The sequence below is a fragment of the Sellimonas caecigallum genome, from assembly GCF_019754295.1.
Lineage (GTDB): Bacteria > Bacillota > Clostridia > Lachnospirales > Lachnospiraceae > Sellimonas > Sellimonas caecigallum.
Genome location: NZ_VIRV01000004.1, coordinates 1 through 115,343, shown reverse-complemented (window position 1 = coordinate 115,343; position 115,343 = coordinate 1). Strand labels below are relative to the sequence as shown.

Below are 115,343 nucleotides of genomic sequence, written 5' to 3'. Positions count from 1 at the left end.
TTTGCATCTTCGTTTGCGGTAGGCGAACATGTACACATTCTGGGGAGAGTGCAGAGCAGAGAGTATATAAAGAAACTCTCAGAGACAGAGACAGAGAGGCGTACGGCTTATGAAGTGTCTGTAAGTAAGCTGGAATGTCAAAATGACTAGCAGCAGGATCGAAAAAGAGAAAATAGACATCAGAACTGTGATTGACACAGATACCGAATAGTGTTACACTTTTATAATAACGATTTAATGTTATACAGTGTGAAAAAGCAAAGAAATATTTGGAGGTAGCCAGCATGTCTATTTTTACAGGTTCAGGAGTAGCTATTGTGACCCCATTTTTACCGGACGGGTCGATTCATTATGATAAACTGGATGAGTTGATTGAATATCATATTGCCAATAAGACAGATGCTATCATCATCTGCGGAACGACCGGAGAGTCTTCCACACTCACGGAGGAAGAACACATGGAGTGTATCCGGTTTACGATCCAGCAGGCAAAGAAGCGGATTCCGATCATTGCCGGAACAGGATCCAATGCCACATTTACGACGATCGAAATGTCAAGAGAGGCAGCAGAGTACGGGGCAGACGGCCTTTTGCTTGTGACACCTTACTATAATAAAGCAACACAGAAAGGGCTGATTGCACACTACAAAGCGGTAGCTGCGGAGGCAAAAGCGCCGATCATTCTGTATAGTGTGGCAAGCCGTACAGGACTCAATATCACACCGGAGACGGCAGCAGAACTGGCCAAAGTGGAAAATATCGTAGGGATCAAGGAAGCTTCCGGCAATATCTCACAGATTGCCAAAATCATGAATCTGACGGATGGAAAACTGGATCTCTATTCCGGAAACGACGATCAGATTGTTCCGCTTTTATCACTTGGCGGGAAAGGTGTCATCTCTGTGCTTGCTAATATTGCACCGGAGTACACCCATAATATGTGTGCAAAGTTCTTTGAGGGGGATATTAAAGGCAGCTGTCAGATGCAGTTGGATGCCATCCCGCTGATCGACAAGCTTTTCTGCGAAGTCAATCCGATTCCGATCAAGACGGCGATGAATTTGATGGGGAAAGAAGTGGGAGAACTGAAAATGCCTCTTACTCCTATGGAAGAAGATCACAAAAAAGCGCTGGCAGAAGAAATGAAAAAGTTCGGCCTGAAGCTGGCATAGAAAAAGCCAGGGCCGGTGTTGAAAAAGAGGGAGCTGTCTTTACGGCGCCCTCTTTGCAGTATCAATCAAAACGGGTAAAGGAGAGAACAAAAGATGGTAAAAATTATTATGCATGGATGCAACGGAAAGATGGGACAGGTCATCACAAGACTTGTGGCGGAAGATGAAGGGGCTGTAATCGTCGCCGGCATTGACACATATACAGGGATTGAAAATCCGTATCCGGTATACAAAAGCCTGGAAGAATGTGAAGAAGAGGCGGACGTAGTCATTGATTTTTCTAATGCGAAGGCAGTGGATGGCCTTCTGAACATGTGTGCTGATCGGAAGCTTCCGGTAGTACTCTGTACGACAGGGCTTTCGGAAGAGCAGATTGCCCTTGTGGAAGAGACGGCAAAGAAGACAGCGGTGCTCAAGTCGGCAAACATGTCACTTGGCATCAATCTGTTGCTGAAGCTTTTGAAAGAGGCGGCCAAAGTACTTGCCCCGGCAGGATATGATATGGAAATAGTGGAAAAACACCACAACAAAAAAGTCGACGCGCCAAGCGGGACTGCACTTGCTCTTGCAGATTCTTTGAATGAAGCAGCAGGCGGCGTCTATGAATATAAATACGACAGAAGCAGCGAACGCGTGGCAAGAGATAAAAAAGAAATCGGCATATCAGCAGTGCGCGGCGGTACGATCGTTGGAGAGCACGAAGTACTTTTTGCAGGGGAAGACGAAGTGATCGAATTTTGCCATACTGCATATTCCAAAGCAGTGTTCGGAAAAGGAGCTCTGGAAGCGGCAAAGTTTCTGGCGGGAAAAGAAGCGGGCAAATACGATATGAGCGATGTGATACAGTTTTAGAACGTATAAATTTCAGCTTTCTGTAAATAGTAAAGATTGTCCAGAATATTTACAGAAAGGATGACAGATTATGAAACAATGGAAAAAAGCAGTCCTTGTTGTATTATGTGTCGGTATGCTTGGAAGTATGACAGCATGTGCAGGAAAAAACAGAGTCAATGATGCAACAGGAGGAACAAATACAGGGGATACCCTGGACAAAGACCTGAAGGAGGGAGCAGACACCCTGGAAGATGGGGCAGAAAATCTCAAAGACGACGTGGAAGACGGAGCGCGTGATGTCAAGGACGGTGTGGAAGACATGCTGGACGGAGACGATACAGACAACAATAACGCTGTGCGGGAACAGGATACAAACAGAAAGTAAGAGGGCGAAAGCTCTCTTACTTTTTTTGAGGTGGGCAAACGGGTTTCTGCAGTTGACGGGATTGTGTTTCTGTGGTATGGTAGTACAATAAATTGACGTGGTAGTGTAGGAAAGCGAGGTGGAACGGATGAAGTTTCGTCCGTGTATCGATATCCATAATGGTGCAGTGAAACAGATTGTAGGAGGAACTCTTTCCGACCAGAGAGGCGAGGCCAGCACAAACTATATCTCAGAAAAAGATGCGGCATGGTATGCCGGTAAATACAGAAAAGACGGGCTGTACGGAGGGCATGTGATCCTTCTGAATCCGCCTTCCTCCATCTCCTATGCGGAGACGAAAAGACAGGCGCTGGAAGCATTGAGGGAATTTCCTGGCGGGCTTCAGGTTGGAGGAGGGATCACAGCAGAAAACGCTGAGGAATATCTGGATGCGGGAGCCAGCCATGTGATCGTGACATCCTGGGTCTTCAGAGAGGGAAAGATACTCTGGGGCCGCCTGGAAGAGCTGAAAGCTGTCGTTGGGAAAGGGCGGATTGTGCTGGATGTAAGCTGTCGGAAAAAGGATGGGAAATATCTTGTGGTAACAGATCGATGGCAGAAATTTACCGAGACGGAAGTAAACGGCGAGCTCCTGCAAAGTTTGTCAGGATACTGCGATGAGTTCCTAGTTCATGGAGTGGATGTGGAAGGGAAGGCATCAGGGGTAGACGAAGAGCTTGTCCGTATTCTTGGAATGTGGGCGGAAAAAGGAAAAATGCCGGTCACATATGCAGGGGGCATTTCCTCCGAGGAGGATCTTCAGATTCTTATGGGGGCAGGCAGAAATAAGATTGATTTTACGGTCGGGAGTGCACTGGATCTTTTTGGAGGTTCACTTTCCTACAAAAATCTTGTTGAAAAATATGGGAGATGACTAAGGCCAAAGGTATGAACATGTTGGAAAGAGTTTGTGAACACTTTATAAATTTGTTGAACAAGCCAGGATATAGTGATAGAATGGAGAATAGGTTAATTTTAAGAATCAATAAGGAGCAGTAAAAATATGGGATTTTTACAAAAAATGTTTGGTACTCACAGCCAGCATGAGCTGAAAAGAATTTATCCAATCGTAGATCATATCGAAGCTTTGGAGCCAGAGATGCAGAAGCTTTCCGACGAAGAACTCAGAGGAAAGACAAAGGAATATAAGGAGCGGTATGCAAATGGAGAGTCGCTTGACAGCCTTCTCCCGGAAGCGTTTGCGACGGTAAGAGAAGCTGCGTTCCGTTCTATCGGAATGAAACATTACCGCGTACAGCTGATCGGAGGGATCATCCTTCATCAGGGACGTATTGCAGAAATGAAAACAGGTGAAGGTAAGACGCTTGTCTCCACACTTCCGGCTTACCTCAATGCCCTGACAGGCGAAGGTGTGAATATCGTCACGGTCAATGACTATCTGGCAAAACGTGATGCCGAGTGGATGGGAAAAGTACATGAATTTCTCGGACTTAAAGTAGGGGTTGTATTAAACAGCATGGACAATGACGAGAGAAGAGCAGCGTACAACTGTGATATCACTTATGTCACAAACAATGAACTTGGATTTGACTATCTGAGAGACAATATGGTCATCTACAAAGAACAGCTTGTACAGAGAGGGCTGAAATATGCCATCATCGATGAGGTGGACTCTGTTCTGATCGATGAAGCCAGAACACCTCTAATTATTTCAGGCCAGAGCAGCAAGTCCACACGCCTTTATGAGGCCTGCGACATTCTTGCAAAACAGCTGGAAAAAGGCGAAGCCAGCGGAGAATTTTCCAAGATGAATGCCATTTTGGGAGAGGAAATCACAGAGACCGGAGATTTTATTGTCAATGAAAAAGAGAAAGCCATCAACCTCACAGAAGACGGTGTGAAGAAAGTAGAGAACTTCTTCCATATCGACAATCTTGCAGATCCGGAAAATCTGGAGATCCAGCATAATATCATCCTTGCCCTCAGAGCTCACAACCTGATGTTCCGAGATAAGGATTATGTAATAAAAGATAACGAAGTTTTGATCGTGGACGAGTTTACAGGACGTATCATGCCGGGACGCCGTTATTCCGACGGACTGCATCAGGCTATCGAAGCAAAGGAACATGTGAAAGTAAACAGAGAGAGCAAGACACTTGCGACCATCACATTCCAGAACTTCTTTAATAAATTTGAGAAAAAATGTGGGATGACAGGTACAGCTCTCACAGAAGAAAAAGAATTCCGTGACATTTACGGAATGGACGTTGTGGAAATCCCTACCAACAAACCAGTCATCCGTGAGGATATGGATGATGCGGTTTATAAAACGAAAAAAGAGAAATTCAATGCCGTTTGCGATGCCATTGAAGAGGCCCACGCAAAAGGACAGCCGGTTCTTGTCGGCACGATTACCATTGAGACATCCGAACTTTTGAGCAAGATGCTCACAAGGAGGGGAATCAAGCATAATGTTCTCAACGCCAAGTTCCATGAGCTGGAGGCGGAAATCGTTGCACAGGCGGGACAGCACGGGGCGGTAACGATCGCTACTAACATGGCTGGACGTGGTACAGATATCAAACTTGATGAAGATGCAAAAAATGCAGGCGGGTTAAAGATCATCGGAACAGAGCGGCATGAGTCAAGACGTATCGATAATCAGCTCCGCGGGCGTTCCGGACGTCAGGGAGATCCGGGAGAATCCCGTTTCTATATTTCTCTGGAAGACGATCTTATGCGGCTGTTCGGATCTGAAAAACTGATGTCCGTATTCAATACGCTCGGTGTGGCAGACGGGGAACAGATCGAACACAAGATGCTCTCCAATGCCATTGAGAAAGCGCAGAAAAAGATTGAGTTTAACAACTACGGAATCCGTAAAAATCTTCTCGAATACGATCAGGTTATGAATGAACAGAGAGAAATCATCTACGAAGAGAGAAGAAAAGTGCTGGATGGAGAGAGTATGAGGGATTCTGTATATCATATGATCACAGAATATGTGGAAGACGCAGTGGACAGACACGCATCCTCTGAACAGGCATATGATGAATGGGATCTTGCAGGACTTGACGTGGAACTTCACGAGACGATCCCGGCACTTCCGGCTGTCACGGAAGAGACAGTCAAAAACATGGAGCAGAAAGAACTGAAACATATGCTGAAAGAGCGGGCCGTAAAAGCATATGAGGAAAAAGAAGCGGAATTCCCGGAAGCGGAACATCTTCGGGAAGTAGAACGAGTGGTACTTCTCCGCGCTATCGATGCCAAGTGGATGGATCACATCGACGATATGGATCAGCTTCGTCAGGGAATCGGTCTTCAGGCGTATGGTCAAAGAGATCCGTTGGTAGAATATAAAATGCTCGGATATAATATGTTCGGCGAGATGACAAAAGCGATTGAGACAGATACGATTCGTATCTTGTTCCACATCAAGATTGAACAGAAAGTGGAAAGAGAACAGGTTGTACAGGTAACTGGGACAAACAAAGACGACACTTCTGTACGGGCGCCGAAGACTCGTACCGAGAAAAAGGTATATCCGAACGATCCATGTCCGTGCGGAAGCGGACTGAAATACAAACAGTGCTGCGGAAGAAAGAAATAGAAGAAGCTGGTAAGACAGCAGCGGCAGCAAAATATTGAAAGAGGTGAAAGAATGGTAGAACTGGAACAGCTCAGATTAGATCTGCAGGCATTCAGTGAACCTCTCAGGGAAGTAAGGGATTCACTTTGACCTGCCAGCCAAAGAACAACGGGTAGAAGAGCTGGAAAGAAAGATGGAAGAACCGGATTTCTGGGAAGATCCGGAATATTCCAAAAAAGTAATGCAGGAACTGAAAGGTCTGAAGAATACGCTTGAGACTGCGAAGGAACTCGAAGATCGCTATGAGGAGACAGAGATCCTTCTGGATATGGCTTCCGAGGAAAATGACGAAAGTCTGATTCCGGAGATAAGAAGGAATCTAAAGAAACTGGAAAATAAGATTGAGGATGTCAGGATAGGAACATTGCTTTCAGGGGAATACGACCGCTGCGATGCTATTGTGACCCTCCATGCGGGGGCTGGCGGAACAGAGGCGTGCGACTGGAATCAGATGCTCTACCGGATGTATTCCAGATTTATTGAACGTCATGGATTTACGCTGGAAGTACTGGATTATCTCGACGGAGATATTGCCGGCATCAAGAATGTGACTTTTGAAGTCCACGGAGAAAACGCGTATGGATATCTGAAGTCAGAAAAAGGGGTACACCGCCTTGTGCGGGTTTCCCCATTTAATTCCGCCGGAAAACGGCAGACTTCTTTCGCATCCTGCGACGTGATTCCGGACATCGATACGGACATCGATATCGAGATCAGTGAGGACGAGCTGAAGATCGACACATACCGGTCAAGCGGTGCGGGAGGACAGCATATTAATAAGACGTCTTCCGCTGTCCGGATCACGCATCTCCCAACAGGAATCGTCGTGCAGTGTCAGAATGAGCGGTCTCAGCATCACAATAAAGACAAAGCGATGCAGATGCTGAAGTCAAAGCTTTACTTGTTAAAACAGCAGGAACAGGAAGAAAAGATGTCGGGAATACGGGGAGAGGTAAAGGATATCGGATTTGGAAATCAGATCAGATCCTATGTTATGCATCCGTACAGTCTTGTAAAGGATCACAGGACGAACGAGGAGGTCAGCAATGTAGGGGCAGTGATGGACGGCGAAATCGACGGCTTCATCAATGCCTATCTGAAACAGGAGAGACTAAATGGATAAGACAAAATATTATGTGCTGAATAGAAAAGCGGTTCCGGACGTGCTTTTAAAAGTTGTGGAAGTAAAACATCTTTTGGCGACACAGAGGGGGATGACTATCGGGGAAGCGGCAGAAAAAGTTGGAATCAGCAGAAGTTCTTTTTATAAATATAAAGATGACATTTTCCCGTTTCATGAAAATGAAAAAGGGCAGACGATCACGCTTGTCTTGCAAATGGATGATGTGCCGGGGCTTTTATCAGAGATACTGCACGAGGCGGCAGAATATAAGACCAATATCCTGACGATTCATCAGAGTATTCCGCTGAATGGAGTGGCTACGCTCACAATGAGCGTGGAAGTACTCCAGACGACAGGAAATCTGTCGGAGATGGTTGCAAAGATAGAGGAACATGAGGGAGTACATTATCTGAAGATTGTAGGGAGGGAATAAACAGATGGTAAATGTTGCAGTACTTGGCTACGGAACAGTTGGGTCGGGAGTTGTGGAAGTCTTTCGGCTGAATCAGAGCCGGATCGATAAGTGTGCAGGCACGGAAGTGCGGCTCAAATATGTGCTGGATCTTCGGGATTTTCCGGGGGATCCTGTGCAGGATATTATTATCCATGATTTTGAAAAGATCGTGGGAGACGAAGAAGTGGACGTCGTGGTAGAAGTCATGGGAGGGATCGAACCAGCCTACACGTTCGTAAAAAGATGCCTGGAAGCCGGTAAGAACGTAGTTACATCCAACAAAGCGCTTGTGGCGGCACATGGTTCTGAACTCCTTGAGCTTGCTCAGAAAAAGAATGTAAATTATCTCTTTGAGGCCAGCGTTGGCGGAGGAATACCGATTATCCGGCCGCTCAACACGTCGCTCACTGGGGATGAGATCGAGGAAATTACCGGCATATTGAACGGTACGACGAACTATATGATGACAAAGATGTTTTATGAAGGTGCGGATTACGATGCTGTGCTGAAGGAAGCGCAGGCCAACGGTTTTGCAGAGCGCAATCCGGAGGCGGATGTGGAAGGGTACGATGCCTGCAGAAAGATTGCAATTTTGACTTCCATTGTATCAGGGCAGCAGGTTGACTTTGAGGACATCTATACAGAAGGCATCACGAATATCACGAAAGAAGATATGAAGTATGCACGAGAAATGGGAATGGTCATTAAACTTCTGGCTATGATGAAAAGAGACAGGGAAAAGGTTGAAGCCATCGTGGCGCCGTTCCTTCTTCCGCTGGAGCACCCTCTTGCAAGTGTCAACGGAGTATTCAATGCCATCTTTGTACATGGAAATGCTCTTGGAGACGCGATGTTCTATGGAAGCGGTGCCGGGAAGATGCCGACAGCCAGTGCGGTTGTCGCTGATATCGTGGATGCAGCAAAAAACAGACATAAAAATCTTTCGAGGTATTGGACCGGACAGAAGCTTACGCTGGCAGATCGGATGGAGGTAAAAAGGCGATATTTTGTGCGCATGTCCGGATGCAGAGAAGACATGCAGGCGTCCGTGGAAGAGAGTTTTGGACATGTAGATTATGTGACTGTGGAAGGTTTGGATGGAGAGTTTGGCTTTACAACAGACGTTCTCACAGAAGGAAAGATGAAGACAGCATCGTCGAAATTTGACAACATTATTCATATGCTCCGTATGGATGAATAAAATAGAGCAGATGTAAGTTGATTGAAAGGAATGATGCGGATGAAATATATCGTTATCTTGGGGGACGGCATGGCAGGAAATCCTCTTGCTCAACTCGATGGAAGAACGACGCTGGAGGCTTCACACACTCCGGTTATGGATGAACTGGCGAAACAGGCGGAAATCGGTCTCGTGTCCATGGTGCCGGAAGGGATGGCGCCGGGAAGCGATACTGCCAATTTGTCTGTTCTTGGGTATGACCCGAAAAAATACTATACAGGCAGATCTCCGCTGGAAGCGTTCAGTATCGGGGTAGATATGGGAGCGGAGGACGTTTCGTTCCGCTGCAATCTGGTAACTCTTTCGGAAGAAGAAGGAATTCCGTATGAGGAGCGAAGGATTCTGGACCACAGTTCAGATGAGATCAGCACTGAAGACGCAGGAATCCTCCTGGAAGATCTGAAAAAAGAGCTTCTGGGCGAGGCGATAGATGTGGGAAATGCGTTTGAATTTTACAGAGGAACGAGTTACCGGCATCTTTTTATATGGAAGAATGGGAAAATTTTGGAACTGATTCCTCCCCATGACATCCTTACAAAGAAGATTGGAGAATTTCTTCCTAAGGAAGAGATCTTAACTGAGATGATGAGGAAAAGCTATGATATCCTGGAACAACATCCGCTCAACAAAAAGAGAAGAAGTCAGGGCCTTCGCCCTGCCAATTCCATTTGGTTCTGGGGAGCAGGCACACGCCCTGAACTTCCGGAATTTGAAACGAAAACAGGGAAAAAAGGTGTGATGATTTCTGCCGTGGATCTGCTGAAGGGGATTGCGGTAGGTACGAAGATGAAAAATGTTCACGTGGAAGGAGCAAATGGAGGGCTTCATACAAACTATGAAGGAAAGGCGGAGAAAGCGGTCGAAGCCTTGTTGAAAGACGGATATGATTTTGCATATATCCATGTGGAAGCACCGGATGAGATGGGACATCAGGGAAATGCCGGAGACAAGATCCTGGCGATTGAGAATTTGGACAGGAAAGTTGTGAAGGTCGTCAAGGAAAGAATGGATGTATCAGGGGAACCGTACCGGATGCTGATTCTTCCGGATCATCCGACTCCGATCGCAGTTCGGACCCATACGTCCGATCCGGTGCCTTACCTTTTGTACGACAGTACAAAGAAAAATCAGCAAGGTGCGGAAAGATACTGTGAGAGGACTGGGCGGTGTTCCGGCACTTGGCTGAGAGAAGGCTATCGCCTGATCGGACATTTATTTGAAGACTAGGAGGAAATTATGCTGATAGTAAAGAAATTCGGAGGAAGCTCTGTGGCAAACAGAGAACGGATCTTCAATGTGGCAAGGCGCTGCATTGAAGATTACAAAAAGGGAAATGATATCGTAGTCGTACTTTCAGCTATGGGAGATACAACAGATGAACTTTTGGAGCTGGCAAGATCCATCAACCCAAACGCACCGAAAAGGGAACTGGATATGCTCCTTACGACGGGGGAACAGGTATCAGTATCATTGATGGCAATGGCGATGCATGAGATGGACATCCCGGCCATCTCTCTCAATGCATTCCAGGTCAGAATGCATTCGACAGCTCGTTACGGCAATGCGAGGTTTAAACGGATTGATACAGACAGAATATTCCATGAACTGGAAGAGAGAAAGATTGTCATTGTGACGGGATTCCAGGCAGTCAATAAATACGATGACTATGCGACGCTCGGAAGGGGAGGGTCTGATACGACAGCAGTTGCCCTTGCGGCTGCGCTTCATGCTGATAAGTGTGAGATTTATACGGATGTGGACGGGGTCTACACAGCAGATCCCCGGATTGTAAAAAATGCCCGAAAAATCGATGAGATCATGTATGATGAAATGCTGGAGCTTGCCACTTCCGGGGCGAAGGTGCTTCACAACCGATCAGTGGAAATGGCGAAAAAATATGGGGTGGAGCTGGTAGTACGTTCCAGCCTTACATCAGAGGAAGGTACCGTAGTCAAGGAGGTAGTAAAAATGGAAAAAATGTTAATTACCGGTGTGGCAGCCGACAGAAATACAGCTAGAATCTCTGCCATGGGAGTGGCAGATAAACCGGGGATCGCATTTAAGATCTTTAATACCCTGGCCAAAAGAAACATCAACGTGGACATTATCCTTCAGTCGGTAGGTCGTGACGGGACAAAAGATATTTCCTTTACCGTATCGGAAGATGATCTGAAAGAGACGTTGCAGATTCTGGAAGAGAAAAAAGAAGCCCTCACGATCAAAGAGGTCACATACAACACAAACGTGTCAAAAGTCTCTATCGTAGGGGCTGGAATGCTGAGTAATCCAGGGGTTGCGGCAAAGATGTTTGAGTCTTTGTTTAACTCGAATATAAATATCAACATGATTTCTACATCTGAAATCCGCATCACAGTTCTGATCGATGAAAAAGATACAGATAAAGCGATGGTTGCAATCCATGACGGATTTGGACTGAACGATTAAAAGACGGGGGAATTTACCGCAATAAAAAGAATCCTGGAAAACCAGGATTCTTTTTTACTTTATAGGAAATTCCGGTTTTGGATAAGGAAAAAAAGAAGCCCTGCTGATCGAACATATGTTAGAACAGCAGAGAAATGAACATGACAACAGGACGATGGTTAGAGTTTAGAAGATATAAAAACCTTCTTCTCCAAACAGATCGTCAAAAGGGTCGTCTTCATTTAGAAAATAGTCCATATCCAGAAGGTCATCCTCGCTCATTTGGCGAATGTCCTCAGATGTCATCCCTTCCGGTGGATTTTCTATATATTTTTTGCGCAGTTCCTCTGTATTTAAGCTCATGGTAATCGTCCTCCTTTGAGAGGATTATATCACAACAATGCTATGCAGAGGAACGCATTCCACGAGATTTGGACATGGCTTTCTCGTACAGTTCTTCGAGAGGTACGCGCTTGTGGTTGTAATAGAGCTCAAGAAGCTCCATTTTATGATTACAATTCGGACAATGCAGAGGGTCATAACCGAAGGAGAGGAGGATGCAAGTCCTCCATTGAGTGAAACTGCGGTAGATCCTGTGTTTTTCTTTTGAAATGACACGGTGCAGTTTCGAATCCATCTTGCGATGTCTTGCATACAGACCGCCGTAGCGGATCATTTTAAAATGTTTTTCCGGGATGTGACGGATGAGACGTTTGATGAAATCCATGACAGGTAAGGTTTCTTCCACATACTGATCATCTTCATGGCGGTTATAGTGGAAAGTAACGGTATCTCCATCATAGCGGTCAATCCTGGAGGTAGCGATAACGGGTCTGCCAAGGTAGCGCCCAATGTATTTCGCAACGACATTGGGATCACAAAGATTGGGTTTGGCATGGACATAAAAGCCCTGTTTATGCCGGGTGTAACATTGGGCTTTCACTTTTTTGAAAGAGGGACCGATCCTGTCTTCCAGTTCATTGAGCAGAGCGGTGCGGAACGCATTACGGAGATAGTTATAGTTGAAATGTTTGACATGACGCCAGAAGCCGTCATCACTGTAACCGCCTTCAGAAAGAAGACAGTGGATGTGAGGATTCCACTTAAGATCTCTGCCAAAAGTATGGAGGACCATGATATATCCGGGAGTGAAATGTTTGGCGCGGTTGAGCTTGAAAAACATACGGGAAATGACACTGGAGACGGAATGGAAGAGACAGTTCAGGAGAGAGCGATCCTGAAGAAAAAAGTTGCGGAGATTCTCATCAATGGTAAAAACACAATGACGGTGCTGGACATTGACGAGCTTAAAGGACATGCTGGTAGTGCGCTCCATGGCATATTTATTGCCACAGGTGGGACAAAAGCGGCTGTGACAGCGAAAAGGGACAAACTTGAGGTTCCCACAGTGAGTGCAGGCGTACATAGCACCGCCAAAAGAAGGAACGCCGCAGTTGATCATCTTATCGATATTTTCCACCTCAGTATTTCTAGGATGGAGAGTATATAAAATTTCTTCATAATGGTCAAGAAAGATTTTTTGTAAGACATTCATAAGACTATTATGCAGGAAAACGTAACAAAAGGAAACCCCTAACCCCTCATGATTGAGGGGCAGGGGAGTTGAATAGGCGAAGCCTATTTTTTATTACGGTTCCAGATCAAGAAACCGTTTTATGATTCTTTGGTCGTCGACACTGCGCTTTCGGTAGCCCATGATCAGTTCAAGCTCCTCCTGGCTTACAAAAACAGAATGATTGGTTACAGGATCTTTCACTTCCGCGTAAGGGAGAAAAGTCTCGCGGATCTGACTGCTGCCAGGATTTCCAAGGATAAGCTCATCCAATGTGATTTTATAAAATTCAGAAAAATAGATGAGTGTTGTCAAGTCTGGCTCGCGTACAGCGCGCTCGTAATTAGAGTATGCCTGCCTGGAGATATTCAGCATACGGCTTACATCGACCTGTGTTAAATTGTGTTTTTCACGAAGTGTCTTAAGATTCTTTGCAAGCTGTAAATTCGCCATAGCATACCTCCAATTTTTAGAAATAGTATAACAATTTCTGTGAAAAATTGTCGGATATGTGACGAATCATAGCAAAATAAACAAAAGAAACAGAACGTTGCCTCTACGGAAGCTGGCTCAATGTACTGTTGTGATATAAAGGAGAAAAGGTAACGTCTTCCCCAAACCAGGACGGTGGGGTAAAAACATCCGCCATCTCTTTTGTTGGAAACTCTACTTCTACAATGATGAGAGGTGCAAGATCATCCTGAAAGACATCAAGCTCTGCGGTAAGCCCATCCTCCAAAGGAATCAGATACCTGCGTTTCGAGATGAGACGGCCGTCAATCTTGGTTTTGAGATGTTCATAGGATGACTGCGTAAGGGGAAGATTGTACTCCTCCCGCACCATCATACCGCTTGATTTATAAGTCAGGATAAAGTCGTTATCCGAGCGGCGAATCCTGACAACCGGGCTGGTGGAGAGATACCCTTGTTCCATTTCGTGGTACGGACATTTTTCCAGATCGAATGGAAGTAAAGAAAGGTCCTGGATAGTATATTTGCGTTCGATTTCCATAAATAGCCTCCTTATAATAGCAAATTGGCTCCTACAGTGTAGATTATAAGGTAAGGAGTAGGGCACGACAAGCAAAAATCCTGCAAATATTGCAATTTTGTAAGGAGTCTGCTAGAATCAAGTCAGTTCAGGAAAGGAGGATCACAGATTGAAAAAAGCATGTGTATTTTTTGCAGACGGAACGGAAGAAGTAGAAGGCCTTATGGCTGTTGATATGTTAAGAAGAGGCGGAGTGGATGTGACGACCGTTTCCGTGATGGGAAGACCGTGGATTCTTTCTTCTCACGGGATAGAAATGAAGACGGATCAGGTGTTTGAGGATATGGACTTTGAAGATCAGGATCTTCTCGTCTTGCCTGGCGGACTGCCGGGAGCGGATCATCTCCGCAGGCATAGTGGACTTTGTAAAATACTGAGAAGATTCAATGAAGAGAAAAAATATGTGGCAGCGATTTGTGCGGCGCCGGGTATCTTGGCAGAACTTGGGTTTCTGGACGGGAAAAAGGCTACATGCCACACGTGCAGGAGAGAGCTTCTCAAGGAGAAAGGAGCTATCTGTCAAAATGCACCTGTTGTCTGTGACGGAAAGATTATTACAGGGAGCGGAGTCGGTGGAGCACTCGATTTTTCATTAAGACTTGTAGAAATTCTAAGCGGAAAAGAAAAGGCGGATGAGATCAGACAAGCCATCCTGTATACGACATAGAAGGATGAAAAAGAAAAGACATCAGGAGGTGTCCATGACAAAAAAAACAAGAATTTTCTCAGTTATCCTCGCGTTTTTTCTGTTTTTGTCAGCATGTGGCGGAGATTTCGACGCTGCGGGATATGTCCGAGCAGTTCTGGACGAGCGGTTCCAGGGAGAATTCGCTGACGCGGCAAGAATCATGGGAGTATCGGAGTATGAGATCAAACAGGATTACGAAAGCAATGTGGAAAACTTTGTCTTGTCTTATCTGACAGAGGGATATGAAGAGGTAAGCGATTACACGGTGTATGAATATGTGGTGTTGGTAAAGGAGATTTTTTCCGTTATGAAATATGATGTGAAGAAATCGGAGAAAACGGGAGACAAAGAATACGATGTGTCCGTGGAAATCCAACCGGTTGATATCTTCCCAACCTATGTGGAAAAATTGAAGGAACTGTCCGAGGACATCGAGAAAAGTGCGCAAAATGGCGGATACGAGGGGACAGAGGAAGAAATCCAGTCACAGATGCAGAACGACTATCTCTATCAGGCTTATTCTCTTCTGGAGGAGTGTTATCTGAACATGAAATATTTGGGAAAAGAGACAGTTATTCTCAGAGTGACCGGAGACAGCAGCAATGTTTACTCTGTGGATGAAAAGGATTTCACGAAACTGACAGAGCGGCTTCTTGGTATTGATGAATTAAACCAGTAGAAAGAGGGATTTCTGTGCCGGAAAATAGGAAAAACGTGATGTAAGGGCTGGAAATCTTGAGAGTTATATGATATACTCATGAAATGAGTGTAATGTAGATAAGTCTGCCGACTTTTCGCATATACGACAAGAATTAGGAGGAAATGTAAATGAGTTTACAAGTAGAGAAACTGGAACACAATATGGCGAAACTTACCATTGAAGTTTCCGCTGAAGAACTGGAAAAAGCACTCCAGGGAGCATATCTGAAACAGAAAAAGAACATCAGTATCCCGGGATTCCGAAAAGGGAAAGTGCCGCGCCAGATGATCGAAAAGATGTATGGACCGGAAGTATTCTATGATGATGCAGCAAATAAGCTGATCCCGGATGCATACGGAAAAGTGTACGATGAGGAAGGGCTGGATATCGTGTCTCAGCCGAAGATCGATATCGTGCAGATCGAAAAGGGCAAACCGTTCATTTTCACAGCTGAAGTTGCTCTGAAACCGGAAGTAACATTAGGCGAATACAAAGGATTAAAAGTGGAAAAGATCTCTAACCGTGTGACACAGAAAGAGATCGATGCAAAACTTGCTGAAGAACAGGAAAAGAATGCAAGAACAGTATCTGTGACAGACCGTCCGGTTCAGGACAAAGACGAAATCGTTTTTGATTTCGAAGGATTTGTTGACGGAGAGGCGTTCGAAGGCGGAAAAGGAGAAAACTACCCGCTGACGATCGGATCCGGAGCATTTATCCCTGGATTCGAAGAACAGCTCATCGGAGCAAACCTGGAGGAAGAAAAAGAAGTACAGGTTAAATTCCCGGAAGAATACCATGCAGCAGAGCTTGCAGGAAAAGAAGCTGTGTTCAAATGTACAGTACACGAGATCAAGACAAAAGAGCTTCCGGAACTGGATGACGAGTTCGCATCAGAGATTTCTGAGTTCGATACACTGGATGCACTCAAGGCAGACATAAAAGCAAAGATCAAAGAACAGAAGATCGCTGAAGGAAAGAGAAAGCAGGAAGACAAAGCGGTAGAAGAAGCTGTTGCAAATGCACAGATGGACATTCCGGATGCAATGATCGATACAGAAGTAAGACAGATGGCAAATGACTTCGCGCAGAGACTGAGCCAGCAGGGACTTTCTGTAGAACAGTACTTCCAGTTCACAGGAATGACAGCAGAAAAGATGCAGGAAGAATTAAAGCCGCAGGCATTAAAGAGAATCCAGACAAGACTTGTTCTGGAAGCAATCGTGAAGGCGGAAAACATCGTGATCAGCGATGAAAAGCTTGACGAAGAAATCCAGAAGATGGCAGATGCTTACAAGATGGAAGCTGACAAGCTGAAAGAATTTATGGGAGAAAAGGAAAAAGAACAGATGAAGCTGGACATGGCTGTTCAGGAAGCTGTTACATTCCTTACAGATAATGCGGTAGAAGAATAAGAGGCAAATATAAGGAGGCATATTACATGAGTTTAGTACCTTATGTCATTGAACAGACAAGCCGCGGAGAACGGTCCTATGATATTTATTCAAGACTTTTGAAAGACAGGATCATTTTCCTGGACGGAGAAGTGAACGATGCTTCTGCGAGTGTGATCGTAGCTCAGCTTCTGTTTCTGGAGGCGGAAGATCCAGGCAAAGACATCAATCTGTACATCAACAGTCCAGGAGGTTCTGTGACAGCAGGCCTTGCTATATATGATACGATGCAGTACATTAAATGTGATGTGTCCACGATCTGTATTGGCATGGCTGCAAGTATGGGCTCTTTCCTGCTGTCCGGCGGGACAAAAGGAAAAAGACTGGCGCTTCCGAATGCGGAGATCATGATCCATCAGCCGCTCGGCGGTGCACAGGGACAGGCGACAGAGATCCAGATTGCAGCGGAACATATTCTGAAAACCCGCCGGAAACTCAATGAGATTCTGGCAGCAAATACAGGGCAGACATTGGAGACCATCGAAAAAGATACAGACAGAGATAACTTTATGTCTGCAGAGGCAGCAAAGGAATACGGTTTAATTGATGAGGTCATCACGAGCCGGTAAAAGAAACAGGGGCTGTCCCCGGATGGGGCATCCCCTTTCCGTGTTTCTGATTAAGAAGTTCAGAAAACCGGGAAGTATAATAGATGAGGTGCGAGAATGGCTTTAAAAGAAGATGTAGTGAGATGTTCCTTCTGTAACAAGACGCAGTCCCAGGTCAGAAAATTGATCGCAGGCCCGAATGGAGCTTATATTTGTGATGAGTGTATCGAGATCTGCGCTGAGATTATAGAAGAAGAATTCGAGTATGAAAATGAAAACAGCGGGCTTGCAGATATCAATCTGCTAAAGCCGGAGGAAATAAAAAGTTTCCTGGATGATTATGTGATCGGACAGGAAGAAGCCAAGAAAGTACTTTCCGTAGCTGTTTATAACCATTACAAACGGATAAAAGCGGAGAAAGACCTTGGCGTGGAACTGCAGAAAAGCAATATTCTGATGCTCGGACCAACCGGAAGCGGAAAGACATTGCTTGCGCAGACGCTTGCAAAAGTACTGAATGTACCGTTTGCCATCGCGGACGCCACAACACTTACAGAGGCCGGGTATGTCGGGGAAGATGTAGAAAACATTCTTCTCAAGATCATTCAGGCGGCGGACGGAGATATTGAAAAGGCAGAGTATGGTATTATTTATATAGATGAGATTGACAAGATCACGAGAAAGTCTGAAAACCCATCCATAACAAGGGATGTATCTGGAGAAGGTGTGCAGCAGGCTCTCCTGAAGATTGTAGAGGGGACGATTGCTTCTGTTCCTCCTCAGGGAGGCAGAAAACATCCGCATCAGGAACTGTATCAGATCGATACGTCCAATATCCTGTTCATATGCGGAGGTGCTTTCGAAGGGATTGATAAGATCATCGAAAAGCGGATCGATCAGAAATCTATTGGATTCAACGCAGACATTGCTTCCAAACACGAAGACAATCTTGATCGGCTTTTGAATCAGGTTCTTCCTCAAGATCTTGTAAAATACGGGTTGATTCCGGAGTTCGTGGGCCGTGTACCTGTCGTTGTGGCTCTCGAATCCCTGGATCGTGACGCCCTGATCAAGATATTGACAGAGCCAAAGAGTGCCATTGTGAAGCAGTATCAGAAACTTCTCGAGCTTGATGGCGTAGATCTGAAATTTGATACGGCTGCCCTCGAGGCGATCGCAGACCGCTCAATTGCACGGAAGACAGGGGCAAGAGGGCTGCGTGCTATCATGGAAAATATTATGATGGACATCATGTATAGGGCACCGTCAGATGAGAGCCTGAAAACCTGCATCATCACAAAAGAAGTTGTGGATGGAACGGGGCTTCCAAAGACGGAGCATATAGAGACAGAATCTGAAAGTGCATAACAAGTCTGTACAGACAGCAGACTACGCGAAGGAGTGCAGGTAAGTGTTTACCTGCACTTGCTCGCTTTATATGGAGGAAAATATGACAGAATACAAGAGACAAATACCAATGATACCATTGAGAGGGCTGACGGTCGTTCCTGGTATGGTAGCACAGTTTGATATCGGCAGAGAAAAATCCGCTCAGGGAATAAAAAATGCGATGCTGAATGACCAGCAGATCTTTCTCGTCCGTCAAAAGGATGAAGAGATGGAAGAGCCGGTTATCAAGGATATGTACAGGGCAGGGGTTCTCGCCGAAGTAAAACAGATCGAACACAAATCAGGCAGCTCACTGCGCGTCATGGTGTACGGCAAAAAAAGAGGAATTTTGAGCGCGATGCATGATTTGGGGGAATTTTGGGAAGCGGAAATCTCTTTTCCGGAAGAGGAAAGGCCGGAATTGCCGGATGATATCACAGAAGAAGGGATGAAAGAGGTCCTTATCCATTGCCTGGAAGAGTACAGAGAAAAGACAAGACAGATTCCTCTTGGCATTATGATGGAGATCGAAAAGACAGAGGATGTCTATCAGATGGTGGATGAGATTGCGGCAAACGTACATTTTTCTCCTGATGAACTGCAGGAGATTCTCGATGGTAAAGAGCCATTGGAGAGGTATTACCTCGTGGCGTCCAAGCTTGAAGAGAAAGCGAAGGAAGTTGATATTCGTGATGAGATTGACCGCAATGTAAAGGAGCGCATCGATAAGAACCAGAGAGAATATATCTTGCGGGAACAGATGAAGTATATCCGGGAAGAGCTGGGAGAGGACGGGCCTCTTTCTGATGCGGAAGAATTTGAGAGACAGGCAGAAAGCCTGGAAGCCCCGAAAGAAATAAAAGAGAAGATAGAAAAAGAGATCAGGCGTTTCCGTAATATCGGAAATAATCCGTCCGAATCGGGGGTTATCCGTACATATATTGAGACGATGCTGGAGATGCCGTGGGACAAAAAGGCCCCGGAATACACAGATATCGACCACGCGAAAGAAGTTATGGAGGCAGAACATTATGGATTGTGGGAGGTAAAGGAGCGGGTGCTGGATTACTTGGCTGTTCACAGTCTTACAAAGCAGAGTGGAACGCCGATTCTTTGTCTGGCAGGTCCTCCTGGTACAGGAAAGACGTCTATCGCCCAATCTCTTGCCGAGGCGCTGAAAAGGCCGTATGTACGCATTTCGCTTGGGGGAATCCGTGATGAAGCAGAAATACGAGGACACCGCAAAACGTATGTTGGGGCGATGCCGGGCAGAATTGCCGATGGAATCCGAAAGGCAGGAGTGAAAAATCCAGTGCTTCTCCTGGATGAGATAGACAAAGTCAGCACAGATTACAGAGGAGATACTTTTTCCGCACTTTTGGAAGTGTTGGATGGAGAACAGAATAAAAAATTTCGTGATCACTACCTCGAAGTATCTTTAGATCTTTCGGAAGTCGTCTTCGTGACAACAGCCAACACACTCCAGACGATTCCGAGACCGCTTCTTGACAGAATGGAAGTGATCCAGGTATCCAGCTATACGGAAAATGAAAAATTTCATATTGCAAAAGAACATCTGCTTGAAAAACAGATTGAAGGCCATGGACTTTCCGGAGGGCTTCTGTCTGTCTCAGATGGCGCGCTTCGCAGAATGATACGATATTATACGAAAGAGGCAGGTGTCCGAAATCTGGAGAGAACATTGAGTGATGTGTGCAGGAAAGCGGCAAGGGAAATATTGGAGACAAAGAAAAAGAGCATTCGAGTTACAGAGCGGAATCTTTCTAAATATCTCGGAAAAGAAAAATACAGGTACCAGATGGCCAATGAGAAAGATGAAGTGGGAATTGTGCGGGGACTTGCATGGACAAGTGTTGGCGGCGATACCCTTCAGATAGAAGTCAATGTTCTCCCAGGAAAAGGAAAACTGATGCTGACAGGACAGATGGGGGATGTGATGAAAGAATCAGCCCAGACAGGGATCAGTTATATTCGTTCAGTCAGTGGAGAATATGGTATCCCGGAAGACTTTTTTGAGGAACATGATATTCATGTGCATATTCCGGAAGGAGCTGTTCCAAAAGACGGACCATCGGCAGGGATCACGATGGCGACCGCGATTCTTTCCGCAGTTGCAGATATCAAAGTAAGGGCAGATGTGGCGATGACAGGCGAGATCACGCTTCGTGGCAGAGTACTTCCGATCGGCGGGCTGAAAGAAAAGCTCCTGGCGGCAAAAAATGCAGGAATGAAACGAGTGATTGTCCCAGCAGAAAACGAGAAGGATGTGGAAGAGATTTCCCAGGAAATTACGAAAGGACTGGACATTAAGTATGTCTTCCGGATGGAAGAAGTGCTGCGGTACAGTCTTGTTCAGAAATAGTAAGGAGGAAAAAAATGGTCATAAAGAATGTTGAGCTTGAGACGGTATGCGGAATCACAAGCAGACTCCCAGAAAACGAAAAACCGGAGATTGCATTTGCAGGGAAATCAAACGTAGGGAAGTCTTCTCTCATCAATGCGCTCATGAACAGAAAATCTCTGGCCAGGATTTCAGCAACACCAGGAAAAACCCAGACGATCAACTTTTACAACATCAATCAGGAGCTTTACCTTGTAGACCTGCCAGGATATGGATATGCCAAAGTATCCGAAAAGGAGAAGATCGCGTGGGGCAAGATGATTGAACGTTACTTGCATGAGTCGAAACAATTGAGAGCAGTCTTCCTCCTGATCGACATCCGGCATGATCCGTCAGCCAATGACAAGATGATGTATGAGTGGATTTTGAATCAGGGATATCAGCCGGTTATCATTGCCACAAAACTGGACAAAATAAAGAAAAGCCAGATACAAAAGCAGCTTAAGGTTCTCAGACAAGGCCTGGGGCTTGTAAACGGCACTACCATTATACCGTTCTCTGCACAGACAAAACAGGGAAGAGATGAAATCTGGCAGTTTGTTGACAGAGAAGTGTTTGGAAAAGAGGACGGGGAGGAATAACCGTATGGAACCGGAGAAAAAGAAAGAGGGAGAAAGACCTTATTGGAAAGTTGCTGCCAGCTTGTTTTTCAGTTTGCTTGGAACAGTTTTATTCCTTGTGATCGGCATCAAGGCACTGACATATTTTATGCCATTTGTGATTGGATGGTTTATTGCCTTTCTGGCATATCCGCTTGCCGGATGGCTCGAGAGAAGGCTGAAGATCAAGAAAAAGCTTGGATCGGCTCTTATCATGATCTTTGCAATCGGAGCAGTGGCAGGACTTGGATATTGGGGCGTGAGCAAGCTTGTCCGGGAAATTCAGATGGTAATCAGCAATGCACCGGATCTTTACCAGGATTTGGAAATTGGACTTAGGGAGATTGGAGATAAATTCCAGGGAATCTACCGTATGCTGCCGGAAGGTGTGCAGACGGGCTGGAACTCCCTTGTGTCAAACATGGACGAGGAGATCGGCAAGCTGATCGGAAGTATAGGAAATCCGGCTATGCAAGTGACAGGGAATGTGGTAAAGAGGATTCCCAGTATTCTGGTTGCAGTTATCGTGACGCTTGTAGCTGCCTATTTCTTTATCGCCCAGCGTGAGGAGGTTATCCAGTGGAGCAAAAAAATCGCTCCAAAGGCTGTACAGGAAAGAATGTCTATGGTAATTTACAATTTAAAGTACGCTGTGGGAGGATATTTTAAGGCCCAGTTTAAGATCATGGCAGTTGTAGGACTGATATTGCTGGCCGGATTTTTTATCCTGAAAGTGGAGTATGCTCTTCTCTTGGCAGTGCTGATCGCCTTTCTGGACTTTCTTCCTTTTTTTGGTACAGGGACAGCTCTGATCCCGTGGGCGCTTTATCAGATATTTACAAGTGACTACAGGGAAGCCATCGGACTTTTTATCCTTTATGGCGTGACACAGCTTGTCAGGCAGATCATACAGCCGAAACTGGTTGGGGACAGTGTTGGACTCAACCCGCTTGTCACGCTCTTTCTCCTGTACTTTGGATATAAGCTGGGAGGGCTGCTTGGAATGATACTGGCTGTTCCGATCGGTATGATCCTTATCAATCTTTACAAAGCAGGAGCTTTCGACTACATTCTTGATGATGTAAAGGTTTTGGCAAAGGGGATTGCAAAGCTGCAGGAATAAGAAATAAAAAAGTTTCTATTTATAAAAATATATTTCTATAAAAATAATAATATATCTTAAGAAAGCTTTGATATCAAATAGTAAGGAGAGTAAATATGCCTAAAGTACAGATGACCACGCTTGGATATATTGAAAAGGACGATTCTTATCTGATGCTGCACCGGGTAAAGAAAAAAAATGACGTCAATCAAGATAAATGGATTGGTATCGGCGGAAAATTTGAGTACGGTGAAAGCCCGGAGGAATGTCTTATCCGGGAAGCCAAAGAAGAGACCGGACTTTTGATAACTTCATGGAAATTCCGTGGAATTTTGACATTCATCTGTGACAAGCAGGATCCGGAGTATATCTGCCTGTACACGGCAGATAAATTTGAAGGGGAATTGAAAGAATGTGGAGAAGGCACTCTGGAGTGGATTCGGAAAGAAGAGGTTTTGAATCTGAATCTCTGGGAAGGAGATAAGATCTTTTTCAATCTTATCGCGAAAGACGCACCTTTCTTTTCCCTGAAGCTCGCGTATGAGAATGACAGTTTGAAAGAAGCTGTGCTTGACGGGAAAAAAGTGCTTGTAGCCCGCTGAAAAGTGTGATATGCTAAAAAAACTTCCACCTGTCTTATCAGGAGAGGACAATAATGATTCTGTAATTAAGAAAAGAAAAATGAGAAATGATAGAGGCGCGGTTTTCATCAGTATGTTTTGCTTCAGACGGACCATCTGCAAAACAGAAAGGGGAAACTGCCGAAGACAGATTTCGAGGCCGTGAGAAAGCTGTCTGGGCCGCTCGCAGAATATGCGGCGGACTGTCACGGATGTGGAGCGCTATCATAGGCTTGGATCGTAATGAAGCCGTGAGTGTGTCTTTCTGCATGCTCACGGCTTTTTGAATGATGTCATACAGAAAGTGCAGCAGGGAGGTGGGGAGTTAAAGTGGGAAAATCCACTTTGTTTTCAAAAACAGACTTCAAAAGAGAATGGGAGGAGAAAAGAAGATGAGAAAAACTAAAAGAAGAGTTTTAGGCAGCCTGTTTTTGCTTTTTATGATGACAGCGGCTTTTTCCGTGACAGTTTTTGCAGGCGATGGAGAAACTGTAAAGCCGGATATGTATGCGACGTTTTGGTCACTTATTCCGCCGGTGGTAGCGATCGGACTAGCCCTGATCACGAAAGAGGTGTACAGTTCCCTTTTTATTGGGATCCTAGTGGGCGGTATTTTTGCTGCGGACTTCAGTTTTGAAGGAACAGTCAAACATGTGCTGGATGGGGGGATCGTCAAAGTATTAACGGATTCGGCCAACGTGGGAATTCTGGTATTCCTTGTGATCCTCGGCGTCATCGTCAGCATGATGAACAAAGCCGGAGGATCCGCCGCATTTGGCGAATGGGCAGGAGGAAAGATCAAAGGGAGAGTGGGCGCGCAGCTCGTCACAATTATTTTGGGAGTCCTGATCTTTATCGACGACTATTTTAACTGTCTGACAGTTGGGAGCGTGATGCGTCCGGTCACAGACCGACATAATATTTCCAGAGCTAAGCTTGCCTATCTGATCGATTCTACAGCGGCTCCGGTCTGCATTATCGCCCCGATCTCTTCCTGGGCAGCTGCAGTATCCAGCTACGTCGAAGGAAAAGATGGCTTTGCTATCTTTATTCAGGCGATCCCGTACAATTTTTATGCCCTCCTTACAATTGTAATGATGGTAGCGATCACAGTCATGAAAATAGAGTACGGACCGATGCGTATGCATGAGCTGAATGCGGTTAAAGGTGATATCTACACGACTCCGGATCGTCCTTATGCGGATGCTGAATCCGAGAAGAAGGAAAATGTAAAAGGGAAAGTGATAGATCTTGTGTTCCCGGTTCTGGCCCTTGTAGTTTGCTGTGTCATCGGAATGATATACACAGGCGGATTTTTCAGCGGGACAGATTTTGTGACGGCATTTTCACAGTGCGTTGCTTCGGAAGGACTTGCTATTGGAAGCTTCTTTGGACTGATCATTACGATTGCCCTTTATTCAGTCCGCCGGGTGCTTCGTTTCCGGGAATGTATGGACTGTATCCCGGACGGATTCAGAGCCATGGTTCCAGCCATTTTGATACTCACATTTGCATGGTCTCTAAAGGCTATGACAGATACTCTGGGGGCGGATGTATTTGTGTCTGAACTTGTCAAGTCATCGGCGGGAGGATTCATGAATTTTCTGCCGGCCATTATTTTCCTGATCGGGTGCTTCCTGGCATTTGCAACAGGGACAAGCTGGGGGACATTTGGCATCCTGATCCCGATTGTTGTAGCGGTGTTTGAAAATTCCAATCCAACGTTGATGATCATTTCTATATCAGCATGTATGGCAGGAGCTGTGTGCGGAGATCACTGTTCTCCGATTTCGGACACAACAATCATGTCTTCGGCAGGGGCACAGTGCAACCATGTAAATCATGTTTCCACCCAGCTCCCATATGCTGTCACGGTCGCATCTGTCAGCTTTGTGACTTATATCATTGCCGGATTTGTGCAGACAGCATGGATCGCACTGCCGGCAGGGATCATCCTGATGATGCTCGTATTGTTGGTAATACGGAAAAAATATGGGAAAGTAGAAGAATAGAAAATACAACTTGGAGTGATATCTGTCCTCATTTTCCAGCATTTGTACGAAAACGGTCATATTGCACAGGAATTCTTGCTGAGAGAGAACAGGAAATGGTATAATAACACAAAAGTGCAGACTAGAAGGAGGAAGGAAAATGAGCGTGGATATCAGCAGGATAAAAAACATCATTGAATCGGGAAAGGCAGTTCTTGGGATCGAGCTTGGTTCTACAAGAATCAAGGCCGTTTTGATCGATGACTGCAATGCTCCGATAGCATCCGGAAGCCATGAGTGGGAAAACAGATATGAGAACGGTGTCTGGACATATTCTTTGGACGATATCTGGAATGGTGTGCAGGCAAGCTATCGGGATATGGTTCAGGATGTCAAAGAAAAGTACGGCGTGGATGTGCACAGGCTTGGGGCAATCGGATTCAGCGGCATGATGCACGGCTATATGGCATTTGATAAGGACAACAATCTCCTTGTGCCGTTCCGTACATGGAGAAATACGATAACGGAAGAGGCATCAGAAAAGCTGACAGCGCTTTTCAGCTACCATATCCCGCAGAGATGGAGCATCGCGCACCTGTACCAGGCAATGCTAAATGGCGAAGAACACGTAAAAAATGTGACGTTCTTTACCACACTGGCAGGATACATCCACTGGAAACTGACAGGGCAGAAAGTGCTCGGAGTAGGGGAAGCATCCGGAATGTTTCCGATTGATATCGAAACCGGCCGGTTCAATAAAACGATGATCGCACAGTTTGATGAAGCTGCAAAACAAAAAGGATACGACATGCATCTTGCAGAGCTGCTTCCGGATGTGAAGACGGCAGGGGAAGAGGCAGGTATCCTCACGGAAGAAGGAGCAAGACTTCTTGATCCGACAGGAACTCTTGAGGCCGGGATTCCGATGTGCCCGCCGGAAGGCGACGCCGGTACAGGTATGGCTGCAACAAACAGTGTAGCCCGAAGGACAGGAAATGTGTCTGCCGGGACAAGCGTTTTTGCTATGGTGGTGCTGGAAAAAGAACTGTCTTCCGTGTATCCTGAGATTGATCTTGTGACAACTCCGTCAGGAGATCTTGTGGCCATGGTACACTGCAACAACTGCACATCCGATCTGAATGCATGGGTAAATGTGTTCCGTGAGTTTATGGATGCATTCGGAATCAAGGCCGATATGAACGAACTTTATGGAACTCTTTACAGAAAAGCCCTTGAGGGAGAGAAGGATTGCGGAGGACTTCTTGCGTACAACTACTTCTCGGGCGAACATATCACAGGGTTTGAAGAAGGAAGACCTCTTTTTGTGAGAACACCGGACAGCCATTTTAACCTCGCAAATTTTATGAGAGTACACTTGTATACTGCCCTTGGAGCCTTGAAAGTAGGTATGGACATCCTTCTGAAAAAAGAAGGTGTAAAGCTTGATAAGATCTATGGACATGGGGGACTTTTCAAGACGAAAGGCGTAGGTCAGAAGATTATGGCGGGTGCCATCGATGTCCCTGTTTCTGTCATGGAGACAGCGGGTGAAGGAGGAGCATGGGGTATCGCCCTTCTTGCCTCTTATATGATACAGAAAGCAGAAGGAGAAAGCCTGGATCATTATCTGAACGAGAAAGTTTTTGCAGGCGAGACAGGAGAAGAAATGCAGCCGGACAAAGAAGACGTGGACGGATTCGATGCATTTATCGAACGTTACAAAGAAGGGTTCGCTATTGAGCGGGCAGCGGTGGATCATCTGAAATAGCTGGAAAAAACAGAGATAAAAATGAAATGAAAGAAAAAAGTGTGTTTTCGTTATATGAAAATGCACTTTTTTTCTTTTGGTAAAAATGAATGCAGAAAATATGTATGAAGTGAGACGATAAAAAACAATACAACTTCAGAAATACAGACAAAAGGTCAAAGACAAATTTGGATAAGACTCCAACTTGTATTAACAGGTGTTATGGGATATAGTTTAAATATAAGGAAAGAGAGGCTGAGAAGTGGATGCAGAAGAAATATGAAGAGGTCGTGGCATGGATCAAAGGAGAGATGCACGCGGGACGGCTGAAACAAGGGGACAAACTCCCATCAGAGAGTGTGCTGCAGAAACAATTTTCCGTTAGCCGGCAGACAGTAAGGAGAGCGCTTGCTGTTCTGGAAGAAGAGAAGATCACGAGAAGTATAAGGGGAAGCGGAACGTATATTGAGATCCGGAGAAAACAGAAGCAGGAGACGATGCGCATCGCGGTCATGTGTACTTATCTGGACATCTATATCTTTCCATTGATCGTAAAAGAGATGGAAAAAGTCATTTCCGATGCAGGCTATACGCTTCAGATTGCCGCCACGAACAATGCGATTGAAAAAGAAAGGATGATCCTCAAAAGCTTCATCAAGGATAAATCCATCGACGGGCTGATAGCAGAGACGACAAAGAGCGGAATTCCGAATCCGAATCTTGCATTGTACCAGGAGCTGGAACAGATGGGAATTCCGGTTATCTTTATCAATAGCTTCTACAAGGAACTTCGGATCCCTCATGTGAGCCTCAATGACAAGATGGCCGGAAAGATGGTCACACAGCACCTCCTGGATTGCGGACATATGAAAATTGCGGGCATTTTCAAGGCGGACGATGGTCAGGGACATGCGCGGTATGCCGGATATGTCGAAGCTCTTATGGAGGCAGATATCAAAGTCAAAGGGAAACAGATTATATGGATCGATTCCGATGAGTTGGAAGGTATGAGAGAAGACTGTGGAAGGATTTTGCGAAGGATCCGAAACTGTACTGCCTGTGTCTGCTATAACGACGAGGTGGCGAATAAACTCGTGGGAATCTGTATGGAACAGGGAATCCGGATACCTGAAGACTTGTCTATTGCCGGGATTGATAACTCCGATCTCGCACGATTCTGTGAGATTCCGTTTACCTCAGCGGAAAATCCGATCCGTGAGCTTGGAAAAGTGGCAGGAGAAAAGATACTTGAAAGGATCCGCGGCAATGAAGGCGTGGAATCAGTGGAACTAAAGCCGAAACTGATCATGAGAAATTCGGTAAAGGTCATCACAAATATCTGAAAAGGAGGAGACGAAAGAATGCTGGAACAGTTAAAAAGGGAAGTATATGAAGCAAATATGCTTTTGCCAAAGTATGGTCTTGTGACATTTACGTGGGGGAATGTAAGCGGGATCGACAGAGAGAGCGGACTGTTCGTGATCAAGCCAAGCGGTGTGGATTACGACAAACTGACATGGGAAGACATGGTAGTGCTGGATCTGGACGGAAATCAGGTGGAAGGTACAATGCGCCCATCATCCGATACACCGACCCATCTGGAACTTTACAGAAATTTTCCGGACATGGGTGGGATCGTACATACACATTCGCCGTGGGCGACAAGCTGGGCTCAGGCTGGCAGAGGGATCCCGTGTTATGGAACGACCCATGCGGACTATATGTACGGTGAAATTCCGTGTGTGAGAAATCTCACGAAAGAAGAGATCGAAGAGGCGTATGAAAAAAATACAGGAGTGTTGATCGCAGAACATTTTAAAGACAAAGAGTACATGGCAATGCCGGCAGTGCTGTGCAAAAATCATGGCCCATTCACATGGGGAAAAGATGCACATGAGGCGGTGCACAACGCAGTTGTCCTGGAAGAGGTGGCGAAGATGGCGGCAAGATGTGAGATGATCAATCCGGAAGTTCAGCCGGCACCGCAGGAGCTTCAGGACAAACATTATTACAGAAAGCACGGAGCAGGCGCATATTACGGACAAAAATAAAAATGATATATCATAAAGGAGGAGAAACGATATGTTAAAGAGAAAAGATTACAAGTTTTGGTTCTGTACAGGATCACAGGATCTGTATGGAGATGAATGCCTTGCACATGTGGCAGAACATTCTCAGAAGATTGTGGAAGCACTAAATGCATCCGGAGTACTTCCGTTTGAGATCATCTGGAAACCGACGCTGATTACAAATGAACTCATCAGAAAGACTTTCAACGAAGCAAACACAGATGAAACATGTGCGGGCGTTATCACATGGATGCACACATTTTCCCCTGCAAAATCCTGGATCTTAGGACTTCAGGAATACAGAAAACCGCTGCTTCATCTGCATACACAGTTCAACAAGGAGATCCCGTATGATACGATCGATATGGATTTCATGAATGAAAATCAGTCTGCACATGGCGGACGTGAATTTGGACATATCTTTACACGTATGGATATCGAGAGAAAAGTCATTGTTGGACACTGGTCTGATGTGAAAGTACAGGAAAAGATTGCATCCTGGATGCGGACAGCTATCGGTGTCATTGAAAGCAGCCATGTTCGTGTCATGAGAGTCGCAGACAATATGCGAAATGTGGCTGTAACAGATGGCGATAAAGTGGAAGCACAGATCAAATTCGGATGGGAAGTGGATGCATATCCGGTCAATGAGATCGCAGAAGCAGTTCAGGATGTAAGTGAGGGGGACGTAAATGCCCTTGTGGAAGAATATTATGACAAATATGATATCCTCCTGGAAGGAAGAGATCCGGAAGAATTTAAAAAGCACGTGGCAGTGCAGGCACAGATTGAAATCGGATTTGAACGTTTCCTGGAAGAAAAGAACTATCAGGCTATCGTCACACATTTCGGAGATCTTGGCAGTCTGAAGCAGCTCCCGGGACTGGCAATCCAGAGACTGATGGAAAAAGGATACGGATTCGGAGGAGAAGGAGACTGGAAGACAGCAGCTATGGTCCGTATCATGAAGATCATGACAGAAGGAATGAAGGACGCCAAAGGAACATCTTTCATGGAAGATTATACATATAATCTTGTCCCTGGAAAAGAAGGAATCCTGCAGGCACATATGCTGGAAGTTTGTCCGTCCATTTCGGAAGGACCGATCGGCATCAAAGTAAATCCGCTGTCTATGGGAGACAGAGAAGACCCGGCAAGACTTGTATTTACATCAAAAGAAGGACCGGCCATCGCGACATCCCTGATCGACCTGGGAGACAGATTCCGCCTCATCATCAACGATGTGAACTGCAAGAAGACTGAAAAACCGATGCCGAAACTTCCTGTAGCAACTGCATTCTGGACACCGGAACCGAATCTTGAGACAGGGGCAGAAGCATGGATCTTAAGCGGAGGTGCTCATCACACGGCATTTTCATATGACCTGACATCAGAACAGATGGGAGACTGGGCTGCTATGATGGGAATCGAAGCGGTATATATCGACAAAGATACAACGATCCGCAATCTGAAGAACGAACTTCGCTGGAACAGCGTTGCATATCGCAAATAGATCGGAAAATCAACAGAAAGTCCTGCAATGCAGCATCGCTGCGGTGCAGGACTTTCTCCTTTTCATAAAAAGGATTTTGATGTAAAATGAAAAGAGAACAGTGGAAGAAAGGACTGCCGGCAAGGCAGAAGGTTGCAGACATGAAAAAAACAGAATTTGGAAACACAGCTTCCGGAAAAAAAGCTGTACTTTACACGCTGGAAAATGAAAATGGAATGAGGATTTCCGTGACAGATCTTGGGGCTGCCCTTGTGAATGTTATCGTAAAAGACAAGAACGGAGAAGAAAAAGATGTCGTTCTCGGATACGATGACGCCCAGGGATATGAGGCGGGGACGTCATTTTTAGGGGCTATTGTAGGAAGAAATGCCAACCGGATCGCAGATGCGGCTTTTGAACTGAACGGAAAGAGATATGAGCTTGCAGAAAATGAGAATGGAAACAATCTGCACAGCGGACCGGATTTTTATAATAAGAGACTGTGGGAAGTGAAAAAAGAAAATTCTCATTCGGTTACGTTTGCGCTTTTTAGTCCTGACAAAGACCAGGGATTTCCTGGAGATCTTCGGATGGAAGTTACATATACGCTCACGGAGGACAACGAAGTGAAAATCTCCTACCGTGGCGTGACGTCTGAAGATACGATCATCAACATGACAAATCACAGCTATTTCAACTTGAATGGCGAAGGAATGGAAGATGTAACGAACCATGAAGTGTGGATTGATGCTGATTTTGTCACGAAAATCAGTGCGTCCCTGATTCCGACAGGGGAAAAAATTTCTGTGGATGGAACACCGATGGATTTCAGGGAAAAGAAAGCGATTGGCTGCGGTATTGATGAGCAGGATGAACAGCTTAGCTTTGGAGGAGGTTATGACCACAACTGGTGTCTGAACAACCGGGGAAAATATAAAAAAGTGGCGGAAGCGACATCTCCGGTAACAGGAATCACGATGGAAGTTTTTACGGATCTTCCGGGAATGCAGATGTATACAAGCAATGCTTTGGAGGAATCTTGCGGAAAAGGGAAAAAGCCGTACGGAAAGCATGCGGCAGTCTGTTTTGAAACACAGTACTATCCGGATGCCATCCATCATGAAAATTTTGAGGCGCCGATCTGCAAGACCGGAGAAGTCTACGAGACGACAACTTCATACAGATTCACGTCGGAAAGATGATGATGCGTTTTCTTGCATTTTAAGAAAAATGTGATATAATATTGTGCAGCTAGTTTGGTAAGACATGGGAATGTGTAAATTTTAGAGACAAACATTCAGTATCAGGAGGATTATCTATCATGGCAAGGAAAAGAGCATTGGCTAAGGTAACTGCAAAAGCAGAAGCAGCAAAAGCAGAAATGCACGAAGCTGCACAAGAAGTAAAGGCAGCAGTGGAAGAAAAGAAAGAAGAAGTAGAAGCTGCTGCAGAAGAAAAAAAAGAAGAAAAGACGGCAAAGAAACCGGGCAGAAAACCGGCCAAAAAAGAAATTAAAGTAAAAACATATGTTCAGTATTTCGGAAAAGAAGTAGAACAAAAGGAAATGATCGCAGCAGTGAAGAAAGACTGGACAAAGGCATCCGGGAAAAAGGTCGGAGATATCAAAGAGATCAATCTTTATGTAAAACCGGAAGAAGCGGCAGTTTACTATGTGGTAAACGGAACCGATTCCGGAAAGGTTGCATTTTAATATCGGAAAAAAATATGGAAAAAGCGCTGTATGGCCCATGTGCGGGGATACAGTGCTTTTTTTGGCATTGCGGATATCAGAGATTTGTATTACAATGATTTTACAGGATTAAAGCAGAAAAGCACAAAGGAGAGATGCGCATGGATTATATAACACAGACTGTGGAGAATATCGGACAACGGATTTTTGAGACAGAGATACAAGATTTTTCTCTTATTGGCTGGATATCAGAAAGGGGCATACCGGTTGGAGCTGTACTGGGTGCAGTGGCGCTCCTAATGTTGTTTGCAGGGGCAAAGTGCAGGAGAGTTTTGTTTGGAATCCAGGGACTGGTTGTCGGGATAGCAGGAGGATTTACAGCTGGCTGGTTCCTTGGGCTTGATGGTATGAGCCTTCTGGGAGTGAGCGCTGCTGTGGGAATCGTGCTGTGCGTTCTCGAGGCAGTATTCCTGAGATTTGGAGCATTTTTCTTTGCAGTGTGTACGGCAGCAGGAAGCGTCGTTCTGCTCGTCCCTGATCCATCCTGGATCGTATGGGCCATCGGGGGAGCAGTCGGCATCGTCTTTGGGATCCTGACTGCGGTGTTTTTAAATCCACTTATTATACCGGTTACAGGAATCGCTGGCAGTGTGATGGGGGGAGCGGCCCTCACGGCTTTCATCGATCCATCAAACAGGATAGTTTTATATTTGTCCTGTCTTGTTTTGGCGATAGTTGGGATTACAGTTCAGTACATCGTGGAATACAGAAAGATTGCCAGAATTGAAAGAAAAAGGGCAGGAGAGATTCGGAAGAAAAAATCTGTAGAGTCTGAGATCGAGAGTGCAAGAAGCGTTTTGGATATTGATGAAGAGACAGAAACGCAAGAGTAGATGAAAATTGAGAAAAAAGAGAATCGCATTGCTAGTTTTCTGGCAAAAGGGTATAATAAGCCTATAGTAAAGGGGGCTTGTATATGAAGATAGATATGCATTGTCATGTAAAAGAAGGTTCGATCGACAGCAAGGTGGGGCTGGAAGAATATATCGAGAAACTGATGGACAACGGTTTTGACGGGATGGTAATCACAGACCACGATACGTACAATGGCTACCGTTACTGGAAACAAGAGATCAAAGGAAAGAAATACGAAAAATTTGCTGTGTTTAAAGGCATAGAGTATGATACGCGCGACGCGGGACATTTTCTTGTCATTATGCCGGAGGGAAGGAAAATGAGGCTTTTGGAAATGCGGGGAATGCCTCTGGCGATGCTTATCGATCTCGTACACAAAAACGGAGGAATTCTTGGACCTGCTCATCCATGCGGGGAGAAGTATTTAAGTTTTACGAACACAAAACGGTTTTACAAATCTCCGGAGTTGATCAAGAGGTTTGATTTTGTGGAAGTGTTCAATGCGTGCGAGTCGATGGAATCCAACACCGGGGCGGTAAAGTTCGCAAAAAAATACGGAAAACCGGGGACCGGAGGAAGTGATGCCCATAAGATAGAGTGCGTGAGTACGGCGTACACGCTGATCGATGGATATGCCACTTGTGAGACGGAACTGATCGATTTGATCAGGAAAGGAAAGATCATGGAAGCCGGAGGCAGATTTTACGAAAAGACGGTAAAAGACAAGATCGGAAAAGTAAATAAGCTGCTCGTATACAGCTTCTGGTTTTATAATAAGGGCGGTGAGCTTCTGAAAAGAAGAAGCCGTCACAAAAAGATGAAAGTGGAAAGTCCGATCGACCCGATCGATCCGATAGAGATTCCGTATCTCAGAGAAGCGAAAAAAGAAAAAATGCAAAGATGATCAGCTGGAAAGGAGCAGAAATGGGATACCAAGGATTAATCAAAAAACAGAAAGAGTTTTTTAAGACAGGAAAGACAAAAAAGACAGCGTTCCGTCTCTTTTATCTGAGAAAGCTTTTGAGATGGATAGATGAAAATGAATCCCATATCATTCGTGCTCTGAATCAGGATCTTGGAAAATCTGAGACAGAGGGTTATATGACCGAGATAGGCATGGTCAAGGAAGAGATTCGGCACACAATGCGGCATCTTGCATCCTGGGCAAAACCAAGATATGTAAAGACCCCTGCCAGTCAGTTCCCTTCCACCTCTTTTATCTACAGAGAACCGTATGGTGTTGTCTTGATCATGGCGCCGTGGAACTATCCGTTTCAGCTTACCATGGCTCCTCTGATCGGAGCGATAGCCGCCGGGAACTGCGCGGTATTAAAACCGTCGGCATATTCGGTGCGTACATCGGAGATCATAAAGAGGATGATAAAAGAAGTGTTTCCATCCTGCTATGTGACTGTGATCACAGGAGGGCGGGAAGAAAATGAAGCGCTCCTGAATGAGAAGTTTGACTATATATTCTTTACCGGAAGTCCCAGAGTGGGGAAATCCGTGATGGAGAAAGCAGCGAGGTATTTAACTCCGGTAAGTCTGGAGCTTGGGGGAAAGAGCCCGTGTATTGTGGATGAGACGGCAGACCTGAAGATGGCTGCCAAGAGGATCGTCTGGGGAAAATTTCTGAATTCCGGACAGACATGCGTGTCACCGGATTATCTGCTCGTGCAGCACAGTGTGAAAAGAAAACTTTTGCATTATATGAAAAGGCAGATACAGAAAATGTACGGGATGGATCCGATTTCCAACCCGGAATATCCAACAATCATCAATCAGAGACATTTTCGAAGAGTATGCGGTCTCATCAATCCGGATAAAGTCGTATACGGAGGAAAATCCGACAGATCCGCTCTCAAGATTGAACCTACTATCATGGACGGTGTCACATGGGATGATGCAGTCATGAAAGAAGAGATATTCGGTCCCGTGCTGCCGGTAATGACATACTATGATCTGAAAGAAGCAGCTGCGGTTATCGATGCACAGCCGAAACCGCTGGCGCTTTATCTGTTTACCAAGGACAAAAAGAAAGAGGCGTACATTGTGAGACGGCTTTCTTACGGAGGAGGCTGCATCAATGATACGGTCGTACATCTGGCGACCCCTTATCTTCCATTTGGAGGTGTCGGACAGTCCGGCATGGGGAAATATCATGGAAAGGCAAGTTTTGATACCTTTACGCATGAGAAGAGTATTTTAAAGAAGTCTCTTCGGGTAGATCTTCCATTCCGGTATCCGCCATTTAAAAAGCATCTGAAGATCATAAAAAAATTTCTGTGAAGAAATAACCGAAAAAAGTAAGAAAAAGCGGGGAGTCCCTTACAAAGTTGGGGCTCCCCGCTAATGTGTGGAATTTGTTTTTTTGAAAATATGTGTCAGAAGAGCAAAAGTCCGATATGGTAGACAAGGAAGGCAAATACCCAGGCAGTCACAAGCTGGAAAGCTGCAAAAGCGATGGTAATACGCATCTTCCCCACTTCCCGGTGGATGGTGGCCATTGTCGCCATACATGGCACATACAGAAGACAAAATACCATAAGTGCATAGGCATTGATGGCTGTAAAGCCCATGGATCCGAGCACCTCTACCATGGAACTCATTCCGGCAGCAGTAGTAATATTGGCGATTCCAAACAGTACGCTGCAGCTTGAGACAACCACTTCTTTTGCGGCGATACCCGAGATTAAAGCTACAATAATCTGCCAGTATCCGAGACCCACAGGGGCAAAAACCGGCTCGATCGCCTTGCCGATGATGGAGCCGAAACTTTCAGAAATATCGGACACCACACCGTGAGGACCGAGATTCATGATGCCCCACATGACAATGGATGCGATGAAGATGACGGTGCCGGCTTTGGAAAGATAATCTTTGACCTTTTCCCACACATAGATGAAAATGGTGTGCGCGTTCGGCGATTTATATTCCGGGAGCTCGATGAGGAGCGTCTGTTCTGCTTTGCTTCCATCAAGTTTCGATACGATAAAAGAGACTGCGATAGCCACAACGATGCCCAGAAGATACAGTGAGTAGCAGACGAGCATCTTATATTTTCCAAAAAACATGGATGAAAACAATACATAAATAGGAAGTCTTGCGCTGCATGACATAAACGGTGTTACAAGGATCGTCTTAAGACGGTCTTTTGGATGTTCCAGTGCGCGGGAAGCCATGACTGCAGGGACAGAGCAGCCGAATCCCAGAAGCAGCGGAATGAAAGCGCGCCCGGAAAGACCCAGGTGTCCCATCAGATCGTCCATGACATATGCGACACGTGACATATATCCACTGTCTTCCAGAAAAGCCAGCGCCAGGAACAGGATGAAGATGTTGGGGAGGAAGGTCAGGATCCCGCCTACTCCGGAAATGATCCCATCCACCACAAGAGACTGCAGGAGCGGGTTTGTACCGGCGGAAGAAAGCGCTCCGGAGACAAGGTCTGAGAACCATACAAGCCCAAGTTCAAAATATCCTTTCATCCAGTCTCCTACTGTGAAGGTAACAAAGAAAACAAAGGCCATGATTGCAAGAAAGATCGGAAGTCCAAGATATTTATCCGTCATGTAACGGTCAATCCTGTCTGTGGAAGCTGCCTTTGCGTCTTTGTTCACAAGCACTTCCTGGATGATTTCTTCTATAAAGTCATACTTCTGATTGATGATATCTTTCTCATAGCTTCGGTCTGCGATCCCGCTCAAGTCTACAGGATGTTGTTTCATGACGGTCTCGTCGTGTTCGAGAAGCTTGATGGCGTGCCATCTTTTGTTTGGCAGATCCGGATTTTCGGCAGTGAGCCGGTCGATGAGGATATCAATCTTGTCCTCTATCATGTCATCGTAAACCATGGCGTATTCATTGTGATGATTGTGCCTGTGTGAGGACTGCTGTTCTTTCTCCGCGTGATGATGGATCAGCGGATCCTGACCGGTCAGCCCTTCGTGGTGCAGGACGGCATGAAGCAGGATAGAAAGACCGGTCTTTTTTCTCGCGGAAACCGGGATACATGGTATGCCAAGCATTTCCGGGAGGCGGTGCAGATCGATCTCCATGCCGCGTTCTTCCACGATATCCATCATGTTGAGTGCAAGGATGACCGGCTTTCCAAGCTCGATGAGCTGCAAAGTCAGATACAGGTTGCGTTCCAGGGAGGAAGCGTCCGCCACATCGATGATGACATCGATATCGCTGCTCATGATGCATTCCCGGGAAACGGTCTCTTCCATCGTGTAGGAAGTTAAGCTGTAAATTCCAGGAAGGTCTGTAAGCTTGATTTTCTGTCCTTCGTATTCTGTCATTCCCTCTTTTTTTTCCACTGTCACGCCAGGCCAGTTTGCAACTTTGAGATTTGCCCCGGTGTAGGCGTTGAAGAGGGTTGTCTTTCCGCAGTTTGGATTTCCGATAAAACCAACGTTTACTGTTTTGGAGTTTGGCATGATACATTTTCCTCCACATCGATATGTTCGGCGATCCTTCTGCCGAGAGCAAAACGTGTGCCGCGGAAACGCACCGTCATAGCTCCCTTCTTGTCATTGTTCAATATCGTAACCGGCGCGCCTTCTGTAAGTCCAAGTGCTTCCAGGCGGCGCTCAAGGGCAAGCTCGAGACGAATGGATTTTACTGTGTAGGTCTGTCGGTTTTTTCCCATTTTCAGATTCATTTCTCTCCTCCTTTGCAAGTGTGCGGCCGGCAGTCTGTCGGAATATGTATAAACCGTGCCGAACTTTGCCGCACTTTAATATTATATAATAAATAATCTGAAGCGTAAACAAAATTGTGAGACGTATACAGCAGGGAAAACCGAATGCGCTCTATTTTTTTCTTGCACATGAATACAGTAATGTGATAAAATATTTAGAAAAGTGACAGAGGAGGCGCGTACAATATGGGAATGACAATGACGCAGAAGATCCTTGCAGCGCATGCGGGACTTGAGTCTGTGGAGGCGGGACAGCTGATCGAAGCGAAATTGGATGTTGTAATGGCGAATGATATTACCGGGCCGATGGCAGTGCCTGTATTCAGAAAGATGGCCGATAAAGTGTTTGACAAAGACAAGGTAGTCCTTGTGCCAGATCATTTTACACCGAACAAGGATATCAAATCTGCCGAGAATTCCAAGTCAATCCGGGAATTTGCAAAAGAACAGGGACTGACCCACTATTATGAGATCGGACAGATGGGAATCGAGCATGCACTTCTCCCGGAAAAAGGAATTACAGTTGCGGGAGAGTGTATCATCGGTGCAGATTCACATACCTGTACATACGGAGCGCTTGGGGCATTCTCTACAGGCGTAGGGACGACAGACATCGCTACCGGCATGGCTATGGGAGAGCTGTGGTTTAAAGTGCCGTCTGCGATTCAGTTTGTGTTGAAAGGAAAACCTGGGAAATTTGTGAGCGGGAAAGATATCATCCTGCACATTATCGGAAAGATCGGGGTAGACGGAGCGCTCTACAAATCCATGGAATTTGTAGGAGAAGGACTTTCCAATCTTTCGATGGACGACCGGTTTACAATGGCAAATATGGCCATAGAAGCAGGTGCAAAGAATGGTATTTTCCTTGTGGATGAAAAGGCGGAAGCGTATATGAAAGAACATTCCGAAAAGGAATATAAGATCTATACTCCGGATGAAGATGCCATCTACGATGAAGTGATCGAGATCGATCTGGCGGAAGTAAGACCGACAGTGGCATTTCCGCATCTTCCGGGGAACGCTCACACGATCGATGAGATCGAGGAGATGGAACCGATCCGGATCGACCAGGTAGTCATCGGATCTTGTACGAACGGGCGGATGGAAGACATGAGAAGAGCGGCGGCTGTCCTGAAAGGACACAAAGTGCATCCGGATGTGAGAGTTATCGTGATTCCAGGGACACAGAAGATTTATAAAGAGTGTCTGAAAGAAGGAATCGCAGAAATCTTTGTAGATGCGGGATGTGCGTTCAGCACGCCGAGCTGCGGCCCTTGCATGGGCGGACATATGGGTGTTCTGGCGGCAGGAGAGAAATGTGTGTCCACTACAAACCGAAATTTTGTAGGAAGGATGGGACATGTGGACTCCCTGATCTATCTGGCCTCTCCGGAGACAGCGGCAGCGAGCGCCATCGCAGGATATATTGCAAATCCAGAGAAAGTAGGTGCATAGAAGATGAAAGCAAAAGGACATGTGTTTAAATACGGGGACAATGTAGATACAGACGTGATCATTCCGGCACGTTACCTGAATTCTTTTGATGCGAAAGAGTTGGCATCTCATGCCATGGTGGATATTGATCCGGAATTCGCAGGCAAAGTAAAGCCGGGCGATATCATTGTGGCGAGAAAGAACTTCGGATGCGGATCATCCAGAGAACATGCGCCGCTTTGCCTGAAGACAGCGGGTGTAAGCTGTATCATCGCGGAGACGTTCGCCAGAATCTTTTTCCGCAATTCCATCAACATCGGTCTGCCGATCATCGAGTGCAAAGAAGCGGCTATGGAAATTGAAGCCGGCGACGAGGTGGAGATCGATTTTGACAGCGGAAAGATTTATGACCGCACGAAAGGAACAGAGTACCAGGGACAGCCGTTTCCGGAATTCATGCAGAAGATCATCTCTGCGGGCGGCCTTGTCAGCTATACAAATGAAAAAGTAAAAAGCGGTTCAAACTAAATGATGGAAAACTACGAGGCGCAGCATTTATGAAGTGTTGCGCCTGTTTTCGACATAGAAGATAATTTACAGTGAAAGGGGAAACATTATGAATGAAAAACAGACAAAGGGGAATGCGGCAGCGCTCCTGCCAATCGGAGTATTCCTTGTCATATTTTTGGGATCCGGGTTTATCACGGGGGATTTCTACGCGATGCCTGCGATCCTTGCATTCCTGATCGCTCTGTTTGTGGCGTTTATCCAGGACAGAAAACATGATTTCAATCAAAAGATCCATATTATCGCACAGGGAGTGGGAGAGGACAATATCATTACGATGTGTCTGATCTTCCTCTGTGCGGGCGGATTTTCCGGAGCAGTGACGGCAGCCGGGGGAGCAGACAGTACAGTAAATCTGGGACTTTCTATTCTTCCGCCTAATATTGCAGTTGTGGGATTATTTTTGATCGGATGCTTTATTTCCGTCTCAATGGGAACGTCCATGGGGACGATCGCCGCGTTGGCTCCCATCGCCGTAGGTATCAGTGAGAAGACAGGATTTGCTCTTCCGATATGTATCGGAGCAGTCGTGTGCGGAGCGATGTTTGGAGACAATCTTTCCATGATTTCCGATACGACGATCGCGGCAGTCAAGACACAGGGATGTGAGATGAAGGACAAGTTCCGTGAGAATTTTCTTATTGTCCTTCCGGCAGCCATTGTCACAATCCTCATCTTTTTCGTCCTGACAGCAGGAGGGGAATATAAGGCCACAGAAGAGTTGTCTTACAATATCTGGAAAGTAATGCCGTATCTGGTCGTTTTAGTTGGCGCTCTGATCGGATTTAATGTATTTCTCGTTCTGATGACCGGTACTGTCCTGTCTTTGATCATCGGAGCCGTATCTGGATCCATCGCTTTGTCAGACCTGTTTCGGGTAGTGGCGCAGGGGGCGGACGGAACTGGCGGTATCATGGGGATGTATGATATCACGGTCATTTCCATCGTCGTAGCGTGTATCGTGTCGCTTGTAAAAGAAATGGGCGGGATCACATTTATACTGAACCTGATCCGCAAGAATATCCGCGGACAAAAGGGAGGAGAATTCGGGATTGCAGGTCTTGCTCTTCTTGTGGATATGTGTACGGCGAACAATACGGTGGCTATCGTCATGGCCGGCCCTATCGCAAAGGAGATCAGCCAGGAATTTGGGATCGACAAGAAGCGTTCCGCGTCTCTCCTGGATATTTTCACTTCCGTAGGGCAGGGGCTCATACCGTACGGAGCTCAGCTTCTGTCTGCAGCAACCCTGACACAGATTACACCGTTTGAGATCATGCCATATCTGTACTATCCGATTCTGATGGCGGTAAGCTCCGTCTTTTTCATCCTTTTCCGGAGAAGAAAAACGGAGATTTAGCATGATAAAGCGATAAAGCGATTGAATTCCAGCGAGGAATGTGGTATAATTCCCGACAAAATCGTGTGTTTGCTACGCATCAATGAGGAGGAGATGCTATGGAGTTGTTTTATAAAAGTACAAGAAATGAAAATGTGATGCTGACGGCATCGGAAGCGATACTGAAAGGGCTCTCCGACGAAGGAGGACTTTTTGTGCCGGACAGGATTCCGATACTTCCAGTGGGCATGGAAGAGTTAAAAGAGATGGATTACAGGGAGACTGCATACGTGGTCATGAAGCAATTTCTCACTGACTTCACAGAGGAAGAATTAAAAAGCTGTATTAAGAACGCATATGATGAAAAATTTGATACGGAGGAGATCGCGCCGCTTGCAAAAGTGGATGAGGTCTATTACCTGGAGTTGTTCCACGGTGCGACGATCGCCTTCAAAGATATGGCGCTTTCTATTCTTCCTCATCTTTTGACGACGGCGGCCAGAAAAAATAATGTCAAAAATGAGATCGTGATCCTTACAGCAACATCCGGAGACACAGGGAAGGCAGCCCTGGCGGGATTCGCTGATGTGGAAGGCACAAAGATCATCGTCTTTTATCCGAAGGACGGAGTCAGTGAAGTGCAAAAACTTCAGATGGTCACACAGAAGGGGGACAATACTGCAGTAGTAGCAATCCATGGAAACTTTGACCAGGCCCAGAGCGGTGTAAAGGCTATGTTTGAAGATAAAGAGATGAAGGAAAAGATGGAGAAAGCAGGATATCAGTTCTCCTCGGCTAATTCCATCAATGTGGGACGACTTGTACCGCAGATCGTCTACTACGTCTACGCCTACGCTAAACTTTTGAAAAACGGAGAAATCCAGGAAGGGGAAAAGATCAATGTGGTAGTTCCGACGGGCAATTTTGGCAATATTCTTGCAGCCTGGTTTGCCGGGCAGATGGGTATTCCGATTGCAAAGCTTATCTGCGCATCCAACGAAAACAAAGTGTTGTTTGACTTTTTTGATACCGGCGTCTATGACCGTAACCGGACATTCATTTTAACGGAATCGCCTTCTATGGATATTCTGATTTCCAGCAATCTGGAACGCCTGATCTATCTGGTTTCCGGAAGAAACACTGGAAAAAACAGAGAGCTGATGGAGGAATTAAAAGAAAAGGGCAGGTATGCCATCAGTGACAAGATGAAGGCAGAACTATCTGGTTTTGCTGCAGGATATGCCTCCGAAGAAGAGATGAGGCATGCCATCCATGATACGTACAGGAATACTGGATATGTATTGGATCCTCATACTGCCGTGGCGTCTGCGGTATATAAAAAATACCGGAAGGAAAGCGGGGACGAGACAAAGACGGTCATTGCTTCCACAGCAAGTCCATATAAATTTGCAAAAAGTGTTCTCCATGCAATCGATCCGGACAAATATGCCGGAAAAAGCGGACTCTCCCTGATGGACGACTTGAAAGAAGTGTCCATGACAGAGATTCCAAAGGCGGCGGAGGAGATACGCAATGCACCGATCCGTCACACGGCAGAATGTGATGTGTGCGATATGAAAAAAACAGTGGAAGAAATATTGGGATTGAGGTAATCATTTATGAACAGTTTTGATTTGATATGGGGAATCGTAGGAACGGTCTGTGGGATTTACTGTATCGTGGGATGGTACCGGATGGTAAAAAAAGGGATCATTTGTACGACTGTACTCCTTCCAAAGGATATCAATGTAAGAAAATGTAAAAATCAGGAAGAATACCGGAAAAAGGCTGCGCCGAAACTTTTGGTTCTAGGGATTGCACTTCTGATTGTCGGAATCTTTGATTTTGTGACAACGTATACGGAGACGAGAACAAATCTTGGAGTGTGGATTTCCCTTGGGATTCTGCTTATTGTTCTTATATGGTTTATGATCACTACTTCGAGGCTGCGAAAAGAATATTTTGATATGTAATGTATGGGGGCTCAACAGAGCTCCCTTTTGTTATCCACGTGGGTATTGCGTATTGTGGAGAGGAAGGGAAAAGGGTATAATGAAAATAAAAAGGGAGAAAACATATGGGGAAAGAATATCAAGAAAATGCTGCGGCAGCAGTCATTGAAGAAGTCAATAAGGCAGTCATAGGAAAAGAGGAATGTGTAACGAAGGTCATGGCGGCTATTTTGGCGGGAGGCCATGTATTGATTGAGGATATTCCGGGAGTCGGAAAGACAACCATGGCGATGGCTTTTTCAAAATGCATGGGGCTTGACAGAAACCGGGTACAGTTTACTCCCGATGTCCTTCCGGCGGATATCGTGGGATTTTCCCTGTATGACAAAATCACAGGAAAATTTACCTATCAGCCTGGAGCCGTCATGTGCAACTTGTTTCTGGCAGACGAGATCAACAGAACATCCCCAAAGACACAGTCTGCACTTCTGGAAGTGATGGAAGAAGGTACTGTAACGGTAGACCAGATTACAAGAAAAGTCCCGGATCCGTTCATTGTCATTGCTACAGAGAACCCATATGGTTCCGCGGGAACGCAGATGCTTCCGGAATCACAGCTTGACCGTTTCATGATCTGCATTTCTATGGGATATCCGGATATTCAGACAGAGATCGATATCGTGAAGGGGAATCAGAAAGGAAATCCGGTGGAACAGATCCGTCCTATCATCGGAAAACAGATGTTGATCGAAATGTGCAGTGAAGTGGAGGATATCTATATGCATGATGCGATCTATGACTATATCGGGAGGCTTATCGGTGCTACAAGAGAACATCCTATGGTTCGTATGGGGATAAGCCCTCGGGGAACCATTGCCCTTGCCAAAGTGACGAAGGCCATGGCATACCTGAGCGGAAGAGATTACTGTATTCCGCAGGACGTTGCCGAAATTTTCCCGAATGTGGCAGTCCACCGTATTTTTGTAAACGCCAAGGCAAGGGCCGTACAGATAACGTCACGGGATGTGATAAAGGAAGTCTTGGCAAAGACGGAGAAGCCGTCTGTGAGGAAAGGACACTGAATATGAAAAAGGCCGTATATTTCAGCATTATGCTTCTTACCGTTTATCTGAATCTTGTATATGAATGGGAAGAAGGGACTTCCGTTCTTTCCGTGGAGATTCTCTTCCTTTTGTTTCTGTATGGAACGGTGCGGTTATGGAAGGGGAAGATTGCTGTTCTGCCTGTGGGAGGATTTCAGATCGCAGAGGAAGGAGAGAATTTGGATATCCCCTTTATTGTAGAAAACAGGGGAAAGGTGCGTACACCGGATATCCGGTTCCGGATCAGAGGACAAAAATTTTTCGTAAACAGCCTGGGGAAAAGAAGAAAACAGACGGTTCTCTGTCCTTTCGAGGCGGAAGGGTGTGGCAGACAGATACTTTTGCCGGAAAAAATCTGTGCGGCGGACGCCCTTGGAATGTTCTGGATTCCCCTTCGGAAAGCAGAGAGGGAGGCTGCAGAAATCCGCGTAATACCGAAGTGTTACCCTGTGTTTGCAGAGATTACCAAGGCGACCCGAAATTTTCTTGTGGAAAGTGATGAGTACGACAAAGACCGGGGCGGGGACGATAGTTCCGAGGTGTTTGACGTCCGTTCTTATCGTCCGGGGGACAGGATTTCAAGAATTCACTGGAAGCTGAGCGCACGATCAGATGAGCTTTACATGAAGGAGTTCAGCTGTCCCATCGGCGCTTCGGTTATTCTCTTTCTTGGACGGAAAGATGAGGAAAAGGGAGAGGAGAATCAGCAGGACTTTCTCCGGATAGCCGTGTCGGCGGGACGGGCCATACTTGACGAGGAATGTTGGTTTTATACTGTCTGGAAGGAGAAGCGTACGGGCAGGTGGGTGCGCAGATTGATCAAAGACGAAGAAACGTATTATGAATGGCTTGTAGCGCTTGCAGGAGTCGGAGTGTCTGATTTTGACCGGATCGACGAGGAAGAGTACAGACACGAGTTTCACGAACCGTATCGATCGGCCCTCTTTGTTCAGGATAACCTGACCATCAGTGGGACGTTCCAGGAGGAAATCCGGTTCCAGCGGGACAAGGTAAAAGAAAAACTGGCAGAAACTGTACTGATTATTTAAGACAGGGGAAATATGAGTAAAAAGAGAAAAAAACAACAGACAACGATCCAGCAGGGGCTGATGAGCCTTTTTGCGGCCGCAGCTGCCGGCATGGCGTTGATTCGGGCGGTAGTCTCCGTGACCGGATTTTACTTTTTTGTTCCGGTCATCATGTTAGGGACTGTGATTGGGATGGCCGCCTGGCTTCCATATGTGCTGACAAGACAGAAGAAACTATGTATTCTGCTTGGAGTGGCTCCTTTTGCGGTAATATCTGTACTTTTGAGAGGAAAGCTATGGAACATCCTTGCAGATGGGATCGTTCTGCCGATTTTTGAAAGTATGGATACTTATTTTCGGAATAATATGTATCCGGCAAAAAAGGTGTCCGCTTTTGGGACGGTGGAAATGACTTTCGGAATATTGTTTCTCTGCCTTGCCATCCTGTGTTTACTGATGATTCTCTGGGGGTATCGGGGGCAAAAAGTGACCGGGATCCTTCTTGTGGGATGTATCTGCGCACTTCCGTTTTTGACAGGAAATACACTGGATGGAGCTGGAGCGCTGGCGGCGGGTCTTTCGGTGCTGTTCCTCGTCATGCCAGACCGGAAAAGGGCTGGCTGGTATGTGATAGTCACAGCTGCGGCTGCCGTCTTTGCGGGAATGTTTTTCCCGAGGATCGTGTTGGATCAGATATTTCAAAACCCGGTTCCGATCTGGGAATATGCAGAGTCTTTTGTTTACGGGGACACGGCGGCAGGAGGCGTGTCGGACGGTCGGCTTGGAGATGTGGAAGAAGTGAGAGAGAGCGGGAGAGATCAGCTGGAGATTGTCCTTTCAGAGTTTCCAGAGCAGACATTGTATCTTCGGGGATACGTCGGCGTAGTCTATGAAGATAATGAGTGGAAAAGAACCCGTGATACAGGAGGACTGGGGGAAAATGAGCTGGCCAGGCAGAGAGAAAGGGAGTTCACACGGGCTTCGGACAATGCGGGATATTATGGATGGCAGACGATGAAAACAGAGATCCGAAGGATTGGGGCAAACAGCAGATATGCATACATTCCGTATATCAGCAGAGGAGATCAGTCATACTATTATGATCTGTATGCAGAAGGGAATGCCTCAGACTACGAGGCGGACACTGTGCTTGTGCAGGAAGTGACAGATCTGGAATATTTCCCTTCTTTTGAAGATACAGGCGAGGATCAGGAGTATCTGGAAGCCATAAGAGATCTTTATACGGAAGTGCCAAAGGAGACGGAACAGCTTTTTGATGATATGGCAGGAAGCGTGTACGAGACAGATATTGTTTCCATGGCCGGAAATATCCGCGATCAGCTGGGAAATATGGCTATTTATACGAAAAGCCCGGGAAGGACGCCTAGAGGGGAAGATTTTCTTACATGGTTTGTGGAAAATCAGAAGGGCTACTGTGTCCATTTTGCATCCGCAGGAGTCATGCTGTTTCGCATCAATGATGTCCCTGCACGTTTTGTATCGGGGTATGTGGCCAGACCGGAACAGTTTGAAGAGACAGAGGACGGAACATACAAAGCGGTGCTTGACGACAGCATGGCACATGCATGGCCAGAAATCTATGTGGATGGACTTGGGTGGATGCCTGTGGAAGTGACTCCTTCTGCCGGGATACCTGCTGGAATATCGCAGGAGAATGGACAGGCCGAGACGCCGCAGGAGCCAGATACGCCATCGCCTCAGGACATACCGGAACAGCCTTCGGAAGTTCCTCAGACGGATCCGGCTGCCACATCGGAGGATGATCCGGGGCAGAATACGGAAAATCCTGGAAGCGGTATCTCTGTGCGGGAAAAAAGAAATCTGTATGCTTCATGCGGAATCGGGATTTTGCTTGTAGGAGTTGGTGCCGCAGCTGTTCTCCTTCGTGAGCGGAGGTGGCGAAAACTCAGGAAGAACCGGGACAAACAAGGACACTACCTAGATATATACAGATTCCTTTTCGATCTGCTTTCCTGGAAGCAAAAGGGGAAAGAACTTTCGGAAGACGTGCAGGAGACGGCTGAGATACTGGAAAAAATATATGGGATCCCACGGGAAGAAAGTGAGGTTGTTCTGGAAAAAGCCTACGAGATTGTTTTTGGAAATGGAAAAGCAAACCGACAGCAGCAGAGAAATCTCTGGAAAATATGTGAAAACGTCAGAAAGCAAATACAAAGAAATCTCAGCTTTTCGGAAAAGATTTCCTTTCTTTACAGGAAAGGATTTTAAATAAATATTGAAACATGTGGGATAATACGTTATAATAAATACAAACCTGAAATGTACGACAACTCTTGTAATTTTGAACCTACAATACTTTAAACGGGATTCCTATATCTCTGTAATATGTCAGGCCTCAGCTCGATTCAGTGGAAGACAGAAAAGCAGATGCGGTTGCCCACCTAGCAGACTGCTAGGAGTCAAAATACAGGAGCCGGCATTTTGGGGAATCTGCAAAAGATAAGGAGCAGTCGTTTTACGGCTGCTCTTTTCAGTATAGTGAAAATCATTTGGACAAAGACATATACAAAGTTTTCAAGTCATACATTAAGAGAAAAGAAACGGACAAGGTGCAAACGATGAGGAATAATTGGAACGGAAGATTTCTCTATTATTTTGGTGGGCTGATCCTGGCGCTTTTTTTCGTTGCGGGACTTATACATACAGTGACTGGAAATGCTACCGGGGCAGGGGAAGAGCAGAAGGTGCAGGAGAACAAAAAAGCGAGTGCGGACAAAAAGTCTTCTGAGAAAATGGAATCAAAAACAGAAACGGAAGATTCTATACGTGTTCTTCTGAAGACGAATGGATTTTTCGATGAAGTACATGCACAAATCACAGTATCCGCCAAGGAAGGTCTTGTACTCACAGGCGGAAAAGAGACGAAAAAGATAAATGCAGGGGAGAGCGCTTCGATCCGACCCGATGATGCGATGTTTCAAAACGGGACAATCCGGGTTGCTCCCGCTGCCGATGGGGACAAGATCGTGGTGGAAAGCCTCAAAAGAGGATATGGAACACCTTCCTACAGAGGAACGATGGAACTTTACAAAACTGCACAGGGTATTGCAGTTGTAAATGAGCTTTCCCTGGAAGAGTATTTATACGGGGTTGTTCCAAGCGAGATGCCTGCCTCATATGAGATGGAGGCATTGAAGACACAGGCTGTCTGTGCCAGAAGCTATGCATACTGCCATCTGCAGGGAGAGGCATATCCGCAATATCGGGCAAATGTGGACGACAGTACAGCGTACCAAGTGTACGGAAACTCAAAAGAGCAGGAAAAAACGATCCAGGCTGTGGACGCCACAAAAGGAGAATATTTGACTTTTAATGGGAAACCCGTGAAGGCCTACTATTTTTCTACATCCTGCGGTCACACAACAAATGTGGAAGCATGGGGCACGACTGTAGGAAAAGAAAATCAATATCTGAAAGGTTCCGAAATTTCAGAAAACGGCGAGTGCTACGAAAAAGCACTTCCCTGGTTTTCCTGGAGCTGCGATATCCCGCAAACAGTCCTATCCAATCTTTTTGGGTTGAATACAGGAAAAGATGTAGGGATGATCCAGAACATCGAAATTACAAAACGCGGAGAGGGCAATATTGCTCTGGAAATGAAAGTAACCGGCACAAAGGGAGAGCATACCGTAAAGACAGAAAATAAGATCCGTTCCTCTCTTGGAGGAAGCGGGTATGAGATCACAAGACAGGACGGATCCAAGGCCGCAGGTTCCCGGCTCCTGCCAAGTGCATTTTTTGAGATTACAAGACAAAACGATGTGTTCCATATCGAAGGAGGGGGATATGGACACGGGATCGGTATGAGCCAGAATGGTGCGAATGAGATGGCAAAAAGAGGAAAAGACTATAAAACGATACTTTCCCTGTTTTACAGCGGAGTGAAAATAGAAAACGAGTGAGGAGAGAAATGAAAAGGATATTCGGGACAATACGAAAAATACAGGGAAAAGTGATGAAGAGTCATCTGGGTGCATATGCGGCACAGTCCGCCTTCTTTTTTGTGCTGTCGCTGATTCCCTTCATACTGCTTTTGATGACTATGATACAGTTTACGCCCATTACGAGGACAAATATCAAAGATGCGATCGAACAGGTCCTTCCGCAATCCATCATTCCATTTATCATGTCCATAGTAAATGAAGTGTATAATCAGTCAAAAGCAATCATTCCGGTAACGCTTCTTGTGGCGCTTTGGTCAGCGGGACGGGGTGTGCTTGCTGTGACATCGGGACTGAACTGTATCTATGAAAGCAAGGAAACACGGAATTATTTTTATCTGAGACTTCGGTCTTCTGTCTACACAGTGTTGTTCTTGCTTGTGATCGTCCTGTGTCTGCTTCTTGCAGTGTTCGGAAATCGCATCAGTGTTTTTGTGCAGTTTCATGTGCCGGTCCTTATCAAAGCGATGGATTTCCTTATTCGGATCCGGACAATGCTCATGACAGGGGTAATGGTTGTTTTCTGTCTGCTTCTCTACCGTTTTTTGCCGGATATGAAAAAAAAGACGAAATGGAAACATCAGATACCGGGGGCAGTTTTTGCAGCGATCGGATGGCAGGTGCTGTCACTTGTCTTTTCCGTGTATCTGGATATTTTTCAGGGATTTTCCACGATGTATGGAAGTCTTACAACCATTGTTCTTGTCATGCTCTGGCTTTATTTCTGCATGTATGTGATCTTGCTTGGCGGAGCGTTTAACACTCTTATATACAAAGACAATGTGGACCTGGAACATCCGGAAAGTCAATAGCATATTTCTGTATTGGAAAGAGAAAAGGAAATTGACAGACAAAAGTAAACATGCTATAGTAAGCGTAAGCAATCGAAAGGGAGTAGCTGAACACCGGAAACGGTGGGTTTGAAATCGTCAATCGATGTCGAGAGACATCCGTATCAAATGAAATAGCAAGACTTTTATTGTGGCAGAAAGAGCGTCATGGTAAAGGTCTTTTTTATTTCTGAAACGGGAAGCTTCCAACCACAGATTTCATAGACCAGAATCCGTAAACTGTATCTTCTGTCACAGAAGATTGCGGAGAAAGAGAGGATAAGGATATGAAACAGAGAGAAAAAATGAGGAACACACAAATTATGAGAAGAGAGACACAAGAGGCCATACTTGCGGGGGAAGACGCTCTGGAGAGCCTTATCGCGGCGCAGGAGAGACTTTCAAGTGCAAAGAGCTGGGGCGTTTTTGACATGTTTGGCGGAGGGTTTATTGCAAGCATGGTAAAGCACTCGAAGATGAATGAGGCAGCGGAATTGATGGAGGAGGCCAAAGAAAGACTCCAGAGATTCCAAAGAGAGCTTTTTGACGTGGATGTACCTCAGGAGTTTCAGATGGAGATTAGTGGATTTTTGTCTTTTGCAGACTTTTTCTTCGATGGCATCGTGGCAGATTATCTCGTGCAGTCCAAGATCAATGATGCCAGAGAACAGGTTGATGACGCCATTGAAAGAGTCCGGAAAATTTTGGGAGATTTGAAAAAGTGGTAAAAAAGTTCGGTTTTTAACCTTGACAAAGCAGGAGTGTGCCGCTAGAATAAAAACGATATGAAAAAAGCTGAGAATGTGTAAGTAGGATGTCTGCTTCCAAAAGAGAGAGGGAATCACGGGCTGAAAGTTCCCTTTGGTTCAGCAAACAGACCGAATTTCCCACAGGAGCTTCATTTCTGAAAAAGGCGCAGGAGTGTCGAAAAGTAGGAAATGACGTCGAATGCACGTTACGCATACATGAGAGCCTGTAGATTTTGATAAGATACAGGAATCAGGGTGGTACCGCGGGTATAGTTTCCCCGTCCCTTTTCAGGGACGGGGTTTTTTATTTTATATGAAAGTCCCTGAGGACAGGAAACTGATATTTTTGCGGAAGACTTTGAGTATACGGGTCATCATCAAGAAGGAGGAGAATCATGAAAGAAAAGTTGCAGAGCATCAAAGAGGAAGCGCTCAGGCAGATACAGGAAGCAGATCTGCCGGAAAAACTGAATGATGTACGTGTGAAATTCCTTGGAAAAAAAGGAGAACTCACGGCTGTTTTAAAAGGAATGAAGGACGTGGCTGCCGAGGAACGTCCGAAAGTAGGACAGATGGTAAATGAAGTCCGCGCTGAGATCGAAGGGATACTGGAAGAGACGAAAAAGAAGATGGACGCAAAATTGCTGGAGGAGAGACTGAAGACAGAAGTCATCGATGTGACGCTCCCGTCCAAAAAGAATGTGGTAGGACACCGCCATCCGAATACGATCGCTCTGGAAGAAGTGGAAAACATCTTTGTGGGCATGGGATATGAAGTAGTGGAAGGGCCAGAGATCGAGTACGATCTGTATAATTTCGAAAAGCTCAATATCCCGGCGGATCACCCGGCAAAAGATGAGCAGGATACATTTTATATCAACAAGGACATTGTGCTGCGTACCCAGACATCTCCGGTGCAGGCACGTATTATGGAACAGGGAAAACTTCCGATCCGTATGATCGCACCGGGAAGGGTATTCCGTTCCGACGAAGTGGACGCGACGCATTCTCCTTCTTTCCACCAGATCGAAGGACTGGTCATTGACAAGAATGTTTCTTTTGCAGATCTGAAGGGAACACTGGAAGTCTTTGCCAAAGAACTGTTTGGACCGGATACGAAGACAAAGTTTCGGCCGCATCACTTCCCGTTCACAGAGCCAAGTGCTGAGGTAGACGTGACCTGTTTTAAATGCGGCGGAAAAGGATGCCGTTTCTGTAAAGGATCCGGATGGATCGAAATACTGGGATGCGGCATGGTACACCCGCACGTGCTGGAAATGTGCGGCATCGATCCGAATGAGTACAGTGGATTCGCATTTGGAGTAGGGCTTGAGAGAATCGCACTTTTGAAATACGAGATAGACGATATGAGACTTTTATACGAAAATGACATCAGATTCTTAAAGCAGTTCTAAGACAGTGGATTTAGGAGGAAAAATCAATGAATACATCATTATCATGGGTAAAGGCCTATGTTCCGGATCTGGACGTGACAGAGCAGGAGTATACAGATGCTATGACATTGTCCGGGACAAAGGTAGAAGGATATGAAAAACTGGATGCCGATCTTGACAAGATCGTCGTAGGTCAGATTAAAAAGATAGAGAGACATCCCGATGCAGATAAACTTGTTATCTGTCAGGTAGATATCGGAACAGAGACGATTCAGATCGTGACAGGGGCGCCAAACGTGGAGGAAGGACAGAAAGTTCCGGTTGTTCTCGACGGTGGACGTGTGGCAGGAGGCCATGACGGAAGCAAAACGGAAGGCGGCATTGAGATCAAGAAAGGCAAATTGAGAGGTGTGGAGAGCTTCGGTATGATGTGTTCCATCGAAGAGCTGGGATCTACGAGGGACATGTATCCGGAAGCTCCAGAAAATGGTATCTATATTTTTGAGGACGATGTAGAAGTCGGGGCGGACGCAGTGGAAGTCCTCGGTCTTCACGATGCGGTATTTGAGTATGAAATAACATCGAACCGTGTGGATTGTTTCAGCGTCATCGGGATTGCCAGGGAAGCGGCCGCTACGTTCAGAAAGGAATTCCATCCTCCTGTGGTAACAGAGACAGGCAATAATGAAGATGTCAACGATTACATCAAAGTTACTGTAGAAAATAAAGATCTTTGCCCGCGCTACTGTGCAAGGGTTGTAAAAAACATCAAGATCGGACCATCTCCGAAGTGGATGCAGAGAAGACTTGCGTCTGTAGGTATCCGTCCGATCAATAATCTGGTTGATATCACGAACTATGTCATGGAAGAATACGGACAGCCGATGCACGCATATGACCTGGATACGATCGCAAAGAGTGAGATCATCGTGAGAAATGCACAAGAAGGGGAAACCTTCGTGACGCTGGATGGACAGGAAAGACACCTGGATAAGGATGTGCTCATGATCTGCGACGGAGAGAAATCCATCGGTATCGCAGGAATCATGGGAGGAGAAAACTCCATGATCACAGACGATGTAAAGACAATGCTTTTCGAGGCGGCATGTTTCGACGGAACCAATATCCGAAAGTCCAGCAAACGTGTGGGACTCAGAACTGATGCGTCCGGAAAATTTGAAAAAGGGCTTGATCCGAACAATGCGAAGGCTGCTATCGACCGGGCATGCCAGCTTGTGGAAGAGATGGGCGCCGGGGAAGTTGTAGGCGGAACAGTGGATGTGTACAGTAAAGTGAAGGAACCGGTAAGAGTGGCATTTGACCCGGAAGCTATCAATACGCTTCTCGGAACAGATATACCGAAGGAAGAGATGCTCTCCTATTTCGAAAAGATCGGCCTTGCATATGATGAAGCGACAGGCGAGATTATCGCTCCGACTTACCGGCACGACATTTTCCGTATGGCGGATCTGGCAGAAGAAGTGGCAAGATTCTATGGTTATGACAATATCCCGACGACATTGCCGAAGGGAGAGTCTACAACAGGGAAGCTTTCCTACAAGCTTCGTATCGAAGGCGTTGCAAGAGACATCGCTGAATTCTGCGGATTTAGCCAGGGAATGACATACTCTTTTGAAAGTCCAAAAGTATTTGACAAGCTCCGGCTTGCCGAGGACGCTCCGGAAAGAAAAGCGATCCAGATCTTAAACCCGCTTGGAGAAGATTACAGCATCATGAGAACGATCTCTCTGAATGGTATGCTCACATCCCTTGCAACAAACTACAACAGAAGAAACAAAGATGTACGGCTCTATGAGCTTGGAAATATCTATCTCCCGCAGTCCCTTCCGCTTACGGAACTTCCGGAAGAGAGGATGCAGTTTACGCTTGGAATGTATGGGGAAGGGGACTTCTTCACAATGAAAGGAGTTGTGGAAGAATTCCTGGAAAAAGTCGGAATGCGTAAAAAAGAGACATACGATCCGAATGCCGGAAAACCATTCTTGCACCCAGGCCGTCAGGCAAATATTATTTATGACGGTACTGTTATTGGTTACCTGGGAGAAATCCATCCGCTCGTGGCAGAGACATACGGAATCGGCGGACGCGCGTACGTGGCAGTAATCGATATGCCGGAGATCGTATCCCGGGCAACATTCGACCGCAAATATGAAGGAATCGCCAAATTCCCTGCTGTGACACGAGACATCAGTATGGTAGTTCCAAAAGAAATCCTGGCAGGACAGATCGAAGAGATGATCGAGCAGAGAGGCGGGTCCATTCTGGAAAGCTATAAACTCTTCGACCTGTATGAAGGAGCACAGATCAAAGAAGGATACAAGTCAGTAGCATATTCCATCGTATTCCGTGCAAAAGACAGAACTCTCGAAGAGGCGGATGTCGCAAAAGCCATGAAAAAAATCTTAAACGGGCTGGAAAGCATGGGAATCGAATTGAGACAGTAAGAGGACGAAAACCATGATGAAAAAAGAGGACTTTTATTTCGATCTTCCGGAAGAACTGATCGCCCAGGATCCCCTGGAAGATCGCTCTGGATCGAGACTGCTTGTGTTAAATAAAGAAACCGGGGAAATCGCTCATCATGTGTTCCGGGATGTCATCGATTACCTGAACCCTGGGGACTGTCTTGTCATCAATGATACGAAAGTCATCCCGGCCAGGCTGATCGGATCAAAAGTGGGAACAGACGCAAAGATCGAGATCCTGCTTTTGAAGCGGAGAGAAAATGATGTGTGGGAGACACTTGTAAAGCCGGGAAAGAAGGCGAAGCCGGGTACGAAGATTCAATTTGGGGAAGGACTTCTTACGGGGGAAGTCATCGATGTGGTAGAAGAAGGAAACCGTCTGATACAGTTTACCTATGACGGGATCTTTGAAGAAATTCTGGACCAGCTTGGCCAGATGCCCCTTCCGCCGTATATCACACATCAGCTGAAGGATAAAAACAGATATCAGACGGTTTACGCAAAGCACAGCGGTTCGGCGGCAGCTCCGACGGCGGGACTTCACTTTACGCCGGAACTTCTGGAAGAGATTCAGAAAAAAGGAGTGCAGATAGCCCATGTGACGCTGCATGTGGGACTTGGAACATTCCGTCCGGTCAAGGTGGAAAATATCATGGAGCATCACATGCATTCGGAATTTTATCAGATTGAGGCTTCCGAGGCAGAGAAGATCAATCGGGCAAAGGAGGAAGGACATCGGGTTATCTGTGTAGGCACAACAAGCTGCCGGACAGTCGAATCGGCCGCCGGGGATGATGGGAAACTCAGAGAATGCAGCGGATGGACAGATATCTTCATCTATCCGGGATACAAATTTAAGATTCTGGACTGCCTGATCACAAATTTTCATCTCCCGGAATCCACATTGATCATGCTGGTCAGCGCACTGGCCGGGAGAGAGCATGTCCTTGGCGCCTACGAAGAGGCGGTAAAAGAAAAATATCGGTTCTTCAGCTTTGGGGATGCCATGCTGATCCAGTAGACAGAGGAAGGATTTCTATTCGGAAAAATTGCATAAAAAAGCGGCCGGCTGCAGTATGTTATGGGAGGTAAATGCAGCCGGCCCTTTTTGAGGGTTGGAAGGTTTACTTTTTGGTTTTAATAGTGTTAGAACTATTACACTATCTAATATAATGGATAAATGTGAAAGGAATATGTCTACAGAATAAAAGGATTATAAAAAAACAAAAGAAAATATTAAGAAAATATGTAAAAAAAAATTGCGCGTACTGGCTGGCCTTAGGAGTGGGCCGAAACGCGCAATCTTTTTTAACGTTCGATCGTGTATCCCCGTCCGCCCACATATTGGATGTTGTCGATGACAGTAAAAGCGGTCGGATCGATGGAGTAGATCATTTTTTTTACTTCACTGATCTTCCGGTAAGGAAGGACAGTGAGGACAACTTTTGTATTCTTGTGCATATATCCAGTCTCTGCATTCAGGAAAGTCACGCCGGTATCATATGTCTGAAGAAGCTCTGTGCGTATCTTTTCATATTGAGGGGAAAAGATCAGAAGCTGTACTTCGGATTTTCCAAATGTGATGACTTTGTTGATCATGATGCTGCAGCAGAGGATCACTACGATTCCGTATACAGTCTGAAGGATCGGTTTGGAGACTGCCTGAAAGAGAATGACCGTACAGTCACAAACATACATGACAACAGAAATCGGGACACCAAATTTTTTGTTCAGGACAACGCCGAGAATGTCAAACCCGCCGCTGGAACCGTTGGCACGGAGAATCATCCCGCTTCCTATGCCAAGAAGGCATCCGGCGATCAGACTGCTGAGGAAAGGATCCTTTGCAAGTTCTTGAAAAAGATGGATCTGGGAGAAGAACTCCAGAAGCAATGGAAAAAGAAAGGTCATGATCAGTGTCTTGAAAATGAATTCCTTTCCTGCAAAGATCCATCCAACAGCAAAAAGAAGGATATTGATGGAAAGGACGATCCAGGACAGGGGAAGGCGAATCACGGAATTTAAGATCACGGAAAGCCCGGTTACCCCACCGGCAACAAATTCCTGGGGCAGTACAAACAGCCCGAAAGCGGCAGCAGTCATGGCGCCGCCGAGAATAATCCATATATAAGATGCAAGTTTTTTCTTCATACTCTATTACCTCCGCATCTATTATAAAAAAATAAGCGTGCGCCACACTGTAATATATGCTACAATTAATGGGAAGATTAAAGCATAGGAGAGAAAAATGGTAAAGATTCCGGAAAAATATTTTTCTTATTTTAAAAAGGCAGGCACAGTAAAAGTGTACCGGAAAAGACAGATCATTTATTTGCAGAATGACTCTGCGGATGCATTGTATCTGATCTTGAGCGGTCGTGTGCGTGTATTCAATACAACTGTGACCGGAAAGGAGACGACACTGGAAATTGTGGAGAAAGGAAGGATTTTCGGAGAGTCTTCTTTTCTCGGGGAATACAGACGACCTACAACGGTGGAAGCGGTCAATACCGTAACGCTTGTCTCATGCAGCATTAAAAATCTGATCCCGATACTGAAAGAATCCGAAGAATTGATGATGCTTATGTTTCAGCATTTGAGCCAGACATGCGATTATCTGGCGAATAAGGTATACCGTCTTACCAATTATAACCGCTACCAGAGGATCGCAAATTTCCTTCTGGAAGAAACGGCCTGTTCAAATCCGGATAAAGATATTACAGAGGACGGGATTCCATATACCCATGAAGAAATCGCTGGACTTTTGGGACTCAGCAGAGTTACCGTGTCCAAAGTGTTGGCCTCTTTTATGGAAAAAGGCATGATAAAAAATGGATACCGCAAGATCCTGATTTTAGACAGACGGGCGCTCCAACAGGAATGTGAACGGAAAGAAAAAAATAAAGTGGCTGTATTCGAATGAATACACCACTTTTTTTCAACCAAAACGCTGCAGGAGGGTTTCGAACCCTCGTGCCCCGTAAAGGGCTAACGGTTTTCGAGACCGTTCCAATAAACCGCTCTGGCACTGCAGCTCGTCTGTATATTATAGCAAAATCAGGAAGAAAAGAAAAGACCTAAAATATAAAAAACAAAATTTGACTGTCGTACAAAGACAACTGTGCATGTATGCGAGAAAAAAACAAAGATGAAAGAAATGTTCGCCTGTCGCGGAAAAAACACTTGAAATTTCATAAAAGAACGTGTATTATGAAGGTAGAAATTATGCAGTTTGCAGAAAAGAACGGAGGAATACAAATGGGCGACAATATGATGTGGGCATTAGTAAAAGAGAAACCGGAAGCAGGACTTTGGATGAAGAGGGTACCGATCCCGGAAGTCGGACCAAATGATGTAAAAATCAAAATCCATAAAACAGCTATCTGCGGTACAGACGTACATATTTATCAGTGGAATGAATGGGCACAGCACACAATTCCAGTAGGACTTACAGCGGGACATGAATATGTCGGAGAAGTTGTAGAAGTAGGTCCGGGTGTACAGGGATTCAAGATTGGAGATCTCGTATCTGGCGAAGGACATATTACATGCGGAAAGTGCAGAAACTGTCTGGAAGGACACAAAGAAAACTGTAAAGATGCCAAGGGAGTCGGCGTCAACAGAAACGGAGCATTTGCGGAATATCTTGTAATTCCGGCATCCAATGTATGGCCGTGCAACCCGAATATCCCGGAAGAAATGTACGCAATCTTTGATCCATTTGGAAATGCAACACACACAGCTCTTTCTTATGATATGCTCGGAGAAGATGTACTGATCACTGGTGCTGGCCCGATTGGCATCATGGCAGCAGCTATCGCAAAATTCTCCGGTGCAAGACACGTTGTGATCACAGATCTGAACCAGTACCGTCTGGATCTTGCAAAGAAACTTGGTGCAACAAGGACAGTCAACTTAAAAGAAGAAAAATTGACAGATGTGATGAAAGAGATTGGGATGACAGAAGGCTTCGATGTTGGGCTTGAGATGTCCGGAAGCCCGGCAGGACTTTCCGACATGATCCATAATATGAAACACGGCGGAAAGATTGCTCTTTTAGGTCTTCAGGGGACAGAGACAAAAGTAGATCTTGAAACAGTGATCTTCAACGGACTGAATATCCGTGGTATTTACGGAAGAAAAGTATGGGATACATGGTACAAGATGTCCACAATGGTACAGGCAGGGCTTGACATCTCCCCGATCATCACACACCGTTTTGATATCAAAGATTATCAGAAGGGATTCGACGCGATGATCTCCGGAAATTCAGGAAAAGTCGTACTTGACTGGTCTCATATCAATGATTAGAAGAAAGGAAGAATGATTGCCATGGCACGTAAAAATGATATCTTAAGCATTTATGCAAAAACAGTAGAAGAAATCAAAGAAGCAGGCCTTTTTAAAGGAGAAGCGCCTATCTTTTCCCCACAGGGAGCAAAGGTAAAACTGGAAGACGGAAGAGAATATCTCAACATGTGTGCAAATAACTATCTTGGACTTGGCGACAACCAGAGACTGATCGACGCTGCAAAACGTACATATGATGAAAGAGGATACGGTGTTGCATCTGTTCGTTTCATCTGCGGAACACAGGATATCCATAAGAAACTGGAAAAGAAAATTTCTGATTTCCTTGGAACAGACGATACAATTCTCTATTCTTCCTGCTTTGATGCAAACGGCGGATTGTTTGAAACGATCTTAAAAGCAGAAGATGCTGTAATCAGTGATGAGCTGAACCATGCATCCATTATCGATGGTGTCCGTCTGTGCAAAGCAAAACGGTATCGCTATAAAAATAATAATATGGAAGATCTGGAAGCAAAACTGAAAGAGGCAGATGAAGCTGGGGCAAGAATCAAACTCATCGCAACAGACGGTGTGTTCTCTATGGACGGTATCATCGCAAATCTGAAGGGAATCTGTGATCTTGCAGACAAATACAACGCACTTGTCATGGTAGATGACAGCCATGCAGTTGGATTTGTCGGAAAGAAAGGACGCGGTACAGCAGAATACTGCGGAGTAGAAGGACGCGTGGACATCATCACAGGAACGCTTGGAAAAGCGCTGGGCGGAGCTTCCGGCGGATATACATCCGGACGTCAGGAAATTATCGATCTGCTTCGTCAGCAGAGCCGTCCATACTTGTTCTCCAATTCCCTTGCTCCGGCTATCGCAGGTGCAAGTATCGAACTGTTCGATATGCTCAGTGAAAGCACAGAACTGAGAGATCATCTGGAAGAAGTGACAGCATACTATCGTAAGAAACTGGACGACAATGGATTTGATGTGATTCCAGGAACTCATCCATGTGTACCGGTAATGATCTATGATGAAAAAACAGCGGCAGAATTTGCAAAACGTATGATGGAAAAAGGCGTTTATGTCGTTGCATTCTCCTATCCGGTTGTACCGAAGGGAAAAGCAAGAATCCGTACACAGGTTTGTGCAAGCCACACAAAAGAAGACATCGATTTTATCGTAAAATGTTTTATCGAAGTCAGAGAAGAAATGGGATTAAACAAATAATTATAGGTAGCCATGATAAAGAGAAAGAGCCGTTTTCATAACGGTTCTTTCTCTTTTTGTGTAAATATAAGAGGATGATGACAAAATTACTGAAAATGGAAAGTGGTTTTTGTGCATATTTTTGTCACTAATTTAACAAAAAAGTAGGAATGTAAAAAATAGTAGTATAACAATTGTGCAAAAAGACGGACATGTATAGATTGTAAAAAGGATAGATATATACAACTTCACAAAAAAAAGATAACAAATTGTGTGCAACACTGGCACTATAAATAAAAAAGAATTGACAATATAATAAAAAGCGTGTAATATTTGTATATAAAATAAAAGAAGGAACACGAAAAAATATGCAAAGTGAATAAAAACGGTTTCTTCTTTCGGAATGTAGGTCAACGCCGGCAGATCGTACATATCCTGGAACGAGAATGTGAGAATGGACAAGGAGGACGTTACATTATGAAAAAGAAAATGCTTGCACTTGTGATGACAGCAGCGATGGTATTTTCCATGGCAGCCTGCGGCGAAAAGAAAGACAGTGGCAAAGAAGCTACTTCTGGAACTGTAGAGACAGGCGAACAGGCGGAATCAAACGGAATGAAAGTTGGTATCGCAATGCCTACTCAGTCATCCGAGCGCTGGATCAATGACGGAAACAACATGAAAAAGCTCCTGGAATCAAAAGGATATGAAGTAACACTTCAGTACGCTGAAGACGATCCGCAGGCTCAGGTATCTCAGATTGAGAACATGATCACACAGCAGGTAGACGCGCTCGTGATCGCAGCCGTTGACGGCGACTCTCTTGCAAGTGTATGCGGACAGGCAAAAGCAAATGATATCCCGATTATTTCTTATGACCGTCTGATTATGAATACAGATGCGATCAGCTACTATGCAACATTCGATAACAAAGGTGTCGGTGTAAAGATCGGCGAATATATTAAAGAAAAGAAAGATCTGGATGCAGCAAAAGCAGCAGGCGAATCCTACACGATCGAATTCTTCATGGGATCTCCGGATGATAACAATGCGAAGTTCTTATACAATGGTATCATGGAAGTACTGCAGCCGTATCTGGATGACGGAACACTTGTATGTAAGACAGGAAGAACTTCCTTCGATGATACATGTATCCTCAGATGGTCTCAGGAGACAGCTCAGCAGTGGTGTGAAAACTACCTGTCTGCTCAGTACGCAGACGAAAAACTTGATATCGCATGTTCCGCATTCGACGGATTCTCCTACGGTATCAAAGCTGCTCTTACATCAGCAGGTTACACAGCAGAAGACTGGCCGCTTGTAACAGGACAGGATGCGGAACTGATGGCTGTTAAGAATATCGTAGCAGGTACACAGACAATGTCTATCTACAAAGATACACGTCTCCTGGCTGAAAAAGCTGGAACAATGGTAGACGCAGTGCTTCAGGACAAAGAACCTGAAATCAACGATACAGAACAGTATGATAACGGAAAACTGGTTGTTCCGACTTATATGTGTGAACCACAGCCAGTTGACAAAGACAACTACAAAGAACTTCTGATCGACGGCGAATACTACACAGAAGAACAGATCAACGAAAAATAATTATGTAATATAATATAGTGCATAAGTAAGCTTACAAAGGCGGCGTATTGATCGCCGCCTTTTGAATGAAGATGAAAAACAGGAAAGGAGTGAGGGCGGATGTCAGATGTTATTCTGGAAATGAATCACATTACAAAAAAGTTTTCCGGAGTAAAAGCGCTTGACGATGTCAATCTCAAAGTAAAGCGGGGAGAGATCCACGCGCTTTGCGGCGAAAATGGAGCAGGAAAATCCACACTGATGAACGTGCTCTCCGGAGTGTATCCGTATGGTACATACGAAGGGGACATCATCTACAAGGGCGAGAAGTGCCAGTTCCACAAAATCAAAGACAGTGAACATAAGGGTATCGTTATTATTCATCAGGAATTAGCGTTAAGCCCATATCTGTCCATTGCGGAGAACGTGTTCATGAGCAATGAACAGACAACGGTAAAAGGTGTCATCGACTGGAAGAAAACAAGGCTGGATGCCAGAAAAATGCTGGAAAAGGTTGGACTGGAAGATGAGGATGTGGATGCTCCGATCAATTCCCTCGGAGTAGGAAAACAGCAGCTTGTAGAGATTGCCAAAGCTCTTGCAAAACAGGTAGACCTTCTCATTCTGGATGAGCCGACAGCGGCCCTGAATGACGAGGAAAGTGCGCAGCTTCTGGAGATCATGCTGAATCTGAAAAAACAAGGTGTAACTTGTATCATTATTTCCCACAAGCTCAATGAGATCAGTTATGTGGCGGATGCCATTACGATCATCCGCGACGGCCATACAATCGAGACACTTGTAAAAGGTAAGGATGAATTTTCTGAAGACCGTATCATCAAAGGAATGGTAGGACGTGAGCTTACCAACCGTTATCCGGAGAGAACAGACTGCAAGATCGGCGATGTCATCTTCGAAGTCAAGGACTGGAATGTATACAATCCGGAAGATGCCAGCCGCCAGATGCTCAAAAATATCAATCTCAAAGTAAGAGCGGGAGAAGTTGTAGGCCTTGCAGGACTTATGGGAGCAGGAAGAACGGAATTTGCCATGAGCGTGTTCGGACATTCTTACGGACAGAAGATCAGCGGAAAAGTTTTGATGCACGGAAAAGAAGTCAGCACAAAGACAGTAAGGGAAGCGATCAAGCATAAGATTGCCTATACGTCTGAAGACCGAAAGACATACGGTCTTGTGCTGATCGATGATATCAAACATAACATGACGATGGCAGCTCTTCGTGATCATTATTCCAAGCATGGAGTTGTAGATAAAAATGAGGAGATCGTGGCAGCGGAAGAGTACAGAAAGAGAATCAATGTAAAGACGAATTCTATCAATCAGCCGGTAGGCTCTTTATCCGGTGGAAACCAGCAGAAAGTCGTCCTTGCAAAATGGATGATGACGCTTCCGGATGTTCTGATTCTGGATGAACCTACACGTGGTATCGACGTAGGTGCAAAATACGAAATTTACTGTGTTATCAATGAACTTGCAAAGGCGGGGAAGGCCGTGATCGTCATTTCCTCCGAAATGCCGGAAGTCATCGGTACATGCGATCGTGTGTATGTGCTGAATGAAGGAAAGATCGCAGGTGAGTTGAGTAAGGCCGAGTTATCTCAGGAAAGAATCATGCAGTGTATCATGCAGGATAATAACAGGAAAGGGGAATAACGATGAATAAGAAGAAAACCGTGAATATCGATCTGAAGCAATACATGATGTTGATTGCTTTGATCGTAATCTTTATATTGTTTTATGTACTTTCAGGCGGCACCAATGCCAGCCCGACAAATATCAACAACCTGATCATGCAGAATGGTTACGTTGTCATTCTTGCAACAGGTATGCTCCTCTGCGTACTGACAGGTAACGTTGACCTTGGTGTAGGATCCGTGCTTGCCCTGGCAGGCGCTACAGCTGGTATCATGATGGTTGACTACGGCAGTTCCCCGGTTGTTGCGATCCTGGCAGCTCTGGCAGTTGGGCTTGTGGCAGGTGTCTTTGCAGGATTCTTTATCGCTTTCCTGGATATTCCGCCATTCGTAGTAACTCTGGCAACAATGCTTATGGGACGTGGTCTTACATATACGTTCCTTCAGGCTCAGACAAAAGGCCCTCTTCCGGATTCTTACGCACAGATCGGAAACGGGTTCCTTCCGACAGTTACGATCAACTTCGGAAGCGGTACGCTGGATCTTGTATGTATTGTGATTGCAGCGATTATTACAGTACTTTTGATTTTCTCTGAATTAAAGACGATCAAGACAAACAATAAATACGGATTTGCAAATATCAAAACATGGCAGCTCATTGTAAAAGATGCGATCGTCATCTTTATCGTATGGTTCTTCTTCTACAAACTTGGCAGCTACCATGGAATTCCGGTTCAGCTTGTTATCATGGCAGTGATCGTAGGAATCTATCACTTCATCACAAGCAGAACAGTTGCAGGACGTCAGATCTACGCACTTGGTGGTAACGCGAAGGCAGCACGCCTTTCCGGTATCAATACAAGAAAAGTATTCTTCTGGGTATATACAAACATGGGCGTGCTCGCAGCGGTTGCAGGTATCGTGTTATCCGCACGTAACGCTTCCGCGACACCGAAAGCCGGAGACGGTTTCGAGCTTGACGCCATCGGTTCCTGTTACATCGGTGGTGCAGCTGCAGCCGGTGGTGTAGGTACGATCATCGGAGCTGTTGTAGGTGCGTTTGTTATGGGTATTCTGAATAACGGTATGTCCCTGATGGGTATGTCTACAGACTTCCAGAAGGTAGTAAAAGGTATCGTTCTTCTCGGAGCTGTTACATTTGACGTACTTTCTCACAGAAAGAAAAACTAATAAAAAGAAGGAACTAAGATGCCGGTTTTTGCCGGCATCTTTTGTTTTGCTGAAAAAATATTTTCCTTGTGGAAACCGCTTGCTTTTATAAAAAAAAGGAGTATAATGAGTTACGATTTCATAAATAAACTATTAAAAAAATATAAACAAAACTGGAGGAACTATGAATATCATTATTGTAGGAGCTGGAAAGGTCGGCACAACGATTGCCGAGCAATTGAGTTCTGAAAACCATAATATTACGATCATTGACCTGAATCAGAAAAAAGTAGAGGAAGCGGCGGAAGACTTTGATATCCTTGGGGTTGTCGGAAACGGTGCCAGTTACCAGGTGCAGATGGAAGCCGGCGTGAAAGATGCAGATCTTCTGATCGCAGTCACAGGTGCGGATGAGCTGAATCTTCTGTGCTGCCTGATTGCAAAGAAGGCCGGAAAGTGCCAGACTGTAGCAAGAGTGCGAAACCCTATGTACAGCAGAGAAGTCAATTTTATCAAGAGACAGATGGGGCTTTCTGTAGTGATCAATCCAGAGCTGACCGCTGCGCTTGAGATATCCAAGCTTCTACGACTTCCTTATGCAAAGAAGGTAGATACTTTTGCAAGGGGAAGGGTAGAGATGATCAAATTCCGTATCCATCCGGAACTTCATGTGGGAGGACTGAAGATTTCGGATATCCCGCAGAAGATGAAATGCGACGTCATGATCTGTGCGATTGAAAGAAAAGGTCAGGTTATCATTCCAGGCGGAGACGTTGCCTTGGAAGACAACGATCTGGTATCCATGATGGCGGTTCCGAAAGAAACTGCCAGATTCTTTAAGAAAATCGGAATCAAGACACATCAGGTTAAAAGTACGCTGATCGTAGGCGGCGGAACGATCGCATATTATCTTGCGAAACAGCTCCTTGAGATGAGGGTGGAAGTGCGTATCATCGAACAGAGAAAAGAAAGATGCGAGGAGCTAAGTGAGCTGCTTCCAGAAGCTACGATACTTCAGGGAGACGGAACGGACAAGGAACTTCTTCTGGAAGAAGGACTCAAGCATACGGAAGCATTCGTGGCTCTTACCAATATGGATGAAGAAAATCTTATGCTTGCCATGCTTGCAAGAAAGTATTCAGATGCAAAGCAGATTGCAAAAGTAAACAGGATCCATTTTGAAGAAGTCATCGACGATCTGGATATCGACAGTGTGATCTATCCCAAAAATCTGACGGCCGATCATATTACGAGATATACGAGGGCAATGCAGAATTCCATGGGGAGCAATGTGGAGACATTGTATAAGATTCTTGACGGGAAAGCAGAAGCTCTGGAATTTGTCATCCGGGAGGAATCAAAGGTAACCGGGTATCCGCTCGCGGAGCTGCGCTTAAAGGACAACCTTCTTGTATGTTACATCAGCCGGAATGGAAAACTGAAGATTGCCCGTGGACAGGACGATCTTCGCGTAGGGGATTCCGTGATCGTTGTAACGACTCACAAGGGACTGGACGATATCACAGATATTCTGGAAAGAGCATAAGAGAAAGGCTTGCAAAGGAGAAAAAATCATGAATTATTCTATGGTGCTTTACATTGTGGGATGGATTTTAAATTTTGAGGCTGGATTTATGCTGCTGCCTGGGCTGGTATCTGTAATCTACCAGGAAAAGGCTGGCTTGACGTTTCTGGCCGCGATCGCCATTGCGTTGGCATTCGGGATACCGCTTGTGATACGAAAACCGAAGAATAAAGACTTTTATATGAAGGAAGGATTTGTGTCTGTAGCCCTGAGCTGGATTGTGATGAGTATTGTAGGGGCGATCCCATTTATGCTGAGCGGCGCTATCACAAATCCCGTCAGCGCTTTTTTTGAGACGGTTTCCGGATTTACGACGACAGGAGCCAGTGTATTGTCAGATGTGGAAAGTCTTCCGCGGTGTATTTTGTTCTGGAGGAGCTTTACCCACTGGATCGGAGGTATGGGTGTCCTTGTATTTATCATGGCGGTTCTGCCTCTGAGCGGCGGAAGAAATATCAACCTTCTCAAAGCGGAAAGTCCAGGGCCATCTGTTAATAAGATGACGCCAAGGCTCAGGACAACAGCGGCGGCTCTTTATAAGATTTATATTGTCATGACGATTTTGGAGATCATTTTCCTTTTGATCGGGAAAATGCCGCTTTTTGATGCGTTGACGCTTACCTTCGGAACTGCGGGTACAGGGGGATTTGGCGTTAAGAACGACAGTTTAGCAAGCTATTCGCCGTATTTACAGAATGTGGTAACGATCTTTATGATCTCGTTTGGCGTCAATTTTAATGTGTACTTTCTGATCTGGATGAAAAAGCCTCTGGAAGCTTTGAAATGCGAAGAGATCCGTTATTATTTTGGTATCATCGCCGCATCCATCGCAACGATCTTTATACATATCAGATCATTTTACGAGACGACAGAAGAGGCGCTGCGCCATGCGGCTTTCCAGGTCGGTTCCATTATCACAACGACGGGGTATGCTACGACGGACTTTAATCTGTGGTCAGAAGTGCCGCAGACAATCCTTGTCATGCTCATGTTTATCGGTGCATGTGCCGGCAGTACAGGAGGGGGAATCAAAGTATCGCGTTTAGTAATCCTGTTAAAGACGATCAAAAAAGAACTGTACCAGATCATCCATCCTTCCAGTGTTAAAAAAATTAAGATGGACGGACACCTGGTACAGCACGAAGTAGTCAGAGCGACGAACGTATTTCTCATCCTGTATGTGATTATCTTTGCTTTGTCCGTACTTCTTGTGGGATTTGACGGACATGATTTGGTAACCAACTTTACAGGCGTGGCGTCTGCATTGAATAATATTGGTCCAGGGCTTCAGCTCGTAGGACCTATGGGGAATTTTGGAGTTTTCAGCAGCGGTGCACAGTTTGTCCTCTCTTTGGATATGCTGGCAGGACGGCTGGAACTGTTTCCACTTCTGGTGCTTTTCATGCCAAAGACATGGAAAAAGTTTTAAGGATGGAACGGGCAGTGCTTTTTCAGGCATTGCCCGTTTTCTTCGTGAAAACTGCAAGAGATTTGCTCTGGAATCTCCATTTTCACGCCGGTCTTTTCTTCTGTAAATTTGGCAGCTTCCAAAATGGCAAGGAAAGAATCGCGCTTGCAGCATCTCGGACCTCCGTGTTCTCCGATGGATTTCAAAGCACGCGAAGACATCTGGTTGGAGAGTCCCCAAGAAGTGCCGCTTAAAGGAGTGGATCCTGAGAGGATGCTGAAATAGATACCAGTGCTGATTCCGGCTCCACATGAGCCCCAGAAGCCGCACACACCTCCCGGCACCTGTTTTCCACGTTCTTCCATGATCGAAAGCGCCTTAGGAAGATCCAGATTTCCTCCGGCGTTTTTGTATGCGGTCAGAAGGACAGCGCCAACAAGAACATGGTGTTCTGGACCGTGCATATAGATGAAAGGATCGGCCATGATTTTCTGTGCCAGAAAGATTGGATTTTTGGAAGTCTCGGACAGACAGACGGAGCGGATTGTCTGAAGCCCCTGGGCTTCATGGCATTCATCGCAGACAAAGTGCCCGTCCGCGCAGCAGGCGTTTGAAGGAAACAGACGGTGGCAAATGGAGCATTCCATAGTTTTAGCTGTCTCCTGGTAGATTAATTCTTTTCCGCATATGAGACAGGCGTTTACATTTCGGTTCATTCTATTTTTTCTTCCTTTCAGATTTTTAATACCGGCAGGTGGACAAAAGGATATCGATAGCATCCAGCAGCACGTCCTTTTCTTCCGGCAGATGTCCCTGTATCGTGTACATGTTAAGAACTGTCGTATCATGGAACATACAGTTTTTTACATAAAGATTTTGAAGGAGAATGCGCTCTTCCCAGAGCATTTCAGCATCGTTCATCATCTCAAAATGACCTTTCTTCGCATCCTGGTAAAGTGGGGTATCTTCCCAGAGTTTGAGCTTCAGACACCAGATATCGGAAGGATTGACACGGTTCAGGAGCCGAGCAGTCTCAAGGGCATGGAGTTTCGAGAACGTTCGGCCGCCAAGTCCCAGGATGATCGTTACGTAATATTCGATGCCCGCTTTTTTCAAGCGGTCCAGTTGGATGATCATGTCCATGGAGGTCACACCCTTGCGCTGTTCCAGAAGGATGGAGTCGCTGCCGCTTTCCAATCCGATATGGAGAGTGGTAAGCCCCATCCGGCGAAGGGAGGCGAGTTCCTCATCCGTCTTTCGAGCAATGTCGTCGATTCTCGAATACATGGCAAACTCGTGGATATTCGGCATGAACGTGTCGGTCATGTCGAAAATAGTGCTTAAAAGATCGTAGCTCATCACGAAAGCATTTTCTCCAAGGAGGAACAGACGATGGTCATTTGGGCGAAACTGTCCGAGAATGTACATGTTTCGGCGGATCTGTTCCATTGGGAGAATCTGAAATTGATCTTTGGCGAAATCGCAGAAACGGCATTTCCCGTAGCTGCATCCAAGCGCCACTTCTAGAGCGGCGCTCTTTTCTTCACTTGGAGGAAGATAGATCGTATCATGCGTATAAATCGAAGCAAAAAGTTCGTCGTTTGTCATGGGTCTGCCTCCTTTCATCAGACAGTAAGGCTTTTTAAAGATGCAAAAAATCCGGGATAGGATACATCCACACAGGAACTGTCAAGTATGTCTGTCACACCGTCCGAGGCCAGGGCTGCCACGGAAAACGCCATGGCGATACGGTGATCGAGATATGGATTGATCACTGTACCGTGCAACGCTTTTCCTCCGCGGATGATCATTCCATCCTCTGTCGGGGTAACATCGCCGCCCATCCGGGTAAGGTTTTCTGTGACTGTCCGAATCCGATCCGTCTCTTTTACTTTCAGTTCCGCGGCATCCCGGATGACGGTAGTTCCATCGGCGAAAGCTGCCAGAACAGCAATCATCGGGATCTCATCGATGAGAGTCGGGATCAGTCTTCCTTCCACGACAGTGCCATGGAGAGAACTGGATCTGACAAGGAGGTCGGCGGTCTGCTCCCCGCCCTCAGCAGTCTCATTCACATATGTGATATCGGCACCCATATCCTGACACACTTTCAGTATCCCAGCCCGGGTTGGATTTGTACCGACATTTTTGATAAGCAGTTCAGATCCCGGGACGAGAAGAGCAGCAGCGATAAAGTAGGCGGCCGACGAGATGTCGCCTGGTACATGAATCTTCTGCCCATAGAGCTCCTGACACGGGAGGATGGAAATCCTGGCCGAAGCATCCGCTGATATTTCTGTAGAAACGGAAGCGCCAAATTTACAGAGCATCAGTTCCGTGTGATTTCTGGAAAGCACAGGCTCTGTGACAGATGTCACGCCGTCTGCGTAAAGTCCCGCAAGAAGGATGGAGGATTTGACCTGGGCCGAAGCGACAGGGGAATGATAGGTAATCCCGTGCAGGGAATTTGTTCCATCGATGCGCAGAGGAGCGCAGCCGTCTCCGCGGATACTTTCAATCTTTGCACCCATCCGGGTAAGAGGGGTAATGATACGCCCCATAGGACGAGAGTTCAAAGAGTCGTCTCCGGATAAGACGGAGGTAAACGGCTGTGCGGAAAGAATACCTGATATGAGCCGCGTGGTTGTGCCGCTGTTTCCTACATCCAGATGGGATCCCGGGGCAGACAGTCCGCGCATCCCTTTTCCATGGACGATGAGACGCCCCTCTTCTTTTTGTTCAATATCAATTCCCATCTGCCGGAAACAGCCGATGGTAGAGAGACAGTCTGCCCCGTAGAGGAAGTTTGTGATTTCAGTTGTCCCTTTTGAAAGAGCACCGAACATCACACTTCTGTGGGAGATGGATTTATCTCCTGGTATCGTGATTTCGCCCCGCAGAGGAGCAGAATTCGTAAGCTGTGTCATAGTCTTTTTCCTTTTCCTTATTTTGATTTATGCGCGTTCATAGACGGTGTAGCGGTGCTTTCTCAACACCTGTGCTGCGTTCTTTTGAGCAGCCTCGTCATAAAATTCGATGCGCAGAACCCCTTCCTCGAATTCACGGTTGTGGACAATGCCGATATTCTTGATACTGATATTGTTGGAAGCAAGAATGGTGGCAATCGTAGCTACGACACCTGCTTCGTCGATGATATCACAGTATACGGCGAACATCTTTTTGATCGGTCCTGCGGAGATTTCAGGCACAGAATTTCTGTAATTTCTGGAAGAATCAAAAAAGCGATAGATTTCCTGAGCGTTTCCTTCGTCGATCATTTTCTTCGCTTCTTTAAGTGTCTCGATATAGCTCTCCAGGATGGAAGAGAGATTCTCCCGGTTGGACAAAAGGATGTGTTCCCACATGGTAGGGGAGGAAGATGCGATACGCGTGATGTCCTTAAAGCCTCCCGCGGCCAGCAGTTTCATCAGTTCATCCTTCGTGTCATGATCCTTCACAAAGTTGACAAGTCCGGATGCGATGACGTGGGGAAGATGGCTGATCGTCCCGGTAATGTAATCGTGTGTCCGGCAGTCCAAAACAACAGGGAGTGCTTTCAGAGACTGTACAAAAGAGGCATATTCGGAAGCCTTTTTCTTCTGAGCATCCGAGGACGGGCTTATGATATAGTAGGCGTTCTCGATCAGGACCGCCTTGGAGTTGGCGTATCCGGATTTTTCAGAGCCTGTCATTGGATGCCCTCCGATAAAGAAGGTATCCAATCCAAGCTTTGCTGCGTCCTCGTGGATCGGAGTCTTTACACTTCCCACATCGGTTAACACCGTATTCTCAGAAAGAAACGGCTTGACCTGGCTTAGATATGCGGAATTGTGAATGACCGGTGTGCAGAGGAAAATGTAGCTGCAGTCCCGGAAGTTGTCGTCGATGACAGTGACGGCTGTGTCGACGACTGACTCCGCGGTTGCAAGGGCCAAAGTCTCTCTGTTTTTATCAAAAGCAACGATCTCAGAGCCGGGATAGTAGAGGCGAATTGCTTTTGCGATGGAACCTCCGATCAGTCCAAGACCGATAAATCCTATTTTCATAAGTTATATCCTCATCTTTCTTTAGTCATATAATTCTATTTTAAGAGATTTCAGTCTGTTTGTCAAAACTATTATGCGTTAAAGTGAGAAAGTATATTTGTTGTGAAAATTCTATAAAAGAGTTGTAAAATAACTAAGAATTTAGTACAATATACACATGGTTACTGTGAAAGGAGAAAAACAGTAAAATCAGAACTGAAAATTAAGGAGGCAGCACTATATGAAAGTTTACAGGACGGATGAGATCAGAAATGTGGTTTTATTAGGACATGGCGGATGCGGGAAGACGAGCCTTGTCGAAGCAATGGCTTATGTTTCCGGCGTGACAAACCGTATGGGAAAGATCAGCGATGGAAACACCATCAGCGATTTTGATAAAGAAGAACAGAAACGCGGCTTTTCTATCGGAACGAGCCTGATCCCGATCGAGTGGGAGAAAGCAAAGATCAATGTGCTGGATACACCAGGCTATTTTGACTTTGTGGGAGAAGTAGAAGAGGCAGTAAGCGCTGCGGATGCAGCAGTCATCGTTGTTTCCGGCAAGGCAGGAGTGGAAGTAGGAACGGAAAAGGCATGGGAACTGTGTGACAAGTATAATCTGCCGCGTATGGTCTATGTGACAGAGATGGATTTGGACGATGCAAGCTTCCGTCAGGTAGTAGAGACGTTAAGAGCGAAATATGGAAAAGTGATCGCGCCTCATTTCATGCCGATCCGTGAGAACGAAAAGCTCGTTGGATATGTAAATATCATCAAGAATGCAGGAAGAAGATATACGGGAATTGCGGAAAGAGAAGAGTGCGAGATTCCGGATTACTGTATGGATTATCTGCAGCAGTACAGGGATGCGCTGATGGAATCTGTGGCAGAGACAAGCGAGGAATTTCTGGACAGATATCTATCTGGAGAAGAGTTTTCTGTGGAAGAGATCCGCTCCGCTATGCGTACGGAAGTGATGGACGGAGACATTGTACCAGTAGCAATGGGATCCAGCGTGCAGGCACAAGGTGTTGCAAATCTCCTTTCTGATATTGTTCGTTTCTTCCCAAGCCCGGCAAATCGCGAATGCGTGGGAATGAACAGAAAGACAAATGCGATCTATGAAGCAAACTACGATTTTGCTAAGGCAAAAAGTGCATATGTATTCAAGACAATGGTGGATCCGTTTATCGGAAAATATTCATTCATAAAAGTGTGCTCCGGAGTAATCAAAGGCGATGACGTTCTATACAATTCCGACACAGATGCAGAGGCAAAACCGGGTAAGATCTACACAATGATAGGCAACAAGCCGATCGAAGTGAGCGAACTTTTTGCGGGGGACATCGGCGCCATTGCAAAACTTAACACGACAAAGACAGGGGATACCCTTTCCACAAAGAATACCCAGCTTGCATTCGCAAAGACAGAGTATTCAGTTCCATATACATACATGAAATATGTGACAAAAGCAAAGGGAGATGAAGACAAAGTTTCCCAGGCGCTTGCAAAGATGATGGCGGAGGATGTTACCTTGAAAGTCGTAAATGACACGGAAAACCGCCAGATTCTCCTCTACGGTATGGGAGATCAGCATCTGGAGATTGTTGCAAGCAAACTGGCATCCAGATATAAAGTGGATATCACACTGGAAAAACCGAAGGTGGCATTCCGTGAGACGATCCGCAAAAAATCCGATGTCGACTCCAAATATAAGAAACAGTCAGGCGGACACGGACAGTACGGACACGTAAAGATGACTTTCGAATCATCCGGAGATCTGGAAACACCGTACGTATTTGAAGAGACGGTTGTGGGCGGAGCTGTTCCAAAGAACTACTTCCCGGCAGTGGAAAAAGGTCTTCAGGAAGCTGTTGCGAAAGGGCCTCTGGCCGGATATCCGGTTGTGGGCATCAAGGCGGTTCTCTATGACGGATCTTATCATCCGGTAGATTCTTCCGAGATGGCATTTAAAACGGCTGCGATCCAGGCATTCAAGAAGGGTGTGATGGATGCAAGTCCGGTACTTCTTGAACCAATCGTATCCCTGAAAGTGACAGTGCCGGATGATTACACTGGAGATGTCATGGGAGATCTCAATAAGAGAAGAGGACGTGTGCTTGGCATGACACCGACCGCAGGAGGAAAACAGATCATTGAAGCGGATGTGCCGATGATGGAACTCTATGGTTACTGCACAAATCTCCGTTCCATGACAGGCGGACGCGGTAAATACGAATACACATTTGCAAGATACGAGCAGGCTCCGAATGATGTGCAGGAAAAAGAGATCGCGAAGAGAGCAGCTGAAGAATAATATCTGAATAAAAAAGAATGCAGATACGGTCAAACGGCAGGTTTTTTAGCCTGCCGTTTGGTATGCGTGAAAGGTCTCAGGAGGTTTTTGAAAGACTGTGGCAAGGGAGAAATATTTCGGACAAAATCATTGTAAAACGCAGTAAATGTGTTATGATATAGAAACAAAATATCTTTTGACACAACATCATAGCAACAAAAAAGGAGAAAAATGAAAATGAAAAAGGGAACAACAAAAGCAGTTGCAGTGATTTTCCTGATTCTGCTGGCGGGAATCTATTATTATGTCAAGCTTCCGGCCATCAATATCCACGCTGCGGGATTCTGGACTTTCCTGATCCTTGTGATCGCAGCCATCCTGGTCATCTACATTTTCCGGAGAAAACTGTTCAGAGGTCAGGAATTAAAAGAAAACAAAGTAGTAAAGGGACTTGTGGGACTGATCTTTGTAGTGGTGGCAGTATACCTTGTGGGAACACTCCTTTCTTCCCCGATCATCAATGCCAAGAAGTATCAGAAGCTTCTCACAGTGGAAAATGGAGATTTCACAAAAGATATCAAAGAACTTTCTTTTGATCAGATACCGATCCTTGACAAGGATTCAGCAAAACTTCTGGGAGATCGGAAGATGGGAAGCATGGTAGATATGGTTTCCCAGTTTGAAGTGGATGAACTGTACAGTCAGATCAACTACAAGGACAAACCGGTCAGAGTATCTCCGCTTCGGTATGCAAGCATTATCAAATGGTTTACAAACCAGTCCGAAGGAATCCCAGGTTATATCAGAATCGACATGGCGACGCAGACAACGGAACTTGTAAAGCTTGAGGAAGGCATCAAGTATTCCACAAGCGAGCATTTTAACCGTAACATATACCGTCATCTCAGATTCTCTTATCCGACATATATTTTTAATGAGCTGAGTTTTGAGATTGACGATGACGGAGTGCCATACTGGATTGCTCCGGTCAAGAAGTTCAATATCGGCCTCTTCGGGGGCGAGACGGTAGGGCGTGTCGTTCTCTGCAATGCGGTAACAGGGGAGACGGAAGACTATGCAATCGAGGACGTCCCGGAGTGGATCGACCATGCGTACGACGCAGATCTTCTGGTAGAACTCTACGATTATCACGGCACACTGAAACACGGATTTTTCAATAGCATTTTAAGTCAGAAAGATTGTCTCAAAACAACGGACGGATACAATTATCTGGCGATCGATGACGATGTGTGGGTATACACCGGGGTAACATCCGTCAACAAAGACCAGTCCAATGTCGGGTTTGTACTCATGAACCAGCGGACAATGGAGACAAAGTTCTACGAAGTGGAAGGAGCGACGGAAGCCTCCGCCATGTCCTCCGCCGAAGGACAGGTACAGAACCTGAAATACAAGGCAACCTTCCCTCTTCTTCTGAATATAGCAGGGGAACCGACATACTTTGTGGCTCTCAAAGACGACGCAGGGCTTGTGAAGAAATATGCCATGGTAAATGTGCAGAAATATCAGATCGTGGCTGTCGGAAATACGGTAAGTGAGTGCGAGACGAACTATCTGGGACTGATGGAACAAAATGGCATCCAGGTGGAAAGAGACAGTGTCAATGCTGAGAAGACGGAGACGATCAGCGGAAAGATAAGAAAGATCGCGCAAGGTGTTATTGACGGAGATTCCCACTTTTATCTGATGTTGGAAGGATCCGATGAGATTTTTGATGTCTCTGTCGTGGATTTCATTGACATTATTAAGTACGACGTGGGACAGGAAGTGACATTGGAATATAAAGAAGGAGAAAATGCAAACGTCGTTCTCTCGCTCAACGGAGAAAAGAAAGAGACAAAAAGCGATGATGCGCAGAATGAACAGCAGTAAAGCTTTTTCCGGATTGAATAAAGGAAAATAAAAAATGGTCAGGCCCCTCTGGATGAGGGGCCTGACCATTTTACTTCTTTTAGTTTAAAAGGGCACAATCAGTCAAATCAACATGGCTTAAGTCATTCTTGTCTGCACTGATACTTATGTAGAAATCGATGTTGAAATCTCTGGAGATTTTTTTCAGTTTTTCAATAAATTCCGGGATATCATCGAGTGATATATGTGCATGTTTTAAAATACCGTCGATAAAGATGGACTCAATGTCGTGGTTGGCGCTTGTCATGCCGTAGATGAAACCGAGATAAGCGTCGATATTATCGATAGCTTCGTAATCATCCATGCAGATTGCGCGGATGTCAAAGGATAAGCTATAGGTGTCCCGATGGCTCTTCTTTATGAAGAAGACATTTCCATCGCTTTCTTTTGATGCAGTGTTTGCAAGTGCAATCATCTGCTGTGTTTTTCCGGTGCCTTTCGGGCCTGTCAATAAATTAACCATATGCAAAATCTCCTTTTAACTATAAATTTTTCTGATGAAATGACTTGTGATTATTATACACCAAATGCGGGAATGAAACAACCTTTTTTGTCAAAATTAACAAAAACAAAGAAGAAAAGAATGACAATATAAAAAGAAGTTGCATAACAGATAAGAGGAGATGCCGGATGCCGGCGAGGAATGGGCAACAAAGTATGATGGGATTACTTGACAAATTGGGTCAATGCCGGTAAAATTATCAAGAATAAAAAGATATCAGATAAAAACGATAGAAGAGGAATAGTAAGAGAGAAAAGTCTTTCAGAGAGCTGTCGGACGGTGCGAGGCAGCAGACCGGAATCTCCCAACTCGCCTCGGAGTTCTTCTGGTGAAGGAATGAAGGAAGTAGCCGGAAGCGGGTTTTCCCGTTACAGAAAAAAAGGGCGTCTGTCCTGAGACAGGCGAATAAGAGTGGTACCGCGTAAGTCATTGCTTTCGTCTCTTGTACATACAAGTTTCTTGTATATGCAGAAGAGACGGAAGCATTTTTATTCTGCAGGAAAGTCAAAAGACTTTTTAGCAGGATTGGTTTTTATGGCAACAGAGATATAAGGAGGAAGAGATTATGTCAGTACCTTACAATCACAGAGCCATTGAGAAAAAATGGCGTCAGCACTGGGAAGAACACCCGGTCAATGTTCAGGAAGATGAAAGAGGAAAACATGAGAAATATTACTGTCTGGATATGTTCCCGTATCCGTCAGGAAATGGGCTTCATGTAGGGCATTGGAGAGGATATGTCATTTCAGACGTGTGGAGCCGTTACAAACTCCTTCAGGGATACTACATCATTCATCCGATGGGATGGGATGCATTCGGACTTCCGGCTGAAAACTACGCTATCAAAATGGGAGTTCATCCGGCAAAATCAACAGCAGAAAATGTAAAAAATATCAAACGGCAGATCAACGAGATCGCGGCTCTTTATGACTGGGACAGAGAAGTCAACACGACAGACCCGAATTTCTATAAGTGGACACAGTGGATCTTCGTTAAGATGTTTAAGGAAGGACTTGCATACGAGAAAGAATTCCCGATCAACTGGTGCCCTTCCTGTAAGACAGGACTTGCCAACGAGGAAGTCGTAAATGGAAAATGTGAGCGCTGCGGCACAGAAGTGACAAAGAAAAATCTGCGTCAGTGGATGCTGAAGATTACAAAGTACGCGGAAAGGCTCCTTGCAGATCTGGACAAACTGGACTGGCCGGAAAAGGTAAAGAAGATGCAGAGCGACTGGATCGGCAAATCCTACGGTGCGGAAGTAGATTTCCCAGTGGACGGACGCGAGGATAAGATTACTGTCTACACGACAAGACCGGATACTCTTTATGGAGCAACCTTCATGGTACTCGCCCCGGAACATGCACTTGCAAAAGAACTTGCGACTGACGAGACGAGAGAAGCGGTAGAAAAATACATTTACGATGCGTCCATGAAATCCAACGTGGATCGTCTTCAGGATAAGGAAAAGACCGGTGTGTTCACGGGAAGCTATGCAGTAAACCCGATGAACCAGAAGAAGATCCCGATCTGGCTTTCCGACTATGTACTTGCTGATTATGGTACCGGCGCCATCATGTGCGTGCCGGCTCATGATGACCGTGACTTTGCATTTGCAACAAAATTTGGCATTCCGATCATCCAGGTTATCGCAAAAGATGGAAAAGAGATCGAAAATATGACCGAAGCGTACACCGAAGCTGCCGGAACAATGATCAATTCCGGGGAATGGGACGGAATGGAATCTGCGGTCCTCAAAAAAGAAGCGCCGATGATGATCGAAGAGCGCGGTATCGGAAGAAAGACTGTGAACTACAAACTCCGCGACTGGGTATTCTCCCGCCAGCGTTACTGGGGAGAACCGATCCCGATCGTACACTGCCCGGACTGCGGTGCGGTACCGGTTCCGGAAGAAGAGCTTCCGCTGACACTTCCGGATGTGGATTCCTACGAACCGACAGGAACAGGAGAATCCCCGCTTGCAGCTATCGATTCCTGGGTCAATACGACATGTCCGGTCTGCGGAAAACCAGCCAAGAGAGAAACAAACACCATGCCTCAGTGGGCAGGTTCCTCCTGGTACTTCCTCCGCTACGTGGATCCGCACAACGATAAAGAACTTGTATCAAAAGAAAAAGCAGATGCGATGCTTCCGGTAGATATGTATATCGGAGGGGTGGAACATGCGGTACTGCATCTTCTGTACTCCCGTTTCTATACAAAGTTCCTGTACGACATCGGAGTTGTCGATTTCGACGAACCATTTACAAAATTGTTCAACCAGGGAATGATCACAGGAAAGAACGGAATCAAGATGAGCAAGTCCAAAGGAAATGTCGTTTCCCCGGATGCTCTCGTGAGAGATTACGGATGCGATTCTCTGAGAATGTATGAGCTTTTCGTAGGACCTCCGGAACTGGATGCAGAGTGGGACGACAGAGGAATCGACGGGGTATACCGTTTCCTCAACAAGCTTTGGAATCTTGTGATGGACAACAAAGAAAAAGGTGTGAAGCCGTCCAAAGAGATGATCAAACTTCGCAACAAGATGGTATACGATATCACAAGCCGTCTGGAAAGCTTCAGCCTCAATACAGTTATCTCCGGATTCATGGAATACAATAACAAGTTCATCGAGCTTGCAAAGAAAGAGGGCGGAATCGACAAAGAAACGCTTTCTACTATCGCAGTGCTCCTGGCGCCGTTTGCTCCGCATATGGGAGAAGAACTGTGGGAACAGCTGGGACATACAGGAAGCGTCTTCCACGCAGGATGGCCGACCTACGATGAAGAAGCCATGAAAGATGATGAGATCGAAGTGGCAGTGCAGATCAACGGAAAGACAAGAGCCGTTGTGACAATCTCTGCGGAAAGCACAAAAGAAGAAGCCATCGCAGCAGGAAAAGAAGCAATCAAAGAAAAACTGACCGGAAACATTGTAAAAGAAATTTATGTGCCGGGAAGGATTATCAATATTGTAATGAAATAAATAGAGCAAATATTTCAAAAATGCAATGAGAAATGGCGTAGGTAATAGAATTATTATCTGCGTCATTTTTTTGTTGTAAGAATAACTTTTTGAAAATTTTTAACATACATTTAACTGGCAAAAGAAATAGAGAATGGTAAAATTATTTTAGAAGAGATAGTGGATAGGGAGATTTTCATATGTTTTTGATAACGATAATTATTTTGGTAATTGTGGAAGTCATTGGCTTCTTTATTGCGAAAAGATATGAAATGAGCGAAAAAGTAGACAGAGGAATAGAAATTTGTTATTGGAAATTAAGTTATAGACGAAAATTTATTAGAACATTGTTGTTAATTCCTGTATCTATAATTATAATTGTTGGTTTTTTTAAGGAATTTGACATAAATGTTTTCACAGGAATAACAGGACTTGCAGCTTTTAGTATAATTCTTATTCAGGCTTTTTATAATTACAAGAAATGGAAGAATGAAATAGAGTAATAAAATTTGTTTGGTTAGTACGAAAGTAAGGTCAAGGAATAAGGCGAAGGCGATGCGCCGTAGGGGCGGCAGAAATCATCTCAAGCTTAATTTACTTGATAAAAAAATATCCAGCAGAATAATATAGAGCGAGTAAGCACGCCTTTTTTATAGAATTTTTCTATAGCTATATTTGGTTCTATTCGGTTATCTTGTATGATACAGAGGTATTATTTTGGATAATATTAACAAATCTAAAAAAAATTACAAAAAAGGGTTCATTTTTCTGTGAAATGTATTATACTTAAAGTTAGTGAAAAAAATGTCAGAAAGGGGATAATCATGGCAAAAATTACAGAAGGCTACATGCCGTATTTAGGTTATCAGACTTATTACAGAATTGTTGGGGAAAGAAAAAATAACGGAAAGGCACCTTTGATCTGTCTTCACGGAGGACCAGGGTCTACTCATAACTATTTCGAAGTATTAGATAACGTTGCAGATGAAGACGATCGTATGATCGTTATGTACGACCAGATTGGATGCGGAAATTCTTATCTGGATGGACATCCGGAACTTTGGAACCAGAAAGTATGGTTAGATGAGCTGGAAGCTCTGAGAAAACACCTTGACTTAGATGTATGTCATATCATCGGACAGTCCTGGGGCGGAATGATGCAGATCGCTTATGCAGTTGACTATGATCCGAAAGGTGTTAAGAGTTTCATCATTTCAAGCGGACATCCGAGCAGTTCTCTTTGGGAAAGAGAAGGTCTTCGCCGTATCAAAATGATGCCGCAGGATATGCAGGATGCAATTAATCACGCTCTTGAAACTGGCGATTTTACAGGAGAAGCTTACGATGCCGCAGTTGCAGAATATATGGATAGATATTGCAACTACTGGCTTGGAGAAGATGCTCCGGAATGCTGTACAAGACCGAAAAAATCCGGTTCTGAATCTTATGTTGAAGGATGGGGACCAAACGAGTTCGCACCGACAGGAACACTGAAAGATTTTGAATACATTGACAGACTTGAAGAAATCAAGATTCCTTCCCTGATCTGCAGCGGTATTTCCGATCTTTGCTCTCCGCTTGTAGCTAAGACAATGGCAGACAGAATCCCTAATTCCAAATGGATCCTTTGGGAACGTGCAAGACATACCTGCTTTGTTGACAGACACGATGATTACTGTGTAGAACTCATCAAATGGATGAATCAGCACGACTAATTTATCTGAACATATGAAATATAATAGGGGCGCCGCAAAATCATCTGAAGAGATGATGAAGCGGCGCCTTTGTTCTTGTCTGTAGAAGGTGCTTGTGATAGGATAGAAGAAAAATATAAGGATTTGCAGTCAGCTATGATCTGACTTTCCATAATAAAATCAATGGAGGATCATATGATTATGAAAAAAGTGCTTGTAACAGGCGGAACTGCGTTTGTAAGCAGATACATTGCGGAGTATTATGTTGGCAAAGGATTTCATGTCAGCGTGCTGAACAGAAACACAAAAGAACAGTCAAAGGGAGTTCATCTCATCGAAGCGGACAGATACCATCTGGGCAATCAGCTCTGTGATCTTCATTTTGATGTGGTAATTGACACAGGCTATACTTCAGAAGAAGTAAAACTGCTTCTGGATGCTCTTGGAAGTTACGATGATTACATTTTTATCAGTTCCAGCGCAGTATACCCAGACAATCTCCCGCAGCCATTTGCAGAAGAAACGCTTTTGGGAGAGAATACGTACTGGAGAAAATACGGAACCGACAAGATCGAAGCAGAAGCACTGCTGCAGAAAAAAGACCCGAACGCATACATTTTAAGGCCGCCGTATTTGTACGGACCGATGAATGATATATACAGAGAGGCCTTTGTGTTTGACTGTGCGCTGGCAGATCGTCCATTCTATCTGCCGGGAGATGGTAGTCTGAAACTGCAGTTTTTCCATATTCACGATCTGTGCAGATTTCTGGATTTCCTTCTGGAGCGAAAACCGGAGCAGCGCATTTTTAATGTGGGGAACGAGGAGATGATTTCTGTTCGGGACTGGGTTTCTCTTTGTTATAGAATTGTTGGGAAAAAAGCGGAATTTGTAAATGTCTATGAATCGGTAGAACAGAGGAATTATTTTAGCTTCTGCGAGTATGAATATCAGCTGGATGTTACCAGACAGTGCGGATTTATGAAGGACACAATACCACTGGAAGAGGGACTGAGGGATTCCTTTGAGTGGTACAGAGACCATCCGGATCAGGTACAGAAGAAACCGTTTATCGACTATATAGAACAGAACCTGGAATAGACAGATTTGCCATGGTCATACTTAAAGTGAAAAGATGTAAAAGGACGGGGAGGACATGCAGTACAAAATAGCAGTTTGCGATGATTCTGAGGTTGACAGACAATATATATCCGGCATGGTTGCCCGATGGGCGAAAGAGAATGGCTGCATGGTGCAGAACGATATGTTCGCTTCGGCGGAAAACTTTCTGTTCCGCTATGCAGAAAAGAAAGATTATGATATTTTGCTGCTTGATATTGAAATGGGGAAGATGGACGGCGTAACCATGGCGAAAAAGCTGCGCCAGGACAATGACACCATTCAGATCGTTTTCATTACCGGATATTCGGATTACATATCCGAAGGATATGAAGTTGCGGCGCTTCACTATTTGATGAAACCTGTAAAGGAGGAGAAGCTGTTTTCCGTCCTTGACAGAGCTGTGGAAAAGCTGGCAAAAAACGAGAAAGTTCTGTATTTTGATATTGGGGGCGAAATCGTCCGTGTCCCTGTATATCAAATCCGATATGCCGAGGTGTTTGGAAATTATGTGACCATCCATGCTTCTGAGGATTTGACTGTAAAAATGACATTGGGTAAACTGGAGAAGGAACTGGATGATCGGTTTTTCCGTGTCAGCCGTTCTGCAATCGTCAACCTTACACAGATCAGCCGAGTAACCAGGAAAGAAATCAGGCTGAGGGACGGGGGGGCTGTTTCTCTGCCCAGAGCCGCGTATGAAGCCGTGAACCGGGCAATCATAAATATGAGGTAAAACAGATGGGATTTTTTTCAAAGAAGATAGATAAAAAAGTTGCGTCGTATCAGCAGGAGCTGATGGAAACACACTATCAGGAAGTGGACAATATGTACCGGCAGATACGGGGCTGGCGGCACGACTACCGCAACCATATCCAGACGATGAAAGCGTATGCGGCTGCAGAGGATTGGGATGCCATAAAACGGTATCTGGATCTCCTGGACGAGGATCTGATGACTGTGGATACGGTTCTAAAGACCGGGAATCCGATGACGGACGCGATTCTCAATTCCAAAATCTCACTGGCAAAATCAAAGAATATTCAGATTGTGGCGGATGCCCATATTCCTCTGAAACTGAAATCATCAGAGATTGATTTGTGCTGTATCATCGGCAATCTGTTTGACAACGCCATTGAAGCCAGCGTAAAACTCCCGGAAGATCAGAGACTGATCCGGGTATATATGGATATGAAAAGCACGCAGCTTTATATTTCTTTTACGAACTTTACCGCCTCCAGGAAAATGAAAAAAGAAGGGAAGCTGTTTCGCAGTACAAAAGGCCAGGGGCACGGATTCGGACTTGCCCGTATCAATGCTATCGTGGAACGTCTGGATGGATATATCAGCTGCAACAGCGAGGATGGAGCGTTCACAACAGAAATATTGCTTCCGCAGACGTAAGTGTGTGCAGATCGTCCCCCGGAAACAATCATTCGTCCCCAGAGTGATCCGGGGACGATTTTTTATGATAAAATTTTTATCAGAAAGGGCGGTGGTTTTCGCGATGATAAAAAAAGCAAAAATGTCCAGGCCGAAATATCATATGGGTCAAAATACATGGTTTATGGTCAAAATCGCATGGACTTCGGGAGAAAAAAAGGTCATTGTTCTCAGTCTTCTTTCCGCAGTGCTTTCCGTGGCGCTCAACCTGGTAAATCTGTATGTGGCGCCTTCGATTCTTTCCGCGGTGGAAAGGCATGTCCCTGTTGGGGAGCTGATGTGGACAATCGGAGAATTTGTTCTTGGACTGATGTTCGTATCGGCGGCATCCGAATATGTGAATGTAAATACTCTGTACGGCAGAATCAGTGTGCGCCGTGAGATCGTAGCGAGACTCAACAGAAAAGCAGCGACCACGTCATATCCTAATCTGGACAACGACCAGTTCCGAAAACTGATGGCAAAATCAAGGGAGTGTGTGAAAATGAACAAGTCGGCGACAGAGGCTGTCTGGACGACGCTCACAACGCTGTCTGCCGATCTCCTTGGATTTTTGGTTTATATCAGTCTTCTGACTTCCGTGCAGCCGATTCTGGTTTTTATCATCATTTTGACTGCGGGTTCCAGCTATTTCATCGGAAATCATGTAAACGGATACGAATACCGCCATCGGGAGGAAGAAGCAGAATATGAAAGGCACATGACGTATCTTTCGGAACGCGCGAGAGATCTGAGCGCGGCAAAAGACATCCGCATTTTCGGACTGCGGTCCTGGTTTTCAGAACTGTATACAAAGGCGATGGACGCTTACACCAGCTTTCACAGAAGAGCACAGGGTGTATATATATGGGCAAAAATCGCGGATCTTGTTTTGACGTTTCTGCGCAATGCGGTTATATACTGGTACCTTGTCCGGATGGTAATAAAGGACGGACTGGATGTGGCGGAATTTCTCCTCTTCTTTACCGCGGCCAGCGGGTTTGGCGAATGGGTGTTTGGGATTCTAAGAGAGTTTCATATTTTATATAGACAGTCGCTTGACATTTCAACAGTCCGCGAATGCCTGGAATTTGACGAGCCGTTTACATTTGAGGCTGGAAGAACGCTCCGATCTGAGAGGGGAAGGAAATACGAGATTCGGCTGGAACATGTATCTTTCCGGTATCCAGGCGCTGACAAGAATACATTGACAGATATCAATCTCACGCTGCATCCCGGCGAAAGGCTCGCTGTCGTCGGACTCAATGGGGCAGGGAAAACGACGTTGGTTTATCTGATCTGCGGATTACTGGACCCTACCGAGGGCCGTGTATTGCTTGACGGAACAGATATAAGAGACTTTTGCCGCACAGACTACTATACGATGTTTTCCGCAGTATTTCAGAGTTTTTCCCTTTTGGCCGGAACGATTGCGGAAAATGTCGCTCAAAACGACCTGGAATTTGACAGAAAACGCGTGGAGGAATGTATCGAAAAGGCGGGCCTGCGGGCCAAAGTGGAATCTTTGCCGGATGGATATGACACTTATCTCAACCGGGAGGTATATGAAGGGGCAATCCTGCTTTCCGGCGGAGAAACACAGAGGCTTATGCTGGCCCGGGCCCTCTATAAAGATGCGCCTTTCATCGTGCTCGACGAGCCGACGGCAGCGCTTGATCCGATCGCGGAATCAGAGATTTATCAAAAATATAATGAGCTCACAAGAGGAAAATCATCCGTCTATATTTCACACCGTCTTGCGTCTACCCGTTTCTGTGACCGGATTATCATGATCGATGGCGCTGGGATCAGCGAGGAAGGAACACACGATGAACTCATGAAGCTGGGAGGCAAGTATGCGGATTTTTACGAAATGCAGAGCAAATATTACAGGGAAGGGGATGCGGATCATGGAGAAGAACAGCAAACTTAAATCATGGAGAGAAACGAGGACGCTTACCAGCCGCGCATTCCGGATCTTTTTCAAGCGCTATCCTCAGATGGTCATGTCTCGCCTGCTGAGCGTCATGTGGACGGCTCTTACGCCCTATGTCGGCATTTATCTTTCTGCGCTTGTGATCGACGAACTTGCGGGCAGCAGAAATATCCGGCGCCTGCAGGCTCTCGTTCTGCTTACGCTTCTTTCCGGCGCCTTTACGGCTCTTTGCTCGGCGTTTCTCGAAAAGTGGAAGGAGACACAGAATGCAGGATTGTGGTTGAAGGTAGAGCAGATTTTTGCGGAAAAACTTTTTGAGATGGACTATGGAAATCTGGATGAAACAAAAACTGCGGAGCTGCTCTCCACGATCCGGCAAAATCAGAATGGGGGCGGCTGGGGACTGTACAGGGTAATTGAGAACTATGAGACGCTGTGCTCTTCCCTGCTGACAATCATAGGGGGCTTTTCCACGACGATTGCTCTGTTTACAAGTCCGGTTCCGGAAAGTGCAGGAGCCTATACAATATGGAACCATCCTCTGTGCGTTGCCCTTGTGATCGCCGTTATGATTGTGATTACGTATACCGCGCCGGCGCTTTACAACAAAGCAGGAAGCTACTGGGCACGGAACGCAGATTCCATCAATTTCAGCAACCGCATGTTCAGCTTTTTTGGCTGGCTAGGCGATCGGAAAGAGATTGCCGCGGATGTGAGAGTGTACCGGCAGGACAAAATGTGCGAACGCTATAACCAAAAGAAAGACGATGCGTTTGGTTCCGGAGGTCAGTTTGCAGCATACAGCCGGGGTCCGGCCGGGTTGTACAGCGCGTTGTCTTCCGCAGTATCCGTACTTTTCACAGGCGTCGTATACACCTTCGTCTGTCTGAAAGCGTGGGCAGGAGCCTTTGGACCCGGCGCTGTCACACAATATGTCGTGTCTGCCACAAAAGTGGCAGGAGGTGTGTCCAGCCTGATCTCAATGCTTGGAAATATGCGGAATAACGCCTCTTTTTTGGAGCAGGTGTTTACGTTTCTTGATATTGAGAACCGTATGTATCAGGGCAGCCTGACCATCGAAAAACGCCGCGACCGGAAGTATGAAGTAGAGTTTCGCAACGTTTCTTTTCGATACCCCGGCAGTACATATGATGTGCTGCGCAACGTCAATATGAAATTTGAAATTGGGAAACGTCTTGCCGTGGTCGGCAGAAATGGAAGCGGAAAGACGACATTTATCAAGCTGCTCTGCAGACTTTATGATCCTACAGAAGGAGAAATTCTGCTGAACGGCATTGATATCCGAAAGTATAACTATGCGGAATATATGACGCTTTTTTCCGTTGTTTTCCAGGACTTTCAACTGTTTGCGCTGAAACTTGGGGAAAATGTCGCTTCCAAGGTTGACTATGACGAAGTGCGGGTGCTGGACTGTCTGGAAAAGGCAGGATTTACGGAAGATTTTTTCAAAATGCAAAAAGGAGTTGAGACGTATCTGTATAAAGACTATGAAAAAGACGGTGTGAATGTCTCCGGCGGCGAGGCGCAGAAAATCGCCATCGCCAGGGCGCTCTACAAGGATGCCCCTTTTATCATTCTCGATGAGCCTACCGCGGCGCTCGATCCTGTCGCCGAAGCGGAGATATACTTCAGGTTCAATGAGATTGCAGGGGACAAAACGTCTGTCTATATCAGCCATAGGCTTTCCTCCTGCAAATTTTGCGACAAGATCGTTGTGTTCCATGGAGGAGAGGTAATCCAGCAAGGTACGCATGATTCCCTGGTAGCAGAGGAAAACGGAGAATACTATAAACTGTGGCATACACAGGCGCAGTATTACACAGAATAAGAGGATTTTTACTACATTTGAAAATTGCCGGTAAGGAGGATGGAAATGATGAGAACGGAAGAAGAGATGATGCGGATGATCCGGGATACGGCCAGGAAGGATGACCGGATCCGGGCAGCTTATCTGGAAGGATCCAGGGCAAATCCGAAAGTTCCAAAAGATATGTTCCAGGATTATGATGTCGTGTACATCGTGGAGGAGACAGAGTCGTTCCAGAGAGACAAAAGCTGGATCGACCGTTTCGGGAAACGGCTCTATATGCAGTATCCGGAAGACAGGGAGGCACCTGAGGACAAGGCGCGATGCTACGGTTGGCTGATGCAGTTTGCGGACGGAAACCGGATGGATCTCCATGTCTGTACGAAAGAATATGCCAGAAGCCATCTGGAGCTTTACCGGGTGCTGGTGGACAAGGACGGGATTTTTGAAGAAAAAGAGATGCTGTCAGATGAAAGATACCGGGTACAAAGGCCGGATCAGGAAGAGTTCTCCGCCGTGTGCAATGAGTTCTGGTGGTGCCTCAACAATGTGGCAAAGGGAATGTGGAGAAGGGAGATCCCTTATGTGATGGAGATGCTTGATATGATCATCCGACCGATGCTGAGAACGATTTTGGAGTGGAAGATTGGTGTGGAGACTGAATTTTCTGTAAGCGCAGGGAAGTCTGGCAAATATATGGAGCAGTATCTGGATGAAGACACATACAGTCGATACTTGGAGACATACACAAGTGCAGGGATCTCAGATATTCAGACCGGTGTGGAGGAAATGTGCAGACTTTTCCACGAGACAGCCCTTTATGTAAGCGGAAAACTGGATTTGACGTACAATCTGGAGGAGGCAAAAAACAGCAGGGAATATCTCGAAGACATCCTGTCCCTCCCTTTGGATGCAGAGACGATCCTTCTGAGAAAAAAGTAGCAAAAAGGAGAAAGGAGAAAAAACATGGCAAAATTGAGAAAAATGTTGGGAGACATTCAATCCGATATATGCAAAGATCTCATGAAGCTTATTGAGACACAGAGTAAGCAGACACTGGCGTCCTGGGCGCTTTCTTACGCGGTGGAGGAGTATCTGCCCATTTACCAAAAAGAATACCCGGAAGATCGTATCCTTTCTGAAACAGCGGCGGTTTGCAGGCAATATCTGGGTGGAGAGCAGAAGCTTGCCCAGATCAAACCATATCTGAAAGAGGCGGCCCAGATTGCCAGGGAACTGGATGATATGCCGGCAGCTCAGGCAGCAGCCCGGGCAGTGGCGACAGCGTGTGCATCGGTGCAGACGCCGACGAACACACTGGGATTTTTGTTTTACGGAGCTGCGGCACAGGCGTATGCATCTCTTGGAACCAAGGAGTCCAAGGAAGTATATGAGGAGTGTGCGCAGAAAGAACTGGAAAAGGCGTATGCGGCTTTAAGAGAATGCGCAGTGGAAGAAGAGCCGAATCCGGTAAAGATCAAATGGAATTGCTGATTTTTCTGCAAAAAAGAAAGTGTTGCATTAATGCGTTAAAGTGTGATATACTGTCGGGCGGAGGAGATTTCGGCAGCATATGAAGGAAATCTCTTCTGAAGTAAAAAAGACAGGGGAAAAGAGATGAAAAAAAGAGAGACTTTTACGAGCGGGCTTGGATTTGTCATGGCCTGTATCGGTTCAGCTATCGGACTCGGAAATATATGGATGTTCCCGTATCGATTAGGTGCCTACGGCGGGGCTGCATTTCTCATACCGTATCTCTTCTTTGTGCTGGTGCTTGGAACGACAGGGCTTATGATCGAATTTTCTTTCGGGAGGCATTTCCAAGGCGGATCTATGTCCGGGATACGCAAAGTGTTCAAGGAGAGAAAAATGCGAGGAGGCTCCATTGTCGGAGCGCTTCCGGCCATCGGTCTTGCCGGTATCTTTGTGTTTTACAATATAGTGATAGGATGGATTTTGAAGTATCTTTTCATGAGCGTAAGCGGAGAGCTTGGAAAGATCAATGCGGATACTTATTTTGACGGGTTTGCAGGTACGGCATCTTCTATTCCGTGGGACATCCTGTCCATCATGCTGACAATTCTCATCATTTCATTTGGAGTGACAAAAGGGATTGAGCGGATAAGCAAGATCATTATGCCGGCTCTTTTTGTGATTTTTCTTTTGTTGGCGGTGCGTTCTTTGACGCTCCCTGGAGCGATGGATGGAGTGAGATTTCTGATGAAGCCGGACTGGTCACAGCTTGGTAAGGTGGATACATGGGTCATGGCTCTCGGACAGGCTTTTTTCACAGTGTCGCTCAATGGCTGTGGAATGGTTGTCTACGGAAGCTATCTGAAGAAAGAGTACAATATTCCGAAGCTTTCGCTCACAACAGCGATTCTCGACACAATGGCGGCAATCCTGGCATCCTTTGTGATTATGCCGGCTGTGTTTGCTTTTCAGCTGGATGTTAAGACAGGACCTCCGCTCCTCTTTATAACGATGCCGTCAATTTTTGAGAAGATGCCGGGGGGAAGTATCGTGGCTCCGGTCTTCTTTATCAGCCTTTTGTTTGCTTCTGTTTCATCGTCTATCAATATGCTGGAGGGAGTGACGGAGGCGGTGATCTCGAACACGAAGATCACAAGAAAGAGGGCAGCTATCCTGATCGGAGTGATACTGGGACTTGTATCCGTGCCACTGAATCTCAGTATGGCTGCATTTGACAGCTTTACGAATTTTATTACGATTCTGGTTTCGCCTTTGATGGTAATTCTTGTGCTCATCGTTTTCTTTTATCTCTATGACCAAAAGAAAGCAATTCAGGAGATCGGCGAAGGCGGAAACATAAAATTTGGAAAATGGTATGAGTATTTTGTAAAATATGTTTTCCTGATCATTACAGCTTTGGTTGTGATCTTAGGTGTTGTATATGGAGGAATCGGATAAAAAACTTGACAAACATCCGATGCAATTGTATACTTGTTACAGAAAAAATAAATTCTGATAGTGTGTTACTGAATGCAGGCATCAACTATCCTTCACAGATTACATCGTTCGGTGTAGTCTGTAAGGTAGTTGGTGTTTTTTTGTTTTAAAGGATGAAACATACTGTTGGATTTTGGAAGAGAAGAGAGGAGAAAAAAGATGAAAGACAAAATTTTTGGTGTTCTTCAGAGAATTGGACGAAGTTTTATGCTTCCGATCGCCATCCTTCCGGTGGCCGGTCTTTTGCTCGGTATCGGCAGTTCTCTCACGAACGCTACCACCATTGAGATGTATGGGCTGGAGTCGGTTCTTGGAGACGGGACGATTCTTCATGCTCTTTTTACCATCATGACAAGGGCAGGTAGCGCCATATTTGACAACCTGCCGATCATTTTCGCTGTAGGGGTGGCCATCGGTATGTCAAAAAAAGAGAAGGAAGTAGCAGCGCTTTCTGCTATGATCTCTTTTCTTGTCATGAACATTACTATCAACGCGCTTTTACAGATCGAAGGTACCGTTCTGGCAGACGGGACAGTTGCTGATGGTGTTCTGAGTGGTACAGTGGCAAGTGTACTTGGAATTCCAACCTTGCAGATGGGAGTGTTTGGCGGTATTATCGTAGGACTCGGAGTGGCGGCACTTCACAACAAATACTATAAGATCGTACTTCCAAATGCATTGTCCTTCTTTGGCGGCTCCAGGTTCGTGCCGATCATTTCTACAGTCGTTTATGTGGGAGTTGGGATCATCATGTATTTTGTTTGGCCCTTCGTGCAGAACGGAATCTACGCCCTTGGCGGCCTTGTCACGGGAACCGGATATGTGGGAACTCTGATTTTTGGTATCATCAAGCGTGCTCTGATTCCATTCGGACTCCATCATGTATTTTACTTGCCGTTCTGGCAGACAGCCGTTGGAGGAACGATGGAGATCGGCGGACAGCTGATCCAGGGCGGACAGAATATTTTCTTTGCGCAGCTGGCTGATCCGTCTACGATTCATTTCAGTGCAGATGCGACGAGATACTTTTCAGGAGAGTTCATTTTCATGATTTTTGGACTTCCGGGAGCAGCGCTTGCCATGTATCGTTGTGCAAAACCGGAAAAGAAGAAACAAGCAGGAGGACTCCTTTTATCTGCAGCCCTTACGTGTATGCTGACAGGTATCACGGAACCACTGGAATTTTCATTCCTGTTCGTAGCGCCGATTCTTTTTGTCGTGCAGGTTGTTTTGGCAGGTGCGGCTTATATGATCGCCCACATGCTGAATATTGCGGTAGGGCTTACGTTCTCCGGAGGTATACTGGATTTCTTTATGTTTGGTATTCTGCAGGGAAATGAAAAGACAAGCTGGCTTTTGATCATTCCGGTGGGGATCGTCTATTTTGTCCTTTACTATGTGATCTTCACAGTCCTGATCAAAAAGTTGAACCTCAAGACACCTGGACGAGAAGATGACGACGTAGAGACGAAGCTGTATACAAAGGCGGACTACAAAGCAAAACAAGGAAAGGCAGGAGGAAACGGGGAAGAGCGCGCCGAAGATGAGAGAAGCGTCCTCATTACTCAGGGACTAGGCGGAAAGAAAAATATTTCTGATGTGGACTGTTGTGCAACAAGACTTCGCTGTACAGTCGTGAAACCGGAGCTTGTGAACGAAGGCATCTTAAAGCAGACCGGTCCGTCAGGTATCGTTCGAAAAGGTCAGGGAATCCAGATCATTTACGGTCCGTCCGTGACGGTTATCAAATCCAATCTGGAAGATTATCTTGTTCACGCACCGAATGAAGAGTATGTGGCGGCAGAGAGATCAGAAGAAGCGGAAGTGCCGGCGAAAAAAGAGAAGGCCAAAGAGGAAAAAGAAGCGAAAGAGGCTTGCACAAAGAAAACCCTTTTCTCGCCGTTTAAAGGCAAGGCAGCGCCGATCACGGAAGCGCCGGATGAAGCATTTGCAGGAAAAATGATGGGCGATGGCTACATCGTATTCCCGGAAGAAGGAGTGGTTTATGCTCCGGAAGACAGCACGGTATCCTTCGTGTTCCCGACAAATCATGCCATCGGACTTACGACGGCGGACGGTGTAGAATATCTTCTGCACATTGGTGTGGATACAGTAAAACTGGAAGGAAAAGGATTCGAAACATTCGTAAAAGACGGAAATTTTGTAAAAAAGGGAGACAAACTTATGGCTTTTGATATAGAATATATAAAAGAGCATGCGAAATCCGAAGCTTGTATTGCCGTGTTTACAGGATTGACAGAAGGGGAAGAAGTTGTGATGAAGGCATCCGGTCATGTAGATGCGCAGGACGAAATTGCGGAAATCGTAAGCTGCCAATAATGGGAAGGTATCCAGCCTTCCCCTCAAAAGGAGCTTGGAGACGGATGTATCGGATCATCAAAGTTTTGAACAACAATGCTGTTCTGGCATGGAACAAAGAACGAAAAAAAGAACAGATCCTCCTTGGAAATGGGATCGGATTCGGCAAGAGGCCGGGGGAGGAGAGCGGACCTATAAAGGACGCCAAAGTTTATTCCTTAGTCACGAGAAGAACCCAGGTATCGGCTCTGAAAGTCGTAAACGGGATTCGGCCGGTATACCTGGAGGCAGCCGGGAAGATCCTGGATGAAGCGGAAACGGTGTTTGCAAAGGTGTGTCATGATAATCTTCTTCCGCTTGCGGATCATATTGCTCTGGCGGCAAAACGGGCGGAAGAGAAAAAGAGCATACCAAATCCATTCACACCGGACATCAAAGTTCTCTTTGAGGAAGAGTACCGGATTGCAAAGAAGGGCAGGGAAATCATAAGAGAGATGACAGGACAGGAGATCACGGACGATGAAGTGGGCTTTATCGCTCTTCATGTCCACTCAGCCCGTTCGGATGAAAAAGTATCGGAAACGCTGGAAAATACAAGGATCATCAATCAGAGTATCCGCATGATCGAAGAGTATTTCGGCATCAGACTGGAACAGGAATCTCTTGGATACAACCGGATGATGAGTCACATCTACTATATGCTGGCCAGGATTCGCAAAGGAGAACCGGTAAAGGCGGATCTGAATGAATTTGTAAAAGTGAAATACGAAAAAGAGTTTGAGTCGGCAGAAAAGATCTGCCAGTGGATCGCAGGGGAAATGAAAAAGGAAGTTCCAGAAGAAGAGATAGGGTTTCTGGCGATCCACATTTTACGGGTTGTAAATAAAGAGGTATAGCCATCTTGCGGCTATACCTCTTTTTTCTGACTTATCTAGATGATTTTTGTTGTCCACTTTGTGCAGTCCCACACTTCAGATACGACGTCACGGTAAAACTCCGGTTCATGACAGATGAGAAGGACGCTTCCGCGGTATTCCAGAAGTGCTTTTTTCAGCGCATCTTTGGCGTCCGTATCCAGATGGTTGGTCGGCTCGTCCAAAAGGAGAAGATTTGTCTCCCGGTTGATAAGCTTGCAGAGACGTACTTTCGCCTGTTCCCCTCCGCTTAGAACCCGTACCTGGCTTTCGATATGCTTTGTCGTAAGGCCGCACTTGGCCAGGGCAGAGCGCACCTCATACTGGGTAAAGGAAGGAAATTCCGCCCAGATCTCATCGATACAGGTGGCTTTGTTTTCTCCTTTTACTTCCTGCTCGAAATACCCGATCTGGAGATTTTCACCAAGTTCACAGCTCCCTTTCAGGGAAGGGATGAGTCCCAGGATGCTTTTCAGAAGGGTTGTCTTTCCGATACCATTTGCTCCTACAAGGGCGATCTTCTGTCCGCGCTCCATGGATATAGAGATCGGGCGGGAGAGCGGCTCATCGTATCCGATGACAAGATCCTTCGTCTCAAAGAGAAAACGTCCAGGTGTTTTCCCAACCTTAAAGTGGAATTCCGGTTTTGGGCGCTCTGCGGCAAGCTCGATGACTTCCATTTTGTCGAGCTTTTTCTGGCGGGACATAGCCATGTTCCTCGTGGAGACACGGGCTTTGTTGCGGGCCACGAAATCTTTAAGTTCGCTGATCTCCTGCTGCTGACGGCGGTAGGCAGCCTCAAGCTGCGCTTTCTTTACAGCATATACTTCCTCAAAATGAGTGTAATCGCCCACGTAGCGGTTCAGTTCCTGGTTTTCCATATGGTAGATGATGTTGACGACTTCATTCAAAAACGGGATGTCGTGGGAAATCAGGATGAAAGCGCTTTCATATTCCTGGAGATAGCGTTTCAGCCAGGCGATATGTTCTTCGTCCAGATAGTTGGTCGGCTCGTCCAGAAGAAGGATATCCGGTTTTTCAAGGAGAAGTTTTCCAAGCAGGATCTTTGTGCGCTGGCCCCCGCTTAAGTCGGTCACATCCCGGTCAAGGCCGATGTCCAAAAGTCCGAGAGCACGGGCTACTTCCTCCACCTTAGCGTCGATCACATAGAAATCATGCATCGCGAGCATATCCTGGATCGTGCCAAGTTCTTCCATCATTTCTGTCATCTCCTCTTCAGATGCAGTGCCAAGGGAATCGCAGATAACGTTCATCTTTTCTTCCAGCTGGAAAAGCCAGGAGAAAGCAGATTTCAGTACGTCCCGTATGGTCATCCCTTTTTCAAGAACAGTGTGCTGATCCAGATACCCGATACGGACATTCTTTGCCCACTCGATTTTCCCTTCATCCGGTGTAAGATGTCCGGTAACAATATTAAAAAAAGTAGATTTTCCCTCTCCGTTTGCGCCCACAAGCCCGATATGTTCTCCGCGCAGAAGGCGGAAAGAGACGTCGGAGAAGATGGCTCTGTCGCCAAATCCATGTGTGAGATGCTCTACGTTCAAAATACTCATGATAAATCAAACTCCTTTGTATGAATCAGAATCTCAGACTATTGTACAGGAAAAAAGAACGTTTGTCATTCTGTTTTTTCGGGAGAGGCAACAGCATTTTTTCGAAACCGTCTTCCTCCCCTCCGGGTGTGGCATGGAGAAGATGAATGTGGTAAAATCGTGATAGCGAAGATCATGAAAAGGAGGAAAACGATCGTGAAGATTGGTATCATTGGCGCGGGAAACATCGCGGGAACTATGGCAAAGACATTAAATGGAATGGAAGATGCAAAAGGCTATGCCGTGGCTTCCAGGAATCTTAAGAAAGCGCAGAAATTTGCCGGGGAAAACGGGTTTGAAAAGGCGTACGGCTCATACGAAGAGATGCTCCGGGATCCGGAAGTGGAGCTTGTCTATATAGCCACGCCCCACTCCCACCATTATGAACATATCAAGCTTTGTCTGGAACACAAAAAACCGGTGCTCTGCGAGAAAGCTTTCACAGCGAACGCTGCTCAGGCAGAAGAAGTCCTGAAAATATCAGAGGAAAAAAAGATCTTTGTAGGAGAAGCAATGTGGACGAGATTCCTTCCTTCCAGGACAATGATCGATGAGATCGTCAAAGGCAGAGAGATCGGAAAAGTACATATGATCACGGCGAACCTTGGATACAAGATCGATCACGTGGAGAGACTGCGCAAACCGGAGCTGGCAGGGGGAGCTCTTCTGGATGTGGGAATCTACCCTCTTTCCTTTATCCGGATGGTAACAGATGCCAAGATTCAGTCTGTGACTACATGCTGCACAAAGCTGGAGACAGGAGTAGACGCCCAGAATACAGCGGTCTTCCAGTTCAGTGACCGGTGCATAGCGTCCATGCACAGCAGTATGCTCGGAGGGACGGAGCAGGCCGGCATTGTCTACGGAGACAAAGGATATCTGATCGCGTGGAATATCAATAACGTGAACCGGATCCAGGTATACGACAATGCCAAAAGACTGGTACGGGAGATGACTGTCCCGGAACAGATCACGGGATTCGAGTACGAAGTGCGGGCAGCCATAAAGGCGATCCAGGAAGGAAGGACTGAATGCCCGCAGATGCCCCACAGTGAGACACTCTATATGATGCGGCAGATGGATGAGCTCCGGAAAACATGGGGAGTCGTCTATCCATTTGAGTCTTAGCACGAACACCGGGGAGTGAAAAATCCTGGATGCAGATGTCAGCAGGAGCCAAGGAAGAAGGAGAAGATGCGGCTCATTTTTTTGGAAGACAGATACATGCATTCCGGATGCCACTGTACGCCAAGCAGGAAAGGGTGGGAAGTCCCTTCGATGGATTCGGGCATACCGTCCGGAGCATAGGAACTGCATATGAGACCGGAGCCGGCTGTTTTTACTCCCTGATGGTGGAAACTGTTGACCCGGGCCGTCTCCCCAAGGATTTCCCTGATCAGGCTTCCTTCTTCAGTCCGGATCGTGTGGGCCGGCTCAGAACGGTATCTGGAAGGATAGCTGTGGTTGAAAAATGTCGGGTTTTCGGATAAATCCTGATAAATACTGCCCTGGCAGGCGATAGAGAGAATCTGCATCCCCTTGCAGATAGCGAGGGTTGGCTTTCGGGAATGTTCAAGCAGATCGGTCATAAATCGGAGCTGGAAGAGATCGAAAGAAAAATCAGTGTCTCCAAGATGTCCGGACGGCAGTTCTCGAAAGAGCAAAGGATTGATATCGCCGCCTCCGCAGAAGAGAAATCCGTCGAATTTTTTTTCGCATTCCCGGAAAAAGGAAGGCGGATAATCTTCGAAATAAGGGATGGAAAAAGGCATTCCGCCATGGTCGGCGACAGACTGGATGTATGGCAGACTTGTGAAAATCCGGTTTCGTTCCCGTGCGCAGACGACGATACCGATGGAAGGGCATTTCTGTTTCATATATCGATTCCTTTCCGCTTATATTAGACTATACTACCATATGAAAAGGAGCCTCCGCTTATGAATTTGATTGACATGCACTGTGATACCATCTATGAGATGCTTTCGGGAGAAACACCAAAGGACCTGCGAAAGAACAACCTGAAAGTAGATCTGGAAAAACTCAGGAAAGCGGGATCGGCTGCACAGTTTTTTGCCTGCTTTATCTGTATGGATGAATTTTTGGGAAAGTCCAGGTACGAGCAGGCCTATGAATATGTCCGTGTCATGGCATCCTGCCTGAAAAAACAGATCTGGATGTATCCAGAGGAGATCGCGTTTGCAGGAAACGGAAGAGACCTTGAGCGCAATCAGAGAGAAGGGAAGATTTCCGCGTTCCTCACATTGGAAGAAGGAGGTGTCATCCACGATGATTCCGCAAGGATCGAAGAACTCTGGCAGATGGGGATCCGTCTGATCACTCTGACATGGAATTACGAAAACTGCATGGGATATCCAAACAGCAAAGATCCGGATGTAATGGGAAAAGGATTGAAACCGTTTGGAATCTTTACGGTAGAGCGGATGAACGAGCTTGGTATGATCGTGGATGTGTCGCACTTGTCGGAAGGGGGATTCTGGGATGTGATCCGTTACAGCAGCAAACCGCCTGTGGCATCCCACTCTAATGCAAGAGCTATAAAAGAGCATCCAAGAAATCTTTCAGATGGACAGATCCGGGCGCTGTCGGAAAAGGGCGGGATCGCCGGTCTGAATTTTTACCAACACTTTTTGGGAAATACAGATGAATGCCGGATTGAAGAAATGGTTGCCCATGTAAAACATATGTTCCAAAAAGGCGGCGAGGACTTTGTGGCTATCGGGACCGACTTTGATGGATTCCACGGCGCTGCAAGGATGGAGATCGAGAATATCGGGGAGATAGACGTATTGAAAGAGGCGCTTTTAAAAAATGGGTTTACCGAACGTCAGGTAGAAAAAATATGGTATAGAAATGCAAAAAGAGTCATTGATGAAGTAATGTGAGGGTAGAAGAATGACACGAAAAAGGGGCGTTTTCGCCCCTTTTTATGCTTATTTATTCTTATTTGCTTCAGCCAGTTTCATAGCGCGCACTTTGAGCGGCAGTCCGAAAAGGTTGATGAAACCATCTGCGTCGTGATGGTCGTAAAGTTCTCCTGTCGTAAAGCTTGCGAGAGATTCGCTGTACAGAGAGTACGGGGATGTCGTGCCGGCTTTGATGATGTTGCCTTTGTAGAGTTTGAATTTGACTTCTCCTGTCACATATTCCTGTGTGGATTCTACAAATGCCTGTATTGCTTCGCGAAGCGGTGTAAACCATTTTCCTTCGTAGACAACTTGCGCCAGTTTATTTCCCATGTCTTTTTTAACTTCGTATGTAGCGCGGTCAAGAACAAGTTCTTCCAGCTGCTGGTGTGCTTCCATCAGGATTGTTCCGCCAGGTGTCTCGTACACACCGCGTGACTTCATGCCAACAACACGGTTTTCCACGATATCCACGATGCCGACCCCGTGCTTTCCGCCAAGCTTATTTAATTCAGTAATGATTTCGGAAACTTTCATCTCTTTTCCATTTAAGCTTTTTGGCACACCTTTTTCGAAAGTCATTGTCACATATTCCGGTTCATCCGGCGCTTTTTCCGGTGTCACTCCAAGGACGAGAAGATCGTCGTAGTTTGGCTCCACAGCCGGGTCTTCCAGTTCCAGCCCTTCATGGCTGATGTGCCATAAGTTACGGTCGCGGCTATAGCTGTGGCTTGCATCGAACGGAAGGTCGATACCGTGCTGCTTACAGTATTCGATTTCTTCTTCACGAGACTGCATTGTCCAGATATCTGTCATTCTCCAAGGAGCGATGATCTTCAGATCCGGAGCCAGAGCCTTGATGCCAAGTTCGAAACGGATCTGGTCATTTCCCTTTCCGGTAGCACCGTGGCAGATTGCTGTGGCGCCTTCTTTTCTTGCAACCTCCACCAATTTTTTTGCGATTCCCGGGCGGGCCATAGATGTGCCCAAAAGATATTTGTTTTCGTAGACTGCTCCGGCCTGTACACAAGGAACGATATAGTCGTCACAGAATTCATCGATGATGTTTTCAATGTATAATTTGGAAGCTCCGGATAATTTTGCACGTTCTTCCAGTCCGTCCAGTTCTTCGCCCTGACCGCAGTCGATGCAGCAGCAGATGACTTCATAATCAAAATTTTCCTTTAACCATGGGATGATCGCGGTTGTGTCCAGACCGCCTGAGTACGCAAGTACCACTTTTTCTTTCATAATCTATGTCCTCCTGAAAAATTGTTTTTGCAAATCACATGAGTTACTATACACCTTTCTACATAAATATGCAAGGAAAAAATAGAGAAAATATTATAAAATGCATATTACACAAAAAAATATGCAATTTACTGGAATAAATATACAAAAAATATGCGTAAATATACTTGCGAAAGAAAAAAACTGGTTGTATACTAAAAGCTACAAGGCTTTGAGTGACAAAGAGAAAGGAATAAAGTGTATGATTAGAGCAGGGATTATCGGTTCTACAGGATATGCAGGCGGCGAGCTTGTGAGGATCCTCATGGGACATAAAGATACGGAGATCAAATGGTATGGCTCCAGAAGTTATATAGATAAGAAGTACGCGGATGTCTACCAAAATATGTTTCAGATCGTGGACGACATCTGTAAAGACGATAATATGGAAGAGCTGGCAGATAAGGTGGATGTGATTTTTACTGCGACACCGCAAGGATTCTGCGCTTCTTTGCTGAATGAGAAGATTCTTTCCAAAACAAAGGTTGTTGACTTGAGCGCGGATTTCCGCATCAAGGATCAGCGGACGTACGAGCAGTGGTACAAGATCGAGCACAAGAGTCCGCAGTTTCTGGACGAAGCAGTATATGGGCTCTGTGAGATCAACAGGGAAAAGATAAAAGGGGCAAGGATTGTTGCCAATCCGGGCTGCTATCCGACTTGTTCCATTTTGTCCGTGTATCCTCTTGCAAAAGAAGGGATTATCGATATGAATACACTGATCATTGACGCCAAGTCCGGGACGTCAGGGGCGGGAAGAGGTGCCAAGGTAGATAACCTCTACTGCGAAGTTAATGAAAACATCAAGGCATACGGGGTGGCCGGACATCGCCACACACCGGAGATCGAGGAGCAGCTCACATATGCTTCCGGAGTACCAACCGTGCTGAATTTTACACCGCACCTTGTGCCGATGAACAGAGGGATCCTTGTGACAGGTTACGCATCACTGAAGAAAGAAGTGTCCTATGAAGAAGTAAAAGCAATATATGATGCTTATTATAAAAAGGAACAGTTTGTACGTGTTCTGGAAAAAGATGTCTGCCCTCAGACGAAATGGGTGGAGGGAAGCAACTACGTGGACGTGAACTTCAAGATCGATCCGAGGACAAGAAGGATCATCATGATGGGAGCCATGGACAATCTTGTGAAAGGAGCGGCAGGACAGGCGGTACAGAACATGAATCTCATGTTTGGCCTTCCGGAAAACGAAGGCCTCAATCTTGTTCCGATGTTCCCGTAAAGTAAAATAAAAAATGACAATTCGGGTAATGACAATCGAAGACTATGATCAGGTGTATGCACTTTGGAAAAGCATACACGGGTTTGGGATACGCAGTATTGACGACTCCAGGGATGGGGTAGAGCGGTTTTTGAAAAGGAATCCTACCACCAGCGTGGTGGCGGAGGCGGACGGAAAGATCGTGGGATGCATCCTTTGCGGACATGACGGACGGCGCGGCTGCTTTTACCACGTCTGTGTAGAAGAAGCTTATCGGAAACACGGCATCGGAAAACAGATGGTGGCCGTTTCCATGCATGCTCTGCGGGAAGAAGGCATAAATAAAGTATCCCTCATCGCATTTACGGAAAATGACATCGGCAATGCATTCTGGAATAAGATCGGATGGACAAAACGGGAAGATCTGAATTATTATGATTTTACACTGAATGAGGAGAATATTACGACATTTATCAAATAACAGGAGGAAGCGGAACATGAAAGTTGTAACAGGAGGAGTGACAAAAGCAAAAGGATTTGAAGCTGCCAGCACAGCGGCAAAGATCAAGTATCAGGACCGGACAGACATGGCGCTCATATACAGTGAAAAGCCTTGTGTGGCAGCAGGGACATTTACGACAAACGTCGTGAAAGCGGCGCCGGTCAAATGGGACAGAAAGATCGTGGAGAGCGGTCAGCCGGTCCACGCGGTTGTTGTAAATTCCGGAATTGCAAATGCCTGCACTGGCGCGGAAGGGATGGGATACTGTGAAGAGACTGCGAAGGCGGCAGGGGAAGCTCTTGGGATCCCGTCTGGAAGCGTCGTGCTTGGATCCACAGGAGTTATCGGAAAACAGCTCCCTATCGATCGCATCAAAGCAGGGGTAGGAGAACTTGTCAAAAAGAAAAATGACAGCCTTGAGAACGGCACGCTGGCGGCAAAAGCGATCATGACGACAGATACAAAAGAGAAGGAACTGGCAGTGGAGATCGAGATCGGAGACAAGACCGTTACCATCGGAGGGATGGCAAAAGGATCCGGAATGATCCACCCGAATATGTGCACAATGCTCAGTTTTATCACGACCGATGCAGTCATCGGAAAAGAAGCCCTTCAGAAGGCGCTGAGCCAGGATGTGGATGATACGTACAACATGATCTCTGTGGACGGCGACACCTCCACAAACGACACCGTGCTCCTTCTTGCCAACGGGGCTGCGGGCAATGAAGAGATCAAAGAAGGGACGGAGGATTTTGATACCTTCGCGGAAGCGCTCCACGAGATCAATGTGTATCTGGCAAAACGGATCGCAGGCGACGGGGAGGGGGCGACAGCCCTTTTTGAGGCGACGGTCGTTGGATGTGAATCAAAAGAACAGGCAAAGACACTGGCAAAATCCATCGTTTGCTCTAATCTGACGAAGACAGCCATCGCAGGACATGACGCAAACTGGGGACGTATCCTCTGTGCCATGGGATATTCCGGAGCATCCTTTGACCCGGAAAAAGTGGATCTGTATTTTGTGAGCAGCGCAGGTAAGATCCAGATCATTGAGAACGGCACAGCGGTGGCCTACAGCGAGGAAGATGCCACAAAGATTCTTTCTCAGCCGGAAGTCATCGCCCTTGCCGACATCAAGATGGGAGGGGAAAAAGCATCCGCCTGGGGATGCGACCTTACATATGACTATATAAAGATTAATGCAGACTACAGAAGTTAGGAGGTAATAGGGATGGATAAGAGTATGCAAAAATATCTGGACAAAGCCGAAGTGCTCATTGAGGCATTGCCATATATCCAGAGATTCAACCGGAAGATCATCGTTGTAAAATACGGAGGAAGCGCCATGTTGGATGAAGAACTGGAAAAACGGGTCATCCAGGATGTCGTTCTTCTGAAACTATGTGGTTTCAAACCGATCATTGTCCACGGCGGCGGCAAGGAGATCAGCAGATGGGTAAAGAAAGTTGGAAAGGAACCGAAGTTTGTGAATGGTTTCCGTGTGACAGATGAGGAGACGATGGAAATCGTTGAGATGGTTCTCTCCAAAGTCAACAAAAAGCTTGTACAGCTTGTAGAAGAACTTGGGATCAAAGCAATCGGTATCAGCGGACAGGACGGCGGTCTTTTGAAAGTGACAAGAAAATACGCAGACGGAGAGGATATCGGTTACGTGGGGACGGTATGCGACGTGGAGCCGAAGATCCTGTTTGATCTCATCGAGAAAGATTTTCTCCCGATTGTCTGCTCTGTAGGTCTGGACAACGATTTCCAGGCATACAATGTCAATGCGGACGAGGCTGCGTGCAAGATCGCAAGCGCGGTCAATGCGGAAAAGCTGGCGTTTTTAACGGATATTGAAGGTGTGTACAAAAATCCGGATGATCCGTCTACCCTCATTCCGGAACTTTCCGCGGAGGAAGCCCTTGGGCTGATCAGGGATGGATACATTGAAGGCGGTATGCTCCCAAAACTCAAAAGCTGCATCCATGCGCTGGAGAACGGGGTATCCCGTATCCATATCATGGATGGGCGTATTCCGCACTGTCTGCTTCTTGAAATCTTTACAAATAAAGGAATCGGAACAGCGATTCTGAACGATCAGGAGTGTCGATATTATCATGGATAATCAATATATGAAAGAGGTGCAGGATGCCATTGTACATACGTACAATCCTTTTCCAGTCGTGCTGGATCACGGAAAAGGGGCATATCTGTACGATGAGGAAGGGAATGCGTATCTGGATTTCGCGGCAGGTTACGCGGTGTGTTCCCTCGGATACGGAAACGAAGAGTGGAACCAGGCGCTGAAAGCGCAGATTGACAAGCTGTGTCATACGTCAAATCTATATTTTCACACGAGGACGAAGGAAGCGGCCCAAGCGTTGAAAAAACTGTCCGGAATGGATAGGATTTTCTTTACAAACAGCGGCGGGGAAGCAGTGGAAGGCGCTCTGAAGGCGGCGCGGAAATATGCATATACAAAAGGAACAGGACGCTATGAGTTTATAGCCATGGAAGAGTCCTTTCATGGGCGGAGTTTCGGTGCAGTGTCCGTGACCGGTCATGAAGCGTACAGAAAGCCTTTTGAGCCGCTTTTGTCCGGCGTTCGTTTTGCAAAGTACAATGACCTTAACAGTGTAAAAGAGCTTGTAAATGAAAAGACATGTGCCATTATCCTGGAACCTCTCCAGGGGGAGGGCGGTATCAATCTGGCAACGGAAGCATTTATGAAAGGCATCAGAAAGCTCTGTGATGACGAAGGAATCCTCATGATCTGCGATGAAGTCCAGTGTGGAATGGGACGCACAGGTTCTATGTTCGCGTGGCAGGAGTTCGGTGTAAGACCGGATATTTTGACAATGGCAAAGGCCATCGGAAACGGATTTCCGGTAGGAGCTTTCGCTATGACGGAAAAAGTGGCGGAATTTTCCCTTGCACCGGGAGATCACGGGACAACATACGGAGGAAACCCGCTTGCCTGCGCGGCTGTAGCAAAGACAGCAGAGATCTTTGAAAGGGAGGATATCCCCGCACATGTAAGGAAAGTAGGGACATATCTGGCAGAAAAGCTGGATGAGCTTGTGGACACATACAGCTGTGTCGTGAAACGAAAAGGAAAAGGACTCATGCAAGGAATTGAGATGACGGTACCAATCTCCGAAATCACAGGGAAAGCGCTGAAAAAAGGTCTGCTTGTGATTGGGGCTGGGAGCAATGTTCTGAGGTTTGTGCCGCCTCTCATCATTACAGAGAAAGAGGTAGACCGCATGATCACGATTCTGAAAGAGATTTTGGAATAAGACTGCATGCATAGAAACCCGGCATACTGGAAAGAATCATACTTCAAGAAGAAGGAAGGAGGATTCCAGTATGACCGGGTTTATTATTGCTTTGATATCAGGAGCTCTCATGAGTGTCCAGGGAGTATTCAACACACAGGTTACGAAAACAGCGGGAATGTGGGTCAGCAATATGTGGGTGCAGTTTTCCGCTTTTATCGTCTGTCTGTTCGTTTGGGCGGCCATGGGCAGGGAGCCTGTGGGAGAACTTTTGCACGTCCATCCAAGATACATGCTCCTTGGCGGAGCTATCGGAGCTGGCATTACTTGGACAGTCATTAGAAGCATGGATGCGCTTGGTCCTGCGAAAGCGGCGCTTCTGATTGTTATCGCACAGCTGATCGTGGCGTATCTCATAGAGCTGATGGGGCTTTTCGGTGTGGATAAACAGCCCTTTGAACTAAAAAAAGCGGCCGGGCTTTTGCTGGCTCTTGTGGGAATTGCGATTTTCCAATGGAAATAGAGTTGTAATTTAAAACAAAATTCGCTACAATAGAACTATCGCATAGAGGGGGCTTATCGTTCTGTACGATAAGGAGAAGTATGCAGAAAAAAAGAATACGGAAACTCTGTCTTGTGATACTTGTGGTATTGATCGGGATGATCGGATGCGGGAAAAAGGGAGGGGATTCCCTTCGGGAAATACCTGTATCCGACCAGGAGGAAACACCGGAAGAAGAGCAGCAAAAAGACGAAGCACAGGCGGACACAGACGATAAAAAAGAGGCGGAGGAAAATACAAAAGAGGAAAACCTTGTCGTGTATGTCTGCGGAGAAGTAAGGAAGCCGGGGGTCGTGGAGCTGCCAAACGGAAGCAGGATCTACGAAGCCATCGAAAAGGCGGGCGGTATGACGGAGAAAGCGTCAGCTTCTTATCTGAATCAGGCCGAGATCTTAAAAGACGGGGCAAAAGTTTACGTGCCGTCATCGGAGGAAGCGGATGCTCTAAGAGAAACAAAAGAAGATGCTGCTGGAAGTCAGGCAGGAGGACAAAAGGAAGAAGGAAAAGTCAACCTAAACGAAGCTTCCAGGGAAGAGCTCATGACGCTGCCGGGTGTCGGGGAGGCAAAGGCAGACAGCATTTTGTCTTACAGAGAAGAGAATGGAGGGTTTGATTCCATCGAAGAGATCATGGAAATATCCGGGATCAAGGAAGGAGTTTTCGAAAAAATGAAAGATAAGATTACAGTTTAGCGAGGGAGAAATATGGCAAAAAGGGTATTGGTCGTAGATGATGAAAAGTTGATCGTAAAAGGGATCCGTTTCAGTCTGGAACAGGACGGTATGGAAGTGGACTGCGCATATGACGGAGAGGAGGCGCTCGCCTGTGCGAGAGAGAATAACTATGATATGATCCTTTTGGATATCATGCTTCCGAAACTGGATGGTTTCGAAGTTTGTCAGCAGATCCGCGAGTTTTCAGATGTTCCGGTCGTCATGCTCACGGCAAAAGGAGACGATATGGACAAAATACTGGGGCTTGAGTACGGAGCAGACGACTACATCACAAAACCATTTAATATTCTGGAAGTAAAAGCCAGGATCAAAGCGATCATGCGCCGGACCGGGAAAAAAGACAGGGAAGCAGAAAATTCGAAAGTTATCAAAAAGGGAGATCTGAAACTGGACTGCGAAAGCAGGAGAGTCTTCTCAAAGGACCGGGAAATCAATCTCACGGCAAAAGAATTCGATCTTCTGGAACTTCTTGCACACAACCCGAACAAAGTGTATTCGAGGGAAGACCTTTTAAATCTTGTATGGGGATATGAGTACCCGGGAGATGCGCGCACGGTAGACGTACATATCCGAAGACTGCGTGAGAAGATCGAGGCAAATCCAAGCGATCCGAAATATGTTTATACGAAGTGGGGAGTTGGTTATTATTTTAGGGGGTAAGATCAAGATAAGACACCATCTGTTCAAAAGCCTCAGGCTGCTTTTGATGGTGATGATTATCATTTCAGGCATGATTCCATGTCTGATCATCAGGGGAGTGGTTTTGAAATCCAATGAAGGCCACATCGTATCGTTCAAGATGGCGGAGATTCAGAATCAATGCACAATACTAGGCAATCAGGCTTCTTCTTCCGGTCTTATGTCCGGGGGTGTGTCTGAGACATTTGACGCGGAGCTTACACAGTTTTCCAATATCTATAATGGGCGTGTTCTGGTTATCGACCGTTCTTATAAGATCGTGGATGACACATACGGGACCGACATCGGGAAAACAGTCATATCAGGAGATGTAGTGCGCTGTTTTGAAGGCGAAAGTATCAGCAGATACGATGACAAAAATAGCTACATAGAGATCACAACTCCTATTCAGGAGACCACCAGCGGAAAGACTGTCGGAGTTCTGCTTGCCAGTATTTCTACCGACAACATACTTTCTATCCAGGATAATCTGGAGCAGACGATCGATATCGTCGTGATCACGGCGCTTGTGGTGCTTGCTGTTTTGTCATTTTTTGCAAGTATGTATATCATGCGTCCGATGAACAGGATGACGAAGGCGGTGCAGAGTATGACGGAAAGCTACGATGAGGATTATCTGCACGAAGAGACGTTTGCCGAGACGAAACGTTTCTCTGAAGCGTTTAACAAGATGATCGAGAGATTTAAAGTCCTGGATGAATCGAGACAGGAGTTTGTTTCCAATGTCTCCCATGAACTGAAGACTCCCATCACTTCAATGAAAGTATTGGCGGATTCGCTGCTGGCGCAAGAGGAGGTGCCGGCGGAACTGTACCGGGAGTTTATGGCGGACATGTCGGAGGAAATCGAGCGGGAAAACAAGATCATCAACGATTTGCTCTCTCTTGTCAAGATGGATAAGACGACGACGGACATGAATATTGAAAATCTCAATATCAATGAAGTCGTGGAACGTATCTTAAAACGACTTCGTCCTATCGCGGAAAAGCAGAACATAGAAGTGCTTTTTGAATCTTTCCGCCCGGTGGAGGCAGAGATCGATGAGACGAAGTTTTCCCTGTGTGTCAGCAATCTTGTGGAGAACGCCATCAAGTATAACCATGAAAACGGATGGGTACATGTATCGCTCAACGCGGATCATAAGTTTTTTTATCTGAAGGTAACGGATTCTGGAATCGGGATTCCGAAAGAGGCACAGGAACACATTTTTGAACGCTTTTATCGGGTAGACAAATCTCACTCAAGGGAAATCGGCGGAACAGGTCTTGGACTTGCAATCGCGAGAAACTCAGTGATCATGCATCGTGGAGCCATCAAAGTATACAGTGAAGAGGGAGAGGGGACGACTTTTACTGTGCGGATGCCTCTGAAGTATGTAGCCAGTGCGAAGTAACAGGAGGAGGATATGAAGAGAGTTTTAGCAGTTATGCTTACCGTTTTGCTGGCAGCAGGCCTCCTGTTCGGATGCGGAAGAGGAGACAGAGTAAAGAAAAACGGTTTTGGGCTTTATTATCTGAATCGAGATAAGACAGAACTTGTAAAAGTTCCGTACGAAATCCAGTCGGAGGAAATGGAAGAGCAGATTTCGGAAGTCCTTGGCAAGTTGGTTTCCCCGGATGCAGACGCGGAAGACTACTATACGCCGTTTAAAAAAGGAGTTAAGATTGAGCAGGCAGTAATAGACGGAAAGCAGGTTCAGGTCCATTTCAATAAGAAATATAGCTCGCTGAAAAGTTCGGATGAGGTGCTTTTGAGAGCATCTGTCGTAAAGACGCTTGTTCAGATCAGCGGAGTTTCGTATGTGTCTTTCTTTGTGGGAGGCGAGCCGCTTATGGGAGCGGACAATAATCCGATAGGGCTTATGAGGGGCGAAGATTTTGTCCAGAATATCGGGTCTTCTCTCCACTCATACGAGACGGTAACGCTGACGCTCTATTTTGCCAACAAAAATGGGGACAAGCTTGTGGAAGAGACGGTAAGCAACGTCCGATATAATACGAATATCTCGATGGATCGGCTGATCCTCGAACAACTTTTAAAAGGGCCTGCGTCCTCGGACGCATACCCGACCGTACCTCAGAATGTCAAAATACTCAGCGTCTCGACGAAAGATCAGGTCTGCTATGTGAATTTTGACAAGGAACTCTTAAATGTCAAGACAAACGTAAAGCCGGAAGTGCTGATCTATTCCATCGTGAATTCCATAACGGCAGGAGGAAGCACAAGTCAGGTGCAGATCTCCATTAACGGGGAGAGTAATATCAATTTCGGAGAGAGCGTGAAACTTGACAAGCCGCTGTCCAGAAATCTGGATATTGTGGAAGGAGAAGAAAAAGAGTGAGAAAAAGACCGCTCATGACAGCGTGCATTCTTTTTCTGATGATAAGGTATATGATCTTTCTGGCGGGAGAAGAAGGAAATCTCCCGCCAGAAGTGTATTCCATGGAAGGAAAGAGCGTGTGCGTAACCGGAGTCATAGAGGAGAAAACCAGACGGGAGAAAGGCCCCACATGGTATATCCGCTCGGGGAAAAGCAGGTATGTCTTATATGACTCAAAAGAAAGAGATCTGAAGATTGGAAATTCTATCCAGGTAACAGGTGTCTTTTATCTATTTGACAAAGCGTCAAATCCAGGGGAATTTGATTCCCGTTCTTATTATCAGAGACAACAAATCTACGGAAGCATCATTCCGAAAACAATCAAATTGAAAGACGACAACATCATATACTGGAAAGAATGGCTCTTCCGGCTTCGGGAAAGTTGGAAAGAAGAACTTATACGCAGGCTGGGTCAGGACAAGGGCGCGGTTTTGTCAGGCATTTTGCTGGGAGATAAAAGCAGCATGGAGCCGGAGACGAAAGAGCTGTATCAGAAAAACGGGATCGCACATCTTCTGGCGGTTTCGGGGCTCCACGTCTCTTTTGTGGGCGTATTTGTATACAAGCGTGCGAGAAAGGCGGGGATACCTTTTGCTGCAGCGGCGGCAGCCGGTATGTCAGTGCTCCTCCCGTATGCGGTCATGACTGGATTTTCTGTGTCTGCCAGGAGAGCTGTCCTCATGTTTGCATGCCGCATGGGGGCGCAAGTGTCCGGAAGAGTCTACGATATGCCGACAAGCCTTGCACTTTCAGCCGCCGTGATATTGGGACTGGAACCTTTGTATCTCAAGGATGCAGGTTTCCTGTTGTCTTTTGGGGCGATCCTTGCTCTGTGGGGCGGGGGAGACATAACGCGAAGACAAAGAGAGAGGGCGGAGGAAAGGAGGGAAAAGAAGACGATATCGGAGCCTCTGAAAATGAAAAAGAAGCCGGGATTTTTGGCAAAAATCCGTGAGGCTGCGTGGTCTGGATTTTGCGTGCAAGCTCTGACATTTCCGGTACTTTTATCTTCCTACTACGAATTCCCGCTTTATTCCATCCTTATAAATATGTGGGTTATTCCGATGATGTCTGTTGTCATGGGAGCAGGACTTTTCGGGAGCATTCTCTGTGTCGTTTGTCCGTTTCTGGCAGATGTCCCGCTTGCTGCGGCAAAGGCGGTGCTGTCCTTCTATGAATGGAACTGTCAGATTATGCTGAAATTTCCGTTTGCAAGGGTAATTACAGGATGTCCTGCCTTGTGGCAGTCGGCACTGTATCTTCTGGTCATAATTCTTATCTTTTTCGGTGTAGCCAGATGGAAAAAGAAAATTCTTGTATCGATATTTCTGTTTGCCGGGATCATACTTCTTGGAAATTGGAAGACATTCGATTGCCGGATGGAAGTGACTGTGGTAGATGTAGGCCAGGGAGACGGGATCTTTATCAAAAGTCCGGGCAATAGGAACATCCTGATCGACGGGGGAAGCACAACCGAGGAAGAACTTGCAAAATATACGCTGGAACCCTTCCTTGAAAGCAGAGGAGTCGGAGAACTGGACTACGTCTTTGTATCCCATGGGGATGAAGACCATATAAGCGGGATACGGGATATGCTAAAACGCCAGGAAGTAGGGGTAAAGATCCACTGTCTGGTCCTGCCCGAAAAGCGGCTCTGGGATGAAGTGTTGCTAGAACTTGCCCGGGAAGCGGTCAGACAGAAAGTGGAGATAAAAGAAATCCGGGAAGGAGAGACTGTCTGGGACAAAAAGGGGATGGAGATCCGATGCGTCGGTCCGTCCTCATCCTACGACGGAGAAAAAGGAAATGCCGCATCCATGCTTCTCAAATTGACTTACGGGAACTTTTCCATGCTTTTTACCGGGGATATGGAAGGAGACGGGGAAGAGAGCTTTCTCGCAGATATGAAACGTCGGCAGACGTATTCCATCCTGAAAGTGGCCCACCATGGATCGAAGGGAGGAACGACGGATGAATTCCTGAAAAAGAATCATGCGGGATTGGCAGTGATCTCAGCCGGGCAGGGCAACCGGTATGGGCACCCGTCCAAGGAGACGGTAAAGCGGCTTGAAGAACAAAATATCCCATATCTTTGTACGAAAGAATGTGGAGCCATTACCGTCCGGACAGATGGGGAGACGATGACTGTAGAAAAATATTTGGGGGATCAGTAAAACATAAAACTACCTTCAGCGCTGGGTTTTCATCGCATTCAAAATAAGGGAAAAAGTCAGCTTGGCCATATGATGAGGACTTGCTTCATGCCCTCCGGACAGCCATGTCTTGATAAGTCCCACGCATCCGGACAGACAGAATGAGTAGGCGTATTTCAAATTTCCCATTTTATCAGGGAAGGTATCGCGAAGGACTTTCAGACTGTGCTCAGAAAGGAGCTCTTCGATTCTGTGGAGAAAGGAGATATCGCCGTTTTCTCCAAGAAGGGCTGAGCAGATCTCTTTGTTTGCTGCCAGTATAGAAAAGATATCCTCAATAAACGAAAAACTATTTTCCCCAAAAGGGCTGACAGGATGAGCGTGTATCGCTTCATCGATCTTTTGTACCAGTTCATCTTCAATCTGCTCCATCATGTCGTAGATGTCCCGGTAATGCAGGTAAAACGTGGAGCGGTTGATGTCTACCCTGTCCGTGAGCTCTTTTACCGTGATATCATTGATTCCTTTTTCTTCCAGAAGCTCCGCCAGACCTTTTCTTAGGCAGTCCTTCGTCTTTTTTACTCTTCGGTCAGTTGATGCCATAGTGTTGCCTCCTTATTATCATAAATACCATTATAAATCTAAAAAAATTATAAACAACAGACATGATATCCTGCAGATGTCGATTAATCATCAGGAAGTCCATGATCTGCTGGTTGTCTTTTCTTTTTTGTTTCAGTATAATTCATGCTGCGAAGAAAATCAACACAATGTCTATTAATAAACATATGTCTATTAATAGACATATGCATTGAAACAAAAGAAGGGAGATATTGGATATGATAAGACAGGAGTGGAAGAAACTTATACACAGCAAAATATTGATGCTGGTAGTTATTGCAGTCATTGCGATTCCATCTGTTTATACGACTTTGTTTCTTGGATCTATGTGGGATCCTTATGGGAAGGCAGATCAGCTGCCGGTGGCTGTAGTAAACAAAGACAGACCGGCTGTGTACGGGGAAGAGAAGCTGGAGATCGGAAAGAAATTGACTGAAGAACTGAAAAAAGACCGTTCTCTTGATTTCCGGTTTACCGATGAAAAGGCCGCACAAAAGTGGCTGGCGAATGGAGACTGCTACATGGTCATGACGATCCCGGAAGATTTCTCTGCCAATGCAGCCACACTTACACAGGAAACACCGAAAAAGATGGAGATTTTCTGCGAGACAAATCCGGGGACAAATTATATCGCTTCTAAGATGAGCGGGACGGCGATGAAAGAAATTAAAAGTTCTGTCCGAAAGGAAGTGACAAAGGTTTATGCCCAGGTGCTTTTTGACAGTATGCAGAAAGCAGAGAAAGGAATGAAACAGGCTTCAGAGGGGGCTGATAGCCTGGAAAAGGGGGCAGAAAAAGTTGTAGATGGAAATAATGTGCTCACACAGAATCTGGACAGACTTTGTGACAGTACACTGATGTTTCAGGAAGGAAGCGAAACTCTGGCGGAAGGTATCCGGCAATATACCGGTGGACTTAAGGAAGCAGAAAAAGGGGCGGTACAGCTGGAAGAAAATCTGGTACGTCTGTCCGGTGCGTACGGAGATCTTTCCCGTGGAGTGTCTGATTTACAAAACGGAACAGGAAAGCTAAAATCTGGTCTTCAGAGTGTGGTAGGAGAAGAATACGGAAATTCCACATCTCTGGCGGAAGGATCCAGGAAGATTTCGGAAGGCATGAAACAGATTTCCAAAGTTTTAAATCAGACTCCAGATACCGCGGCGATTTCTTCCCTGGCCGCAAAACTGCAAGGCATTTCGCAAGCTCTTGGGAATACCGCGGATTTTTCCAATCCGTCCGAGTTAAAGGAGAAGCTGGAAAATGCCCAGATAACGGGGGAAGTACAGACACTGGCAGAAATCGCAAAGGAGGCTGTCGATGCGGCAGAAAAGAATTACCAGGAAGGTAACAATATGGCAAAACAGATGAGGGATGCGGCGACTGCCCTCAGCAGTACAGCCAAACTGCTGGAAAATACAGCGGGAAGTCTTGAAGGAACACAACAGCTGAAAACCGCTGCAGAGATGCTCAGGCAGCAGTCAGAGATTCTGGCAGAAGGAGTGCAGGATTATACGGAAGGAGTCAACGCAGCTTCAGACGGAAGCGCAATCCTTTTTAATGGGATGAATACCTTCCAGGATTCGGCAGAACAGATCGGGCAGGGAATCGAGGCTATAAAACAAGGATCCGGCGCTCTTACAAAAGGAACTCAAAAATTGGCAGAAGCCGCTTTGACTATGACACCTGGGGCTGAACGTCTGGCAGATGGAGCAGGACAGATCGCAGACGGAGCGAACGCTCTTTTTGAAGGAAGCAGCAGTTTGGGAGAAGGGATGGGTACCATCCGGGAAGGAGCTGACATACTGGCGAAAAATCTGAAAGAGGGGACGCAGAAATTAGGAAGTATAAATACAGGAAGTTCTGTTGTCGATATGTTTGCAGCTCCCGTGGACACAAAGGAAACAGAGATGACAGTCATGCCGAACAATGGTCATGCCATGGCACCTTACATGATGTCGGTAGGGTTATGGGTAGGGTGCATCGCGTTCAGCCTCATGTATCCTCTGAACAGTTTCAGCGGGAAACTGCGCTCTGGGAGAGAATGGTGGTTCAGTAAGGCATCGGTACTTTATTTTGTGGCAGTCGCCCAGGCTATCGTTATGGTTCAGGCGCTGTACTTGTTTGACGGTTTCCGCCCTGTCAGGTGGGGACAGACGGTGCTGACGGCCTGTGTGGCATCGCTTGCATTTATGTCTGTCATGTATTTCTTTACCAGTTTTCTGGGAAAAGTGGGAAGTTTTCTGATGTTGATCTTTATGGTTGTGCAGCTTTCCGGGTCCGCAGGGACATATCCGGTGGAAGTATCTGGAGATTTTGTACCGCTGCTTCATCATTTTGTACCGTTTACTTACACAGTAAAGGCATTTCGAAGCACGATAAGCGGAGGAGAAAGTGTGACAGGATGTCTGATTTTTCTGGCCATCCTGTTCATGGCCTTCTCGCTCCTGGCTGCGGTGCAGTTTCGGATCCGTGCGGCAAAGCTCAAAAAGAATAAGCCGCTTTTGTCTGACTGGCTGGAAGAACACGGTCTAGCGTAGGGGAGAAGGAAAGCAAAAATTTCGGAATAAGTGTTTACGGAAAAAGCGGATCTATGCTAGAATAGCGGTATGAAAAGTTTGAATGAAGATTTGAAGACAGGACAATTAAAACAGGTGTATTTATTGTATGGCGAAGAGAGCTATCTAAAGAAACAGTATAAAGATAGGCTCTCTGAAGCTATGCTTCCGGGCGGGGATACGATGAATTACCGATATTATGAAGGGAAAGAGGCGGACGTAAAGGAGATCATCGATCTGGCGGAGACGATGCCTTTTTTTGCGCCGCGAAGACTCATTGTCATGGAAGATACCGGCTTTTTCAAATCGGCATCTCAGGCCCTTGCCGATTATATCAAAACGATGCCAGAGACGACGTATTTTGTTTTTGTGGAGAGTGAAGTGGACAAGAGAGGAAAGCTTTACAAAGCCGTCAAAGACAAAGGAAGAACGGTAGAGCTTGGCCGACAGGATGCCAATACGCTGCTTAGATGGGTTCTTGGAATGATCAAAAAAGAAGGAAAACAGATCAGCCAGTCTTCTGCCACATATTTTCTTGCCAAGGTGGGGGACGATATGGAGAATATCCACGGGGAACTGGAAAAACTTTTTTGTTATACCCTGGAAAAGCCAGAGATTACCATGGAAGATATCGAGGCAGTCTGCACAACTCACATCGACAATCAGATTTTTGACATGGTCAACGCTGTGGCTGAAAAAAAGCAGAGGATGGCTCTTAGTTATTATTATGATCTTCTGGCTTTGAAAGAGCCGCCTATGCGGATTTTATATCTCATGGCCAGGCAGTTTAGGATTCTCATGGAGACATGCGATCTCCTGAAAAGAGGATATGGGAAAAAAGAAATCGCCCAGAAAGTGAAAGTACCGCCTTTTGCTGTGGGAAAATATCTGGCGCAGGGGCAGCGTTTTACAGAAAAAGAGCTTCGCCGGATACTTGAGGATTGCGCCGGGACGGAGACGGATGTAAAGACAGGAAAGCTGTCCGATACCATGGCGGTAGAACTGCTTATCATACAATACACAAGCTGACTTTGCACACAAAGACAGAAAACGGAA

At 45.9% G+C, this 115,343-nt stretch carries 98 protein-coding genes, 1 tRNA gene, 1 other RNA gene, 1 riboswitch and 2 other annotated features (1 of these 103 running past the window's edge); of the genes, 83 read left to right on the top strand and 17 right to left on the bottom strand.

Annotated elements, in window-relative coordinates; genetic code table 11:
- From FLB61_RS04685 to FLB61_RS04635, 11 genes are all read left to right on the top strand, one after another.
- Positions 1-150 carry the final stretch of a single-stranded DNA-binding protein gene (locus tag FLB61_RS04685; RefSeq protein ID WP_087198829.1) on the top strand. 486 nt of this gene lie to the left of the window's left edge, so the window shows 150 of its 636 coding nt (coding positions 487-636); the start codon falls outside the window, past its left edge; its stop codon occupies positions 148-150.
- A 134-nt stretch (positions 151-284) separates the two neighbouring features.
- A complete protein-coding gene (gene dapA / locus FLB61_RS04680) occupies positions 285-1,172 on the top strand; it encodes a 4-hydroxy-tetrahydrodipicolinate synthase (RefSeq protein ID WP_087198830.1) in 888 nt (295 codons plus the stop codon).
- 93 nt (positions 1,173-1,265) lie between these two features.
- Complete coding sequence (gene dapB, locus FLB61_RS04675; protein WP_221919514.1) at positions 1,266-2,024, top strand: 4-hydroxy-tetrahydrodipicolinate reductase; 759 nt, start codon at positions 1,266-1,268, stop codon at positions 2,022-2,024.
- A gap of 70 nt (positions 2,025-2,094) precedes the next feature.
- Complete coding sequence (locus FLB61_RS04670) at positions 2,095-2,391, top strand: hypothetical protein (protein WP_087198832.1); 297 nt, start codon at positions 2,095-2,097, stop codon at positions 2,389-2,391.
- A 127-nt stretch (positions 2,392-2,518) separates the two neighbouring features.
- The gene (hisA, locus tag FLB61_RS04665; RefSeq protein WP_087198833.1) at positions 2,519-3,304 is read left to right on the top strand and encodes a phosphoribosylformimino-5-aminoimidazole carboxamide ribotide isomerase; all 786 of its coding nucleotides are present in this window, start codon (positions 2,519-2,521) and stop codon (positions 3,302-3,304) included.
- 129 nt (positions 3,305-3,433) lie between these two features.
- Positions 3,434-6,004, top strand: a complete 2,571-nt coding sequence (gene secA, locus FLB61_RS04660; protein WP_087210869.1) for a preprotein translocase subunit SecA — start codon at positions 3,434-3,436, stop codon at positions 6,002-6,004.
- Positions 6,005-6,055: 51 nt separating this feature from the next.
- Positions 6,056-7,166 (top strand): peptide chain release factor 2 gene (prfB, locus tag FLB61_RS04655; protein ID WP_144018215.1). Its coding sequence is split into 2 segments (ribosomal slippage): positions 6,056-6,130 and positions 6,132-7,166, totalling 1,110 coding nucleotides; the frame shifts between segments, so codons are not numbered across the junction.
- Positions 7,159-7,599: an ACT domain-containing protein gene (locus tag FLB61_RS04650; RefSeq protein ID WP_087198835.1), complete on the top strand. Its 441-nt coding sequence runs from the start codon at positions 7,159-7,161 to the stop codon at positions 7,597-7,599. The genes prfB and FLB61_RS04650 overlap by 8 nt, the downstream gene beginning before the upstream one ends.
- A 4-nt stretch (positions 7,600-7,603) precedes the next feature.
- Positions 7,604-8,821 carry a homoserine dehydrogenase gene (locus FLB61_RS04645; protein WP_221919513.1) on the top strand — a complete coding sequence of 406 codons (1,218 nt, stop codon included), beginning with the start codon at positions 7,604-7,606 and terminating at the stop codon, positions 8,819-8,821.
- A 39-nt stretch (positions 8,822-8,860) separates the two neighbouring features.
- On the top strand, positions 8,861-10,087 hold the full coding sequence (locus FLB61_RS04640; RefSeq protein WP_087198837.1) for a cofactor-independent phosphoglycerate mutase: 1,227 nt from the start codon (positions 8,861-8,863) through the stop codon (positions 10,085-10,087).
- A gap of 9 nt (positions 10,088-10,096) precedes the next feature.
- Positions 10,097-11,305 (top strand): aspartate kinase, encoded by a 1,209-nt coding sequence (locus tag FLB61_RS04635; protein WP_087198838.1) that lies wholly within the window; start codon positions 10,097-10,099, stop codon positions 11,303-11,305.
- A 165-nt stretch (positions 11,306-11,470) separates the two neighbouring features.
- Here the strand turns inward: FLB61_RS04635 and FLB61_RS04630 are convergent, their stop codons facing one another.
- The 4 genes from FLB61_RS04630 to FLB61_RS04615 form a co-directional block, all read right to left on the bottom strand.
- On the bottom strand, positions 11,471-11,647 hold the full coding sequence (locus FLB61_RS04630) for a hypothetical protein (protein WP_221919512.1): 177 nt from the start codon (positions 11,645-11,647) through the stop codon (positions 11,471-11,473).
- Between the two features lie 40 nt (positions 11,648-11,687).
- The gene (locus FLB61_RS13335) at positions 11,688-12,839 is read right to left on the bottom strand and encodes an IS91 family transposase (RefSeq protein ID WP_221919511.1); all 1,152 of its coding nucleotides are present in this window, start codon (positions 12,837-12,839) and stop codon (positions 11,688-11,690) included.
- 93 nt (positions 12,840-12,932) lie between these two features.
- Positions 12,933-13,310 carry a helix-turn-helix domain-containing protein gene (locus FLB61_RS04620; RefSeq protein WP_087198839.1) on the bottom strand — a complete coding sequence of 126 codons (378 nt, stop codon included), beginning with the start codon at positions 13,308-13,310 and terminating at the stop codon, positions 12,933-12,935.
- Positions 13,311-13,413: 103 nt separating this feature from the next.
- Entirely contained in the window at positions 13,414-13,869 is a 456-nt protein-coding gene (locus tag FLB61_RS04615; RefSeq protein WP_087210872.1) for a CYTH domain-containing protein, read from the bottom strand.
- Positions 13,870-14,017: 148 nt separating this feature from the next.
- On the opposite strand from FLB61_RS04615, the gene FLB61_RS04610 reads away from it, so the two are divergent.
- The 19 genes from FLB61_RS04610 (at position 14,018) to FLB61_RS04520 (ending at position 35,623) form a co-directional block, all read left to right on the top strand.
- Complete coding sequence (locus FLB61_RS04610) at positions 14,018-14,575, top strand: DJ-1 family glyoxalase III (protein ID WP_087210876.1); 558 nt, start codon at positions 14,018-14,020, stop codon at positions 14,573-14,575.
- A gap of 34 nt (positions 14,576-14,609) precedes the next feature.
- Positions 14,610-15,275, top strand: coding sequence for a hypothetical protein (locus FLB61_RS04605; RefSeq protein ID WP_087210879.1), 666 nt, complete (start codon positions 14,610-14,612; stop codon positions 15,273-15,275).
- Positions 15,276-15,424: 149 nt separating this feature from the next.
- On the top strand, positions 15,425-16,711 hold the full coding sequence (gene tig, locus FLB61_RS04600) for a trigger factor (RefSeq protein WP_087198843.1): 1,287 nt from the start codon (positions 15,425-15,427) through the stop codon (positions 16,709-16,711).
- Positions 16,712-16,737: 26 nt separating this feature from the next.
- Positions 16,738-17,319, top strand: coding sequence for an ATP-dependent Clp endopeptidase proteolytic subunit ClpP (clpP, locus tag FLB61_RS04595; protein WP_087198844.1), 582 nt, complete (start codon positions 16,738-16,740; stop codon positions 17,317-17,319).
- Between the two features lie 96 nt (positions 17,320-17,415).
- Entirely contained in the window at positions 17,416-18,666 is a 1,251-nt protein-coding gene (gene clpX, locus FLB61_RS04590; protein ID WP_087210881.1) for an ATP-dependent Clp protease ATP-binding subunit ClpX, read from the top strand.
- Between the two features lie 82 nt (positions 18,667-18,748).
- Complete coding sequence (gene lon, locus FLB61_RS04585; RefSeq protein WP_221919510.1) at positions 18,749-21,070, top strand: endopeptidase La; 2,322 nt, start codon at positions 18,749-18,751, stop codon at positions 21,068-21,070.
- 14 nt (positions 21,071-21,084) lie between these two features.
- Complete coding sequence (gene yihA / locus FLB61_RS04580; RefSeq protein WP_087210886.1) at positions 21,085-21,690, top strand: ribosome biogenesis GTP-binding protein YihA/YsxC; 606 nt, start codon at positions 21,085-21,087, stop codon at positions 21,688-21,690.
- 4 nt (positions 21,691-21,694) lie between these two features.
- On the top strand, positions 21,695-22,831 hold the full coding sequence (gene ytvI / locus FLB61_RS04575; protein WP_087210889.1) for a sporulation integral membrane protein YtvI: 1,137 nt from the start codon (positions 21,695-21,697) through the stop codon (positions 22,829-22,831).
- A 95-nt stretch (positions 22,832-22,926) separates the two neighbouring features.
- Positions 22,927-23,412, top strand: a complete 486-nt coding sequence (locus FLB61_RS04570) for an NUDIX hydrolase (protein WP_087198849.1) — start codon at positions 22,927-22,929, stop codon at positions 23,410-23,412.
- An 82-nt stretch (positions 23,413-23,494) separates the two neighbouring features.
- Positions 23,495-23,663, top strand: a riboswitch (Lysine riboswitch).
- Between the two features lie 207 nt (positions 23,664-23,870).
- Entirely contained in the window at positions 23,871-25,442 is a 1,572-nt protein-coding gene (locus FLB61_RS04565; RefSeq protein WP_405121563.1) for a Na+/H+ antiporter NhaC family protein, read from the top strand.
- 139 nt (positions 25,443-25,581) lie between these two features.
- Complete coding sequence (locus FLB61_RS04560; protein WP_221919508.1) at positions 25,582-27,189, top strand: xylulokinase; 1,608 nt, start codon at positions 25,582-25,584, stop codon at positions 27,187-27,189.
- 245 nt (positions 27,190-27,434) lie between these two features.
- Entirely contained in the window at positions 27,435-28,511 is a 1,077-nt protein-coding gene (locus FLB61_RS04555) for a GntR family transcriptional regulator (protein ID WP_087198853.1), read from the top strand.
- A gap of 18 nt (positions 28,512-28,529) precedes the next feature.
- Positions 28,530-29,219 (top strand): L-ribulose-5-phosphate 4-epimerase, encoded by a 690-nt coding sequence (araD, locus tag FLB61_RS04550; protein WP_087198854.1) that lies wholly within the window; start codon positions 28,530-28,532, stop codon positions 29,217-29,219.
- Positions 29,220-29,250: 31 nt separating this feature from the next.
- On the top strand, positions 29,251-30,750 hold the full coding sequence (gene araA, locus FLB61_RS04545) for an L-arabinose isomerase (RefSeq protein WP_221919507.1): 1,500 nt from the start codon (positions 29,251-29,253) through the stop codon (positions 30,748-30,750).
- 140 nt (positions 30,751-30,890) lie between these two features.
- Positions 30,891-31,931, top strand: coding sequence for an aldose epimerase family protein (locus FLB61_RS04540; RefSeq protein ID WP_087199214.1), 1,041 nt, complete (start codon positions 30,891-30,893; stop codon positions 31,929-31,931).
- Positions 31,932-32,050: 119 nt separating this feature from the next.
- Entirely contained in the window at positions 32,051-32,440 is a 390-nt protein-coding gene (locus FLB61_RS04535) for a DUF6465 family protein (protein ID WP_087210898.1), read from the top strand.
- Between the two features lie 140 nt (positions 32,441-32,580).
- Positions 32,581-33,312, top strand: coding sequence for an ABC-2 transporter permease (locus FLB61_RS04530; protein WP_087198857.1), 732 nt, complete (start codon positions 32,581-32,583; stop codon positions 33,310-33,312).
- A gap of 83 nt (positions 33,313-33,395) precedes the next feature.
- Complete coding sequence (locus tag FLB61_RS04525) at positions 33,396-34,238, top strand: PHP domain-containing protein (RefSeq protein ID WP_087198858.1); 843 nt, start codon at positions 33,396-33,398, stop codon at positions 34,236-34,238.
- Complete coding sequence (locus FLB61_RS04520) at positions 34,235-35,623, top strand: aldehyde dehydrogenase (RefSeq protein ID WP_246599108.1); 1,389 nt, start codon at positions 34,235-34,237, stop codon at positions 35,621-35,623. The genes FLB61_RS04525 and FLB61_RS04520 overlap by 4 nt, the downstream gene beginning before the upstream one ends.
- 95 nt (positions 35,624-35,718) lie before the next feature.
- On the opposite strand, the gene feoB is transcribed toward FLB61_RS04520, so the two are convergent.
- Complete coding sequence (feoB, locus tag FLB61_RS04515) at positions 35,719-37,776, bottom strand: ferrous iron transport protein B (protein ID WP_221919506.1); 2,058 nt, start codon at positions 37,774-37,776, stop codon at positions 35,719-35,721.
- Entirely contained in the window at positions 37,755-38,000 is a 246-nt protein-coding gene (locus tag FLB61_RS04510) for a FeoA family protein (RefSeq protein ID WP_087198860.1), read from the bottom strand. Before FLB61_RS04510 ends, feoB begins: the two co-directional genes overlap by 22 nt.
- A 225-nt stretch (positions 38,001-38,225) precedes the next feature.
- Here FLB61_RS04510 and leuC point away from each other — a divergent pair, with 225 nt between their 5' ends.
- The 15 genes from leuC to queA all read left to right on the top strand — a co-directional run bounded on the left by leuC (position 38,226) and on the right by queA (position 55,928).
- The gene (leuC, locus tag FLB61_RS04505) at positions 38,226-39,497 is read left to right on the top strand and encodes a 3-isopropylmalate dehydratase large subunit (protein ID WP_087198861.1); all 1,272 of its coding nucleotides are present in this window, start codon (positions 38,226-38,228) and stop codon (positions 39,495-39,497) included.
- Positions 39,498-39,500: 3 nt separating this feature from the next.
- Positions 39,501-40,004, top strand: coding sequence for a 3-isopropylmalate dehydratase small subunit (locus FLB61_RS04500; RefSeq protein WP_221919505.1), 504 nt, complete (start codon positions 39,501-39,503; stop codon positions 40,002-40,004).
- Between the two features lie 88 nt (positions 40,005-40,092).
- Positions 40,093-41,403 carry a Na+/H+ antiporter NhaC family protein gene (locus FLB61_RS04495; RefSeq protein WP_221919504.1) on the top strand — a complete coding sequence of 437 codons (1,311 nt, stop codon included), beginning with the start codon at positions 40,093-40,095 and terminating at the stop codon, positions 41,401-41,403.
- A gap of 98 nt (positions 41,404-41,501) precedes the next feature.
- Positions 41,502-42,995: a threonine synthase gene (gene thrC, locus FLB61_RS04490; RefSeq protein ID WP_221919503.1), complete on the top strand. Its 1,494-nt coding sequence runs from the start codon at positions 41,502-41,504 to the stop codon at positions 42,993-42,995.
- Positions 42,996-43,001: 6 nt separating this feature from the next.
- Positions 43,002-43,355, top strand: a complete 354-nt coding sequence (locus FLB61_RS04485; RefSeq protein WP_087198865.1) for a hypothetical protein — start codon at positions 43,002-43,004, stop codon at positions 43,353-43,355.
- A gap of 104 nt (positions 43,356-43,459) precedes the next feature.
- A complete protein-coding gene (locus tag FLB61_RS04480) occupies positions 43,460-44,416 on the top strand; it encodes an AAA family ATPase (protein WP_221919502.1) in 957 nt (318 codons plus the stop codon).
- Positions 44,417-44,418: 2 nt separating this feature from the next.
- The gene (locus tag FLB61_RS04475; RefSeq protein WP_221919501.1) at positions 44,419-45,486 is read left to right on the top strand and encodes a DUF58 domain-containing protein; all 1,068 of its coding nucleotides are present in this window, start codon (positions 44,419-44,421) and stop codon (positions 45,484-45,486) included.
- 12 nt (positions 45,487-45,498) lie between these two features.
- Positions 45,499-47,715: a transglutaminase domain-containing protein gene (locus FLB61_RS04470; RefSeq protein ID WP_221919500.1), complete on the top strand. Its 2,217-nt coding sequence runs from the start codon at positions 45,499-45,501 to the stop codon at positions 47,713-47,715.
- A 40-nt stretch (positions 47,716-47,755) separates the two neighbouring features.
- A non-coding RNA gene (ssrS, locus tag FLB61_RS04465) (6S RNA) lies at positions 47,756-47,939 on the top strand.
- Between the two features lie 126 nt (positions 47,940-48,065).
- Positions 48,066-49,409: a SpoIID/LytB domain-containing protein gene (locus FLB61_RS04460; protein WP_221919499.1), complete on the top strand. Its 1,344-nt coding sequence runs from the start codon at positions 48,066-48,068 to the stop codon at positions 49,407-49,409.
- Between the two features lie 8 nt (positions 49,410-49,417).
- Positions 49,418-50,260 carry a YihY/virulence factor BrkB family protein gene (locus FLB61_RS04455; protein ID WP_087198869.1) on the top strand — a complete coding sequence of 281 codons (843 nt, stop codon included), beginning with the start codon at positions 49,418-49,420 and terminating at the stop codon, positions 50,258-50,260.
- Positions 50,261-50,565: 305 nt separating this feature from the next.
- A complete protein-coding gene (locus tag FLB61_RS04450; RefSeq protein ID WP_246599107.1) occupies positions 50,566-51,006 on the top strand; it encodes a hypothetical protein in 441 nt (146 codons plus the stop codon).
- 60 nt (positions 51,007-51,066) lie between these two features.
- Positions 51,067-51,316, top strand: a binding site (T-box leader).
- Between the two features lie 106 nt (positions 51,317-51,422).
- Entirely contained in the window at positions 51,423-52,442 is a 1,020-nt protein-coding gene (gene pheS, locus FLB61_RS04445) for a phenylalanine--tRNA ligase subunit alpha (RefSeq protein WP_087198870.1), read from the top strand.
- Positions 52,443-52,468: 26 nt separating this feature from the next.
- Positions 52,469-54,886, top strand: coding sequence for a phenylalanine--tRNA ligase subunit beta (gene pheT / locus FLB61_RS04440; RefSeq protein ID WP_221919498.1), 2,418 nt, complete (start codon positions 52,469-52,471; stop codon positions 54,884-54,886).
- 16 nt (positions 54,887-54,902) lie between these two features.
- Positions 54,903-55,928, top strand: a complete 1,026-nt coding sequence (queA, locus tag FLB61_RS04435; RefSeq protein WP_087199223.1) for a tRNA preQ1(34) S-adenosylmethionine ribosyltransferase-isomerase QueA — start codon at positions 54,903-54,905, stop codon at positions 55,926-55,928.
- 287 nt (positions 55,929-56,215) lie between these two features.
- Here queA and FLB61_RS04430 read toward each other — a convergent pair whose 3' ends face one another.
- A complete protein-coding gene (locus FLB61_RS04430) occupies positions 56,216-57,058 on the bottom strand; it encodes a YitT family protein (RefSeq protein ID WP_221919497.1) in 843 nt (280 codons plus the stop codon).
- 97 nt (positions 57,059-57,155) lie between these two features.
- On the opposite strand from FLB61_RS04430, the gene FLB61_RS04425 reads away from it, so the two are divergent.
- On the top strand, positions 57,156-57,830 hold the full coding sequence (locus FLB61_RS04425; RefSeq protein WP_221919496.1) for a Crp/Fnr family transcriptional regulator: 675 nt from the start codon (positions 57,156-57,158) through the stop codon (positions 57,828-57,830).
- A 25-nt stretch (positions 57,831-57,855) separates the two neighbouring features.
- Here the strand turns inward: FLB61_RS04425 and FLB61_RS04420 are convergent.
- A tRNA-Ser gene (locus FLB61_RS04420) sits at positions 57,856-57,942 on the bottom strand.
- 223 nt (positions 57,943-58,165) lie between these two features.
- On the opposite strand from FLB61_RS04420, the gene tdh reads away from it, so the two are divergent.
- The 7 genes from tdh (at position 58,166) to FLB61_RS04385 (ending at position 67,847) form a co-directional block, all read left to right on the top strand.
- The gene (tdh, locus tag FLB61_RS04415; RefSeq protein ID WP_087210965.1) at positions 58,166-59,218 is read left to right on the top strand and encodes an L-threonine 3-dehydrogenase; all 1,053 of its coding nucleotides are present in this window, start codon (positions 58,166-58,168) and stop codon (positions 59,216-59,218) included.
- 21 nt (positions 59,219-59,239) lie between these two features.
- Entirely contained in the window at positions 59,240-60,442 is a 1,203-nt protein-coding gene (locus FLB61_RS04410) for a glycine C-acetyltransferase (protein WP_087210967.1), read from the top strand.
- 456 nt (positions 60,443-60,898) lie between these two features.
- Entirely contained in the window at positions 60,899-62,029 is a 1,131-nt protein-coding gene (chvE, locus tag FLB61_RS04405; RefSeq protein ID WP_087198875.1) for a multiple monosaccharide ABC transporter substrate-binding protein, read from the top strand.
- A 99-nt stretch (positions 62,030-62,128) separates the two neighbouring features.
- Positions 62,129-63,682, top strand: a complete 1,554-nt coding sequence (mmsA, locus tag FLB61_RS04400) for a multiple monosaccharide ABC transporter ATP-binding protein (protein ID WP_087198876.1) — start codon at positions 62,129-62,131, stop codon at positions 63,680-63,682.
- Positions 63,683-63,684: 2 nt separating this feature from the next.
- On the top strand, positions 63,685-64,854 hold the full coding sequence (gene mmsB, locus FLB61_RS04395) for a multiple monosaccharide ABC transporter permease (protein ID WP_087198877.1): 1,170 nt from the start codon (positions 63,685-63,687) through the stop codon (positions 64,852-64,854).
- Between the two features lie 163 nt (positions 64,855-65,017).
- Positions 65,018-66,379 (top strand): Trk system potassium transporter TrkA, encoded by a 1,362-nt coding sequence (gene trkA / locus FLB61_RS04390; RefSeq protein WP_221919495.1) that lies wholly within the window; start codon positions 65,018-65,020, stop codon positions 66,377-66,379.
- 28 nt (positions 66,380-66,407) lie between these two features.
- Positions 66,408-67,847 carry a TrkH family potassium uptake protein gene (locus tag FLB61_RS04385; RefSeq protein WP_221919494.1) on the top strand — a complete coding sequence of 480 codons (1,440 nt, stop codon included), beginning with the start codon at positions 66,408-66,410 and terminating at the stop codon, positions 67,845-67,847.
- Here FLB61_RS04385 and FLB61_RS04380 read toward each other — a convergent pair.
- Genes FLB61_RS04380 through FLB61_RS04365 form a run of 4 tightly spaced genes read right to left on the bottom strand, consistent with a single transcriptional unit; the run spans position 67,844 to position 71,872 of the window.
- A complete protein-coding gene (locus FLB61_RS04380) occupies positions 67,844-68,542 on the bottom strand; it encodes a DUF5714 domain-containing protein (RefSeq protein WP_087198880.1) in 699 nt (232 codons plus the stop codon). The genes FLB61_RS04385 and FLB61_RS04380 overlap by 4 nt on opposite strands.
- A gap of 25 nt (positions 68,543-68,567) precedes the next feature.
- Complete coding sequence (locus tag FLB61_RS04375; RefSeq protein ID WP_087210937.1) at positions 68,568-69,434, bottom strand: radical SAM protein; 867 nt, start codon at positions 69,432-69,434, stop codon at positions 68,568-68,570.
- Positions 69,435-69,451: 17 nt separating this feature from the next.
- Entirely contained in the window at positions 69,452-70,753 is a 1,302-nt protein-coding gene (gene aroA, locus FLB61_RS04370; protein WP_221919493.1) for a 3-phosphoshikimate 1-carboxyvinyltransferase, read from the bottom strand.
- 27 nt (positions 70,754-70,780) lie between these two features.
- A complete protein-coding gene (locus tag FLB61_RS04365; protein ID WP_221919492.1) occupies positions 70,781-71,872 on the bottom strand; it encodes a prephenate dehydrogenase in 1,092 nt (363 codons plus the stop codon).
- A gap of 220 nt (positions 71,873-72,092) precedes the next feature.
- Here FLB61_RS04365 and FLB61_RS04360 point away from each other — a divergent pair, with 220 nt between their 5' ends.
- Together FLB61_RS04360 and FLB61_RS04355 are read left to right on the top strand one after the other, a co-directional pair.
- Positions 72,093-74,168, top strand: coding sequence for an elongation factor G (locus FLB61_RS04360; RefSeq protein ID WP_087210941.1), 2,076 nt, complete (start codon positions 72,093-72,095; stop codon positions 74,166-74,168).
- 216 nt (positions 74,169-74,384) lie between these two features.
- Positions 74,385-76,040, top strand: coding sequence for a hypothetical protein (locus tag FLB61_RS04355; RefSeq protein WP_087210944.1), 1,656 nt, complete (start codon positions 74,385-74,387; stop codon positions 76,038-76,040).
- A gap of 79 nt (positions 76,041-76,119) precedes the next feature.
- On the opposite strand, the gene FLB61_RS04350 is transcribed toward FLB61_RS04355, so the two are convergent.
- Positions 76,120-76,542 carry a hypothetical protein gene (locus tag FLB61_RS04350; RefSeq protein ID WP_087198886.1) on the bottom strand — a complete coding sequence of 141 codons (423 nt, stop codon included), beginning with the start codon at positions 76,540-76,542 and terminating at the stop codon, positions 76,120-76,122.
- A 259-nt stretch (positions 76,543-76,801) separates the two neighbouring features.
- Positions 76,802-77,027: a binding site (T-box leader), on the top strand.
- A 119-nt stretch (positions 77,028-77,146) separates the two neighbouring features.
- Between FLB61_RS04350 and leuS the strand changes: the two genes are divergently transcribed.
- The 13 genes from leuS to FLB61_RS04285 all read left to right on the top strand — a co-directional run bounded on the left by leuS (position 77,147) and on the right by FLB61_RS04285 (position 93,733).
- Positions 77,147-79,570, top strand: coding sequence for a leucine--tRNA ligase (leuS, locus tag FLB61_RS04345; RefSeq protein ID WP_221919491.1), 2,424 nt, complete (start codon positions 77,147-77,149; stop codon positions 79,568-79,570).
- Positions 79,571-79,749: 179 nt separating this feature from the next.
- The gene (locus FLB61_RS04340; protein WP_246599106.1) at positions 79,750-80,052 is read left to right on the top strand and encodes a hypothetical protein; all 303 of its coding nucleotides are present in this window, start codon (positions 79,750-79,752) and stop codon (positions 80,050-80,052) included.
- A gap of 321 nt (positions 80,053-80,373) precedes the next feature.
- Positions 80,374-81,264 (top strand): proline iminopeptidase, encoded by an 891-nt coding sequence (gene pepI / locus FLB61_RS04335; RefSeq protein WP_087198889.1) that lies wholly within the window; start codon positions 80,374-80,376, stop codon positions 81,262-81,264.
- Positions 81,265-81,438: 174 nt separating this feature from the next.
- A complete protein-coding gene (locus FLB61_RS04330) occupies positions 81,439-82,344 on the top strand; it encodes an NAD-dependent epimerase/dehydratase family protein (RefSeq protein ID WP_330625490.1) in 906 nt (301 codons plus the stop codon).
- Between the two features lie 55 nt (positions 82,345-82,399).
- Positions 82,400-83,098: a LytR/AlgR family response regulator transcription factor gene (locus FLB61_RS04325; RefSeq protein WP_221919490.1), complete on the top strand. Its 699-nt coding sequence runs from the start codon at positions 82,400-82,402 to the stop codon at positions 83,096-83,098.
- 5 nt (positions 83,099-83,103) lie between these two features.
- Positions 83,104-83,766, top strand: a complete 663-nt coding sequence (locus FLB61_RS04320) for a sensor histidine kinase (protein WP_221919489.1) — start codon at positions 83,104-83,106, stop codon at positions 83,764-83,766.
- Positions 83,767-83,869: 103 nt separating this feature from the next.
- On the top strand, positions 83,870-85,717 hold the full coding sequence (locus FLB61_RS04315) for an ABC transporter ATP-binding protein (protein WP_221919488.1): 1,848 nt from the start codon (positions 83,870-83,872) through the stop codon (positions 85,715-85,717).
- The gene (locus FLB61_RS04310) at positions 85,695-87,569 is read left to right on the top strand and encodes an ABC transporter ATP-binding protein (protein ID WP_221919487.1); all 1,875 of its coding nucleotides are present in this window, start codon (positions 85,695-85,697) and stop codon (positions 87,567-87,569) included. The genes FLB61_RS04315 and FLB61_RS04310 overlap by 23 nt, the downstream gene beginning before the upstream one ends.
- 45 nt (positions 87,570-87,614) lie before the next feature.
- A complete protein-coding gene (locus FLB61_RS04305; protein ID WP_330625489.1) occupies positions 87,615-88,490 on the top strand; it encodes an aminoglycoside 6-adenylyltransferase in 876 nt (291 codons plus the stop codon).
- Positions 88,491-88,514: 24 nt separating this feature from the next.
- Positions 88,515-89,042 carry a putative immunity protein gene (locus FLB61_RS04300; RefSeq protein ID WP_087198891.1) on the top strand — a complete coding sequence of 176 codons (528 nt, stop codon included), beginning with the start codon at positions 88,515-88,517 and terminating at the stop codon, positions 89,040-89,042.
- 123 nt (positions 89,043-89,165) lie between these two features.
- A complete protein-coding gene (locus FLB61_RS04295; RefSeq protein WP_221919486.1) occupies positions 89,166-90,479 on the top strand; it encodes a sodium-dependent transporter in 1,314 nt (437 codons plus the stop codon).
- A 198-nt stretch (positions 90,480-90,677) separates the two neighbouring features.
- Entirely contained in the window at positions 90,678-92,858 is a 2,181-nt protein-coding gene (locus FLB61_RS04290; RefSeq protein ID WP_221919485.1) for a PTS sugar transporter subunit IIABC, read from the top strand.
- Between the two features lie 44 nt (positions 92,859-92,902).
- Positions 92,903-93,733, top strand: coding sequence for a PRD domain-containing protein (locus FLB61_RS04285; RefSeq protein WP_221919484.1), 831 nt, complete (start codon positions 92,903-92,905; stop codon positions 93,731-93,733).
- Between the two features lie 35 nt (positions 93,734-93,768).
- On the opposite strand, the gene FLB61_RS04280 is transcribed toward FLB61_RS04285, so the two are convergent.
- The gene (locus FLB61_RS04280; RefSeq protein WP_221919483.1) at positions 93,769-95,325 is read right to left on the bottom strand and encodes an ABC-F family ATP-binding cassette domain-containing protein; all 1,557 of its coding nucleotides are present in this window, start codon (positions 95,323-95,325) and stop codon (positions 93,769-93,771) included.
- A gap of 195 nt (positions 95,326-95,520) precedes the next feature.
- On the opposite strand from FLB61_RS04280, the gene FLB61_RS04275 reads away from it, so the two are divergent.
- On the top strand, positions 95,521-96,492 hold the full coding sequence (locus FLB61_RS04275; RefSeq protein ID WP_221919482.1) for a Gfo/Idh/MocA family protein: 972 nt from the start codon (positions 95,521-95,523) through the stop codon (positions 96,490-96,492).
- 38 nt (positions 96,493-96,530) lie between these two features.
- Here the strand turns inward: FLB61_RS04275 and FLB61_RS04270 are convergent, their stop codons facing one another.
- Complete coding sequence (locus FLB61_RS04270) at positions 96,531-97,241, bottom strand: gamma-glutamyl-gamma-aminobutyrate hydrolase family protein (protein ID WP_221919481.1); 711 nt, start codon at positions 97,239-97,241, stop codon at positions 96,531-96,533.
- Between the two features lie 60 nt (positions 97,242-97,301).
- On the opposite strand from FLB61_RS04270, the gene FLB61_RS04265 reads away from it, so the two are divergent.
- Positions 97,302-98,267, top strand: a complete 966-nt coding sequence (locus FLB61_RS04265) for a dipeptidase (RefSeq protein ID WP_221919480.1) — start codon at positions 97,302-97,304, stop codon at positions 98,265-98,267.
- A gap of 48 nt (positions 98,268-98,315) precedes the next feature.
- On the opposite strand, the gene FLB61_RS04260 is transcribed toward FLB61_RS04265, so the two are convergent.
- On the bottom strand, positions 98,316-99,539 hold the full coding sequence (locus FLB61_RS04260) for an argininosuccinate synthase (protein WP_087198898.1): 1,224 nt from the start codon (positions 99,537-99,539) through the stop codon (positions 98,316-98,318).
- 241 nt (positions 99,540-99,780) lie between these two features.
- Between FLB61_RS04260 and argC the strand changes: the two genes are divergently transcribed.
- The 11 genes from argC (at position 99,781) to FLB61_RS04205 (ending at position 111,132) form a co-directional block, all read left to right on the top strand.
- Positions 99,781-100,821 carry an N-acetyl-gamma-glutamyl-phosphate reductase gene (gene argC, locus FLB61_RS04255; RefSeq protein ID WP_221919479.1) on the top strand — a complete coding sequence of 347 codons (1,041 nt, stop codon included), beginning with the start codon at positions 99,781-99,783 and terminating at the stop codon, positions 100,819-100,821.
- Positions 100,822-100,834: 13 nt separating this feature from the next.
- Complete coding sequence (locus FLB61_RS04250; RefSeq protein WP_087198899.1) at positions 100,835-101,281, top strand: GNAT family N-acetyltransferase; 447 nt, start codon at positions 100,835-100,837, stop codon at positions 101,279-101,281.
- A gap of 16 nt (positions 101,282-101,297) precedes the next feature.
- Complete coding sequence (gene argJ / locus FLB61_RS04245; protein ID WP_221919478.1) at positions 101,298-102,521, top strand: bifunctional glutamate N-acetyltransferase/amino-acid acetyltransferase ArgJ; 1,224 nt, start codon at positions 101,298-101,300, stop codon at positions 102,519-102,521.
- Between the two features lie 12 nt (positions 102,522-102,533).
- On the top strand, positions 102,534-103,430 hold the full coding sequence (argB, locus tag FLB61_RS04240) for an acetylglutamate kinase (protein WP_087198901.1): 897 nt from the start codon (positions 102,534-102,536) through the stop codon (positions 103,428-103,430).
- A complete protein-coding gene (locus FLB61_RS04235; protein WP_221919477.1) occupies positions 103,423-104,604 on the top strand; it encodes an aspartate aminotransferase family protein in 1,182 nt (393 codons plus the stop codon). The genes argB and FLB61_RS04235 overlap by 8 nt, the downstream gene beginning before the upstream one ends.
- 70 nt (positions 104,605-104,674) lie before the next feature.
- Complete coding sequence (locus FLB61_RS04230) at positions 104,675-105,106, top strand: DMT family transporter (protein ID WP_087198903.1); 432 nt, start codon at positions 104,675-104,677, stop codon at positions 105,104-105,106.
- Positions 105,107-105,186: 80 nt separating this feature from the next.
- Positions 105,187-105,837 (top strand): helix-hairpin-helix domain-containing protein, encoded by a 651-nt coding sequence (locus tag FLB61_RS04225; protein ID WP_087198904.1) that lies wholly within the window; start codon positions 105,187-105,189, stop codon positions 105,835-105,837.
- A 12-nt stretch (positions 105,838-105,849) separates the two neighbouring features.
- Positions 105,850-106,539: a response regulator transcription factor gene (locus FLB61_RS04220; RefSeq protein ID WP_087198905.1), complete on the top strand. Its 690-nt coding sequence runs from the start codon at positions 105,850-105,852 to the stop codon at positions 106,537-106,539.
- On the top strand, positions 106,496-107,971 hold the full coding sequence (locus tag FLB61_RS04215) for a sensor histidine kinase (RefSeq protein ID WP_087210534.1): 1,476 nt from the start codon (positions 106,496-106,498) through the stop codon (positions 107,969-107,971). The genes FLB61_RS04220 and FLB61_RS04215 overlap by 44 nt, the downstream gene beginning before the upstream one ends.
- A gap of 12 nt (positions 107,972-107,983) precedes the next feature.
- Positions 107,984-108,919: a GerMN domain-containing protein gene (locus FLB61_RS04210; protein ID WP_221919476.1), complete on the top strand. Its 936-nt coding sequence runs from the start codon at positions 107,984-107,986 to the stop codon at positions 108,917-108,919.
- The gene (locus tag FLB61_RS04205) at positions 108,916-111,132 is read left to right on the top strand and encodes a DNA internalization-related competence protein ComEC/Rec2 (RefSeq protein ID WP_221919475.1); all 2,217 of its coding nucleotides are present in this window, start codon (positions 108,916-108,918) and stop codon (positions 111,130-111,132) included. The genes FLB61_RS04210 and FLB61_RS04205 overlap by 4 nt, the downstream gene beginning before the upstream one ends.
- Positions 111,133-111,147: 15 nt before the next feature.
- On the opposite strand, the gene FLB61_RS04200 is transcribed toward FLB61_RS04205, so the two are convergent.
- Positions 111,148-111,714 (bottom strand): TetR/AcrR family transcriptional regulator, encoded by a 567-nt coding sequence (locus tag FLB61_RS04200; protein WP_221919474.1) that lies wholly within the window; start codon positions 111,712-111,714, stop codon positions 111,148-111,150.
- A gap of 236 nt (positions 111,715-111,950) precedes the next feature.
- Here FLB61_RS04200 and FLB61_RS04195 point away from each other — a divergent pair, with 236 nt between their 5' ends.
- Both FLB61_RS04195 and holA read left to right on the top strand, forming a co-directional pair.
- Complete coding sequence (locus FLB61_RS04195) at positions 111,951-114,269, top strand: YhgE/Pip domain-containing protein (RefSeq protein WP_221919473.1); 2,319 nt, start codon at positions 111,951-111,953, stop codon at positions 114,267-114,269.
- Between the two features lie 69 nt (positions 114,270-114,338).
- The gene (gene holA / locus FLB61_RS04190) at positions 114,339-115,316 is read left to right on the top strand and encodes a DNA polymerase III subunit delta (RefSeq protein WP_087210522.1); all 978 of its coding nucleotides are present in this window, start codon (positions 114,339-114,341) and stop codon (positions 115,314-115,316) included.
- Positions 115,317-115,343: the final 27 nt, after the last annotated feature.

Bases quoted from the DNA above. Each gene is read 5' to 3' on its own strand.
- dapA (WP_087198830.1), top strand. From the start codon at position 285: ATGTCTATTTTTACAGGTTCAGGAGTAGCTATTGTGACCCCATTTTTA.
- dapB (WP_221919514.1), top strand. From the start codon at position 1,266: ATGGTAAAAATTATTATGCATGGATGCAACGGAAAGATGGGACAGGTC.
- FLB61_RS04670 (WP_087198832.1), top strand. From the start codon at position 2,095: ATGAAACAATGGAAAAAAGCAGTCCTTGTTGTATTATGTGTCGGTATG.
- hisA (WP_087198833.1), top strand. From the start codon at position 2,519: ATGAAGTTTCGTCCGTGTATCGATATCCATAATGGTGCAGTGAAACAG.
- secA (WP_087210869.1), top strand. From the start codon at position 3,434: ATGGGATTTTTACAAAAAATGTTTGGTACTCACAGCCAGCATGAGCTG.
- FLB61_RS04650 (WP_087198835.1), top strand. From the start codon at position 7,159: ATGGATAAGACAAAATATTATGTGCTGAATAGAAAAGCGGTTCCGGAC.
- FLB61_RS04645 (WP_221919513.1), top strand. From the start codon at position 7,604: ATGGTAAATGTTGCAGTACTTGGCTACGGAACAGTTGGGTCGGGAGTT.
- FLB61_RS04640 (WP_087198837.1), top strand. From the start codon at position 8,861: ATGAAATATATCGTTATCTTGGGGGACGGCATGGCAGGAAATCCTCTT.
- FLB61_RS04635 (WP_087198838.1), top strand. From the start codon at position 10,097: ATGCTGATAGTAAAGAAATTCGGAGGAAGCTCTGTGGCAAACAGAGAA.
- FLB61_RS04630 (WP_221919512.1), bottom strand. From the start codon at position 11,647: ATGAGCTTAAATACAGAGGAACTGCGCAAAAAATATATAGAAAATCCA.
- FLB61_RS13335 (WP_221919511.1), bottom strand. From the start codon at position 12,839: ATGAATGTCTTACAAAAAATCTTTCTTGACCATTATGAAGAAATTTTA.
- FLB61_RS04620 (WP_087198839.1), bottom strand. From the start codon at position 13,310: ATGGCGAATTTACAGCTTGCAAAGAATCTTAAGACACTTCGTGAAAAA.
- FLB61_RS04615 (WP_087210872.1), bottom strand. From the start codon at position 13,869: ATGGAAATCGAACGCAAATATACTATCCAGGACCTTTCTTTACTTCCA.
- FLB61_RS04605 (WP_087210879.1), top strand. From the start codon at position 14,610: ATGACAAAAAAAACAAGAATTTTCTCAGTTATCCTCGCGTTTTTTCTG.
- tig (WP_087198843.1), top strand. From the start codon at position 15,425: ATGAGTTTACAAGTAGAGAAACTGGAACACAATATGGCGAAACTTACC.
- clpP (WP_087198844.1), top strand. From the start codon at position 16,738: ATGAGTTTAGTACCTTATGTCATTGAACAGACAAGCCGCGGAGAACGG.
- clpX (WP_087210881.1), top strand. From the start codon at position 17,416: ATGGCTTTAAAAGAAGATGTAGTGAGATGTTCCTTCTGTAACAAGACG.
- lon (WP_221919510.1), top strand. From the start codon at position 18,749: ATGACAGAATACAAGAGACAAATACCAATGATACCATTGAGAGGGCTG.
- yihA (WP_087210886.1), top strand. From the start codon at position 21,085: ATGGTCATAAAGAATGTTGAGCTTGAGACGGTATGCGGAATCACAAGC.
- ytvI (WP_087210889.1), top strand. From the start codon at position 21,695: ATGGAACCGGAGAAAAAGAAAGAGGGAGAAAGACCTTATTGGAAAGTT.
- FLB61_RS04570 (WP_087198849.1), top strand. From the start codon at position 22,927: ATGCCTAAAGTACAGATGACCACGCTTGGATATATTGAAAAGGACGAT.
- FLB61_RS04565 (WP_405121563.1), top strand. From the start codon at position 23,871: ATGATGACAGCGGCTTTTTCCGTGACAGTTTTTGCAGGCGATGGAGAA.
- FLB61_RS04560 (WP_221919508.1), top strand. From the start codon at position 25,582: ATGAGCGTGGATATCAGCAGGATAAAAAACATCATTGAATCGGGAAAG.
- FLB61_RS04555 (WP_087198853.1), top strand. From the start codon at position 27,435: ATGCAGAAGAAATATGAAGAGGTCGTGGCATGGATCAAAGGAGAGATG.
- araD (WP_087198854.1), top strand. From the start codon at position 28,530: ATGCTGGAACAGTTAAAAAGGGAAGTATATGAAGCAAATATGCTTTTG.
- araA (WP_221919507.1), top strand. From the start codon at position 29,251: ATGTTAAAGAGAAAAGATTACAAGTTTTGGTTCTGTACAGGATCACAG.
- FLB61_RS04540 (WP_087199214.1), top strand. From the start codon at position 30,891: ATGAAAAAAACAGAATTTGGAAACACAGCTTCCGGAAAAAAAGCTGTA.
- FLB61_RS04535 (WP_087210898.1), top strand. From the start codon at position 32,051: ATGGCAAGGAAAAGAGCATTGGCTAAGGTAACTGCAAAAGCAGAAGCA.
- FLB61_RS04530 (WP_087198857.1), top strand. From the start codon at position 32,581: ATGGATTATATAACACAGACTGTGGAGAATATCGGACAACGGATTTTT.
- FLB61_RS04525 (WP_087198858.1), top strand. From the start codon at position 33,396: ATGAAGATAGATATGCATTGTCATGTAAAAGAAGGTTCGATCGACAGC.
- FLB61_RS04520 (WP_246599108.1), top strand. From the start codon at position 34,235: ATGATCAGCTGGAAAGGAGCAGAAATGGGATACCAAGGATTAATCAAA.
- feoB (WP_221919506.1), bottom strand. From the start codon at position 37,776: ATGCCAAACTCCAAAACAGTAAACGTTGGTTTTATCGGAAATCCAAAC.
- FLB61_RS04510 (WP_087198860.1), bottom strand. From the start codon at position 38,000: ATGAATCTGAAAATGGGAAAAAACCGACAGACCTACACAGTAAAATCC.
- leuC (WP_087198861.1), top strand. From the start codon at position 38,226: ATGGGAATGACAATGACGCAGAAGATCCTTGCAGCGCATGCGGGACTT.
- FLB61_RS04500 (WP_221919505.1), top strand. From the start codon at position 39,501: ATGAAAGCAAAAGGACATGTGTTTAAATACGGGGACAATGTAGATACA.
- FLB61_RS04495 (WP_221919504.1), top strand. From the start codon at position 40,093: ATGAATGAAAAACAGACAAAGGGGAATGCGGCAGCGCTCCTGCCAATC.
- thrC (WP_221919503.1), top strand. From the start codon at position 41,502: ATGGAGTTGTTTTATAAAAGTACAAGAAATGAAAATGTGATGCTGACG.
- FLB61_RS04485 (WP_087198865.1), top strand. From the start codon at position 43,002: ATGAACAGTTTTGATTTGATATGGGGAATCGTAGGAACGGTCTGTGGG.
- FLB61_RS04480 (WP_221919502.1), top strand. From the start codon at position 43,460: ATGGGGAAAGAATATCAAGAAAATGCTGCGGCAGCAGTCATTGAAGAA.
- FLB61_RS04475 (WP_221919501.1), top strand. From the start codon at position 44,419: ATGAAAAAGGCCGTATATTTCAGCATTATGCTTCTTACCGTTTATCTG.
- FLB61_RS04470 (WP_221919500.1), top strand. From the start codon at position 45,499: ATGAGTAAAAAGAGAAAAAAACAACAGACAACGATCCAGCAGGGGCTG.
- FLB61_RS04460 (WP_221919499.1), top strand. From the start codon at position 48,066: ATGAGGAATAATTGGAACGGAAGATTTCTCTATTATTTTGGTGGGCTG.
- FLB61_RS04455 (WP_087198869.1), top strand. From the start codon at position 49,418: ATGAAAAGGATATTCGGGACAATACGAAAAATACAGGGAAAAGTGATG.
- FLB61_RS04450 (WP_246599107.1), top strand. From the start codon at position 50,566: ATGAAACAGAGAGAAAAAATGAGGAACACACAAATTATGAGAAGAGAG.
- pheS (WP_087198870.1), top strand. From the start codon at position 51,423: ATGAAAGAAAAGTTGCAGAGCATCAAAGAGGAAGCGCTCAGGCAGATA.
- pheT (WP_221919498.1), top strand. From the start codon at position 52,469: ATGAATACATCATTATCATGGGTAAAGGCCTATGTTCCGGATCTGGAC.
- queA (WP_087199223.1), top strand. From the start codon at position 54,903: ATGAAAAAAGAGGACTTTTATTTCGATCTTCCGGAAGAACTGATCGCC.
- FLB61_RS04430 (WP_221919497.1), bottom strand. From the start codon at position 57,058: ATGAAGAAAAAACTTGCATCTTATATATGGATTATTCTCGGCGGCGCC.
- FLB61_RS04425 (WP_221919496.1), top strand. From the start codon at position 57,156: ATGGTAAAGATTCCGGAAAAATATTTTTCTTATTTTAAAAAGGCAGGC.
- tdh (WP_087210965.1), top strand. From the start codon at position 58,166: ATGGGCGACAATATGATGTGGGCATTAGTAAAAGAGAAACCGGAAGCA.
- FLB61_RS04410 (WP_087210967.1), top strand. From the start codon at position 59,240: ATGGCACGTAAAAATGATATCTTAAGCATTTATGCAAAAACAGTAGAA.
- chvE (WP_087198875.1), top strand. From the start codon at position 60,899: ATGAAAAAGAAAATGCTTGCACTTGTGATGACAGCAGCGATGGTATTT.
- mmsA (WP_087198876.1), top strand. From the start codon at position 62,129: ATGTCAGATGTTATTCTGGAAATGAATCACATTACAAAAAAGTTTTCC.
- mmsB (WP_087198877.1), top strand. From the start codon at position 63,685: ATGAATAAGAAGAAAACCGTGAATATCGATCTGAAGCAATACATGATG.
- trkA (WP_221919495.1), top strand. From the start codon at position 65,018: ATGAATATCATTATTGTAGGAGCTGGAAAGGTCGGCACAACGATTGCC.
- FLB61_RS04385 (WP_221919494.1), top strand. From the start codon at position 66,408: ATGAATTATTCTATGGTGCTTTACATTGTGGGATGGATTTTAAATTTT.
- FLB61_RS04380 (WP_087198880.1), bottom strand. From the start codon at position 68,542: ATGAACCGAAATGTAAACGCCTGTCTCATATGCGGAAAAGAATTAATC.
- FLB61_RS04375 (WP_087210937.1), bottom strand. From the start codon at position 69,434: ATGACAAACGACGAACTTTTTGCTTCGATTTATACGCATGATACGATC.
- aroA (WP_221919493.1), bottom strand. From the start codon at position 70,753: ATGACACAGCTTACGAATTCTGCTCCTCTGCGGGGCGAAATCACGATA.
- FLB61_RS04365 (WP_221919492.1), bottom strand. From the start codon at position 71,872: ATGAAAATAGGATTTATCGGTCTTGGACTGATCGGAGGTTCCATCGCA.
- FLB61_RS04360 (WP_087210941.1), top strand. From the start codon at position 72,093: ATGAAAGTTTACAGGACGGATGAGATCAGAAATGTGGTTTTATTAGGA.
- FLB61_RS04355 (WP_087210944.1), top strand. From the start codon at position 74,385: ATGAAAAAGGGAACAACAAAAGCAGTTGCAGTGATTTTCCTGATTCTG.
- FLB61_RS04350 (WP_087198886.1), bottom strand. From the start codon at position 76,542: ATGGTTAATTTATTGACAGGCCCGAAAGGCACCGGAAAAACACAGCAG.
- leuS (WP_221919491.1), top strand. From the start codon at position 77,147: ATGTCAGTACCTTACAATCACAGAGCCATTGAGAAAAAATGGCGTCAG.
- FLB61_RS04340 (WP_246599106.1), top strand. From the start codon at position 79,750: ATGTTTTTGATAACGATAATTATTTTGGTAATTGTGGAAGTCATTGGC.
- pepI (WP_087198889.1), top strand. From the start codon at position 80,374: ATGGCAAAAATTACAGAAGGCTACATGCCGTATTTAGGTTATCAGACT.
- FLB61_RS04330 (WP_330625490.1), top strand. From the start codon at position 81,439: ATGATTATGAAAAAAGTGCTTGTAACAGGCGGAACTGCGTTTGTAAGC.
- FLB61_RS04325 (WP_221919490.1), top strand. From the start codon at position 82,400: ATGCAGTACAAAATAGCAGTTTGCGATGATTCTGAGGTTGACAGACAA.
- FLB61_RS04320 (WP_221919489.1), top strand. From the start codon at position 83,104: ATGGGATTTTTTTCAAAGAAGATAGATAAAAAAGTTGCGTCGTATCAG.
- FLB61_RS04315 (WP_221919488.1), top strand. From the start codon at position 83,870: ATGATAAAAAAAGCAAAAATGTCCAGGCCGAAATATCATATGGGTCAA.
- FLB61_RS04310 (WP_221919487.1), top strand. From the start codon at position 85,695: ATGGAGAAGAACAGCAAACTTAAATCATGGAGAGAAACGAGGACGCTT.
- FLB61_RS04305 (WP_330625489.1), top strand. From the start codon at position 87,615: ATGATGAGAACGGAAGAAGAGATGATGCGGATGATCCGGGATACGGCC.
- FLB61_RS04300 (WP_087198891.1), top strand. From the start codon at position 88,515: ATGGCAAAATTGAGAAAAATGTTGGGAGACATTCAATCCGATATATGC.
- FLB61_RS04295 (WP_221919486.1), top strand. From the start codon at position 89,166: ATGAAAAAAAGAGAGACTTTTACGAGCGGGCTTGGATTTGTCATGGCC.
- FLB61_RS04290 (WP_221919485.1), top strand. From the start codon at position 90,678: ATGAAAGACAAAATTTTTGGTGTTCTTCAGAGAATTGGACGAAGTTTT.
- FLB61_RS04285 (WP_221919484.1), top strand. From the start codon at position 92,903: ATGTATCGGATCATCAAAGTTTTGAACAACAATGCTGTTCTGGCATGG.
- FLB61_RS04280 (WP_221919483.1), bottom strand. From the start codon at position 95,325: ATGAGTATTTTGAACGTAGAGCATCTCACACATGGATTTGGCGACAGA.
- FLB61_RS04270 (WP_221919481.1), bottom strand. From the start codon at position 97,241: ATGAAACAGAAATGCCCTTCCATCGGTATCGTCGTCTGCGCACGGGAA.
- FLB61_RS04265 (WP_221919480.1), top strand. From the start codon at position 97,302: ATGAATTTGATTGACATGCACTGTGATACCATCTATGAGATGCTTTCG.
- FLB61_RS04260 (WP_087198898.1), bottom strand. From the start codon at position 99,539: ATGAAAGAAAAAGTGGTACTTGCGTACTCAGGCGGTCTGGACACAACC.
- argC (WP_221919479.1), top strand. From the start codon at position 99,781: ATGATTAGAGCAGGGATTATCGGTTCTACAGGATATGCAGGCGGCGAG.
- FLB61_RS04250 (WP_087198899.1), top strand. From the start codon at position 100,835: ATGACAATTCGGGTAATGACAATCGAAGACTATGATCAGGTGTATGCA.
- argJ (WP_221919478.1), top strand. From the start codon at position 101,298: ATGAAAGTTGTAACAGGAGGAGTGACAAAAGCAAAAGGATTTGAAGCT.
- argB (WP_087198901.1), top strand. From the start codon at position 102,534: ATGGATAAGAGTATGCAAAAATATCTGGACAAAGCCGAAGTGCTCATT.
- FLB61_RS04235 (WP_221919477.1), top strand. From the start codon at position 103,423: ATGGATAATCAATATATGAAAGAGGTGCAGGATGCCATTGTACATACG.
- FLB61_RS04230 (WP_087198903.1), top strand. From the start codon at position 104,675: ATGACCGGGTTTATTATTGCTTTGATATCAGGAGCTCTCATGAGTGTC.
- FLB61_RS04225 (WP_087198904.1), top strand. From the start codon at position 105,187: ATGCAGAAAAAAAGAATACGGAAACTCTGTCTTGTGATACTTGTGGTA.
- FLB61_RS04220 (WP_087198905.1), top strand. From the start codon at position 105,850: ATGGCAAAAAGGGTATTGGTCGTAGATGATGAAAAGTTGATCGTAAAA.
- FLB61_RS04215 (WP_087210534.1), top strand. From the start codon at position 106,496: ATGTTTATACGAAGTGGGGAGTTGGTTATTATTTTAGGGGGTAAGATC.
- FLB61_RS04210 (WP_221919476.1), top strand. From the start codon at position 107,984: ATGAAGAGAGTTTTAGCAGTTATGCTTACCGTTTTGCTGGCAGCAGGC.
- FLB61_RS04200 (WP_221919474.1), bottom strand. From the start codon at position 111,714: ATGGCATCAACTGACCGAAGAGTAAAAAAGACGAAGGACTGCCTAAGA.
- FLB61_RS04195 (WP_221919473.1), top strand. From the start codon at position 111,951: ATGATAAGACAGGAGTGGAAGAAACTTATACACAGCAAAATATTGATG.
- holA (WP_087210522.1), top strand. From the start codon at position 114,339: ATGAAAAGTTTGAATGAAGATTTGAAGACAGGACAATTAAAACAGGTG.